Here is a 94,722-nt window from a genome sequence, read left to right as displayed (position 1 = left end):
TCAGTTTTCAAAGATCAAGCTCGTTGTCGGCGGCGATCAGCTCGTCACCAGCAACTTTTATAATATAACATGGTTCAAACAACTATGCAACTATTATTTCAAAAGTTTCTGCTGAAGCAATACCTTCAGCTCTTCCGCAGTATCCCAAACCAGAGGACGTATCTCCTGAAAATGTGCTCTTAACCCATCTGCCTCACTGCTTCTGACCGTCCAGATTACCGGAAGGTTCAGCCCAAGCGCGTAGCCCGCAGCCAGATACACCTCAGGGGACTGGCCGGTGAGGTCGGCAATAATCAGCTTGCTGTCCGCTACAGACTCCAGGGAATTCGCCGCTTCGTTCCTGCCTGCAAGCAAACGGGGCAAGTAACCCAATTGCTCGATTTTACCCCAGAGCTTCTCCTGCCACTCCGCCTTCAGCTCCTCATCATCCGGCAGCAGGACGAGGCATTGCTGCTGTAAGATCCGGCCTCCTGCCGTTGCTGCCGCTTCCTCCCAGCCCATGGGAGTCAATGAGAAATTCATTCCTTCCCTGATCAGCAAATTCTCACTTTGCAGCCTGTCAATAAGATAGACCAGCTCCTGCAGATTGGGAGAGTACGTCAGATTGTAGCTGCGAGCCAAGGGGTGAATAACTACCGCCTCCCCGGGTCCATCACAATGCCGATACAGATATTGCAGCAGCCGGTTGCCCTTATCCTCAGCCGTTACCGGAATATCCGGGGCATTCACAATGTCCTCCAGATCGCTGAACGCAAGACTCACCTTTTCGCCGCAATCCGTCTTTTCGCAGATATAGCCTGAGATCAGATGCAGCATGTCCCGCTTCTGCTGGAACGAGAGCGCAAGAATGGCTTCATAGCTGTCTCTAAGCAATTTGTAGCTTCCGCCAGGCGAGCAGGAGCAGTCGATATACTGATCATACTCCCCGTCTGCTGTAATCCGGACAATCTGATCGCAGAATGCACAATGTTTCTTTTGCATCAATTATCACCTCTTCAGAATAGCAGTCCCCCTACCTTAACAAGAATATATTGAAAAGTGGACCGGAAATTCCTTCCTTCCCCATCCGCGGCCTATTGGTTCCTCACAGAATAATAGTCAAAATCGGCAAAGGAATCATGCTGATGTGCATCCACCGAGCCGATGAAATTAAACAAGCCGGTGAATCCGCCGATCTCTCCCGGTTCCCCGTTAACACCTTCGTCCGACAAGTACGCCGCATCCAAATCACTTACAAGGGCTGTCCACTCCATCTCCGGTTCCATACGATAAAGCATGTCCGCCAACCCGGATGTGTAGACAAGCTTCAGCTCCACGATCCCTTGAGGCACCGGGATTATCGTATCCGCAAATTCAATACGCTGCCCCAGCTTGGCCTGCAATACCCTCAGCACAGTGCTCCGCGCCGGCTCCGAATGCGTCAGGTGAACATACACCCAGTTATTCGAGTCATAGTACAGCCCCATGCCCGCAGTCTCCGAGTAATGATCCGGATGGAATTCTACCTTGGTCTGCAGCTCATAATTGAAGGAAGTAGCGCGTGTGGCCATAATAGCCGGATGAATCTGTGAGAAAAAAGAGTTCCCGCCATAAATCCGCAGATGCCCCGGGCGCTCTACCGTATTGGTCCAGTCCCTAGACTGATTCCGGTAAGGGGTCATGAACTGGATGCTGTAGCTCTCATCGTTGAAATCATCCTGAACATCATGGGACAGCGGGGCAGCAATTATAACTCCCTCCATCCCCTCAACCTCCATCTTCGCCACATTGGTCCCGTCTTTCATTTCCAGCCAGCCGTCTTCTGTCCAGCGCATCTTTTGAATGGAGGTTTCGCGTCCCAACGGATTCAAGAGGTTGCCCGTAAGCGGGCGGGACATCAGATGGGCAATATACCATTCGCCGGTATGAGTGTGAACTAAGGAGCCATGGCCTGCCTTTTGCATCGGAGAGTTCGGGTTGTACATCTCAAAATGGCCTGCGTCCGGATCACCCAATGAGAACAGATGCCGCGGGGATGAGGTAATAATCGGCTCCCCGGAAGGATGCGGTTCATAAGGCCCGAAGATATTCTGTGAACGCCCTACCTCTACTCCATGAGCATATCCGGTTCCCCCGGCAGCAATAATTAGATAATAGTGTCCGTTCCGTTTGTAAATCTGCGGTGCCTCAGCGCAGCCCCGGGTTGTGAATCCCTGCGTCACCCGCTGCCAGTCCCCGATGATCTTCCCCGTGGTTAAATCAAACTCAGCAATGACGATATGGCCCGGTGCCTGGTACCCCTCGCGTGTCTCCCACTCCAGGATAGAAACATACTGCTTGCCATCATCATCATGAAAGAGCGCCGGGTCAAAGCCAATGGAAGTGAGATACACCGGCTCGGACCACGGTCCCTGAATATCTTCTGCCCACATAGCATAGGAATCCGAGTTGAATTCACGGCCGGCCATATTGAGCATATGCGAATACGCCAGCCAGTATCTGCCTGTGGAGGGGTCATACGATAGATGCGGCGCCCAGATTCCGGCCGGTGTATTCGTTCCGCGCAAATCAACCTCACCGTTCCGGAGTACAGAGCTGATCAGCTCCCAGTTGGCCAAATCCATGGATTTGTAAATCTGTACCCCCGGGGTCCAATGAAAACTGGAGGTAGCGATATAATAAGTGTCATGAACACGAATGATCGACGGATCGGGTGCCATGCCGGGAATTATAGGGTTGTGAATCTGGGTCATTGTCTCCATTCCTCTCTCTGCCTCTGACTCTAAAAGCGGTTGCCGCTTGATACCTGTATTATAATAAGTATTGGCCGCAGGCCGCGATTGTATCAGCAATGTTTAATTTACCCTTATCAAAGGAAGGTCACTAGCTATGGAATACAACAACGCGCCCGACGCAGGCATCACCCAACTGCTTCCGCGCATCGATTGGAATATCCGTTTTTTTGGCGCCCATAAGCAGACGGTTTCAGCCGGCTGGTCGATCCCGAAGGAGTTCCATCATGCCTTTGAAATCCTGATCGTGCTGGACGGCGCACAGGAGACGGTTCTGGAGAACGGAAGCTTCCTGCTTAGGAAAGGCGACATTCTGCTGATTCCTCCGGGCTTTGAGCATACCAACACCTGCATTTCCGCCGGACCGATGACGTATTTCTGCGCGCATTTTGACATTGACGAGCCTTCCTTACGCATGAAAATCATGAAAAACACGGACTGGGTCTATGAGCCCTCCCATCCGTATCACAGCAGCTTGAACGAATGCCTGGAGCGCTGGATCAGGCTTCTGGAGGAACCGGAGATGTCCTTCACCAAGGCCAAGTTGAGAGCCCAGGTTGTTCTGTTTGAGCTTCTGGAGGTACTGCTGGATATACAGCCAGCGGACAAGCAGGCTCCCAATCACGCCTCCATCACTGCAGCGAAATATGCCAAGGAGATTGCGGACGCGATCAAGAGAGCTTTCAAAAAACATGCCATAGCAGAGAACGCCGGGCAGCCGGAATACACCCTGCACATTCAGCCGATCATCTCTTCGCTGGGGATCAGTCCCAACTACGGACTAGAGGTTTTTCAGAAGGTATATCACATGTCGCCCCGGACCTATCTGTCCAACCTGAAGCTGCAGGAGGCCAAAATGCTGATGCAGCAGCCTAACATTTCACTCCATGAAATATCAAACCGCTTAGGATACAAGAACCTCTCCCATTTCAGCAGGCAATTCAAGCGGTGGACGGACCTGAGTCCTTCGGAATTCCGCAGATCGCAAACCATGACGTGAAACTGGATGGTTTATAAGCTTTTATGGTATACTCCTTCGTATAATTAGGTGGGGAGGTGAACAATAAATGGGAAGGCGATTTTGCAAATGGATTGTACTCATGAATTGATTCACTTCTCAAGCGGCTGTTCATGTCCATCGTTAAGTTCTACAGGATATGCAATTTAACCATAACTTGGAGGTGAATCCCTCTTCATGAGGGGGAAAGCTTGGACCTAATAACCATTACTAACTTAATTATTCTTGCCATATTAGTTGCTTTAACCGCTTTTTTTGTAGCTGCGGAATTTGCGGCCGTCAAAATCCGCATGTCGCGGATTGAACAACTGATTGATGAAGGAAACAAGAAAGCCGTTATTGCCAAAAAGGTTGTCGGTAATTTGGATTATTATCTTTCCGCCTGCCAGCTTGGAATTACAGTGACAGCCCTTGGTCTGGGGGCAATCGGTAAACCAGCCGTGGAGCGTATTCTGTACCCGGTCTTTGACTTCTTCAACTTGTCCGGCGCAACCGCTTCCGTAGCTTCCTATGCCATTGCTTTTATTTTTGTTACCTTCTTACACGTCGTTGTCGGTGAAATGGCACCCAAGACACTGGCGATCCAGTTCTCCGAAAAAATGACATTGCTGCTCTCTCCCCCGCTGTACTGGTTCGGTAAGATTATGCATCCTTTTATCGTTGCCCTAAATGGAACTTCGCGCGTTGCCTTACGCCTGTTTGGGGTCAAACCCGCCGGACATGAAGAGCATTATTCGGAAGAGGAGCTGCGGATCATTATGGCTCAAAGCTTCAAGGGCGGAGCGCTGAACGAAACGAAGCTGGAATATTTAGATAATGTATTTGCTTTTGATGAACGTATCGCCAAAGACATTATGATTCCCAGAACTGAAATGGTAGCTTTGGATTACACGATGTCGTATGAAGAGATTATCAGTGTCATTGATTCCAATAATTATAGCCGTTACCCGGTCACCCAGGATGGAAACAAGGATATCATTCATGGTGTGGTGAACATCAAAAAAATGCTGCCCCATATTATCGCCGGCCGGGAGCGTCATCTGAAGGATTTTGTACGCAGCCTCCCCGTTGTAGCGTCGACGACCCCTATTAAGGAAGCGATGCTCAAAATGCAGCAGGAACAGATGCATATGGCCATGGTTGCCGATGAATATGGAGGTACTGCCGGGATTCTGACCTTGGAGGATATTCTGGAGGAGCTTGTCGGAGAAATCCGCGACGAGTTCGACGCAGATGAGCTTGCAGATATTCAGCAGACCGGCGAGCAGACCTATAGAATCAATGGACGTGTCTTGCTTGAAGAGATTGAACAGCAGTTTGGGCTGGTCTTCGAGGACAGGGATGGCATAGATACCATCGGAGGCTGGATTCAGTACAAGGCCGGCAATCCCGTGAACCCGGGGTACGAGCTTCAGGATGGCGGTCAACATTGGGTCATTACTGAAATGGACAACCTGCAGATCAAGCAGATCGTTCTTACGAGAGCATTAGAGCAACAGTCCTAACGTATAACTACAACTTTTGGAGGTGAATCCCTCAGCCGGAGGGAAAAATTTGGACGGAGTCATTACTTTAAACTTAATTCTGGTAGCTGTCTTTATTGGTCTCACCGCTTTCTTTGTAGGCGCTGAGTTCGCGATTCTCAAGGTACGTATGTCCCGGATTGATCAGCTGATCACGGAAGGCAACAAAAAAGCGGTCATTGCCAAAAAGGTTGCCCACGATTTAGATTATTATCTATCCGCTTGTCAATTAGGGATTACGATAACGGCTTTGGTACTCGGTGCGCTCGGCGAACCAACCGTGGAGCGGATTTTGCATCCGATCTTCGACCAAATCGGTGTTCCCGCTGCCTTGTCTACCGTCTTGTCCTATCTGATCGCCTTGTCCATCATCACCTTCTTGCACGTAGTGATTGGAGAGCTTGCCCCCAAGACACTGGCGATTCAATTTGCAGAAAAGATGACCTTGCTGCTGGCTCCCCCGCTGTATTGGTTCGGCAAGATCACCTATCCCTTCATCGTTGCCCTGAACGGGTCGGCAAGACTGTTGCTCCGCACTTTTGGAGTCAAGCCTGCGGGCCATGAAACGGTTCACTCCGAGGAAGAGCTGAAATGGATCGTGGACCAAAGCTTTGAGAGCGGAGAGATCAATAAGACAGAGTTAGTCTACTTGAATAACATCTTCGCTTTTGATGAACGCAGTCTGGGTGAGATTATTGTGCCTATTGAGAAAGTGGTCACTGTACAATCAGGAATGCCCGTCGATAAGTTAATTGAAGTCGTGGGCCAACACGATTACACCCGTTACCCTGTTGTAAGTCCAAATGAAGGCGAACCGTATATCGGTTACATTAACACCAAAGAAATGCTGACCAGTATTGCCGCCGGACGAAGCGCGGACTGGCAAAAATTCGTGCATGAGCTTCCAATATTCGTCGAGACCGAGAACCTGCGTGATGTATTGCTGCGGATGCAGCACACCAGAGTTCATATGGCCAAAGTAACGGACAGCTCCGGCAAGACTACCGGCATTGTCACCATGGAGGATCTCCTGGAAGAGATTGTTGGCGAGATCCGCGATGAATCCTTAAATCTCAATGTTCCTCCGCCTCATAGTGAGTTGAATTAAATAAGCAGTACTTTACAAAAAAAAGGCCTTTTCCAAGGCCTTTTTTGTTTAGCAGCTTAATGAGCCAGCACAGGCTGCTGACTGGATAAGCTGACAGTATTCCTAGCCTCGGCGCTCTCATAGAACGCATCCACGATCTCTGAGAAATACAATCCATCATCCGCCGGAGCGATCAACGGTTTCTCCGGATTGCGGATGCAATCGATGAAATGCGCAAATTCATTCACCAGTTGCAGGTTAGGGTTCAAACCCAGCTTAGGAGTCATATCCAGGCACACCCCCGAGCTCTCCCCGAATAGCTTCAGCGTTCCGTTCACCAGACTGGCTCCCCCTTCCGTGCCCAGCAGCTCCACATAGAAGCGGTCTTCCTCAATGTTGGAGGCCCAGCTGAAATCAAGCGCCAGGCTGGAGCCATTCTCCAGCGCCACATATCCGTTGGCGGCATCCTCTACATTGAAGATTCCCCCGGCAATTCCCTGATAGCCGTTGCGGTTACGGGTGGTAGTATGCACGAAATTCTGATGGGTTCTGCCGGTCACCGAGCATACCTTAGGCATTCCCATGAGATACAGGGCCAGATCCAGATAATGAGCGCCCAAATCGATCAGTACGCCGCCTCCCGAATACTCTTTATTGGTGAACCAGGTGCCTCTGCCCGGAATGCCGCTGCGGCGTATCCATCCGGCTTTGGCACTGTAGATCTGCCCAAGCTTCCCCTCACTGATCCATTGCTTCAGGAATACCGCTTCATTGGTGAACCGGTTATTCAGGCCGATCATGACTCTTTTGCCGGAACGGTTACGCGCCTCCAGGATGGCATGAGCCTCCGTGGCCGAGAGGCAGAGCGGCTTCTCACAATGGACATGTATCCCTTGGGAGAGCGCATATACCGTGATTTCGGCGTGCAGGAAGTTAGGGGTAACAATACTTACAAGATCGAGCTGCTCCCTGTTCATCATTTCCTTATAATCGGTGTACACTTTAGGCACGCCATACTTCCCGGCCATCCGCCGGGCTTTGCCCTCATCGATATCACAGATAGCCAAGATTTCTACATCGCCGGCCAGGGCCAGGTAGCCGTGAATATGCTTTTTCTCTGCATTGCCGCCTGCGCCAATTAATGCATATCTTAATTTATTCTTCATTATGATCACCTCTTACGTATCTTCTGTCAGACCTTTAACAGCAGCTTCTTGAAATAAGCGGCAGAGTAATCAATCCCTTGATCGGCAAGCTCTTCCGGCAGGGCCGATTTTCTTGGCTCAATACTGAGGCCACCGGTATAGCCTGCAGCACGGAGGGTGGCGATGAACGACGGCCAGTCGGTCTGGTCCATTCCCGCAGGCGGTTCATCCACCTTACGGCCGTTAACCAGCAGCGAGCCCTTGAGATGGACATGGTAGAACCGGTGCCCCCAATCCAGCGTCTCCTGCAAATAATCACCTTCAAAAAAACGCGCATGGGACGGATCGAATTTGATGCCCAGCTCCGGCAGATGACCATGAATGATGCGCCATACCTCCGGTGTATTCACGAAATTGACCTTGCGGCAATTGTAAGTGGAAATCCGCACATTGCGGCCCCGGGCATAATCAAGCAGCTTCTCCAAAAAGGCGATGGCTGCTGTACAATTTTCATAAAAGCTAAGTCCTTCTACGTAATTGCATCCCACTACAAAGCTTGGGCAATCCAGCGCCCGGGCAGCATCAATTAACTGATAACAACGCTCCAGTTCATCCGGCAGCAGCTCGCCCTGCTCATTGATCCGCAGTGACTTCCAGCGGCCGACCGATCCGATCTCTACATTATATTGTTTTTTCCACTCCGCAATCTGGTCCACCTGACGGCAGGAATCCGCCACGCTATCGCCCTCATTGACACAGAACTCCAGGAAATCCAGCTCCCTTCTCCGTGCCTGCTTGAAGCTCTCTTCGGTAACCGAAGCAATCATACCCAGTCTCATCTTCCTGCACACTCCTTACAGATTTACATCACATTAGTATACCTTCTTTTGACCCTGTTGTTAAAAAATAAACACTCACCTGGTAACGATGAGTGTTTATGGAGATGTCCTGCTTATCCGATGAGCTGCTGCAGCATCATCTGATGCCGTCTGACCTGTGTCACGCTGTCGACTTCCATATAATCCTGAATATGCCGGTTGCCTTCGTATTCACTGCAGATATAGCCGTTGTAGCCGCCCTGCTTCAAGGCATCCAGGATATCCTTGTAAGGAATGCTCGGCTCCTGCAGCGATTCATCCATTTCATAGAATTTGCCGTGAACATGCATGATGTACGGAATATTGTCCAGCAGAATTTGCGGCTTGGTGAATACAATGTGGGTGGCCAGCTCAGCATACTTTTTATCCATTTCGGTGGCATCCTTCATCTGCTTCACCTGCTCCAGGAAGGCCTTCCGGTCCCCGCCGTTCTCGTAGTTCTCATTAATCAGCGCGATAATCTCTGGAGTTCCGCCCTTTCTGATATAGAAATCAGACATGACCGGGGCCATCCGCTTCACGAATACGCCCAGGTCCGGCATAATGCCAAACCATTTCGTGCCGCTCTCCTTAATGAAGTCGAGGCGCTCTTCAAACCATGGGGTTCCAAAGGTGAACGGGGCATGGACCTCCAGGGCAATCTTCACATTATGCTCCTCCGCGAAGCCCAGACTGTCCTTAACCACCTCAAGCGGGGTGGACACCAGTGTGCGAAGCACCTTGCAGCCCAGCTTGCCGGCCAGCGCGATATCCCGTTTCATCAGCTTCACCGATTCCGAGCGGGTCAGCATCCGGTTGCCGTACAGCTTCGTTTCCAGGAAGGCGTCATACGCAACCGGCTCAACATTATATTTCTCCATCCATTCAAACCATTGTTTGAAGAAGTCACCGGTAAGCTCCGGGAAGTTGTTAAGCATCTGTTCAGGCAGAAATTCAACACCCGTGGCCCCTGCCTCCGCAGCCGCTCTGATGCAATCCTCCAGGTTCATTTTGCCGGTATAGAACTCGTCCTGATAGCTGTATAGGGATACTCCTCTTTTAATTGCGTAACTCATGATTTATTTCCCCTTCATTGTTTTATGGTTCCAAGGTCAGCACTTTCTCGTCCTCTCCCACGTTCGGATGCGGCTGATAAGAGATCCGCAGGCTTACATAGCCTTTCACTTTATGCGCTCCCGGCTGCAGCCCGCCTGTCTGCTCCACACGGACAGTAATGGCATCGGCCATTTCCCATCTGTGATTGACCGCTGTCGGCAGCTCGTCATATTTCAGCCATTCGCCTTTGACCAGGAAGGACGTGCTCTCATGCGGAACGGCGGCATCATCCACCGTCAGGGTGATCTCCTTCACACACGACATCGGAATGCCTCTATAGTAAGGAATCCGCAATTGCACCTCATAGCCAACCGTTTGTCCCTCACTTGTCACATTTCTAAATCCGCTGGGATGAACCAGATATTTTTCAAACATATTAAACTGCCCTTTCTATGATTGAATTTGTACTTCTTTACCGGACTCCGCCGATTTATAGATCGCATCCAGCACCTGTGTGACCACAAACGCCTGCTCCGGCTTCACCAGCGGCTCTGTATCATTGATGATCGCTTCCAGCCACTGCTTGGCTTCAAGCACTTCCGGCTTGGTGGCTCCACCTTCAAAGAAGGCAATGTTACCGGAAGTACTGATCTCTTCTTGGGTCAAAATGCCATTATGCGCTCTGTTGATCACCAGTTGGTTCTGCTGGTAGCTCATCCCGGAATTAATATGCGCGCCCGCCTTCGTCCCGCATAGCGTAGTGGCCGCTTCCTTCGATTCCACGACATTCAGCGCCCAGGCAGCCTCCAGATAGATGGTCGAGCCATCCTTCATTTTAATGAAGCCGAAGGCTGAATCCTCCACCTCGAAGCTCTCCGGGTCCCATGGCCCGAACAGGTTACCGGCATCTGCCCCGGGCAGATTGCCCAGCTTATGGAACACAGATCCGTTCACAGACACCGGCTCGTAGTTATCCATCATCCAGAGGGTGATATCCAGCGCATGGGTACCGATATCGATCAGCGGGCCTCCGCCTTGCTGCGATTTATCCGGGAAGACGCCCCACGTAGGAACCGCCTTGCGTCTAACGGCGTGAGCCTTGGCGAAATAGATCTCCCCCAGCTCCCCATTCTCACAGCTCTCCTTCAGGGAACGGACTTCATTTCTGAAGCGGTTCTGATAGCCGATGGTAAATTTCTTGCCCGATTGTCTCCAGGCCTTCATCATCTCCAGGGCCGCTTCCGTGGTATGGGCCATCGGCTTCTCACAGAGCACATGCTTACCGGCGGCGAACGAAGCAACGGCAATCGGGCTGTGGCTGACATTTGGTGTACAGATATGAACTACATCAATGGAAGCATCCTTTAGAAGCTCACGGTAGTCTTCGTAATATGCAGCGCCTGGAGCGCCATACTTTTCGCAGGCCTCCTGGGCGCGTTCCACCCGAATATCGCAAAAGGCGACCATTTCGCATCTATCACTTTGCAGGCTGAGCGCCGGAAAGTGCTTGTTGTTGGCAATGCCTCCGCAGCCAATAATACCAATTCTTAATTTAGACATTTGTAGTACCCCTTCCATGAACATTAATTTATTTATCAAAAGGATAGCTCTGAGCATCCTCTGATGACTTCCGGATCAGATCCACCAGCTCCATCAGGCGCAGCATCTCTGCAGGCTTGACCAATAATTCCGCCTGCTTGTTCTTCGCCTTGACGAAGTTATCAAAAAACATGCTGTGCGCCGTCTGTTCAATAGCTACGCTCTCCGTCAGGATTCTTCCCGGAGGCGGATTGCCGAAGGACCGGGTTGGCCCTGCATGGGTGATCGTGGACTTGGACGGCGTATTGGTCAGCAGCTCCGAAGTCCGCACCAGTCTGGCTTCAGGCTGGAAGCCGTCAATTACACAGCTGCCTTCATTCCCCCCGATGAACCAGTGCCGTTCAAACCACCGCTCAGAATCATTCAGGAAGTAAGTGCCCAGCTCGATCTCGGCAATTAAGCCGTTCTCGAACGTAAGCTGAATATTGAAGTAGTCGTCAACATTGGCATTGATCACATTCCTTAGCCGGGCATTGACCGTCTGTATCTTGTGGGGAACCATGAACAGCAGCTGATCAATCAGGTGAACGCCCCAGTCATACAGCATTCCGCCGCCATAGTGGGGATAGATATGCCAGTCATGCATATTTCCGTTGAAGCCGTACAGCGAGCTTTTGATCACATACACCTCGCCTACTGCACGTTCCTCATACACCCTTTTCGCCGTCTGAAAATCCTGATCCAGTCTCCGCTGATGATGGACCGTGAACAGCACCCCGGCTTGCTGGGTCAGCGTGATCATTTCCTGCAATTCCTCCGCATTCATGGCCGCCGGCTTCTCACAGATGATATCCTTGCCGGATTTCGCCGCCTTCTCGACCATCTCCAGATGCAGATGATTGGGAACCGCAATGATCACCGTGTCGAACCTGCCTTTGGCGAAGAATTCATTGGCATTGTCGAAGAATTCAACCGCCTGCTCCGCCGGACGTTTAGCCGCATCAATGTCACAGACAGCGGCCAGCTCTGCATACTCCAGCTTGGCGATCGTCTCCGCATGTGTCTGGCCCATGAATCCGTAACCGATTATTCCAAACCTGATATTCCTCATCGTCTTCCTCCGAATCTATGGAGCATGGATCAGGATACGTAATTCCGCAAATAGCGGACACTTTGCGCAATCGACCTTTTCACATCATCGTAATTCCGCTCATACGCCTTATCCTCAATCTCAATACAGCTGAAGCCTGTGTAGCCGATATCGGTCAGCGCCGAGACATATCTGCCGAAGTCCACATCTCCCAAGCCCGGCAGCTTGGGGCTCATATATTCCAGCGGGGCGGCGAGAATGCCAACCTGCTCAAGCTTCTCCTTATAAATCTTGATGTCTTTGTAGTGGACATGGAAGATTTTATGTCTGAACTCATACAGCGGTTTAATATAATCCATCTGCTGCCAGATACAGTGAGAGGGATCAAAGTTCAGGCCGAAATACTCGCTGTCCAGCAATTGAAAGACCTTCCGGAAGATCGCCGGGGAAGTCATCAGGTTCTGCCCGCCCGGCCATTCATCCTCGGTGAACAGCATGGGGCAATTCTCAATCGCAATTCTCACCTTGCGGGACTCTGCGTACCGGATGATCGGCTCCCAGACCTTCTGAGCCTCTACCAGATTCTCGGAGACACTCCTGGAAGGCATCCGGCCCAGAAACGTCGTCACCAGATTCACGCCCATTAGTTCAGCAGCATCAATTAATGAATACAAGTGCCTGATCACTCCGGCGCGCTTATCCAGGTCCTCGTCCAGCGGATTCGGATAATACGCCAAGGCCGAGATCTCCACCCCTCTATCTCTGGCATACTTCACGAGCTCATCCGCCTTGCTCTTCGTCAGCTTCTCCGTATCGATATGAGACACTCCGGCATATCTTCTGGCTGCCTTCCCGGCCGGCCAGCAGGCCACCTCAACACAATCCATTCCGTTCGCAGCCACAATATCAATCATTTCCTCATAGCTGCTTTGATCCAGAATGGCGGATACTACCCCCAGCTTCATTGCCTTGCACACCCCTTTCTTACTTCAAATTGTAGGCCCTTTCATAACTCTCATCTAGGAGGCCTGTTGTTCGTTCTGATTGTCCGTTCTTGACCTGTTCGCCTGGCCGCAAAGCAAAAAGACAATAATCGCTAAGCGATTATTGTCTTCTCTGATTCGTTCATGGTTCATAGTTCATGCCACTGATTAATGGATAACCCTTTGCTTCCGCATATTGATGACAAAGAAATCATTATTCCGCACCTGCTCGCGGATCGTAAATGACCTATTGGTAATTTCAATCTCCTTCAGGCTCATATTAATCATATTCTTCACCTTCAGATAGGCCAGATCCGAGGGTCTTATATTCTGTGTATAATCAAGCTCCCGCCACTGGTTCAGCAGATTCCCTTCCCCCCTGCTGCACCGGTATCTTCTGATCTCATACACGCCGTCCTCCAGATTGCTCAGCTCCAGCGAGAGCGAGGCTTCGGCTTCAGCGAAGAAGAGACTTAAGTCGGTACGGTTGATCTCTTGCTCCGGCTTGATAAAATACAGATCGTTCGGATGGGTATAATTGCTGAACAGGATATAGATTTCATCTCTTCCTATTGTCCCTGCCAGCACCTGATCATCCGCATAGGCAATTTCCACATTGCGCAGCTCGGCAAGAAACTTCATGGCATTCATCGCGGGCTTGAACATTCCATGCCTCGTGAGCAGGCCCGGCTTTCCGCTGAGCAGCTCATGGCCCGGGGTTCTTGGATCGAACAGATCCGATGCCAGATAGCCGCCCATCCCCGCTATTTTATCATGTACAGCAATGATGTTATAAATAGTAAAAGCCCCCGTATACAAGCTGTCCGCCAGGTAATTCTGCGGTGCATCGGAGATTCCCCATTCCGTTATATAGACAGGCTTATTCCGGAGATTGCGGGCGGACAGCTCCTGGAGTGCCGTATTAAAATACCCCGAATCCCTGTTGATGATTTCTGCTGTTCCGTTGCCGGAAGGGACAGTGGTTCTGCTGAACATGGAGAAGGCGTAGAAATCGGCGTCCAGTTCGCGGAATACATCCTCGGAGTGCCCGCCCGTTAACGGCTGCGAGAAGCCTCCCACCATAATTTCTTCAGAGAGGTGTTTGATCAGGCCTCTGAATTGCCGGAAGAATGCGTACAATGCCTCCCTGCTATATGCTGCAGCCTTGCGGGCTGACAATTCAAATAACCATTTCTTCATTAGACGTTCGCCAAAGCGGTTGCTGAGATGATTCAGCAGTGTCTTTAACCAGCCGGTAGAAGCGTTCGGATGATATTCAACGACGAGCCATGGCGTTAACCTTTGCGTCAAAATAAAATCAATAATGGTGTTCATCTGATCAAGCGCTATATCCTCATGCACATAGATCCGCGCATAGGTATAGTCCAGCTCATGCTTCAGCAGTGAAATATGCTGTTGGCAGTCATCCTGCAATACATGGGTGGCTGCCCCTATATTGAGTATGGAATTCCAGTTCGCCGGGAAGAAGTGTCCGCTGCTCTTCAGCTTAATTTTCTTCTTCATATCGGGCGGCTGCCCGCTGCTGCTGCGCTTATAGCTCTCCAGATAGGTGAAATATCTGGTTTTGAGCTGCTCATCCTCTGCCGGCACAGCTTGGCTTTCTTGTATCTTATGCTGCTCCCTGTACTCTGACGGCGTAAGATCATGCTTTTTTTTAAAGGCCTTGTTGAAGCTGGCTACGTTAAAAAATCCATGCTCCAGGGCGATCTCCGCCACTTTGCGCTCTGTATGGACTAACTCATGCTCCGCATGGCCTAACCGGAGCTCCGCCAGATACTCCTTGAAGTTCACCTGGGTAGACTTCTTGAACTGCCGCGACAGATACGCATGGTCCATATAGAACCGCGCGGCAACGGCTTTTAATGAAATATTGTCGGCGTAATGTTCCTTGATATACTCTTCAATCCGCTGAATCCGGTCATCCCGGTCGGGGGGCTGGGCCTGCATTCTGGAGAAATTCTGGATCAGCGTATTCAGCAGATGGTAGACATGGCTCAGATACAAGAAGTTAATTCTCCGGTTGTTATACACAAGAATATCCAGAATATGCAGCACATCTTGCTGGATGCCGGCATAATGGCTGCTCCGGTGTACGGCCGAATTGCAGTCGAAGCGGAGTCCGGCCATATAGATGGTGTTATGGATCAGCGAATCGGATATGACAAACGTAAACAGCAGATTGGAGCTTGTTATTTTCTTAACCTCATAATATTCGCCCCGGTTCACGGCCACCACATCGTCGGCAGACAGTTCATATCGTTCCTCATTAATAGTTATGCCTACCGTCCCCTCAAGCACGACAAACAAAGTCACGGCCTGGGCCTGCGCTGGTGCATATTCCGCATCGGCCTCTGCCCTGATCATGCTGCCTTTGTCCAGACGTCTCATCATGCTGCCGCCCTCCATTCCTGAATATTACAGCAAATAAGCGGAACCCCATCTTCACCGGAAAATGTGGCTCCACTTATTGAGCTGCTCTGCCGCACTTGCAATTATCTGCTCTTCTTCAGATCCTGGGCAATCGCATCTTGCTGCTTCTGGTCCAACCGGTAGAATTGAATCACAATAATCTGAATGGCCATAATGATTACGGGGCCGCCGAAATACAGCATTTTGAGTCCGCTTACCACAGAATCGCTGACATTGCCGGGGACATAACCAATGACGGATAAGCCTGAACCTACCAGGGCTACACCGATTGCGCTGCCTACGGTGATCCCCAAGCTGAGTGTGGAGGACAGGAAGCCTTCCATCCGGCGTCCAAATTTCCATTCTCCGAAATCAATCGAGTCCGCAACCATGGCGAACATGGCCGGTGTCGGAACGAAAGCAAGCACTTGTGTAATCATATAAATGATTAAAAAGGGCATGGTGTGGTCCTGCACAAAAATCATGGCGATATAGCCAATGATACTGCCGGTAAACACGATCGAAATCCCTGCACGGTACGAGAATTTCTTGAACACGACCGGGGCAATGAACCCGGAGAGCAGCGTTCCGAACGAGAACATCGTCAGCAGAACGGAGATCATCGTTGAATTCTTCATGACATTGAGGGCAAAATAAACGGTGATCGAAGTGACGATCCCCACCCGCATCAGGTTGAACATCGCGAAAATCAGCAGGGTGACCCAAGGTCTGTTTTTAAAGGCTACCTTCACATCATCCCAGAAGTTCGATTTGTTCTCCTTCGTGGCGACTGTAGTGTAACGTTCCTTCGCCTGGAAGAACATGAAGTAGATCAGCGCAATCCCGATGACGGAATAGATTAACGCAACGAGGCGGAAGCCCAGCTTCTCATCCCCCTGCCCCAGGAAATCAATCAGCGGCCGTGTAAGAGAATTCACAATCAGGGCGCCGACCGCCATGCCTATGGTTCTGAAGCTGCTGAGTGCCACTTTGTTCTTACGCTCCCGGGCCATCATCGGCAGCATAGCCGCATAAGGACTGTTCATGGCCGAGAAGATAATGCCGAACAGCAGGAAGGTGAACCACCCGTAAGCAATTTTCATGCCATCGGACATATCGAACGTGGAGAAGGTCAGCACACAGATAATCCCGTACGGAATGGTCAGATACAGAAAATAAGGCCTTGCCTTACCATGCTTGGTGTGGGTCCGGTCCAGGATCGCGCCCATGATCGGATTAAAGACCCCGTTCAGAATTCTGGCCACCAGGAACATCACGCCTGTCGCCGCTACAGGTATAAGAGCTACGTCCGTATAGAAATAGAGCAAAAATGCTGTAGTCAGCGACCAGGTTAACTGAAAGGCAAGGTCCCCTCCCCCGTAGCTTAACTTCTCCCAGAAGCTGATCCTTTCAGTCTCCTGTTCCCGGACATTGACCTCAACCGTCTCATTCGTTGCAACACCCATTACATATCCCCCTTAGCTGTATTCCAAATGCGCGAATTCACGTTGTTAGACAACGGATCACCTCTTTATGTTAGCCTAACCGCTAACACGCCACTACTCGGATAACGACCTCTTTCTATCAATTTACTGACCTGCTTCCTGCATCAGGGGGATACGGATCAGGATGGCGGCCCCGCCCTGTATCCGGTTGTAGAGCTCCATATGATAATGGCTGCCATAGATCAGACTTAATCTTTTGTGCATATTCCAGATGCCGATATGCTCCTTCCCCTCATCATCCACATAGATCTCGCCGCTGTTGAAGTGCTCCAATACATCACTGGAGTATCCCGGTCCGGTATCGTATATATCAAACTGCATCATTGAGGGATCAGAGGGACAGACCTGGACCTGAATATCGATAAGGATCGGCTGCTCCAGCATCACCACATGCTTCACTGTATTCTCCACAAAGGTCTGAATGATTAACGGAGGAACCTGCAGCTTGTTAAGAAAATCTAACGTATGGAGCTGAACCCTCAGGCTGTTGCGGAACCGCAATTCCTGGATGCGCAGATAATTCTCAACATGCCGCAGCTCTTCCTGCAGCGTCACGAATGTTGAATTACTCCTTAGCATGTAACGGAAATAATCGACCAGGCAGATCGACATTTCCTGAATCAGCTCATTCTTTTTCATCAGCGATAAGCTGTAGATCATATTCAAGGAATTCATCAGAAAATGCGGGTTGATCTGCAGCTGTAAATGCTTCAGCTCCGCCTTGTGCCTGTCCAGCTGCTCTTCATAGACATTGATCTTCAGGTTCTCGATCTGGGTCAGCATTTCATTGAATACTTCATTAACCTCCATGAATTCCCGCGAGGTTCTAAAGGGCTTGACTCTATACTGTATATTGCCGTCCCTCGTCCGCTTCATTACCTGCAATATCCGGTTCAGCGGCTTCAGGACGGTATTGCGCAGCAGCAGCAGGCTTAACGGCAGGAAGATAAAGACGCCAATTGAGATATTGGCTACCAGCCGCTGCAGGAAGGGCAGATTAGCCAATATATCCTTCTCGGGAAGGAGCGCCACCAGGCTGAAATCCGCAAGCTCGGAGGCTTCGCCCACCACCAGATACTCCGTATCATGCACGAACATCTCATTACGCTCCAGATTCCCCGTAATCCGGGTATTCTCCAGTAACGGGGAATCGGTCATCGGCTCGCCTGCCGCATCAATAAGCATCGACAGCCCCGCCTCCCCCAAGTCAATCAGACTTAACGGGACGGTCAGCTTCTCTACGTTCACCCATGCCCCGAAATAGATGCCGTCTGAGTTGAAGATCCGGAAGATGTAGTAACGGCCGCCGATCTGCTCCGCATACCATTTATCAGAGATGAAGCCTTCCCGGAGGATATTCTCCCGGTTCAGCTTCTGGCGCAGATAGGCTTCAAGCTGATCCCGTTCAGCGGTGCTGATATCATTATTGTAGGCATTAATGACATCCTCTCTTGGCGATACATAGGCAAAAAGCCCATTGATCGCAGGATATAACAGAACATCCTTCGACAATTGACTCATCACCCGGATCTGGGCGAAATAATAGGTCTGATCCTCTTCGGAGCCTAGCTGATACAGATTGTGATCCAGGCTCTCCATGCTCAAAATATAATTATTCACTTCCTCCAGCTTCGTATCGATCTGGTCCATATACAGAACCATCATATTCTTGTTGGATTGGGCCACCTGCTCTTTGACCACATCCATGGCATACAGGCTCAAATACACGAGGAATAACACTACCGGGATAAGAATAGTAAATAGCAGAGCAGGCAATTTAAAGCGCAGACTGTCCATGTGCAGATTCTTGAATACCCGTGACATCACAACTATTCTCCTTTGTTGAGGACTCCCGGAGTGCATTCCCCACAGCTCTTATTGCTCCTTCAGCGCTTTCCACTGATCCAGCTGTTTTTGCTTCTCGGCAATAATTTTGTCGATCCCGGCACCTTTGAGCTTCTCTATGAATTCAGGCAGATACTTATCAGGGTCCACCAGTCCGTTCTCCAGCGCTTTGGCATACTGGTCCCTGACGTTGACGACGGCGGCAATTTCATTCTTAACAGGTGTTCCGTTCCATAGGAAGCCTAAGGCAGAGGACCTGTAAGCTTGTTCGTTAAAATCCTGTAATTGCTCCCAGAGCGTTGCATCCTCGCCTTCCCACAGATAGGACAGGAACATATTGCCCATGGCAAATTCCATATTCAGCGCATAATCAGAGTTCGTGGAATTCTGGCCTTCGGGATACTTAATGAAGGTATCGTCCACCTTCATATAATGCTTCCCTTCAATCCCCCAGGCGAGCAGGTTATACACCTCTTTATCGCTGTACATCAGATTGAGCAGCTGCATCGCCTGTTGCGGATGCTTGCTGTGCGAGGCAATCCCCCACATGAATTTAGATACCGTTGTAGTTTCCGCTTTGGCCTTGGAGATCGGGAAGACCTCAACAGGCATACCGACCAGTCCGGAGATCCGCTCTGCTGAGCCTGGTCTGGCCGTGTCAATATAAGAGATGATCTTGTTCGATTTCATCAGGGTCTCCGATGATTGAGTGACGGTGGCGACATCCTTGGGAATCAGGCCCTTCTGGAACCAGGCCCGCGCCTGGCTCACCAAGCTCTTATATTCTTCAGTTTCGTAAAAATTGATCACCTTCATCGCGGAATCATCATTACGGATAACGCCGAGATTGTCGCCTAACGAATCGATATTATCCGGGTAGAAGCCGGTGACGAAGGTTCTTCCATTACCGATTCCGAACGGATTAATGCTCTCCCCGCCCCGAATCCGTTCCAGCGCCTGCTCGATATCCTGCAGCGTTTGAATTGAAGCGGTATCAATCTTATATTTGTCTAACATATCCTTGCGCACGACCCAACCCTCCGATCCGGCAAGATCCCGGTTCGTGGTTACGCCGTACACTTTACCGCCGACCGCTGCCGTACGGGCATAATCCCCAAGCGAATCCAGAATACCGCTTCCGTAGGTTGTGAGCAGATCATCCAGCGGGAGCAGCTCCCCCTTGGCAACCTGCTGGCTGTAGGTTAGCACATTGCCCATATAGCCTGTCATCACCAGGTCCATGTCCTCCCTGCTGGTCATCACGAGGTTCATCTGCTGACTGTAGCTCGTCATTTGAACAGGGATTAATTCAATGGTGGCCTGAATCCGGTCCTGTAATAACTGGTTTAGCTTCGCTTCCACTTCACTGATATCATTCGGAACATTAAATACCATGTACATTACTCTAAGCTTAACAGGCTTTCCCGCCGCTGCATCCGGTGAGGGATCATTGGCCTTGGCTTGATGGGTCTGGCCTGAGCAGGCCGTTACCAGTAAGGATAACATGAGAATCATAACCATCCATGTTCTGTTTTTCTTCATTGTGAGCTTCCCCCTATTTGAAATATGCTATTTTACAGCCCCCAGCGTAATCCCCTTCACAAAATAGTTCTGAAACAAAGGATAGGCCAGAATTAATGGAAGGACGCCTATCACCGCAATCGCCATTCTGACGGATTCCCCTGGGAGCATACTGCTCAGATTGCCCAGATTATTGCTGGCCAGGAACTGAATATTGCTATTCATCTGGTTCAACAGGTATTGGATTGTGAACAGCTTGGGGTCAGTCAGGTAGATCAGCCCGTTGAACCAGTCATTCCAATACGTAATCGCCTGCAGCAGCCCAAGGGTAGCCAGCACCGGCTTGGCTAACGGAAGGACAATGGTATAGAAGGTTCTGATCTCACCGGCACCATCGATCTTGGCCGCCTCCAGCAAGGCGGGCGGAATCGTGATCATGTAGAACGATCTGGCGATGAACACCAGGAAGCCGTTCATGAGCAGATTCGGTACGATCAGCGCGAATATTGTATTTTTCACATTCAGGAATTGGGTATAGAACAGGTAGGTCGGGACCAGCCCCCCATTGAACAGCATTGTAAACAGAACCATGAAGGAAAACAGCGATTTCAACGGATAATCCCGCCGGGATAACGGATAAGCCAGCATGGCGATCATGGTGACGCTAATGACCGTGCCCGTGACGGTAACAACAAGTGTAACTCCGTAGGCTCTTGTTAATTGCGCTGCATGATTCCACAGATAATGATAAGCGCTCAGGCTGAAGGTTTCCGGAACGAACGAATACCCGTTGGCTACGATGGATGTCTCCTCCGTAATGGAGGACATGATCATAAGAACGACCGGCAATAAGGCAGCCATGGACAACAGCAGCAATATACCATGCGCCCCATAGCGCCACAGCCTTGATTCTTGGTAATTCATAGGATGGTTGCCTCCATACGTTTAGAATAATGCATTCTCTTTGTTGAATTTACGGACCGCCAGATTCACAGCAAGGATAAGCACAAAGCCGACAGCCCCTTGATATAAGCCGGCTGCCGAGGACATGCCGTAATCGCCGACCAGCATTAAGCTCCTGTACACATAAGTATCAATTGTATTGGTAACGTCCGTAAGGATGCCTTGATTCATAGGGACCTGATAGAATAATCCAAAGTCGGAATAGAATATTCTCCCCACTCCAATCAGCGCCAGCATCACAATCGTAGGCAGGATTCCCGGAAGGGTGATATGGGTGATCTGCTTCCATTTGGAAGCCCCATCCAGCGTAGCCGCCTCGTAGAGCTCCTGGTCAATGCCAATGATGGAGGCAAAGTAGATCACACAGTTGTAGCCTACGAACTTCCACGTATTGATGAAGATCAAGATCAGCGGCCAATACGTGCTGTCCATATACCATTGAATAGGCTCCAGACCGAGGAAGGGCAGGACCGTTCTGTTCATATATCCTGTCTCTGCGCTTAACATGCCGTATACCAGATAAGACACCACAACAAAGGAGATCAGGAAAGGAATCAGCACGGCGCTCTGGTACAGCTTCAGCATAAACTTTTGTCTGATCTCATTCAGCAGCAGCGCTACCGTTATCCCTGCAACCGCATTCAGGAGAATAAACAATCCGTTATACAGCAGGGTATTTCTTGTAATGATGTAGGCGTCGGAGGTCAGGAACAGATATTTGAAGTTATCGAATCCGGTCCAGTCACTTCCAAATATACCTAGTGAGGGATTAAAGTTCTTGAAGGCAATGATGGACCCCACCATCGGAATATAGTTATTCAAGAGCAAATAGATCAACCCCGGGAGGGCCAGTAAGGTTAGGGGGATATGCTTTTTTAGCCTTTTCCTTTTGCTCATGCCACTGATGTTGGCTTCCATTTCACCAGACTCCTTTATCCCCAAGAGATTATACTGATTTCTAATTAGCAGGGATTATATAACATACTAAGTTTAAAAGCATTCCTGCTCTACTCCATTCACGACCTGTTCTTATCGTTAATCTGACCAAAAGTAACGCCACACAAATTCAAAAAAAAGAATCCGGCCCAAACGGGCCGGATTGCTTATTCCACTGATTATTTCTTCTGTACGTTATACTTCTGGCGGTACTCTCCCGGGTTAAGGCCCGCATGTTTCTTGAACATCTGCGAGAAGTGGGAGAAGTTACTGTAGCCTACACGCAGGGCAATCGCCCCGATGGGAGTGTTCGTCCGCGACAGCAGATCCTTAGCCAGCTTCACCCGTTCTAACGAGATGTAGTCGTGCAGCGCCATTCCGGTTTCTTTTTTATAGAAGCGGGATAGGTAGTCTTTATTCAAGCAGACCTGCTCAGCGATGACCTCGCGGGAGAGCTCCTCGTCCAAATGCAGGGAGATGTACTTCTGCACCTTATGGATGACGGTATGGGATTGCTCCACTTCGTTCACATATCCGGTGGCATTCGTGACGGCATATTCAACCCAACTGATCAGATCCATGATCGAATAGGTGGCCTTCTGGGCAAAGCCTACAGAGGTCGGGTCCGAGAAGAGCTGATGCGCCTGGATGCCCTTCTCCTTCAGATACAGATATAGAATCTGCATGAAATCCTGGTAGAACCGGTGCAGAAAGCTGGCGTCAATGCCTTCTCGGTTGATCAGTTGCTCCAGATAGGCCAGCGCTTCCTGCAGCATCGTGTCCTTGGAGCCTTCCCTTATCAGATGAAGCCAGACATTCATGTTCGGCATCTCAACGGGGCGGGAGACCAGAGGCTGGCGGCCGATATGGAAGACTTTGTTCATGGCAGACACATTATTCTCGTGGATCTGTTTAAGCTGCTCAATCATCGGAACCAAAGCGTGCGGCTGAACCTGATCGCCGATATAACAAGACAGAGCGCATTTGAAATACAGATTGCACGCCTCAATGAAGGCGGTAAGATCACTATTCAGTTCATTGAACGAAGGCGTGCCGTCAAAGATGACAGCGGCAAGTACGCCGACATCCAGCTCAATCACTTTGCCGACCCGCGTGTTTTTGCTGGCGATCATCTCTTCTGCCGCATTCTTCAAGGCAAAATTCATGATTTTGTATTCCCGGGTACTCAGAGACTGGTTCCAGCGCTGCACCCAGATTAAGACCGGCATAATCTGCATGTCACCAGAGTATTCAATATTCATTTGCCTGGCGAACTCAGTGATGGCCTGCGGATGCGAAGGAACCTTTTGTTCCAGAATATCCAGCCAGAACTTCTCGTTCAGAATCGACTGGTTTTGGTGCCAGAGCTGGCGGATCTCCTGGCCTTCCTCATATGCGGCCTGCTTCACATTCTGGTCAATGGCCTTCTGCACGGCCTCGGTCAGCTCTTCCACCCGGACGGGCTTCAACAGATAACCCAGACTCCCGGCCCGAATCGCCTTTTGGGCATATTCAAATTCCGCATAACAGGTTAACATGATGACTCCGACCTCAGGCTTGTTATATTTCAGCCATTCCAGCAGATCAATCCCGCTCCCCATCGGCATCTCGATGTCACTTAGCACGATGTCGATCTGGTGCTGTTCAATCAACGCCTTGGCTTTATGTATATTATACGCTGTCAGCACCTCAGTAATCCCCAGGCTCTCCCAGTCCACAACCTGCTGCAGCGCCTCCACTGAATGAACTTCATCATCTACAATGAGCATTTTGTACATGTTCTGATCCTCCGCTAGTAAGTTCTGCCCAATAAGAATCCCTATCGTAATATATTACATCATCAAATGCAAAAAGGTGGATAAATAAAAAACCAGTACTAGCGGGAGCTAGTACTGGTGGAGAATGAAGCTTAATTAAATTTTCAGTGATGTCCTCTGAACAATCAAAAGCCCGTACTCTGGCCGGATAGGCAGAGTGCGGGCTTTTATTCACAGATTGGCTATCTCATTATATTCACCGTACTTCTCAATTTCCGTCACGATCATCTGCTCATTGATCTCTTGTATCTTATAGGCCTTGGCCTGTTCTCTGGAGGAGATCACTTTATACCTATCGTCTTTATAAATAATGGCGCAGTGATTCTCAATGGCTATGCCGGTTGTATCCATTCCCTTAACCATTTCCAAGAAATCTGCCTCGCGGTTGTCTTCATTATAATGAGGACAGTGAATTCCTGGTAAGATCCCCATAGCCTTCAATTTGATATAAATCCTCTCTCCTGAAGTATCGAATGTCTCTGTGTCACTATGACCGTATTCGTACCAGCAGATCGAACCCGCACTCATTCCGGACAACACAACCCCCGAAGCATACGCCTGCTTCAGCACAGTATCCACACCATGCTCTCGCCAGATGTCCAGCATCATCCTCGTATTACCGCCACCCACATAGATTAAATCGGCGGATAAGATCATTTCTTCTATTTCTTCTGGGGCATATGTATTTGTCGTCAGCAACAAATACTTGACCTCACACCCCAATCGGTCACCGTATACGAATTGAAAAGAATCACAATACCCTTGCGCATCCATGCTGGCTGTAGGAATGAACAATGCTTTGGGATTCCTTTTATTCGTTAAATCTACAATCGTTTGATCGATGGCCAAAGTCTCCAACTCGCTAATCTCTCCACCGCCAATAGCCACAATAATCCCCATATTCATCACTCCTATTTATAATATTGAAGCTGCAAAGATAACAAAAAGCCCCGGATGCATTATGTCTTATTCAGACACACCGGGACTGACTCTGTTGTGACAAGCTATATAGGTGGTTAACTTAATGTAAAAACGTAACTCCCCCTTTGCACCGAAAATAATGTCGTCTCATGAATTGGAAAACAATTGAAAGGGACTACCATCTAGCTTTTCCCTGGTTATCTTCCCTTGGATTTCCTTTGATGTGGCGGGGGTTGTGTCACTCGTGTCCTTTGTGGCAGTTATGGCAATTTTTGAACTTGCTACCGTTTGACGCGGTTCATCGCAGTTGTCGCCGTTCAACGCACTTGTCTGATTTTCGTGGGCAGTTTGGAAAATGAGTAGGAAAATGGAAAGTGTGACGAGTTTATTTGCTTTATAACGTGTTTATTTTCAGTGTATACAGTAAGAATTGTTATAAAATGTTATATTATTAATACAAATATATTGTTACATCCCCTTTCAATCTACTCATTATTGCCCAGTAACTCAATTTTTTTTTTTGAATTCACCTTTTCTATTAATTTCGATAGCTTGCTTAGTAACGATGCTTCTTCTGTTGAGTCTGTCATCATATCAGAAAAGTAATCAATTGCATACTCTAGTTCTTCTTCCTTTGAAAAGCTTTTGATGGGATTGCCTAAATGTATTATTGGAGCGTACTTCTCTAGTAATTCATCAATCTCAGATACAACATCCTCCTTTTCTGGTTTTTCCCCATTATAAAGAAGTTCTTTATAGGCATAAAGTTTTTCAAGATTTCTACTACAGTCTTGAGCGTCCTCTAATTCTTTTATGGATTCTTCAATAAGAATTCGTCGAATCTTGATCATATTACCACTTTCCATCATTCTAATTAACTGGATCAGTTCGTACTCGCAATTTTTAAGTCGATATTGTTTGCTACTCATTTTATGATCCTCCTTATAATTTCGATATGTCTATTCTATCACTAATGTATCTTTTGTGTCAAATGACACAAAAGACACATTAGTGATAGTGGTAAATTTGGTTACTACTTAGGTCACTTCAAAACAGGGTTGCCGGAAAAGGCAAGAGATAGCGAGGCGAGGACAGGGAGTTGTTGTTTAATGTAGGTGGAGACGACGCTCCGTAAGCGGGCAAACCATTGCGCTGCAGCTTCGGTCCGAAACGAACCGGAGACTTTTTGCTTGACCTTGACCATTCGGAGATCACGTTCGGCTTGGTTGTTATCAAAGGGAATTTCGGGACACCAAAGAAACTTGAGAATCACCTCTTTGTGAATCAAAAAGCGTTCTCCCAAGTTGCCAGTCTTGCTCTTAATGGCACGCCCCTTTTTACACGTTTTGGCCCGTACCCAGTCTTTCGACAATTCCCCTTCACCCGTTTGGAGAATTGCGTCATACCGTTCCCTAAACGATTGAAGGACCTCCTTCTCCAAGGAAACCCCGGCTTGACGGGAACGCAGCGCCTGGGTCCAGCCCTCCCGTCAGCAGATCCTTCATCTGCTTCGCCCACTTATGTCCGTCATGCTCGGCGATTCCAATGCACTCCCGGAGCAAATGGGCATTACACAAGGCACGGGAATAGCTATGCTTCTCATTAAAATATCCTTTCATGCAGTCATGGACGACGGTTCCCGTATAAGTAGGTAAAAATCCGATGTCCTTCATCGCGAGCGCTCCCCGTTTGGCATGCAGTTGGAGCAAGGTATATGCTTCATCGGACATGACATGCATCCACTGGGTCCGTCCGTCGACCCGGCACCCGGTTTCGTCGGCATGGACTTTGACTTTCTGATGCAACTGGGTACGAATATGCTCTTCGATGGGGGCGAACCGGTCATGAGCGTTCTCTAAAAAAGAAAGCAAGGCCCCTTCGCTGGGCCGATACGTCGTCCAGTCCTCGAAGAGCTGAGCCATCCGCTGAAGCGGAAGAAAGTGAAAGGTATGCAAATAAACCGTCCACGCCGCCATCCGGGGGCCATATTGGGACGGGAAGGCTGCGCGCTGGACTTTTTGGCAGCAAGCGCAGTAGCGCTGCTCTGCACGAAACTCGGTGGTCCAGATACGGGATACCGGAAGGTCGAATTCTTGACGCTGTTATTCGCCCACACAGGAAGCATCTGCAAGCGAGCCCAAACAATCCGGGCAGGTGGTTAGTTCACAGACAACGACCTCATCGGGGTTGTCGATGACATGGAGCGTAGTCCCGGGATGGCCTTTCGGTGCGCCTTTAGGACCGCCAGGAGTCCGCAGATTTGGAGGCTTGCGAAGCCCGTCACTGGATGGAGGTTTGCTGCTGTTATGACTCTTCTGCTGGAGTTGCCGTTCCAACTCATGCACGCGTTTTTTCAGCGATTGAATCTCTTTCGCCTGGGTGTCAACGATTTGTTGAAGGCGCTGATTCTGTTCGGTCAAGGCCCGATTTTGGTCGAGGAGCATCTGGATGAAGCCTGCAATTTCAGGATCCCCTTTACTGATCTGAAGGACTTGCTGTGGGCTAACATCCATACCTCATTCACCTCCCGGGTTTTGTCTTTTTTCTTTCGACAGGGGAAAGTGGAATTCCTTTTCGAAGGTGGAGAATGGCCGGAAATTTTTCAAGGGGACCTAAGTAGTAACGAAATTTGACATCCAATGTTAAGTCAATGAAACTGCGCAAAGAAAACTAACTATTTTAGGTAACGCCCCGTTCTATCCAATTAATATTAAATCATTTTCTATTCACTATCCTTGTGTTTGCTCAACGAAATCCCCTCAAAGTATCCGAACTATAACCGGACAATTGTCGCAGCAAGAAATTAAATAACCAAGGAATTGGTGAAAAAATCGGGGAATGAAATTAATGTCGTGATGAAAATGAGGAATGATTGGAAAAGAATTAAGAAAACAATAGGGAAAGATAAAAAAAGGAAAGAGTGATTGGTTCAGGGGCCGCCATCTAGCGTTTTCCTGGTGCTCTTCCCTTAATGTGGCGGGTGGCATTTGTCACATTTGCCACCGTTTGACGCAGTTCGTCGCACTTGCCCGGGGTTGGTTTGGAAATGAGTAGGGGAGTTTATTTACTTTGCTGTGAGTTGTAATTCATCTTGTCACTAAAAAGGCCTTATTTCGGCGATTCTGTAACGTAGATTTGGCATAACTTGTAACGATCTTTGGCATAAGTGATTGCTTCCTGTAAAGTCATTTGGCATTTATCGTTTATAAGTAGTTAGAATTTGCTATGAGCTCCACACTCAAATCCTAAAGATTTAAGAGTAATACTTAACTCGATTGTAAATGCTGTTGCCCTGCAGAACAATCAATGAAATTCTCCTCACCAAATAAGTTTTTGGCTTCATCAATGCTTTTCGAAGACATTTCAGACATAACGACGATAGCCAGATTATGCTTTGCTCGAGAGCATATAACATAAAATAGGTTTCTTGTTCTTGTCTGTACATCAAAATTGTTGGTAATAATAGCCCCTATATCTGGACGCCCCTCTAAATACTTATTTAGACTGTATGAATTCCAATCATTATCATCGATAAAACATACTACATTGTTAAACTCTGCACCTTTAGTTCCATGGTTTGTTGAAAATGGAGAGGTATCTTTTACAGTTTTATGCAATAATCTAAATTGTATATATTCCAGTTCCATAAGATCATCATAAAATGAGTCTTTCATAGATTCGTTATTAAATGCTTCTTTTAATTTGTTGGAATACTCCAGTATTCGATTATCATTAACAAAATCAAACACTTCAGAGATCTTACCTTTATCAGTTAAAGAAATCAGTTCCAATACTAGTTCATTTAATCTCAATTTATCTTTAATATTGTTAAGCTCAAATGCTGTCTTTTTAAGTAGATGTTGAACCTTATTAGTCTGATATAATTCAATAATTTCCTCAATATCAAATAAAAAGTTTGCAAAAATGCAATCTCTATTAGATGCATTTTTAAGCAGCATGTCCTTGCTTTTTGCTCTTCTTGTTCTTGATAAGATGTACTTGGAAAATAATCCTGGATAATATGTTTCAAGTAACATTCTATTTTTAATTTCGCTTTTATGAACCTTCTCAAACGACTGAACGATTGAATCTTCAAATATTTCTAACTCATTAAACTTTTTATTTTTTACGATACACTTATTAAAAGCATCAATAAATTCATCATCATTATTTTGTAAACTCCCATTATCAATAGCTATTTGAGTTTCTGTAGGAAGCATTTCAAATATTATTTTTGATATCTGGTTAACATCTCGCTTTTTTGAACGGAGCATACCTATAAAACCAGATTTGATTTGCCCCACTTTGTATGCTGCACTGTCGTCTTCATCATATAACTCATGTAATTCAATATAACCATTTTTTTTGGCAATCGCTTTAGTTACGAGGAATAGTTTCTTCATATTATCTGAAACATTTAAGGAAAAATCCAAACTAATACGTTCTTTAATAAATTTTTCAGTATCCAGCTCTCGATTATTAACGTAGTAGAAGTGGCTTTTCCCTTCTTTTTCAGTGCCCGAGGGTATTTGTTCCAAATTATCTGTTCGAATTCTATTAAGGAGTGATATAATCACATCTGAGGAACGATAATTTTCGCTTTTCAAAATAGGTTTGAATTTATGACGATCCGCATCTACCCTCCCTATTGTCCCATTGTAAATCTGCTGATAATAGTCCCCAAATAATCCGAATAAAATGGTTGTAGATGGTTTTATATGTTCTAATAAGAGTTTAGCCACTGCTGACTTTGTATCTTGATACTCATCAATGAAGATTACCGGATAAGTATCTTGAATTATCTTTAATAACTTTTTGTTATTGTTTATTATATTGATACTCAGTTCAAGCATTACATCATGCGAAATAATACCTTTTTTATAATTGGCGTTATCTTTATATTGAATTCTAGATTTCAGCTTCGTTAATGAGTCAATTCGTTCTTGGTACTTTTCATTCTCGTCACGAGCATCCTTAAATTTTTGGGTTGTTTCTTTTGATTTACTTAAAATTTCTAAATTCTTTTGAATTTTAGAGTTTATATACAAAAGGAGTTCTTGTTTAAGTTCTTTTTGGAATGGCTGTATTATCTTCCAAAGAAAATCATGAATGGTCTTAACCTCAACAATTTCATTTCCATTAATACGACTAATTATTTCTTCTTTTGCAACATTAGTGTAAGTTATACAAGCCACTTTTCTATGTTGCTTTTGAAATTGTCTTTCTTTCTTCTGGATAATATACTCTAACGCTTTTACTAAGGTCCAAGTTTTCCCACTTCCAGCTCCAGCCTCAATGATAAAACTTTCGCTATTATCAATGCATTCGTATACCTGATCGACTACTCCGATGCTAGCCATGATAGCCCCTCCTCGATATATGAAGGAACGTTCCATTCCTTTAAATACATCAAATCAAATGCAAAATTAGATTTTTTATCATTTTTGTCTATATAATCATAAATTTTATAAGAATTATTCCATATATCCTCTGCACTTGAAAAAGGACGAATATGATTTGAAATACTGCTCATTAAGCCTTTATTATTAAAAATAAACTTAGCATTATCAATTATAAATGCCTCTTCAAAAGTTCTTCCGCACTTCACTTTATCAGGATCGTGCAACACATTTTTCTGATAAGCAACAAAGATTTTAGCATGTTCTTTTTTTACAGTGTGCTTTAGCAGATCGTCTATTGCCACATATCCAGGAATCCATTCCTTAAGCGTCGGGTTAGTTGTCACTAACTTAGAAAGCTGTTCCATAATCACCTCATTTTTTTTCAATCTTGTTTTCACACTACCATTCGAGTTTTTTTGAACAATCCCATCCTTTTTAACCTCTGAATTAATGCAACAGTCTATATCAGTAATAATTAAAGTTTTTACCTCTAAGAATTCAAGAAAATCTTTAAATTTATGCATATATGCTCCATTCACTTCAATTACCGATATATATTGTTCGGACAATATTTTAATCATAGGCTTTTTGGTTTGAAGGATTGTATCTACCTTTTCAAAAAACATTGGCATAAGCAATCTTTCGCAAAGTCCCTCAATCATCACAATTTTATCAGCAAAAAACATGTCACATTTCACCAAAGTTATGTATCTCTTTAAAAATTGAAGTGTATCAACATCATATTCATTATCTTCTTCATCTTTAATACCAGTTTGATTACTAACAGAAAACTTCATCATATCTTTAACGGCTACACACTTATTATTTCTTCTAAAGAAATATCTGATACTTTCAAAACTTGAGTTTGAAACAATGTGTGATGAGTGAGTAGTAATTATAACCTGAGCATTAATTTTATTTACTTCCAAAAAATAATTAATTCTTTGTATAAGAATACTCTGTAATTGAGGATGCATGTGTGCTTCTGGCTCCTCAACAAAGATTAAGTTTAGATCAGTCCCATTCTCTTGAATCATTGCTTTAAAACTAAGTATTTCAGATATGATATAAATTAAATTACTATATCCAAGGCCATTATATTTTTCAGGTAACATGTGGTCACTATCTTTATAGAAAAGCCTAATACTTTGAAATAAATTCGTTACAGTCATATTTGCTTTCAACTTAAGCTCTGAATCCTGTAAATTGGGATACCCAAAAGTAGCATAAGAGCTAATATATTCTCTAAAAAAATCGTCCAATTTTTTATCAATGCCACTATTAGCATTAATTATTTCTTCATTTAAAGCATTTAATTCTAATTCCTGGTCTTCTTTATTTTCTGATTTTATTGACCTATTTCGATATTCCCTTTGAAACACAGAGGATAATTTTGTGCTACCTTTAGAATTCCCATCATCAACTTCTCTTTGTGCAGCAATAAAAGTTGTTCCAATAATTTTCTTTATATCTGTAATATTGATGACTGACGTGTCTACATTCCTATCGTATGGGCGAATCACAAACTTAAAGTAACTCTCAAAGATCTTTTCTACATGTTCAATAATATCCTTCTCATTATTTTTAATTTTCAACTTATGGAGTTGTTGAAAAAATTCCTCTGGTTGTTCCAGTGCATACGAAAATAAAATCTTTAATTGGTTTGAATCATCTAAGGATGTTAGTAACGGTCTAATATTACTCCAATTATCCTGATCGCTATATTCAATAGTTAACAACATTTCAATTGAAAGGTTATCTAAAGGGCAGTTTTTAAAAAAATCTTCTTCATTTTCTTGTTCTTTAGACTGGCAATAATTCTGATACATTTTTCTAAATTCAGAATGGGAGTTTGAGGAAAAATCGGACCATTCAAACTTTCCATTTTGCCTTAGGAACATATTGAAAATGTTTGTAAATGATGTTTTTCCAGAATTATTTTTCCCTACAATTAGTGTAGTGTTTGGGTCTATTTGAACATTATTAGCTTCACTTAAGTTATGAAGCAATCGATAGTTTTTAACCTCAACATTGATTAGTCTCATTTCCTAACCTCCAATTAGATTACTCGTTTCTGACTCTTCCATCTCATTGTATATCAATAGAGAATTATATTCAGTTACATTCTATATATTTTTTCCCATATGAAAGATCAACTTATAAAATCAAACGGATAAAGCCCTAAAATTCAGGGTTATGCCCTTTAATTACCTTTTTATAAATTTTATTATATAATGGATTATTTTCATACATCTAATAACTTAATCTTACGAAGCAAATCTTGTCTTACATAACGACCACAAGGATATATTATAGCTAGCTTTTTCTGTGATCGTTATATAAATATTCAATGATTACATTTTTAAAGAAACAACTAAATAAAAAAGCGCATATCCCTAAGCTCTGGAATAGGCGCCAGTATTATTAAAGTTAATCTCATGGCTCTTAGACAAATAGTCTATCTAAAGGTAATTCTTAAAATATCAACCTTAACTTAGTGCTGTTTTTCTAACATTTTTTCATGAAAGAAGTTATTCTCTAAAACACAGATTACTTGATTTTATTTATTGCTAGCTTTACCTGCCGCCATACACTTGAAAATGGAATGATTTTACCTTTTACATATGCGAAACTCAGAAACATCATTACAGTAAAAAATGTGTACCCGTGCATTTCAAAATACTTGTGAACTGACACTATAAGACCTACGTAGACCATCAGTACGACAGTATTTAGAATAAATTCTTCCATTTTAATATCCATTAAAAATCGCTCCTTCAATTATATAGATTTCGAATAAAAAAGCACCTCAATGTGGCATATTCTATGCCTACACTGAAGTGCTTCTCCAATTAAAATATTCGGTTATTAATTATATTATCCAAAAATATCATATTTGTCTACTCATTAATAAATAGTTGAGAGGGTTTTGAAGATAGCTGTGCCGAAGAATTTGCTATGTTCTATAACTGCTCATTCTTTTATCAAATGCAGTTCCTCCCTTAATCCCTATAAAATGAGTAAAAAAGCGCCAGACATTTGCACCGCGGAGTCTGACGCCTCTAGTCCCCAACTCTCAGCCGCTTCCACACTCCGATTTGTGCTAACAAAAGTTTCACGAGCTTTTATACCGAAAATCAATTTTGGTCATTCAGAGCACCTTTGATATTGCCCAGTCACATCTTTAAAAATCCCTGATAAATCAAGGGTTTCTTGACCATCAGGACTTAATTCTTATGCCAAAAAATCGTTACAAACCAGTGACAAACTACGTTACAAACGTTGACAAGATGACTTACAACTCACACGAAAAGTCCTTACCTAACGTAACTCCCCCGCTGCCGCATCCCCTCAAACAGCAATATCGTCGCCGCCATCGCGGCATTCAGCGATTCGGCGCGGCCGGCCATCGGGATGATGATGCTTTTGTCGACCAGCGCAGCCGTCTCCGGCGAGATCCCCTTGCCTTCGCTGCCGATCAGCAGCCACTGGCTGCCGTGAAAATCATGCGTATAGCAGGAATCCTCCCCCTGCAGCGAGGTACTGATCAGCAGCGCACCGTGCTCCCGGGCCTGCGGCAGAATCGTGCCCAGCTCTCCCTCCACCACCGGGAGATGGAACATGGAGCCCATCGTGGACCGGATGGTCTTCGGGTTGAACAGGTCGGCGCAGCCTTGGCCGAGAATGACCCCGTCTGCACCTGCCGCATCCGCGCTGCGGATGATGGTCCCCACATTGCCGGGGTCCTGGACCCCGTCCAGCACAACCACCAGGCTGTCCGGCTTGGCCAGCAGAGCCTCCAGGCCCTGCTGCTCCTTGCGCAGGACTGCAAACACTGGCTGCGGTGTGTTCGTGCTGCTGCATTTGGCGATCACCGCCGCCGACACGCCGATGACCTCCATGCCCTGAACGGCCTGAAGCAGCGGCTTCAGCTCAGACGGCATTCCCTTGTCCAGATCATACGCCAGGCATTCCACCTCCGCTTCCGCGAGCAGCGCCTCCTGCACCAGATGGATGCCTTCCACGATATATTTGCCGGACCGGTCACGGTGCTTCTTCTCCTGCAGTCCGGCCCATTCCTTCACCCGCGTGTTCTGCGGCGACATAATTTCCATAGGTTCCAGCCTTTCTTGTCTTTCTCTATTGATAAGCCATCTCCAGCTTGGTCAGGTTGTCCTTCCGCCCGACAATAACCAGCACATCCCCGTCGGTCAGGCGGTCCTCCGCTCTCGGGGAGATGTTCATCTCGTCCCCACGACGGATGGCCATAACGTTGCAGCCGTATTTGGCGCGTATATCCAGCTCCTGCAGATTCCTGCCGAGCATCGGCCCGGAAACCTTCATGTCCAGAATGCTGTATTCCGGCGACAGCTCGATATAGTCCAGGATGTTCGGCGAGGCGAGATGATGCGCGAGCCGCATCCCCATGTCCCGCTCCGGGTAGATCACCTTATCTGCTCCAATTTTACCGAGCACCTTGCCGTGCAGCTCACTTTTAGCTTTGGCGACAATAGCAGGCACGCCCAGATCCTTCAGGATCAGCGTGGTCAGAATGCTGGCCTGGATATCCTCGCCAATCGCGACCACGACCACATCGAAGTTACGGATGCCCAGCGCGCGCAGCGCCTCTTCGTCCGTAGAATCCGCAGATACGGCGTGCGTCACGATATTAGAGATCTCCTGGGTGCGCTGTTCATCCGCATCGATCGCAAGCACCTCATAGCCCATGCCGCTAAGCGCCTTGGCTACACTTGATCCGAAGCGTCCCATGCCGATGATCGCATATTGTTTTTTGGCCATTGGTTCCGTACCTCCGTCTACATGTAAGCATATCCCACAGTATAGCATAAGCCGGTACAAACTTGAATGTTCGGCATGTCCTCAGGGCACCTTATAGACAGGCTGCGCATTCAAGATTCAGGATGCTACCTGAGCACACCAATGTAAGGAGGCCGATTATGCCAGTCACCATCGATTTGCGCCAGGCGATCATCCACAAAGTGCATGGCCAGACGGAAGAAGGTCTACGGGAGGTCATCGAGAATTCCGTAGACGGGCCGGAAGCGGCGCTTCCCGGACTGGGTGTCATCTTTGAGATGATCTGGAAGGATCTCGAGCCTGCCAAGCGGGACCGCGTTCTGTCCATGCTGCACAGACATCTGGAGAAGCTCACCCCAGGGTCAATCACCTCTTAGAGAGACCCTCCCGGCAAAAAAAACCTCCACACCACCGTGCTGCTGCACAGTGATGCGGAGGTTTTGCACATTTTAGGGAGCCGTCTCCAGGAACTTGGCCGTCGGATTCTTCTCCATCGCTGTCCGCATAGCATATTCGTTCTCGAACAGCACCACATAATTGCCCTTCTTGTCCGTAACCAGTGTAGAGTTGATCCGGAACTTACTGGCATCCGGCTTATTCTCATCCACGATCCAGCGGGCGAACTGGTAGTTCATGCGCTGAAGCTGAACATCTACGCCGTACTCACCCTTCATGCGGTACTCGAATACCTCGAACTGGAGCTGTCCGACTACCCCAAGCAGAATGTCATCGAAGTTCACCGTGCGGAACACCTGGATCATGCCCTCTTCGGTCAACTGGTCAATCCCCTTCTGGAACTGCTTCGATTTCAAGGCATTCTTAATGCTGACCTTGGAGAAAATCTCCGGCGAGAACGTCGGCAGCTCATCGAATTCCATCTCGCCTGCCTGACTCAGCGTATCGCCGATACGGAAGATGCCCGGGTCAAACAGGCCGATAATATCACCCGGATATGCTTCCTCCACGATATCCCGGTCCTGGGCCAGGAACTGCTGCGGCTGGGACAGCTTGATCTCCTTGCCGGCCCGTACATGCTTCACGCTCATGCCGCGCTCAAACTTGCCGGACACGATGCGCAGGAAGGCAATGCGGTCGCGGTGTGCCGGGTTCATGTTGGCCTGGATTTTGAATACATAGCCGGTGAATTTCTCATTCGTCGGTTCGATGGCACCCACGGTACTGCGGCGCGGCTCCGGCTTCGGTGCCAGCTCCAGGAAGTTGTCGAGGAACGTCTGCACCCCGAAATTATTGATCGCGCTGCCGAAGAAGACCGGCGTCAGCTCCCCGCGCAGCACCTTCTCGTAATCGAACGGGTCACCCGCTACATCCAGCAGCTCCAGGTCCTGGCACAGCTGGTCATGCAGATATTCTCCGGCCATCTCGCGGATGATCGGGTCATTGTAATCCTCAACCTTCTCTACCTTGATCACCGAGTGGTCGTCGCCCTGGAACAGCTCCACCTGATCCTTCATCCGGTCGTATACACCGCACAGCTCGCGGCCCATACCAATCGGCCAGTTCATCGGCACCGAGCGGATGCCCAGCACATTCTCCAGTTCCTCCATCAGCTCGAACGGGCTGCGGCCTTCACGGTCCAGCTTGTTAATGAAGGTGAAGATCGGAATCCCGCGCTTCGCACAGACCTGGAACAGCTTGATGGTCTGCGCTTCGACCCCCTTGGCTACGTCGATCAGCATGACCGCGCTGTCGGCTGCCGTTAAGGTACGGTAGGTGTCCTCACTGAAATCCTGGTGACCCGGAGTGTCCAGAATGTTCACCCGGTGTCCCTCGTAATCAAACTGCATCACGGAAGAAGTTACAGAGATTCCGCGCTGCTTTTCAATTTCCATCCAGTCACTGGTCGCGTGCTTGCTGGCCTTACGGGCTTTGACGGTACCCGCCAGGCGGATCGCGCCCCCGAAGAGCAGGAGCTTCTCAGTCAATGTTGTTTTCCCCGCATCCGGGTGGGAAATAATCGCAAAGGTTCTGCGCTTGTCTACTTCACTCTGAAGCTTATGGTCCGTTGCTTTATTCATTACACATATCCCTTCATCTATAAAATTCCTGCTTCTGCTCCAATGCCGGATTCGATCAAATCGGACGACTCTTCATGGATTCAGATCCTTTCCGTAGGGATTCACCGTACATTAACCTTATCATACCGTCTATAGGATCATCTCTAGCTCTAGGCTTAGAAAGCTGTATGTCGAAAGCATCCTTCTCAGTATAGCAAAATCCGGCAGAGATTATCTACAAAAATGGTCTCCTCCGTAAAAAAATCCCCCTGCACCGCAGAGGGATCTTCATTATTATCCTATTGTAGGCTTATCGGTTAACCTGCCAGACCACATTATCTTCATCCTGACCGTTAACCGGCCACCAGTGGAAGCCGTCTCCGGCAAGCAGCTGATCAGCTTCGACCGGACCCCAGGAGCCCGCAGGGTAGGAAGCCAGATCATTGTTGTCTTCCTTCCAGGTCTGGGCGATGCGGTCCACAAAGGACCAGGCTGAGGATACTTCATCCCAGCGGGTGAAGTAGGTGGAATCGCCGCGTGCCGCATCATGCAGCAGACGCTCGTAAGCCTCCGGCGAGTTGATGCCGACCAGGCAGCTCTGGCAGAAATCCATCGCCAGCGGCTGGATGTCCGATTCCGAGCCCGGCTTCTTCGCGTTGATCTTCACATAGATGCCTTCCATCGGATTCACGCGGATGACGAGCAGGTTCGGCTCCAGCTTATGCTTCTGGCCGAGGTAGACATTAGTCGGCATTCCTTTGAACTCGACAACCACTTCTGTTGTCTTCACCGGCAGGCGTTTGCCTGTACGGATATAGAACGGAACTCCCGCCCAGCGGAAGTTGTCGACGAACACGCGGGCAGCGAAATACGTCTCCGTATTCGATTCCGGGTCCACCTTGTCTTCCTGGCGGTAAGCCGGAAGGGTCTTACCCTTGTAGAGGCCTTGAGTATATTGGCCGCGGACTACATTCTCACGAACTTCATCAGCAGAGGCGTAAGGACGCAGCGAACGCAGGACCTTCACTTTCTCATCACGGATATCTTCAGCCAGCAGACGGCTTGGCGGCTCCATAGCAATCATGGTCAGCAGCTGCAGCATATGGTTCTGGCCCATATCACGCAGCGCTCCGGCATGGTCATAATACCCGCCGCGCTCTTCTACACCGACCGTCTCACCGAGAGTGATCTGAATGTTGGCAATATGCTTATTGTTCCACAGCGGCTCGAAGAAGGCATTCGCGAAGCGGATCACTTCGATATTCTGTACCATTTCCTTGCCCAAATAGTGGTCAATCCGGTAGATCTCCTCTTCCTCGAACACCTGGCGGATCTGCTTGTTCAGCTCCTCTGCGGATTCCAGATTGTAGCCGAACGGCTTCTCAATCACCAGACGGTTCCAGCCTCTGGCCTGCAGCATACCGCCTGCCTTCAGGTTGAAGGAGACACTGCCGAACAGCTCCGGCGCCAGCGCCAGATAGAACATCCGGTTGCCCGGAATATTGAATTTCTCTTCGAGCGCTTCCGTCTGTTCGTTCAGTTCACGGAATCCGTCAATATTATTGATGTCCAGGGACTTGTATTCGAAATGCTGCACGAACTCGTTCCATTCCGCAGCATCTCCTGCCTGATAACGGCAGAACTCGCGGATGGATTCCTTCACATCTTCCCGGAATTCATCCTGGGTACGGGGACGCCGAGCCACGCCAACTACCGCAAAATCATGAGTCAGCTTGCCTTCACGGTACAAACTGTAAATCGCTGGGAAAAGCTTGCGCCGCGCCAGATCTCCGGTTGCCCCGAAGATAAAGAATACAGCACCAGGTGTATGCAGTGCATCAAGGGTTTGATTTTCAGCCATGGCTCCTCATCTCTCTGTATGTAATATAGTTGACATTCATTCTCAACGCCGGATATGAAACAAAACGCACATAACGGCGTGATATCATTTTATCATAATTGGACAAAGGATGCTATCACATTCCTGACAGTTTCTCTCGGGATTTCGCAATTTTCTATTACTCTTGCTTATACCTTGCCCAGCTCCTGCTTATGTTACCGCTATTATACTGCCATCCCCCAGGCTCTGCAACGTGAAGCCCTGCTCCACACTCGCTTTAATATTCTACGGTGATTAAAGGCATACCGATGGTAATACGGTTCTTATCTTCATTCACATCTCTGTGCACTGCCAGTTGCAGAGCCAGGCTATGGCTGCCGCTGTTGACCGTACGTGTAAGGCCAGGCACACTGTAGGAACGGCTTGCTGTAGTCTCGTCCGTGTACTTCTCCTCGGCATGGATACCCGGAAGCTGCGCGGCGAATACCTGCTCTGCGGCAAGAAGCGCTGACTGCGGCCCATTCTGCGCCTTCGCCGGAGCCTGCAATGAAGCATTCCACTCCGCAGCAATCCCAGCTTCCTGTAATGCCTGTCCGGCGTCTGACGCTGCGGACGGAAGCTCTGGCGAGCCGGCAAAATCTGCCGCCGCCAAAGTGACAATACAGTAGCTGCGTCCGCCGTCCAGCTCACTCCAGAACAAGGAGAGCCGTGCATCTCCGCCAAGCTCTGCTGTGGAACGCAAGGTCAGATGCCCGTCTTCCTCGGTACGGCTGACCTGACCAAGCCCGAGCCGGTTAACCAGGCTCTGCACAACGGTATCTGCCTGCGCCCCGCCGCTGTATTCTCCCTGCCATTTGAAGACGAGCTTAAGCGGAGCTCCTGGTGCGGAAGCCTCACGGCCAAGCTCAGCCAACAGAGCAAGCGAATCCTGGAGCCCCGCCGTTGCAGCTTCGTTACGCACAGTATTTGCAGCGGCGGCCTTCTGTACTGAATCTCCGCCTGCGCCTGCAAGCGCAACACTGCGGAAGCCGCTCAGCACAATCGCCAGTGCACATATCCCTGCCAGAATCAGTATCCCCTTGCTCTGCCGTTGCTTACTCATTCCGCATCGCCCTCTCAACCCGTTCTAGTAATCTACTAGACAGGGTAGCCTAATTGAGAGAAGGATATACCCGCAGATACAAAAAACACCCTCAACAGATTCCTAATCCCTTGCGGGACCAGACTCTACGAAAGGTGCTTCACTTGATTACTAGGGCCTATTCTGCCAATCCGTTCTTATATGCATAAATAGCCGCCTGGGTGCGGTCTTCCACATCCAGCTTGGCGAGAATATTCGTGACATGGAATTTCACGGTCTTGATTCCGATAATTAATTGATCGGCAATATCCTGGTTGGATTTGCCCTGGGCCAGCAGCTTCAGTACTTCCATCTCGCGTTCGGTAAGCTCCTTGTACGCCGGCGATTCGCCTTTGGCGTTGGAGCGGAACCGGTTCATCATCTTAGAGGCCACCTGTGACTCCAGCACCGACTGGCCTCTTGCAGCCGCGCGGATGGCATCCGCCACTTCGCTGGCCCGTGAGGTCTTGAGCAGGTAGCTGAACGCCCCGGCTTCGATCACAGGATACATTTTCTCATCATCCAAATAACTGGTCAGCACAATCACCTTACACTCGGGATACAGCTTCAGCAGCTGCCGGGTCGTTTCGATGCCGTCCATTCCGTCCATGACCAGATCCATCAGCACCACGTCCGGATTATACTCCTGGGCCAGGCGGATGCCTTCCTCACCGCTTCCGGCTTCGCCTACCACTTCAATCCCATCCTCGGTGCCAAGCACCGCAGCTAGGCCGATCCGCACCATCTCATGATCATCCACCAGCAGAACCTTGATTGCTTCTGATTCTTCGACTTCCATCGCTTTCCTGCCCCCCTATTCGTTAACTACCGGAACTGTAATTTCAATCCGCATGCCTTTACCGGGGGCAGTAATGAACTGGATGGAGCCCCCGATCTCTGTAATCCGCTCCTGCATATTCGACAGTCCGTAGGATGTCTGCTTCGCTTCATCCAACTCGAAGCCGATTCCGTCATCACGCAGTGTCAGCCGTACCGTATCGCCGCGGCGGTGCAGGCGGATCTCCATCTTCTCCGCTTTGGCATGGCGCAGCGTATTCGAGATCGCCTCCTGCACAATGCGGAACAGATGATTCTCGACGCCCTTCAGCAGCTGTACGCCCTGATCCATCTCGAACACGATATCAATCGGCACCTTGATCTTCAGTTCCTTGATCAGCTCGCGCAGTCCTTCCTCCAGCCCCTTGCCGTCCAGATACACCGGGCGCAGGTGCAGCAGCAGCGCCCGCATCTCCGACTGGGCTACTGCGGACATCTCCTCAATCAGCGCTATTTGCCTCTGCGCCTTATCGAAGTCCTTCTCCAGCGTCCGGCCGACCGCCGTGGCCGTCATTGAGATGGCGAACAGCTGCTGCGAGACCGCATCATGCAGCTCACGCGCCAGCCGCTGCCGCTCCTCGATAATCGCGGTCACCCGTGACTGCTCGGCAAGCTTCGCATTGTTGGTGGACAGCCGCTGCAGCGTGTTCACCTGATTCTCCCACTTGCCGCTGATCCTGCCCAGCTGCTCCGCAAGCCGCCCCAACTCGTCGCTGCCAAGATCCGGCATCGCCGGGTTCAGATTGCCTTTCTCCCAGGATACCAGCGTGGCCCGCAGCAGCTCCAGCTTCCGCTTGCTGCGGAAGCCCTGATAGAAGCCGTATCCTGCGCCGAAGGCGACCGGCAGCAGGATCAGCGTAAGTGCTGTCCTCACACCAACCTTCCAGTTCTCGAAGGGCTGGAGCAGTCCATATGTATACATAATATATGTAATTACGAGCAGCATGACCAGAGAGAACAAAGCCCCCTCGCCCATACTGCGCGTAACCATGTTGCTGCTTTTTTTGCCCATTCCGGGGGCCTCCCTTCTCTATGTCTATCCTGCTCTTAAGGTAAACGTATGTCCAGATCCCCCATCAGATAGGAGATATTAAATTTCACTTTCTGCTCACTGCGGTCATAATTGGGCGATTTCCAGTTCAGCCGGTTCAGCATTCCCGTATCGCGGTGGCTGCCGGACTCGATAGAGCCGAACAGCACGAATGCCTCAATCTCCACCCCGTAATCCTCAGACAGCAGAATATCCACATCGCCAAAAATCCCCTGGAACAGCATCATTGTCTCCTGCTCCTCCGCCATGGCCAGCGACAGATCCACATCCGCTTCACCCAGCACATGCCAGGCGCTCAGGCTGCGCATCACCCACGGCGAGAGATCCCAGTCGAAGCGCGAAGAGAAGCTTTGCTTCTGCATGAACCCGGCTCTGCGCTGCATTCTCTTCGATTTCATGAAGAACATCACCAGCGAGATCAGGCAGATTCCCAGCACCAGCAGCAGATGGTCCAGCAGCAGCAGCACCGCACCGACACCCATGAGCCTGTAGCCTTGCTTCACCTTGCCGGAGGTGATCCGGTGGACCCCCAGCAGCAGCAGCAGGAGCGCGACGATGGAGAAGAAGCCCAGCCATTTGCCAAAAATCATCAAGCAGCCTGCACCAATCAATCCGATGGCAATCAGACGGTTCCGTTTATCCATACCCGCACCTCCTTGTCGTTGTGCCTTAAGCAAGACAGGCTTCATTAGCATCGGCTTAGCTTACAGCAGCAATACAGATCACTTCATCCGCTACAAAAGCCATACCGGTATGGAGGATCCATACCGTATGGCTTTACCTTAGGTCAGCATATCATATCCGGGTGGTCTTTAGGAACCAGGATTATTTATCTTTCTTATCAAGGGCAGGGGCGGCCGAAGCGGAGTTCAGCTTGTTCTTGAGGGCGGCAAGCTGTTCCTCCACCTTCAGCTCCTTCTCAGGATCTACCGGCTTAGCATATGCGGATGCCGAAGGGCTATACGGAGCACGCATGACATCAGCTTCAGCTTCAAGCTGCATGATCTTCTCTTCCATACGGTGGAACCCAAGGGATGCACTTCCGCTTTCGATGGAATGTACGCTGCTGATCTGGGACATCTGCTTCTTGGCTTTGGCCATTTGAGCGCGGGATACCAGTTCATTGCGCTTGTTGCGCATCTTGTAGAACTCATCCTTCATGTCATGGAGCTGCTGTACCAATTCCTTGGCCTGAACTTCTGCCTGTGCGTGCAGGTCGCTGTATTCCGTGAACTTCTGGTCGAAGTAGATTTTCTCCTCCAGCAGCTTGCGGGTTACTTCTTCCTGCCCGTTCTTCAGGGCCAGCTCAGCCTGGGCCGCACGTTGTCCGGCTACCTTGGCTGCTTCGTCCACACGCTGTTTCATGCGGCGCTCATTAGCCATCTGCTTCGCTACGGTTACTTCTGCCTCATGAATCTCGGCTTCCATATCGCGCAGGTACTGATTAAGCATTACAATCGGGTCCTCCACCTTATCCAGCATATCGTTGACCGATGCCTTCGTCATATCTTTAATCCGTTTAAATACTCCCATTTTACACTTCTCCCTTCTCGTACTTAGAAAGTTTTTGTTTGAGCTCTTCCACTTCTTTTTGCAGTGCCTTCTTCTCAATGTCCTTCATCATGGCATCCAGACCGGAATCCGGAGCCGCATGGGCAGCAGCCTTGTCATAACCGGGGTTGGGATGATATCCCCGCTGGCCGCCGTAAGGGCCATATCCCTGCGGATCGTGGTGAGGCGGCTGTGGTCCGCGGCCATACTCAGGTCCGCCGGCGTATGGTCCGCCATAAGGTCCGCCGGGAGCACCAGGCCCGAACGGGTTATACTGGATAGGCTCCTTGGGAATAACCAGTGCTGCGATGAAATACACCAGGATAGACGCTCCGCCGGTAAAAGGAATACTGATCACCAGCAGAATCCGGAACAGCGTGGAGTCGATACCGAGAGTCTCGGACAAACCGCCTGCCAGCCCTGTCATTACCCTGTCTCTTGTTGAACGATACAATCGGGTCATACTGCTACTCCTTTCTGCCATCATTGTTCAGCTTCTCCTTTAGACGGGCCATTTCTCTTTCGAGGACAGTTGCTACCGTCTCACCGGCCTGCACCATATACTCCTGACCCATCTTCCGTAAGTCGCTGAGGCTTTTGGCTTCGAGCTCCCAGTCGTTCATCTGGTCTTCCAGACGTCCGAACATCTTGGGAACATCACCGCCGCCGTAAGCGCTGGCCCGCTGATTCATGCGCTGCTGCAGCCGCAGCGATTCCATTCGTGCTGCATAGAACTGGCGCTTGCTGTATACGGTCTGATACTCCAGTTTCAGTTCATTCAGCTGGCTCTCAAGCTCGAAAAGCGATTGGCGGCTGGTTTCCAGCAGCCCGCTGTATTGCTCCAGCTTCTCTTCATGGATAATTTTCTCCTGCAATGCCAGCTTAGCCAGATGATCTTCGCCGGCCTTAAGTGCCAGGAGCGCCTGCTCTTCACGTTTGTCTCTCATCGCTGTCGCCTGATTCACCTGAGTCTGCAATTGCTTCGTGTGGGAAGCGTACTGCTGGTACAGCCTCTCAGCTTCAGCTATCTCTTCACGGGTTGAGTATAGAAATTGATCAATCAGCTTCACAGGATCTTGGCTCTGCTCCAGGCGTTCATTCAAGTTGGCTACGGTAATGTCTCTCATTCTGCGAAAAACACTCATGATTTCCTGCTCCCTCCCTGCTTCTTAATAAGTATAGGGCCTAGTGATTAATATGTTCTGCTCTGTTTGCCTCTGAGTACCGAGATGCCCCATACCACAAGAGCGACTCCGAGCAGTGGACCGATGATCCAGGATAGCTTGGAGATCAGGGTCATGATCCCGATGAACATTACTACCCAGCCGATAATTTTGCGTCCGCTCCGAATGCCGTAGTATCCGAGAACCACCAGCAATACCGGGAACAGGATGCCGAAGATACCGTGGATCAGATGAGGCAGCACCCCAAGCAGCATAACTGCTCCAATGACAATCAGCGCAATAGCAAGTCCGTTACCTTTGTTACTTTGCATTATTTTCTCACCGCCTTTCGCTGCTCTCTTTCTTATACCCTTATTCTAGAGCAATCGCGCATCTTCCAAAACAGACTGCGGACGGTTTTATGTACTGGACCTTAGTCGGGGATGGGTGCAGGACCACTCCCTCAGCGGGCCTTACCACGGAAAAGAGTCACCAATACCACTGCCCCGATAATGATCACGGCAGCGGTCAGGGTATTCAGGGTAAGCTGCAAAAAAGCGGACTCCTGCCATCAGAAAGGGCGGCATCGTCTCGATGGCAATTTTCATACCAACATAGGTGCCTCCCCAAAATAAATAAACGGACAATAGGGCAATGTAGATAAAATAAACGTCGTCGAGGTTTCCTTAATATCTGGTATGCGGAGAATCTCATCAAGCAGCAGCGTAAGCACCTCCGGTGAAGTCACCCTAACCTTTAGCAGCATGCACCATTCACCCGTCATCCGCTGGCATTCTACCCGATCTCTTCGTGGGACAGCCTCCCTTTCCCCTCCAGCAGCTTCAGAATTTTGACATCCAGTTCATCCATAAGACCACCGTTTGAGAGAACAATTGAGTTTGGCACCTCGTGCGCAGCAGCGCAGATGCTTGGCGGCGGCTATTCCCTTCCCGGCAATTCCCCGCTGAATACAGTTCCTTCTGCAATTCCCTCCACGAACCGCTGCAGCCAGGCATAATATTCGGCCGCGTGCTCCAGCTTCTCGAGATCTTTAAGGCAGGCTTGCCGCTCCGCTTCAGGCGTGTCCGCCGCACGGGCCAGTGCCTGGAGGCTGGGAACCGCGGCTCCCATCGCTTCCTGCATAACATCAATCTCCCGCTGCAGCTTGAGGGTGAAGAAGTTACGGAAGGCCTGGAAGAAATCGGTCTCCGCTGCATACAACTCCTTACGCTCACGCTTCTCCGGCAGCTTCGTCACCATCCGGGAGGCAATCAGGGAGCGGACGCCGTAGCTCATATTGCTTTTACTCATATTCATCACCTGCTTCATTTCCTCCAGCGTCATCGGCTTGTCCTCGAAGAACATCACCCCATACAGCTGCCCGAACGAATAATTGGCTCCATATAAATCCATCGTCTGCGCTATGGCATCGATTACCGGGCCAAGCAACTGCTCCCGTGGCGAACGTTGCGGGTTATCCTCACCAAATGCGGCCTGCCTCATCCATTAATCGCCTCACTTCCGGATAGATTATTCGCTTTGCAAATTTTACACAAATTCCGAACGGGCTTTACTCCCGCTTGACCATAGGTCTGTTCCTTGAGTGTACAATTTTTTTTGAACAGAGGCACTGTCCTCTGCATTATACTGCATCAACCCATGTGGATGAAATGGAGAATCGGGAGGAAAATGAAACGACGTTCAAAGCTTACAAGCGAGCTAACGCCCCTGCTGTTCACTCTGCCGGCCATGGTTCCGTTCGTCCTGTTCTGGCTTGCGCCGCTGCTGTATGTGCTGTATCTCAGCTTTACGGAATGGGATTTCATGAGCCCGGAAAAAACGTTTGTGGGCTTGCAGAATTATACCGATCTGCTCGGTAACCCGGCTTTTTACAAGGCTCTGAAAGTGACTGTGCTCTTCTGCATCGGCAGTGTGCTGCCGGTTATCCTGCTCGGACTGGGCCTGGCCCTGCTGATGAACAAAAGGCTCAAAGGTTCTGCACTGTATCAGATTCTGTTATTCTCGCCCTGGGTTACGCCTACCGTTGCGGTATCTATTGTCTGGTCCTGGATTTATGAGCCGGAAGCGGGTCTGGCTAATGCCGTCCTGAACTTCCTCGGTCTGGATTCCATCGGCTGGCTCCAGGACCCCAAATGGGCCTTAACCGGCGTCCTGCTGGTGACGATCTGGAAGTCGGTCGGCTGGGCGATGATCTTCTATCTGGTGGCGCTGCGGAATGTGCCCGCTGATCTGCTGGAAGCCGGAGAGCTGGACGGGGCAAGTCCGGTGCAGAAGTTCCTGCGGATTACATGGCCGCTGATCTCGCCGACCACCCTGTTCCTGTTCGTAGTTCAGCTCATCTCAACGCTCCAGGCCTATGACCAGATTAATGTGCTGACCCAGGGCGGCCCGTCCGGCTCTACGCGCACTTTGCTGTATTTGTATTATCAGTCTGCTTTTGAATCCTTCCAGATTGGGGAAGCCTCTTCTGTCGCTGTCGTACTGGTCATCATCTGTATGCTGCTGTCCGTGTTGTCCTTTGGCATCAGCAGACGGGCGACTCACTATTAATAGAAGCAAAATTAATTTTCTGCGAGGAGGTCTTACCGTTTGCGTATGCCAAGCCGTCTCGGCGGACCGGTCCGCCAGATTTTTTTTGCCGCACTAGCGCTCCTGATGGCTTTCCCGTTCTACTGGATGGTCACCAGCGCCCTCAAAACCAATGATGAAATCTGGCGTTCCCCGCCCACACTCTGGCCTGAGGTGCCCTTGTGGGGAAATTTCGCTGCCGCCTGGAATGAGGCACCGTTCGCCAGATATATGGGCAACAGTATCTTTGTCGCGGTCTCGATCGTCATTCTACAGATTCTTAATTCCGGGATGATGGCTTATGCGCTGACGCATATGAAGTTTCGCCTAAAGGGTGTGCTGGGCGGAGTCATCCTGTTCGGATATATGGTTCCTGCAACGGCGGTCTACCTGCCCGGCTACCTGGTCCTGTCGGAGCTGCACCTGCTCGACTCTTATGCGGGCCTGATTCTATCCAACTCTGTGAGCATCTTCTCGATCTTCCTGATCAGACAAGCCTTCCTCCAGGTCTCGCATGAGCTGGTGGAGGCCGGAGAAGTGGATGGTGCCTCGCATCTGCGGATTCTATGGACGGTGCTGGTGCCGGTCACCCGTTCCTCGTTCGCCGTGCTGGCGCTAATTACCTTCATTGACCAGTACAATAATTATTTCTGGCCGATGCTCATTACCAAGGACTCCAGTCTGCAATTGGTCTCGGCCGGCCTGCGCAGCTTCTTCGTGGAAGGGGGTGCCTACGGGCTGAAATGGCCGCTCATCATGGCCGCCAGCGCCTTCACGATTGCCCCGCTGCTGCTTGTCTTCCTGCTGGCTCAGCGGACCATTATGCAAAGTGTCAACATGACCGCAGGTTCAAGCAAGGGCTGAAATCCCATATTACTAACCAAGAGGAGAATGATGATGAACATATGCAAAAGATTGTCGGCACTATCCATGATCGCCGGATTCACCGTACTTACGGCCTGCGGCGGGAACTCCGCTTCGGGTGAGGTGACAGCAGCGGACGGTGCTGCGGGGTCGCCTGCTACGGCTGAAGCTGCAGCTCCGGCTGGAGGAGCACCGGTAACGATTGAATTCTGGTATGGGCTCGGCGGCAAGCTGGGAGAGAATATGGAAGCACTCATTAAGAAGTTCAACGCCTCGCAACAGGAGGTTGTCGTCAAGGGAATCGTGCAGGCCGACTACACTGAAACGGAGCAAAAGCTGCAGGCGGCGATCGCTTCCGGCCAGGTTCCGGCGGCAGTTCTCTCCTCCAATATCGATTGGGCGCGTAAGGGATATTTCGCAGCGATGGATACACTGATTAGCCAGTTGCCTGACTTCAAGCAAGAGGATTTCGTGCAGACCTTCCTGGAGCAGGGGCAGGTTGACGGCAAGCAGTATTTCCTTCCGATGTATGGAACGACGCAGGTGATGTACTACCGGAAGGATGCTTTTGAGAAAAACGGCATTGATGCCAGCCGGATTAAGACCTGGGAGGACCTGGCGGCAGCGGCTAAAAAGATGACGGTCTCGGAAGGCGGCAAAACCAGCTTCTACGGCTGGGAACCGATGTGGGGCTCCGGCAACATGATTGATGCTGTACTTAGCAAAGGCGGCAGCATTCTTAGCGCGGACGGCACTAAGGTAACCATTGATTCGGCGGAATGGATCGACACCTGGGAGTTCTTCCGCAAAGCGATTCACGAGGACAAGACGATGCGCATTCACTCCGGCGGACAAGGCTGGGAGTACTGGTACAAGACGATTGACGATGTGATGAAAGGACAGGCGGCCGGCTATACCGGTTCAAGCGGCGATCAGGGCGATCTTGATTTCAGCATCGTGTCTGCGATGGAGCAGCCGGGCTGGGCCGGAGTTGGCGAAGGCAAGCCTGTCGCCCAGGCGATTATGGCCGGAATTCCCGCCAAAGCCGGAGCGGCTGAGCAGCAGGCGGCCATGAAGTGGCTGGCCTTCTTCACGAATTCCGAGAATACAGCCTCTTGGTCCATCAACACCGGATATATCTCCGTCCGCCAGTCTGCGCTGGAGGACGCGGCCTTCGTTGCCTTCAGCGGAAGTAACCCGCAGATCAAGGTTCCGCTGCAGCAGGCCTCCCACGCCTCCGCCCCGTTCCAGGACCCGACCGGCGGCAAGATCAATGATGCGCTGACCATCGCTGCGGACAAGGTGCAGATTGAGAATATTCCAGCTGCCGAGGCGTTGAAGGAAGCGCAACAGACGGCGCAGGCAGCGTTGGATAAGCTGAAATAGATGACTCAGCTTAACACTCCATATGGAAGCTATCCGGTGTCAGCCATCCTGTTCGACAAGGACGGCACCCTGCTGCAGTTCGTCTCTCTCTGGGGAAGCTGGGGGGAGTGCTTCCTGGACCAGTTCTCCCGGAGACTGAAGCAGCGCGGTCTGAACTTCCCGGCGCAGCCTCTCCCCTCCCTGCTGGGCACCGTGCATGACCCGGAGGGCAGGATCACGGATTATGACCGGAACGGCCCGCTGGCCATGGGCACGATGAGTGATCTGTATGCCATTCTCTCCTGGCAGGGTTATCTGCTGGGCTTATCCTGGGCGGAAGCAGCGGAATTGGTAGATGTCTGCCGCCAGGAGGCGGATGCTATGCTGGAACGGAGCCGTCCGGTCCGCCCGCTTCCCGGCCTGCTGCCTTTGCTTGGCGAGTGCGCGGCGCAAGGCATACCGCTGGCTGTGGTTACGGCCGATGAGACAGCAGCAGCGGAGAAGCATCTCCGCTGGCTCGGCATCCGCCAGTATTTCACGGCCGTGGTCGGCACGGATCTGGTGGAACGCGGCAAGCCGTTCCCTGATATGGCGCTGCTGGCCTGCCAGCGGCTGGGTGTATCTCCGTCCGGGGCAGCCGTAATCGGCGACACAAACGGAGATATGCGGATGGCCAAGGCAGCGGGTGCTGCGGCGGCCATCGGGATTGCCGGCGGCATTACTGCCGGACAGACGGCTGGCGTTGTGGCCGGCAGACCGGTGCCAGCTGCTGCAGGCAGCAGCGGAACTGCTGCACAGATCCCGCAGACTCTTTTGCCGGATGCAGATTGTGTGATCTCGTCTTATGCAGAGCTTAGCCTGCGCAACACCTTATCCTAAGGAGGCCACCTTTACCTATGAATAGATTAGAGCCGCTGCTGACGTTCCAGGTGATTACCGATACCCACGTAACTGCTGACCCGGAGCATGAGTACAATCAGAATTTCGGGCGGGCGCTGCAGGATCTGGTCCTCCATGCGCAGGGCAGCAGCGGAATCATGCATGTTGGCGATATTACGGATCATGGGTTTCCCGGGGAATATGAGGAGGTCCGGCGTATTCTGGAGCAGCACCAGGCAGCCCTCCCGCAGCTTTGGTACACCTTAGGCAACCATGACGTCGGCCTGGGCCATTGGGAATCCAGGCTTGCGATGTACACCTCCAGCATGGGGATGCCGGGCCCATATCATGACCATTGGATCGGCGGGTATCATTTTATTTTCCTGGGCACGGAGGAAGGGCTGCCTACGTTCTGCAATCTGTCCGAGACACAGCTTCAGTGGCTGGACCGCAAGCTTGGCGAGAACGCATCCGGCAGCTCCGAAGCTGATGGTCAGCTTGAGGGAGAACCATTTACAGCTGAGTCCTGGAAGCCGGCCTTCGTCTTCCTGCACCAGCCGCTGAAGAATACCGTGGCCGGCTCGCTGGAATCACAGGAATGGTACGGCGTAACCCAGGATCAGGAGCTGCGCGCCATTCTATCGCGGCACCCGCAGACGCTGCTGTTCACCGGGCACACCCACTGGGAGCTGGAGGTCGGTAATACGATGTTTCCCGGCAACGGTCAGACGGCTACGATGTTTAACGCAGCATCTGTTGCCTATCTCTGGACAGATGCAGATGAGCGCAAGACCGGCAGCCAGGGGTATTATGTTGAAGTGTATGCCGATAAGGTACTCGTGCGCGGACGGGATTTCACTACGGGAACCTGGATTGAAGCGGCGCAATATGAGGTCGCTCCCCTGCCTTTAACCGAATAACAGTTATTCAAGCCTAACAGGGGGCTGTCGCAAAAGTGACAGCCCCCTGTTATTGTGAGAACGCGCAGGCGTGTAGCCCGAATGTATGTGGAAAACAGCATACATTGTGCTGGCGCGCAGGTAATATCTCATCGATGGGAACAACGTTCTGTTGCTGAGCGTCCTCCTCCCCTAAGTGCTCACGCTGAATCTACTCCAGCATAAATAAAGAGCCATCCCAAGCAACCGTTTGGTGGCTTCTGGGATAGCTCCTGACCCTTTACAGATCGATGCCTCAAAAAGCAGGCAAGGCAATCTCCGCATAATTATCCTCAAGGAATTTCTTCACTTCCGGGCCGCTGATTGCCTTGGCGAGCTTCTGGATGGCTTCGGAATCCTTATTGTCCTCCCGGGCAACAAGCGTAATCGAGAAGGCGGAATCCTCACGCTCGGTGATCAGCGCATCCTTCTTCGGAGTCAGGCCCAGCGGGCTGGCATAAGCCGGCGTCATGGCGACCAGATCGGCATCATCCAGCATCCGGGCCAGCATCAGCAGATCGACTTCCTCGAACTTATAGTTGTTCGGATTGGCGGTAATATCGGCTTGGGTGGCTTCAATGCCTACCCCATCCTTCAGTGTAATCAGCCCGGCATCAGCGAACATCTGCAGGGAGCGTCCGATATTGGACGGGTCATTCGCCATCACGAGGGTGGCCCCGTCAGGCAGATCGGCGATGGCCTTGAAGCGTTTGGAATACCCGCCATAGATCGCATCATATACCGGCTGAACAGGGACAAGCTTCGCCCCCTTGCTGGCATTGAACTGTTCCATGTAAGGAACATGCTGGAAGAAGTTCGCATCCACTTCTTTATTGGCCAACGCTTCGTTCGGCTGAACATTATCGGACAGGATCACAACCTCCATGTCCACGCCTTCTTCCTTCAGGACCGGCTTGATCAGCTCCAGAATATCGGTCATCGGCGGAATCAGCGAAGCGACCTTAATCTTGACTGGACCGCTGCTCTCAGCCGCAGGCGTCTCTTGTGCTTCCTTGTTGCTTCCGCAGCCGGCAAGAGCGAGTGCGATGACCAGCATTGTTAATGCGAAGGTAGTTGCTGCTTTCAGTGATTTCTTCATGTTATTGTCCTAACCCCCATTATAATGTAGTAATTCATTTGCCTGACTTGTTAGCGCTTGTCCAGCAATCTGGCTGCCGTGCTGCCCGTGAACTGGATGAGCTGCACAAGCACTATCATAACAAGAATCGCGTAGATCATGACTTCTGTCTCATAGCGCTGGTATCCATAGCGGATCGCGAAATCGCCAACCCCTCCGCCGCCCACAACCCCCATCACTGTAGAAAAAGAAATGAAGCTGATCGTAGACGTGGTCAGTCCCAGCACCAGACCGGACCGGGCTTCTACGTAGAGAAATTTGAAGATTACGCCCGGCAACGACGCTCCCATCGACAGCGCTGCTTCGACCGTTCCCCGCGGAACCTCAAGCAGAGACTGCTCCACCAGCCGTGAATAATAGGCGATGGCGACGATGGACAGCGGGACGGTTGCCGCCAGTGTGCCAATCGCCGTACCCACTACCAGACGGGTGAACGGAATCAGCGCCACCACCAGCAGCAGGAACGGGAACGAGCGGATCACGTTGACGATACTGTTCAGCACAAGCGACAGGGTCCGGTTCTCATAGAGCTGCCCTTTGCGGCACAAATACAGTAGCGTTCCCAGCGGAAGTCCGAGCAGCAGGGCTGCCCCTATGGAGATGCCGACCATAACAAAGGTCTCGCCGATCGACTGCCACATCAGTGTCTCATATTTCGCGATGCTCTCAAACATGGGACTCCCCCGTTCTTCCGGTAATCCGTTCGCGGAAGGAGCCGGATAGAGCATCTGGCGGAAGAAAACCGCCGTCAGCCCGGGAGAAGGAATCCACAATCCGCCCGTTCTCCATTACCGACACCTCCGAGCAGATGCTGCGGACGACATCCAGCTCATGAGTAACGATGATCACCGTAACGCCAAGCGAGGCATTGATATGCCGGAGCACCTCCAGAATATCCGCCGTGGTCCCCGGATCAAGGGCTGAGGTCGGCTCGTCACACAGCAGCAGCTTGGGACTGTTTGCCAGCGCCCGGGCAATCGCCACCCGCTGGCGCTGGCCCCCGCTGAGCTGGGCCGGGTATTGCCCGGCTTTGTCCTCCAGCCCGACAAACCGGAGGCATTCCTCTACCCGCTTCATCCGCCCGGTACGCGGCACTCCGGCCAGCTCCAGCGGAATCGCTACGTTACGGCTGACAGTGGCATTGCCAACCAGATTGAACTGCTGGAAGATCATCCCGATGCGTTGCCGCTCCTGCCGCAGCTCCTTATCCGTCAGCTCTGTTAGACGCTTGCCCCCTACAGTCACCGTCCCCTGATCCGGCCGCTCCAGCAGATTCATCAGCCGCAGCAGGGTGGATTTACCAGCTCCGCTGGCCCCGATAATCCCGTGAACAGCACCGGTCTTCACTTCAAGTGACACCCGGTCCACAGCCTGATAAGGGCCGTCCTTCAGCGCGAAGCTTTTGCTAACCTGACTCAGCGTAAGAATAGGAAGTCCCCCTCCACAGACTGCCTGAACGGAAGCGCTCCACCCGGGCAATGCTTGTACTATAATTATTTAAAATCTGTTTCATTAAAAATCTCTTTAAATAATAAGGCATTTCATTGGCTGTGTCATCATTTTTTTACGAATGATTAATAAGCCCGTGGACGGACTGGGCATTATAAGGATGCTCGGGACAGGATTGGATTATTCTGCCTAAGCAGAAATGGCCTGCGGAAGCTTGGCTGTATCTGGCGTAAAAATAACAAAAACGGGTGCCCCCTGTTCAGGAGTGCACCCGCCTTGTTATTCTCACATTTGATTTGGTGGCTTATTCTTTCACGCTACCTACATTGAGTCCCACAACAAAGTACTTCTGCATGAACGGATATACCATCAGGATCGGCACAGAGGCGACTACGGTAATGGCCGCCCGGATGGAGATCGGCGTCACCATCGCTCGGGCTGAATTCTGGTCCATCCCCACCCCGTTGGATACGGTAGGGTTCCCGTTGGAGTTCATAGTCGAAGACAGCAGCTTCATCAGCTCATATTGCAGGGTACTCAGATGCTGCCTGGAGGACGTGTAGATGAAGGCATCGAACCAGGCGTTCCAGGCCCCAACGGCCACGAACAGCGCAATTGTCGCCAGCACCGGTTTACAGAGCGGGAAGACAACCCGCATGAAGATTTTGAAATCCCCGGCCCCGTCGATTCTCGCTGATTCCATCAGGCTCTCCGGTATCGTACCGATGTAGGTCCGGATGACGATCATGTTAAAGGCGCTGACCATCGAAGGAATAACGTACACCCAGAAGCTGTTCAGCAGGCCCAGATCCTTGATCAGGAAATAGTTCGGAATCAGACCGGCGCTGAAGTACATGGTCAGCACGAACACTACCGTAATCAACTTGCGGAACACATACTCCCTGCGGCTTAAGGTATAAGCGAGCATCGTGGTCAGGAATATATTCAGAATGGTTGACAGAACGGTACGCGATACTGAGATCCAGAAGGCATCAAAAATCGTTCCCGAAGCGAAGATCGCCTTGTAGTTCTGCAGCGTCCAAGCTCTTGGCCAGAGGTAGATCCCTCCGCGGATCGTATCGTTCCCTTCATTAAAAGAGACAGCGATCGTATTGATAAAAGGATATAAGGTCACAACTACCAGACAGAGCATGAAGACCGTATTAAAGGTAGTAAACAAGAACGGCTCCAGTCTGCCGGTACGCAGGTTTCTTTTCGCTGTAAAGCCTGTTCCATGCCCAGGACTAATCTGTCGGTTATCGGTCATTATAACAGCCTCTCTTCCCCAAGCCGCTTGGAAATGCCATTAGCCATAAGCAGCAATGTTACGCTGACAACCGTTTTGAAGATCCCGCCAGCCGTCGCAAGTGAATAGTTCCCTTGGGCAAGCCCGTATTTCAGTACGAAAATATCAATGGTTTCGGCCCAGTCCACTACAAGCCCGTTGCCGAGCAGGTACTGCACTTCAAAGCCTGCTTCCAGGAGATGTCCGATCGACATAATCATCAGAATAACAATGGTTGCTTTGATGCCAGGCAGGGTTACGTACATCATCTTCTTGTAACGGTTAGCCCCGTCAATTTCTGCAGCCTCGTACAGTGCAGGGTCAATGGAAGCAATGGCTGCCAGATAAATAATGGTATTCCAGCCCACTTCCTTCCACACATGCGAAGCCCCGACAATTCCCCAGAAATACTTGCCTTCACTGAGCCACAGAATTGGCTCTTTAATCAGATGCAGCTTCATCAGAACGATATTTACAATCCCGTCATTGATGGACAGCGAGGTGGCCACAATGCCGGTAACGATAATCCAGGATAAGAAGTGCGGGAGATAAGAGATCGTCTGCACGGTTCTTTTCCAGAGTACTTTCTTAATCTCATTCAGCAGCAGTGCCAGCACAATCGCCGTAACGAAGCCCAGCACCAGATTGATCAGACCCATGGCTACCGTATTGCGCAGAACGCGGATGAAGTTATCATCCGTGAACAGGAACCGGAACTGCTTGAAGCCCACCCACTCCTGCTCGAAGAAGGACTTCGCCGGCCGGTAGTTCTGGAAGGCCATGGTCCAGCCCCATACGGGAACATAGGCAAAAAGAATAATGTAGAGCATTAGAGGGACAGACATCCAAATGAGCTGATTCTGGCTTTTGATCAAACGCCACGTAATCGGCTGTTTCTTCTTCTTCCTGTTCTTCTTTGGAGGCCGGGGGACAGTATCTATTTCTAGGGTCTCATCCATATTCGTTGTCTCCTAATCCATCAAAATTAATTCAGCAAATGGAAGGCCGCCAGCGGCCCTCCACCTGCTGATTCCGGAGCCTTGCGCCCGGTTATTTACTCCAGTTATCGATTCTCCACTTGATCTGCTCATTGATCTTGTCTTCGTAAGCCTTCACATTAGCCTTCTTGATCTGTTCAGTGTAATCGGTCCATACAGAATCGAAGTCAGCCGGACTGGCAAGAATGGCTTTCGGCAGGAACTTGGTCTGCAGCTCATTCAGCTTGGTGCTGGCGATTTTGGCATCGGAGCCTTCAATGAGGTCGATCGACCAGGCCGGGTAATAGACCGGGTTCGGCGGCGGATCACTGAAGAAGTCCACGTAGGAATCGAAGCCGTAAGCATCCAGTACTTCCTTGTCGAACGGCTTCAGACCGGCTTTGTATTCTTCAGGCTGGGCAGCGGCATCTGTGGAGTTGCCGTCGCTGTAGCTTCCTTCGGTCTTAGGCAGATATTCGAAGATTGCTTTGGCCTTGTTGGCCAGCTGCCAGGTGGCGTCCGCAGCATTGTCGCGCTGCTCCTGGGTTCTCATGAATCTTCCGTTCTCAACGATATAGTCCTCGCCTTCCACGCCCCAGGAGAACAGCTTCTGCCATTTCTCATCCATCAGCGTATCGAGCAGCTTGATAATCTTTACCGGATCTTTGGCGTTGACGCTGATACCGAAGCCGTTGTTAAGGTTCAGCACAGCCAGGTCGCGGTAATGATCCTTCGTGGAGGTATCATAGACAAGCGGAAGACCGACATAGGTGCGTTCAATCTTGTTCTGGGTCGTCAGGGAATCCTCGGCCGCATTGAAGTTCCAGTGCTGGTCGAACATCCCGAGAACGGTACCGCTGGACAGCTTCGCCATATACTGGTCATAGTTCTGGACGAAGGTCTCTTTATCAATCAGGCCCTTCTCGTTCATCTCACTAAGCTTCTTGTAGTACCGCTTCGCATAATCCTTGTCGGCAAAAATCTCGGCAACGCCGTCTTTGACAACCACACCGCCGTCATTCGGATGGCCGATCAGATGCTGCGGAGCGTTGAACAGCCCCCAGTTCTTCCAGTCATAGTTCAGAATTTCGAATCCGATCGTCGGGCTTCCGTCAATCTTCGGATATTTCTCTTTATATTTCTCAATCAGATCAAAGTACTCGTCCAGCGTCTTCACCTTTGGATAGTTGAACTCCTTCAGCACCGCCTTTTGAATCCAGAAGGCCGGGCCGGAGTACCACGAGCTGTTAACCTTACCGTTATAGACACCGTAGTTAGGCAGAATATAAATATGACCGTCGTTCGGGTCCTTCATCATGTTCCAGTAATCGGCGTAATGCTTCTTCAGGTTAGGTGCATGTTCCTCAATCAGATCCTCCAGCGGGATATAGGCTCCTGCGGCTGTAAGCTTGGTATTCCCGGTCATCAGGTCCGGATAGTCCTGGCCGGCAATCATAACGCCCAGCTTCTGGTTGATGTCGCCTGCCAGAAACTCCATATCAAAGCTGGCTCCGGTCTCCTCTTTGATCATTTTATAAATCTTGTTGTCCGGTGTCGGTTGTTGCCCCGCTGTTCCCAGGAATACGCTTACAGTGAAAGGTTCTACTTTACCTCCCGTGTTAGACGAAGCGGCCTCTGGAGCTTTGGTACTCTCCGCCTGATCTTTCGTATTGTTGTTGCCCCCGCAGCCTGACAATGCGAAGCTTAGGGATAACAGAGCAATCAGGGATAGCTTGAACGTTGACTTCGACTTGCCCCCCATAAAGCACCTCCATAATGTGTTGTCTTTAGATTATTTGTAAGCACTTACACAATTGAATTATAGAGGTGAATCATCTGCTGGAATACGACCGAATTAAAGGTATACCCCAAAAAAGTTTAGAACTTTGCGTGCCGGTACTCATTCGGGCCCATATGCATCTCCTTCTCGAACCGTTTCAGAAACTGCCCGTAATTGACATAACCAACACGCTCGGCAATCTCTGAGAGCTTAAGCTTGCTCTCGCGCAGAAGCACAGCTGCGGCCTGAATCCGCAGATGATGGAGCTGCTCGTTGAAGGTCCTGCCGTTCTTTTTAATTAGTAATTGACCCAGATATACAGGATGCAGGAAGAAGACCTCGGCCAGCTTCTGGATGCTTAGGCTCTCATGATAATGCTCGCCGATATACTGGTTGATCTCGCGGATAATGCCGTGCGACTTCTGATTCTGCTCACGCACCAGAAGTCCGATGGCCCGCTCCCCGCAGGACAGCAGACGGCTAAGCAGGCCGGAGAGCGGGGTCATCGCCTGCTGGATCTCCGGTGCGATGCCCGAAGGCGCCCCCTCCTCCCCGCCGGAGGGATCAGCACCGGGAGCAAGCGCGAAGATCCGGTACAGAAGATGGATCACCAGCTTCCTTACGACCTCCGGCGCTACCTGCTGTTCCCGGAAGCTGCGCTCCGCTTCCTCCAGCGCCTTGCGGTAGCCGCCTGCATCCAGCAGATTGACCGCGTCCAGCAGGGTATCCATCAGCCCGATATGGTCATAATGATAGCGGAAGGGCCGGCCCTGCACACCGCTGTAATCGAGAATACCAGCAGATTCAGGCGCATAGAAGAAATGCAGGAGTGTCTCCTTCGCGCTGTTGTAGCTGTCCTCAATACTCAGCAGCGAGTCCTGCGGCGCGCCCACAGCGATGTGAATCCGTCCGCCGCCATATTCCTGCAGCAGGGTCTGCTGCACCTCCTTCATCCTGCTGTCTTCTCCGCTGCCAGCCGCCATTCCATAAGCAATTCCGAACAGGCCAGCCTCCAGGTCTATCGTCACCGCCGCCTGATGTCCGGCCAGCAATGAGGCGGCCCTTCCCCGCACTCCGGTGTACTGCTCGGGAAACGTCTGAATAAGGCAGAGGTTCCATATGGCACTCTCCTTGAAGCCGGGCAGCGTCTCCAGCAGATCCATCAGCTCGGGATCTCCCTTTTTACCGTACAACAGGCTTCTGATTAGTGTTGCAGCCTCTTCCCCGGAGGCGGTCTCGTGAATCAGTCTGCGGCTCGTCTCCTGCTCCAGCTCCTGATGAATCTCCCGCAATTCCTCGGCGGCCTCCTCCGGGAACACAGGCTTCAGCAGATAGTGATTGATTCCATAGCTGATCGCGGTGCGGGCATATTCGAATTCACTGTATCCGCTCAGAATGACGAACTTCACCGGACGCGTCCCCTCCTCCCGCCATTCCCCGATCATCTCCAGCCCGTTCATCAGCGGCATGTTGATATCGGTGATCACCAGATCAGGCTGGAGCTGCTTCATCAGCTGCAGCCCCTCCCGGCCATTGCCGCAGGTTCCGCACAGCTCAAAGCCCAGCTCCTGCCAGTCAATCCACATCTCCATGCCCTCAAGGGCGCTCGGCTCATCATCAATCAACAGCACTTTGTATTTCATTGCTATCCCTCGCCTTCCATGGAATGGTTCTTCTCAAGCAGCTTCAGGGGAATGCCAAACGTAACCACGGTCCCCTGACCCGGCGTACTGGAGATCTCGAAGCGGACCTGGTCTGCATAATAGAGCTCCAGTCTGCGGTACACATTACGGATGCCGATATTGACTCCGGCGTAGTCCTCCTGGCGGACGGCCAACATTAATTCCTTCAGCTTATCCGGCTCCATGCCCTTGCCGTTGTCTGACACGCTGATCTGCAGCCGGTTGTCCACAATAGCTGTGGCTACCCGGATAATGCCCAGCCCCTCGATGGTCTGCAAGCCATGCTTGCAGGAGTTCTCCACCAGCGGCTGCATGCTCAGCTTCGGAATTTTATAATTCAGTGACTGCTCATCAATCTCGAACGTATAATCGAATTTGTCCCTGAACCTGAATTTCTCAATCTTGAGGTACATATCGATGAAGGTGATCTCCTCATGAACGGTCACCAGATCCTCCTTCCAGCTGAGCAGCCGGCGCAGCAGCTTCGAGAGGCTTTTGACAATATCGGTGACGTCGTTATATTTGTTCTTGGTGCAGACCACCAGAATCGCATTCAGCGTATTGAACAGAAAGTGGGGGTTCATCTGGCTCTGCAGGAAGTTCAGCTCCGCCCTGACGCGCTCCATCTCCAGGTTCTTGCTCTGAATCTCCAGCTTGTACACATCATTGATCAGCGAATGGATGCGGGAGGTCATCCGGTTGAAGGTGCGGATCAGTCCGCCGATCTCGTCCCGGCCCTCGTCGATGGCAATCAGCTCGAACTTCTCGTTGGTCACCTTCTGCATATGGCGGGACAGGCGCTTCACCCGGTAGTTGTAGGACCGCAGCATCATATAGATGAATCCGCTGGTCAGTAGCGTAAGCGTAGTGGCCAGCCCGGCCGCATACAGCCGGATATCGAGAATTGCCTGGGAGATCCGCTCTCCCTGCGTGATCCCGACCAGCTTCCAGCCCTTGAGATAGTTCGCCGTCCCTACAGCCATCACCCGGACATCCTCACTCTCGCCCTGGCTGTCGCCCCACTGGGTGAATACCGGATACGGATTATCCGTGACATGCTGGTAGCCGCTGTCCGCCGACATTATAATCTTGTTCTCCCCGTTGAGAAGATAGAGGCTGAGGTAATCTTTTTCCCGGACAATGATGTCATAGATCTGGCTGAGGTCCAGGTCGATCCGCAGCACCTTCTCGAACTTGTTCAGATTCCGGTAATTATCCATCGTCTCTATGACACTTAGCGCAGGGGTTGAGGTGGACAGATACGGGTTCTCGCTCGTCCGGTAGGCGGCCACAAACACCTGGGTCTCTGCCTTCTTCGCCTGCCGGTACCAGTCGCTGGTCCATACCTTGTCGTTCATCACCTGGTAGTTGCCGCCGGAGACCACGGTCTGGTTGTTGGTGTAGATGCTGATCCGCTCCAGCTGGTTGTTCACGGGCATATAGCTGTTCATCCGGTCTCTAAGCTGCTCGTTAAACATGCTGTAGAATTCGATGGAATTCTCGTAGATCCGGTCCAGCATCTCGTACAGGTTCTTATCCGCGGCCAGCGTGTAGCCGACCGAGACCCCGCCCTCTATGAAATCATGGATGTCCTTGCGCGCACGCTCCATGGATATCTCCAGATTCTGCTGTTCTCTCGACTTGATGAGGTCGGTGATCCGCTCCAGGAATACCAGATTCAGCACCATGATCGGCAGGAGCACGCCCACGATGTAGATCAGATAGAACTTGTAGCTAAGCGGAATATCATTGATGATGGTCCCGAATTTGAAACGTTTGGTCTTCATGCCTTTTGCACCCGGCTTTCTTAGAGCTGCTTGTTCATGTGGGCGTTCTTGTACACCGAAGGGGAGACACCCACCTTGTTCTTGAACTTGTCGATGAAATAATCCGTATTGGAAAAGCCTACCTGCAGCGCAATATCCGATACTTTGAGCTGGGTGCGCTTGAGCAGGCCCTTGGCCGTCTCGATCCGCTTGTCGTTCAGGTAATCGCTGAAGCTGCGGCCGGTCTCCTTACGGAATAACTGGCCCAGATAGGCCGAATTCATATGAAACTGCTTGGCGAGGTCCTGAAGCTGCAGCTTGCTGCGGAATTCAAGATCCACATACTGGATCACATTGTAGATGGTGTTCCCTTCGTTACTGGCCCGCAGCTCGGCAAGGTAAGCCGCTGTCTCCAGGCAGAGCCGGTCCACATACAGGCTGAGCTTATAATAGTCCGTGAGTCCGCCCAGGTTGCCGTACTCCTTATGCATCTCGCACATGATCCGGTCCGGGTCTCCCTGCTGCTCGGAGATGCTGCGGCATAAGGTCATCTCCAGATGGGCCACCTCAGCCTGGGCGGCATCGATATTCACCCGCTTGGCCGTCATGGCCGCGAAGGCTTCCCGGACAGCCGCCTGAATCCCGGCGGGAGCGCCCTCCTTCACCTTATCCGGCACATGAATGAAATGACCCTCGGTGAAGTCATCGTTCCGGCAGGTTGTTCTGAGATCATTGAAGTAGAAGATTCCGCCCTTCTCCTTCCGGTACTTCAGGCCCCAGACCTCGAGTGTCTGGGCGTAGAGCTCCTGGATGCTGCGAGCCCCTGTCCGGCGGCGGCTGATCATCACCGCCACCGGAACCCCCAGCTTCTGGGACTGTTTCCGCTGGATTTGCACGGCTGCCGCTTCAAGCGCCTCGGGGGATAGCCCGGCACAGGGTACAATCAGCCCGGCTCTTCCGGCCGGGTCCTGGAACATAAGCCCAAGCTGCTCCGGGAACCCTTCCGTATCCATCTCCTTCAGCCCCGCCGTGCCCGAGATAGCGGCAGCCAGGATGCACTGCAGCTCCGTATCCGGCGTAAGCCCCAGCAGGCTATGGGACGCCTGCTCCAGCTCGCTATTCCATTCCCCCTGGATTAGCCGGTTGATCAGGCTGTGGACCAGGAAGTTATGCTTCTTGCGCCCTTCTTCTCTGGAAGCGGTTTCATTTTGGATAATAGCGCTGATCTTCTGCAGCAGTGCCTCCATCTCCTCGTCGTCAGCCGGCTTCAGCAGATAACCGTCCACCTTATGGCGCAGCGCCGTCCGGGCATAGCTGAAGTTATCATACCCGCTCAGGATCACGAATCTCGGCGGCGGGTCCATCTCTTCCTTCACCGCAGCGATCAGCTCCAGGCCGCTCATCACCGGCAGGTTGATATCGGTAAGCAGCAGGTCCGGCCGATGCTCCCGGACCAGCCGCAGGGCATCCCCGGCGCTAAGCGCTTCGGCACACACCTCGAACCCTGATTTCTCCCAGTCCACCATCGTTCTGAGCCCTTCCAGAACCCAGGGTTCATCGTCTACAATCATGACTTTCAGCATGAGCTCGCTCCTATCCTCAAAAATGAAATGGGTAATCCCCTATGAATTACCAATATGCTAACATACAAGTTGAAGGTTGTGAATTATAAGTTCTGCGGGTGATGGAACCGGATCTGGTGGCTCCAATGCAAAAATGCGGTTGTATTCGGTTTTCTGCATACATCCGACCACCGCAGCCTCACGCCAGCCCAATGTAGTCGGTTTTTCGATTACATTCGACCCACACGTCTCGGTTTTCCGAATACTTTCGGCTCAAACACAAAAAAGCCGCCTGATCACACCGGATGTTTCCACTTGGAAAAATCCGGTGTGAGGCGACTTCATAAAATAGTGTTACTCTTCTCCCAGCTCCCTGCGCAGCTTCAGAAACACCTGATAGCTCCGCTCCGCGACCTCGGAGATCGCGATCGGGTGGAAGCCCGGCAGATCCGCATACAGCGTATCATTCAGCGGTGCGGTCCAGTTGACTGGCAGCTTGGCGGCGCCAAGCTTCGCGCCCATAATCGAGCCAACGGTCGCACCGTTGCAGTCGGTATCCATCCCGGCTGCGACCGAGGTGACTACAGCTTTCTCGAAGTCATTGCCGCCGTAGATCAGTGAAGCGGCAACAATGGCCGCATTGTTGTTCGTATGCACCGGGTCATAATGGCTGAACTCGTCCCATAGCCGGCTGACCAGCTCCCGCTGCGTGCCTGCCTGCCGGGCAAGCTCCACTCCGCGCAGCACATCCCGGGCCAGTCTGCTCGTCTGCGGAATTTCGCTCAGGCCGATTTGAACAATCTCTTCATTGCTGAGGCCCGCAAAGGCCGCAGAGATCATCGCGGCATTGAACATCTCGCCGTAGATTCCGTTCTTCACATGCGAGAAGGAGGCATCGCGCCAGCCCAGCTCCGCTGCCAGCTCGGGATGTCCGGCGGCCCCATAGGCCAGCCCGTCGGCGCGGATCGCGGCACCGATCCATTCGCGGTACGGATTCAAGTGCATCCGCACCCGTTCCTGGCGCAGCGGCCAATCCTCCGGCTTCTCCCCGTGCAGATGGGAGGTCTCCCGGGCAAAGTTCATATAGCTCTGCGTTTCTGCCGTGCACACCTGACTGTAGGTCAGATGCCCGTGCCACAGCTTGCCGATATCCCAGGAATCCCAGTCCAGCCCTTTCTGCTCCAGCAGGAGCAGACCCAGCACGGTATATCGGATATCGTCATCGCTCTCCATGTAGCTGATCTTCTCCCGCGTACTGGTGAAGGACCAGTCGCTTAAGCCGAGACCATATTCCTCCCGGGCGGTAGAGAATTCCGGGGTATATCCGGTAATCGGCCAGGCGTCCGCGCCGCGGAACCATAGCTCAATATTCTCCCAGCCGGGTCGGCCATCCTTCCCGTACAGGTAATCCCAGTATTCCAGCGGCTTGCCCAGTGCGCAGCCGACACTGCGGCCGAGCCACGCGCCGTAGAACCGGTCTCTCCACTGGTCCGGCGTCCAGTCTACCGCAAGCTTGCGCGGGCCCTCCGGGCGGAGCTGCCGGATCGCTTCCAGATCGGACGGCTCCTGGTAAGGGAAGCTTGCGTCTACAGGAAGCGCCATCAGCTCCCGGTAGACCTCCATCAGCTTGTCCTCATCATGCCCGGCCGCATCCAGCTTCTCCGCCAGGCTCCCGGGCTGGCAGCCTTCCTCAATCCGCTGCTGCAGCTCGAATCTGACCGTCTCCTGCAGACGTTCCCAGCCGGCCATCGGCTAAGCTTCTCCTGCCGGCGACTCCAACTGCCGGTCTAACCGGTCCAACGAATCGAACAGCAGCTTAATGAAGGCTTCGCGGTCTACGCCGAGCAGAACCTCCGTATTGGCCGGCTGCTCCGGCTTCTTGCGCCGGTCGGCGACGGTCATGCCCCGGGTCAGCTTGCCTTCGGTCTCCACCGTGACATGCAGATGCTCCGATTGGAACAGCTCCGGGTGAAGCAGCCAGGCAATCGCGCACGGGTCATGCAGCGCGTTGCCGATATAACCCATCTTTTTGCCATAGATAGAGTAGAAATCAAGCAGCTCTCCGACCATGACGGACACAGGCCCGCGCGTCTTCAGCTCCTCAATCTCCTCTTCAAAAATCGCCGCCTTATCCGTCACATCCAGTCCGCTCATTACAATCGGAATCCCGGATTCAAAGACGATCCGCGCCGCTTCCGGGTCGACATAAATATTGAACTCCGCCGTCCGGGTCACGTTGCCGTAAGCCAGCCCGCCGCCCATCAGGGAGATTTTCTCAATGCGGTCCTTCACTTCAGGGTATGCCGTAATCAGCAGGGCAATATTCGTCAGTGGTGCGGTAGGCACCAGAGTAATCTTCTCTTCGGAGGAGCGGATAATGTCCAGCATGAACTCTACCGCGCCCTGCTCTACGGGCTTGAACTTGCTCGCAGGAAGCGCAGGACCGTCCATACCTGACTCGCCGTGGGCTTCCTCTCCGGTAACCAGCTTGCCGAGCAGCGGCTGCGCCGCTCCCTTGGCTACCGGAATATCGGCGTTCACAAAGCTGAGAATTTTGAGCGCATTGTCCGTGATTTTATCGAGAATCTGGTTGCCTCCGACCGTAGTAATGCCCCGGATATCCAGTTGCTCCGGATGAGCCAGTGCAAGCAGAATGGCAATCGCATCATCATGCCCCGGATCGCAGTCAATGAGAATAGGTGTAGGTGTTGGCATTGTGGTCGCCTCCTTGTAGATAAATTATTTACTAGCCGTAGTCTTCAGCTTCCGGTTCTTCTTCCGGCTCTCGGAAATGGCGTAGATGATCAGACCGATAACTGTGGCTACATATGGAAGCGTAGCGATCAGCTCCGCCGGAATCTTCAGTACCTGCAGCGCATTCGAGAGCGCATCAGCTGCCCCGAACAGCAGCGAGGTCAGCGCTGTGCCCACGGTAGTGCTCCGGCCCATGGATTCTGCCGCGATGGCTATCCAGCCCCGGCCGGCCACCATATCGCGGGTGAACAGCGACAGATAACCCATCGACATGTACGCTCCGCCGAGACTGGCGAAGAAGCCGCTGAGCAGCAGCGCCGTATACTGGATGCGGATCACGCTGACCCCGACCGACTGGGCCGCATGGGGATTCTCGCCGACTGAACGGATACGCAGCCCCATCGGGGTACGGTTCAGCAGATAATAGACCACCAGCACGGATATAATCGAGAGATACGTCAGAATATGATGACCCGACAGAATCGGGCCCAGCACCGGAATATCTTGTAACAGCGGAATCTCAATACTCGGGAGTACCTTGCTCGCCAGAGAAGTGGAAGAACCCTTGTCCCCGCTAAGCAGATACAGAATGAACACCGTTCCGCCGGAAGCGAACATGTTGATGGCCACACCGCCGAGAATGATGTGAGTCTTGAACTTTAAGGTGAAAAAAGCCAGAATTCCCGCGATCAGCGTCCCGGATAGCACCGCCCCCAGCAGTCCAACCCAGGCGCTCTGCGTATACGCGCTGACAATGACCCCGGCCAGCGCCGAGACCAGCATGATCCCTTCCATCCCGATGTTGATGATACCGGCCCGGTTCGAGATCAGCGCACCCAGCGCAGCGAACAGGATCGGCGTGGTGACACGCAGGACCGAGAAGGCAAAATCCGTCGTCAGAATGACATTCAGCAGGCTGTTCATGCTTCCTTCGCCTCCTTCAGCAGCATTCGGTTCTTCCAGAACTTCAGGAACTGCTCAGCGGAAATCAGGAGAATAATAACAGCCTGGATGATGGAGATCATCTCGGACGGCACATCGGACAGACGCGCCATCAGATCGGCCCCGATGCGGATATAGGCCAGGAAGAGCGCTGAGACAATGACCGACAGCGGGTTGTTCTTCGCCAGCATCGCCACCAGCGCCCCATCGAGGCCGTAGCCCGGCAGCGAGGTCCACTGGAAGCGGCTGTACATCCCGAGCACCTCCACCGAGCCGCCCATCCCGGCGATGAATCCGGCAATCAGGTGGACCAGAATGATCACCTTGGCCGTCTTCATGCCCGAATAGCGGGCGAACTCCCGGTTGACCCCGGTCATCCGCAGCTCATAGCCCCATTTGGTCCGGTACAGAAACAGATGGGCCAGCACAATAAGCACCAGTACAATAATGAGTCCGGTGTGAATCCGTGTGCCAGCAAACAGCTTGCTCAGCTGTGCGGTCTTTTCAAACTTAAAAGAAACGTTGGCGAAGGCCTTGGCATCCCGCAGATGATAATTCAGCAGGTACAGCCCCACTCCAAACAGGATATTATTGAACATCAGCGAGGTCACCAGCTCGTTGGCATTCCACTTGGCCTTAAGAATCCCGGGAATGGCCGATAGCAGCGCTCCTACGATGGAGCCGGCAAGGATCGCCACGACCGGATGCAGCCAGCTGTTCAGGCTAAGATGAATCGCCAGTACAGTAGTTACGATCCCGGAGAAATAGAAGATCCCCTCTGCTCCCAGGTTGAACATATTCGCCCGGAACAGCAGCGAGACCGCCAGCCCGGTGAACATCAGCGGGATTGCCATCTCAATAACATTCCCGATATGGCCCTTGGTGGAGAACGGCTCGATCAGGAAGATGCCGATCGTCTTCACCGGATGCTCGCTGACCAGCGAGATAATCAGGAAGGCGATAATCAGGGCAATCGCAATGACGGCTGCCGTGCGGATCGCTTCGAAATATTTCACTTTAAACATGATTGATGGCCCTCCCGGTCTGCTCTTTGTCCTGCCGGTGAATGCCCAGCATATAGAGCCCCAGCTCTTCCTCACTGACTGATGATGGATGCTCGAAGTACGCCACAATCTGGCCCTCATACATCACCAGCAGACTGTCGCTCAGCTCCAGAATCTCGTTCAGATCCGCCGACACCAGCAGGGTAGCACAGTTCTTGGACCGCAGCTCCAGCAGCTTCTGGTGGATGAATTGCGCCGCTCCGATATCTACGCCCCGGGTCGGCTGCTCAGCGATCAGCAGCTGCGGATTCGTGGCGCATTCTCTGGCCACAACCACCTTCTGCATATTGCCGCCCGACAGCATTCCGATCGGCTGCTGCGGGCCGGAGCAGCGCACCTTGAACTCCTCCACCAGCGAGGAGGCCAGCGCCGCAATCCGGGACTTATGCAGAAAAGGCCCTTGATTCATATCTTTGGAACGGTAACGCGTGGAGATCAGGTTATCGGCAATGCTGGCATCAGCGGCCGAGCCCTGGCGCATCCGGTCTTCCGGGATATAGGATACCCCCAGGTTGCGGATATTCAGAATGTCCAGCCCGGTAATATCGGTGCCCTTCACTTGTACCGAACCGCTGCCGGCTACGCCGTGCAGGCCGCCGGTCAGCGCCTCGATTAGCTGCGTCTGCCCGTTCCCCTCCACGCCGGCGATGCCGACGATCTGCCCTTCGCGGACCGAGAAGCTGATCTCAGACAGCAGCGCCTTGCCATGGCTGTCCGAGACATTCAGTCCCTCTACCGTCAGCACCGGCTTGCCGTAAGGAACATCGCCCTTGTCATACTTCAGCACGACATCCCGGCCAACCATCAGCCGGGAGATCTCCTGCTCTGTCACATCACGGGTCTCGAACACCCCTTCACTTCGCCCGCCGCGCATGATGGTGATCCGGTCGCAGATGGCCTTGACCTCCTTCAGCTTGTGCGAGATGAACACAATCGTGTGCCCCTGCTCCTTGAGCTGCTGCAGCTCGTGGAACAGCTCCTCGGTCTCCTGCGGAGTCAGGACGGCGGTAGGCTCGTCCAGGATAAGAATCCGCGCTCCGCGCACCAGCGCCTTCAGAATCTCCACCTTCTGCTTCATGCCGACGCTTAAGTCTTCAACCTTCGCCCGGGCGTTCACCGTAAGATTATATTTGCGTGCCGTTTCCTCAGTCAGGCGCACCGCCTCAGCTACATCGAAGCCTACGCCCTTCTTCGGCTCCATGCCGAGCACCATATTCTCCGCTACCGTGAAGGAAGGCACCAGCATGAAGTGCTGGTGCACCATGCCGATGCCGCGGTCAATCGCATCCTGCGGAGATTGCAGCTTCACCTGTTCCCCCCGCAGGTAGAGCCCGCCTTCGCTGGGCTCCTCCATCCCGAACATGATCTTCATCAGCGTTGATTTGCCGGCTCCGTTCTCTCCCGCAATGGCATGAATCTCGCCCTCGCGCAGAGAGAACTCAACGTCCTTGTTGGCAACAACGCCGTTTGGATACACCTTGGTAATTCCCCGCATTTCCAGCAGAGCATTTGCCATGGGTCATCAACGCCTTTCAACCGGAATTCTGTTCCTATCCTTAAGGTTTAACGGCATTACGGATGGCTTCCACCTCTGAGGTCTCCATGCCCATCGCATTATCCACCTTGATTTCCTTATTAATCAGCTTCTGCTTCACTTCTTCCACCTTGGCCTGCAGGTCAGCCGGGAATACCTCTTTGTAGATCTCGTTCTCGGCAATGCCCACGCCGTCTTCCACGAAGCCAAGCACATCGCGTTTACCCATTTCAAGCGTGCCGTCCTGCAGCTTCTTGACTGCCCCCAGGATGGCCGAGTCAATCTTCTTAATCGCTGAAGTCACGATCAGGTTAGCCTTCGCGCTGTCTGTATCCTTAAGCAGCATCGCCTGGTCAGAATCGACGCCGATCGCATATTTGGTCTTCTCTTTGGCCGCATCAAAGATCCCCAGACCCGTACCGCCAGCCACGTTGAAAATAACATCCACACCAGAGTTATACTGGATCAGCGACAGCTCCTTGCCCTTGGCAGGGTTCACGAAATCGCCGGCATAAGATACTGCCACTTTTACATCCGGATCAACATACTGCGCTCCCTGAATGTACCCTACCAGGAAAGCATTGATGCCGGGAATGTCCATTCCGCCCAGGAAGCCGATTACGTTATCCTTGTTGGCATTCGGCATATCGGACTGGGTAGCCAGCGCCGCTACCGCTCCGGCCAGGAAGGAGACCTCGTTGGTCGAGTAGGACATATTGTACATATTCGCTGGTGCTTCCTCGATGTCAGTGTCATAGTTGATGAACTTCTTATCAGGGTTGGCTTCAGCCGTCGCATTGAACATTTCTGTAATTTCCGAGCCGCCGGAGATGACAACATCCCAATCCTCAGCCGCAATATCGTTAAAAGTCGGTTCCCACTTCGTCTTGTCTGCACCCATTTCTACAACCTTGGTTTCAGCACCCAGCTCGCTTTTCACCTTTTGCAGACCATTATTCGCCGCATCAAAAAATGATTTATCCCCCAAAGTCCCCGGGATCAGCAGCACAACCTTAAGCTTGTCCCCCGAAGCCGCATTTCCGCCTCCGGCATTCGTGCCCGGTGTAGCAGCATTTCCATTGCCGGACTTGTTATTTCCGCACGCCGTGACCAGTACCATAACCGCCAGCAGCAATAAAGTGAGCATTTTCTTTGTCATCTCTGAAGTTCACACCCCTGTTTGTAATAGTTACACGTTTTGTTGTATCCGTTGAATCTGCAAGCATGAATGAACGACTGTTGAAATACTGAAAATATGCATTTTACACTGAAAACCAAACATTTCATGTTACAATTTGCAAAAAAACCGCAGAAAACCCGAACAAGATGGCCAGTCCAGTTGAGAATCTTCGGTTTTATTGATAAGATCATATCAAATGAAAACATAAATATTTATATATTTTCGGTCAACTTTTTGTACGATTCGGCTGAAACATCAGGAATGGAGGCTCATCATGGATCGTGTCCTATATATTGTAAATGCAGAGCATGAAGCCGGCACTTATATCCCTCCCCATCAGCATGAATGCTTCGAGCTGGTGTATTACATCACTGGCCACGGAACCTGCAGCATCGGCCAGCGCAGCTATCACTTCCGGCCCTCCACCTTCGGACTGATTCCGCCGGGCTTCAAGCATGACGAGAACCACCAGCCCAGCCCCGAGGTGCTGTTCGTCGGATTTCACTGCGGCAACCCGGTGATCAACTCGCTGTCCGGCGTCTTCGATGACGACAAGGAGCATACGGTGCTGCAGACGCTGCAGCGGATGAATGCCGAATTCCAGCGCAAGCGCGACGGATTCACTGAGCTGTTAAATCTGCAGATGAGCGAGATCACCGTCTACCTCCAGCGGCTGCTCAGCGCCTCCGATTTTCACTCCCCGGCAGAGGATCAGATGCAGTATGTGCTCAATTATATGAATGAACATTACCGTGGGCGGCTCTCGGTCGCCTCGCTTGCAGAGATGTCCGGGTACAGCTATGACCGCTTCCGCCATCTGTTCAAGGAGCGCTTCCAGCATTCCCCGCACCGTTATCTTTTACTGAAACGCCTGGATTATGCCAAATCTCTTCTATTGCATAGCCAAATGCATATTTCCGAGGTGTCCGCCGCCGCCGGATTCGTGAATGACGCCCAGTTCTGCAATATGTTCAAAAGAGAGACCGGCCTCTCCCCGCGCACCTTCCGCATCCGCAGCAGAGAGCTGTAGCAGCGGGCGTGAAAGTAGCTTTTGTCCACAAATCTTGGATATGTTCACTGTCTGCCGGTCCAGCCTGTTCACTGATGTAATCTTGTTCCACTGTCCTGTTCATAGGTTGCAGCTTATAATCGTACTATGAACAATCCAGAGCAGAAACAGGGGGCCATTCCATGAGACTGAACAAGATCGGCAATCCAAGGGCGCTGTACAGCAGAATGTTAGTCAGTATCACACTCTGCGTCTCGTTCACCTTTCTGGTCTCGACCATCATCTATTACACTTACTATATCGGCGTCGAGAAGAAGCAGGCCTTCCAGTCCGACCTGGGCAACCTCACCCAGACGAGCCGGGAGGTCGTGAACATGACGGATGCGGCGCAATCGCTTTCTTTTCAAATCTACCGCAACAGCACCATCTCCAAAATTGTGTTCTACGACAAGCCGGACATCTACGATGTCACGGCCGCGATGTCCGAGCTCGGCAACTATTTAAGCTCCATGCCTTATATCGAATCAATCTATGTCTATAATCCCAAGGGCGGGCAGCTGTATATTGCTTCCTCCCACGGCCAGAACGGGGTCTTTACCGCACAGGAGCTGGTGGACACCTCCATCCTGGATATCCTAAGCCATTATCAGGATTACAAAGCATTCACACCGATTCCCCGGGTCTACTCCAACGGTGCGCAGGAGAATGATCAGGTCCGTGCCTACACCTTCCTCTGTCTCGATGCGATCGGCTGGGACCGGTCTATCAATTCGGCGGTGATTGTCAATATTTCGGCTCCGTGGATCAACAAAGAGATCGCCAGCCCGGCGGATTCCACCAGTGCGACCTACATTCTGGACGACCAGGGTGCGTTCCGCTCCAGCAACAGCCTGCAGCCGCAAGAGCTTACCCGGGAAGAAACGGGTTTCATCGAGCAGCGGATCAAAGGCCGGGAGGCCGGATATTTCATCGCGCCGTTTAAGGGAGTCAACTCGCTGATCTCGTATACCTCGCCGGATGATCTAAGCTGGCAGTATGTGCGGATTACGCCGTATGAGATCATTACCGAGCAGACCAATACCATCCGCAACACCACTCTGCTTATTGCAGGCCTTGTCCTGGTCGCCGGCATCGGCCTCTCCTGGATCATGTCCCGGAGCCTCTATCTGCCGATTAACCGGATTGTCAGTGAGATGAAGGTTCTGGAGACCGAGAAGCGTGACAGCATGTTCATGATCCGGCAAAATACGCTGCGCGACCTGATCCTCGGCCTGAAGCCGCCGCAGTCGATGCAGCAGATGGAGAAGCTGCGCCAGCTCGGCATTCATTTCACCTTCAATGATGATTACCGGCTGATCCTGCTGCGGATTGACCGTTATCAGGAGTTCCGTGAAGCCCGCTCCTCCTATCTGCTGGCCTCCAAGTTTGCCATTATGAACATCGCTTCGGAGATCTGCGGCCAGACCTACCGCGTGGAGACGGTGGATATGAACGATGACGGCATTCTGGTGCTGCTGAACATTATCGATCCTGTTGAATACACCGACACCGGACTGATCGAGGCGCTGCTCCGGCAGATCCAGCAGGCTTGCTCCGATTATCTGAAGCTGAGTCTTACGCTGACCTACAGCCATATTGACCGTAACGCAGACCAGCTGCATCAGCTCTACAAGCAGGTCCGCGAGGCATCGGATCACCGTCTGTTCTACGGGCACGGCTGCATCATTAATGCCCGGGAGATCTGCACGCTGGAGTCCAGCACTTACCATTATCCGGCCGACAAAGAGAAGAAGCTGACGGATGCCTTATTGAGCGGAAAAGTGGAGGAAGCCGCCGTACAGTTCAGCAGTATGATCCGGGAAACTGAGGCTTTTCCGTTCCAGACCGTGCAATTAACCGTGTCCAGGCTTAGCGTGACCATCCGGGAGATCGTGAATACTATCCTAAAGCGTAACCGCTTACAGATTGATGGAGCGGGCGAGCTGCCCCGTCTGGAGACCATCGAGACGATAGACGAGCTGGAGACGGCCTTCGCCGCCCTCTTCCATAATTTGCAGGAGCAGCTGGCCGGCAAAAAGAACACCAAGCAGCACGATCTCATCTGCCAGATTAATACCAAAATCAACGAGGATTACATGAAGCCGCAGCTCAGCCTCAATCAGATCGCTGATGAGCTGAGCATGTCCCCCATCTACATCAGCCGCCTCTATAAGCAGCAGACGATGAAGAGCATCGTCGATGTCATTCTGGAGGTGCGGATGCGCGAGGTCTGCGCCCTGCTGGAGAACACCGACCTGCCGGTGACCACTATTGCCGAGCGCTGCGGCTTCACCAGCAGCTCGTACCTGCACCGGATGTTCAAGCGCAGCTTCGGTACAACGCCTACCGACTTCCGGCGGCTGAAGAGTGTGCAGGTGGATTAGGGCGGGGGTTAAACAAACTTCCCTGATCAATCGAAATGTTGCAGAAACTGCAACCTGGAGACCTGAATCCTTAGCTTCTGTGTTAAAATGTTGCACGAAATGCAGCAACTCGCTCAAGTATCCGCTAAACCTAAACGAAATCCTGCATTTCCTGCAACATTTCCTGCTCAAGCCTCATTTATAAAGTAAAATGATGCAAATTGTGCATGATTTCGAAGTGTCACCGCTTTTGTTTTTGCTGTTCGCGCTTTGGTGGAACACCAAGCAAGCTCTTTGCCTTTTGCAGTTGTGGCAGTTCGCGCTTTGGTGGAACACCAAGCCAGCTCTTTGCCCTTTTGCAGTTGTGGCTGTTCGCGCTTTGGTGGAACACCAAGCCAGCTCTTTGCCCTTTTCTGTTGCTCTTTGCTTTGCTCTTGGCAATGGATGTGAAACAACATCAGCCCGTCTCCAAATTCATGGAGACGGGCTCTCTGCTCTTTCCTCCTGCCGCGGAAGCCGTAGGGCTGACGTAGCGGCAGTTGCAGTGTGACCAATGGCACGCGTAAGGTAGCGGAGCAAACGGAATGAATGTGGAGAAGCGGCAGCGTTCGCCTTTGTGTCCGGATTTTCACCGCTAAGGTAGAATAAATAAAATCTGGACACAACAGCGATCGGAACATCATTCCGCTTGCGGAGCGTCCCACCAAGCGGCCACCACCGGGGCCACCACCAGGGCTTCCCTACTTAAGCCCCTTCTCCGCAACATAAGCCTCCCACTGCTTCGTCCATTCCGCCTGAATCTTCTCCAGCCCCGCCTGCTTCGCCTTCTGCATGAAGGTTTCGAGGCCCTTATCTACATCGTCCACAAGCCCGGCCTCCAGCGGGAACAGATACTGCTTCTCCACCTGCTCCAGCGCAGCCTTCTCCGCCTGATAGGAGCTGTAATCTTCGGCGAAGCCGAGGAACAGGTCCGGCTTCTGGATTTTGTCCAGCTCATCGAAGATTGCCTTCACTCCGTCGAAGCCCTTGTCGAACAGCATGAACTCCGGATTTCTCCACGCCCAGCCGTTCATGCCCTCACGGGTGAACCCGTTGGAGGTGCTGGTGCCGACCAGCTTGTAGTAGCCGTCCTCCACCGTGTAGTTTTTGCCTTCAATGCCGTATTGCGTCAGCTGGTTATACCGCTTGTCGAGCACCATCTTCTGATAGAAGGCCAGTGCCCGCTCAGGGTTCTTGCTGCTCTTCGGAATCGCGAACCCGTTGTGAATCGGATGCACTGGGGTCGCATAGCCGGTAGTCAATCCGAACGGAGAGTACGCCAGCTCCCAATCCGGGTGGGTGGTGCTGATCTTCATTTTCATATCGTTGAAGCGGTTCGGGTTATCTCCGAACATACTGGCAGCTTTGCCGGAAGTCACCGGGTCCTGCATCGTATCCTTGATGTTCAGCACGTTCTTCGGAATGAAGCCCTTGTCCGCCCAGCGCTTCATCGTCTTCAGCTCTTCCTTCTGCTCATCCGAGCCCCAGTAGGAGTAGACCGTTCCCGGGGAGTCATACTTCACGCCCATCCCGTAAGGCAGCGCGCCGATCATCTTGTTCAGCTCCGTGTAGATGTAGTGCAGGTTGTTGCCCACATCGCTGTTCAGAGACATCGGCATCATATCCGGCTCATTTTTGACAATGCCGTCCATGTAAGCCTCGTAGCTGGCCAGATCCTTCGGCTCGGGAAGATTATATTTCTTGCGCAGGTCCTCGCGGTAGACGAACCCGTTGGTGACATACTCCTTGAAGGTCGCGGGAACGGTGTAGATCTTACCGTCTACCTTAACATCCTCCCACATCGATGCCGGCACGAACTTTTGCAGCTCAGGAGCCGCCTTCGGCAGCAGATCATCCAGCGGCAGGAACGCCCCGCGCTTCGCGTAGGATTGATATTGCGTCCAGTCTGCGGTGAAAATCAGATCAATCGCCTGCCCGGAGGACAGCAGCAGCTTGTACTTCTGATCCCAGTCCGTCCAGCTGGTGAAATTGAATTTCACTGTGGCGTTCAGGTCTGCCTCTGCCATTTTGTTGACCTCCGCCTGAATGGCCGGCAGGTCCTTAGGGGCATCGCCCAGCATATAGAATTGCAGCTCTACCTTCTTCGAGGTATTGATCCCGGTATCTGCTGCCGGAGCAGCTCCCTCCGATGCAGCCGGAGTGCCGCTGTTCCCGTCCTTCTCACTGTTACCAGCGCTTGTATTGTTGCCGCCTCCGCCGCAGCCTGCAAGGAGCGACAGAGCGAGCACACCTGTTGTAAGCGTAACCAGTGATTGACGGCCTGCTTTCTTTCTCATGAATGAACCCTCCTATAAATGTGGTGAGCGATAATGCGATGGGCCGCTGCCCATCTTGCGTTACTCTATGTTAGCCGATATAGCAGCTGTACGGGTAAAGGTACATTCTGCCAGACGGTTCTAACCCTTGACTGCGCCGATCGTCAGACCTTTTACGAAATAACGCTGGATGAACGGATACAGGAACAGAATCGGTCCCGTGACCACAATCGCCATCGCCATCTTGGTGGATTCCGTAGGCAGATCGCTGCCCAGGCTAACCCCGGTGCCTGCACCCATATTGGCGATGAAGGAAGCCGAGTTAATGACGTTATACAGATGGAACTGCAGTTGATACTTATGCGGATCATTGATGAACAGCGACGAGGAGAACCAATCGTTCCAGTAAGCCAGCGCAAGGAACAGACCCACCGTAGCGATGCCGGGCATCGAGAGCTGGAGCACGATCCGCCAGTAGATTTTGAAATCCCCTGCCCCGTCAATCTTAGCCGATTCCAACAGCTCCTCAGGCACCGCCGACCGGATGAAATTCTTCATCAGAATGATCAGGAACGGCGTCATCAGCCCCGGGAAAATCAGCGCCGCATACGAATCCGTCAGGTGCAGGTATTTGGTAATCATAATGTACCAGGGCACCAGCCCCCCGCCGAACAGGGTCGTGAAGTAAATGTAAAATGAGAACGTATTGCGGTATTTGAAATCCTTGCGGGCCAGCACATAGCCGGCCATGGTCATGAAGAACAGCCCCAGCGCCGTCCCCGTCACCGTAGTGAACAGGGTCACCCCATATGCCCTCAGCACCTCATCGGGGAATGTAAATACTGTCTTGTAGCCCTCCAGCGAGAACTGGGCCGGGATGAAATGATAGCCGTCCTTGATGATAGATTCATTGGCGGTCAGGGAGGCGGAAATAATCAGCAGGAACGGAATCAGACAGGCCAGGGAGCCTATGATAATAACAGTGTAAGCCACTCCCTGCAGCAGCCTGGTATAGTGGTCATCTTTAATGGTCATGCTCGTATTCTCCTTCCTATCGGGGGCAGTATCTTCTAGAACAGGGCGTAATCATCATTGATTTTACGGATAATGTAGTTGACCGTCATGATCAGGAAGAAGCCGAACAGCGACTGATACAGGCCGGCTGCCGTGGCCATCCCGACATCGAAGGTCACCTTAAGTGAACGGAACACATACGTATCCAGAATATCTGTTGTGTTGTAGAGCACCCCGTTATTCCCGATCAGCTGGTAAAAGAGGTCAAACTGGCCCTTCATAATACTGCCCAGCGAGAACAGCAGCAGCATCACAAAGGTCGATTTCAGCATCGGCACCGTGATATACCAGATCCGCTGAAAAATGTGGGCACCGTCAATTTTGGCCGCTTCATAATACTCCTCGCTGATTCCCGTGATGGACGCCAGGTAGATGACCATGCTGTAGCCGAGATTTTTCCACAGATAGAAGAGAATAATCAGGAAAATCCAAATGACCGGATTATTATAGACATCCACAGGATTCGAGCCGAACTGCGTCAGCAGCGTGTTCAGGAAACCGTTATCATAATTGAACACATTGTAGACGATAACGCTCAGAATAACGAAGGACACGAAATACGGCAGGAACATGACCGATTGGGTCAGCTTCTTGAACCATTTCACCCGCAGCTCGCTGAGCAGAATCGCACAGGCAATCGCCAGCACATTCCCCAGCAGAATGAAGGCCAGATTGTACCCGATCGTATTGAGCGTCAGCTTCACCAGCGTGCCGGATTTCCAGAGAAATTCGAAGTTCTTCAGTCCCACGAACGGAGCGTCGAACAGCCCGGAATTGAAGTCGAATTGCGTGAACGCATAGTAGACCCCGACCATCGGAAAATATGAATTGACCAGAAAAAACAACAGCGTAGGCAGCAGCATCAGGAACAGCACCCGGTTATGGATCAGCTCATGCAGGAAGCCCTTCTTCCTGGTGCGGGTGCCAGCCCCCGATTGCGGGGATAGTCCGCTTGTTCCCTTTAATGGAAGCTGGGTGACAAGCGGCCGTCCGGTCTTGCGTTTAAGATGTCTCAAAGCCTTCACTCTCCTATGACAAAATACTCTTTCAAGTGCCGCGGCACCAGGTCCGAAGCCTCTGCCCCTCCGGCCTGTAGGCTTCGTCCAATGTGATGACCTGAGTATAGAAGATGCCTCTATGAGCTGAACAGTGAAGCTTCGGGATATTCCTGCATTAAGCGGCTAACCGGGCTGTGTACATTTCATACTTTTGTGCAGAAACCGTAGCTGCAACGCAAATAAGCCCCGGACAGCTCTCCATACGGAGAACATCCGGGGCGATTCTCAGATTATGCCTGACATGCACGCAGCCTCACGATTTAAACTTGCCTGGAATTCATTATAGGTGATATACTCTGGAAAATATACTACATCTTAAACCTAAACTTTCAATATCCAAACCATCATCCAGGAGGCTCCTTATGAACCCGCTTGTCTTCCGAATTCCTCCACTGCCGCATTACATAGCCAGCGGCTTTAACCGCTGCCAGCCGGGCTATCAGCACCGCAGCCGCCAGAGAATCAAGGTATTCGACCTGCTGATTGTACGGCAAGGCGGCCTCTACATCGGTGAGGAGGCGCAGCGGTTCACCGTGAAGGCGGGTGATGCCTTGATCCTGCGCCCGGACAGCCACCACTTCGGCACCGGAGGCTGCAAGGAGGAGACCGCCTACTATTGGCTTCACTTCCAGACCTTCCATGACTCTCTGGCCGTACCTGAGCCGGATACTGATCCCGGCCATGCTTCTCCGTCTGTGGAGGAGCTGCCTGCCTCCTTTTTCAATATCAGCACCTTCCAGCTGGAGCTGCCGCAGTTCACTACTCTGCTGCAGCCGGACAAAGCCTATGAGATACTGGACGGACTTGAACAATTGCAGGCAACGGCCCACCTCGATGCTGTCCGGTTCAAACAACAACTGCTCTTCCAGAACCTGCTGGAGCTGCTGTCAGCCTCAATGAACCCGGAGCAGCGCAGCTCCCAGTCCACCGTCTGTGCCGAACAGGCGGCTTCCTACCTCCGGGCCAACTACCGCGAAGAGATTACCACGGCCATGCTGGGCGACAGCCTGAACTTTCATCCGGTCTATATTGCCCGCTGCATGAACAAGGAATACGGCTGCTCGCCGATGGAGTACCTGCTGCGCTACCGGATCGGGCAGAGCAAGCTGCTGCTGATGCAGACCAGCTTCCCGATCTCACGGATCGCAGGCGAGGTCGGCTTCAACCAGGCCTCCTACTTCAGCTCCAGCTTCATGAAGCTGGAGGGAGTGTCGCCGCGCGAATACCGGCAGCGGTTCTCATGAATACAGGCCATCAGCGAATCCCCGCTGATGGCCTGTATTCTTCCTATGCCTCCGGCAATGCTGCCGTCAGCGTGAACTCGAACTCCAGCAGCTGATCGGCGGCGATCCGGTATTCCGGATGCACCGGCGCCCCCCAGCTGTCATCCCCGCCAACCCCCATCTGCTGCCCGGCAACGGTTACGACCGTATAATGCGCCTTGGGCAGCTCATAAGCGTGCGCCGCCTGCTCCAGCTCGAACGCGGTGTACGGCGACAGCGTACATTCCAGCGGCCGGCCCGCAGCCGCCCGAATGTGCAGCCCATAGCCCCGGCTGTCCGTGATGCTTACCTCACGGACCCCCGTCCGGTTGCCGGATTCCTGCGGCACCAGATACGGCGACGGCAGCTCCGCCACCTTCCGCCGGAAGCGGGTGAGCCGCGCTCCGAACGCGCGGTCACTGTAGTTCTCTTCCGGTCCGCGGGCATACCACTCGGAATCCTCGTAGTCTGCGGACATCCGGAAGGATACCGCCACAACCGGCACATCCGGCAGACCGTCTGCCCCGGTGTAGACCATACGGACACGGACGCTGCCGTCGGCATGGACCGTGTACTGGGTACTTGCCTTCAGCTCACTGCTGATGCTGAAGGCGTAATCGAAGCTGACCGTGGCCCGGTCTGCTTCCGTGTGCAGTCTGACCGCCGTGCACTGGCGGGCCAGACTGGCTGCGAACCAGCTGCCGGCATGGTATCCCAGCGCAGTTCCCTTGTCATTGTCGGTGGTGGCCCGCCAGAACAATGGAGCCGGCGGAGTCGCAATCATCTCGCGCCCGCCGTAGCAGAGCGACACCAGGGAGCCCGCCTGCTTGGAGAACAGCGCGGAGAAGCCGCGGCCAGTGACCCCGATGTTCACATCCCCTTCAATCACGCGGAACTCTGCTGCCGCAGGCAACAGCGCCGCTTCCCCGCCTGCTTTTGCCCCGGCCTCTTCTACGTGAGCTGCTTCGACGCGGAATACATGCTCTCCATAAGCCGTCTCGAACCCCGCTTCCGCCCATAGCTCGGCTTCCTTTAGCACCAGACTGGCCGCCAGCGTGTACTCTCCCGGCGCTGCTGACACCTCCGGCAGCTCCAGCGGAATCCGCGCTTTCTCCTGTGCAGCCACATGAACCTCCTGCTGCCCCTTGAAGATCTCCCGTCCCTCTCGCAATAGCCGGAACTCCAGCAGCAGCCGCTCCGTTCCCTCGAACAGATTCCCGTTGACCACTGTCACGGCGTCCCGTTCAGGAACAAGCCGGATGTTCTGGTAGAGGAATTTCACCTCCTGCATCTTAGGCGTAATCGTCCGGTCAGCGAAAACAATCCCGTTGCCGCAGAAGCTGTAGTCTGTAGGACGGTCATTGAAATCCCCGCCATACGCCAGATACTCCTCGCCGTACCTGTCCTTCGCTACCAGCGCCTGATCCATGTAATCCCAGATGAAGCCGCCCTGATACAACGGATACCGGCTCTCCAGCTCGATATATTTATGAAGTCCCCCGACCGAATTGCCCATGGCATGCATGTATTCGCAGCTGATATACGGCTTGTCCGGCTGGCCCTCCAGGTACTCCACGATATCTGCAGGCTTCGCATACATCCGGCTCTCCATATCACTGGTGTCATTATACTTGCGGTTATGGAAGACCCCTTCATAATGTACCAGCCGTCCGGGATCACTCTTGCGGAAGTACTCCGATACCTTCAGAATCACCTCGCCCGCATACGATTCATTGCCGCAGGACCAGATCAGGATGGACGGATGGTTTTTATCGCGCTCCAGCATCGATACCGCCCGGTCCATGACAATCCCCTCCCACTCCGGCTTATCCCCGGGAATGTTCCAGGACGGCTCCACGGCCCCCATCTTCTGCCACGAGCCATGGGATTCCAGGTTCATCTCATCAATGACATACACCCCGTATTCATCGCACAGCTCATACCACAGCGTCTGGTTCGGATAATGCGAGGTCCGCACCGCGTTGATATTGTTCTGCTTCAGGATGATGATATCCTTAATCATATCTTCCCGGGAGATGTTCCGGCCCGTGCGGGGGTTGAACTCGTGGCGGTTGACGCCTTTGAACATGATCCGTTTCCCGTTCAGCAGCATCAGCTTATCCTTCAGCTCGAACGTGCGGAACCCCGCCCGCTGCACAATCGCCTCCACCAGCTCCCCTTCGCCATTACACACAGAGATACAGACGTTATAAAGGTACGGATTCTCGGCGCTCCACGGGAACACCTTGCCAGCATCCACGCTTAGAGCAGCCTTGCCCGCCACAGCCCGTCCTTCTGCTTCCGCCACCACAGCACCTGCCGCATCCTTCAGCTCCACACGGATTACAGCATCGGCCCCATGCGTCATCCGAAGCTCAGCCTTCAATATCCCCTGCTCATAGGAAGCATCCAGCCCCGCCTGAATCCGCAGATCCTGCACATGAAGCTCAGGAACCGTATACAGATACACCTCGCGAAAAATCCCCGAGAACCGCCAGAAATCCTGATCCTCCAGCCAGCTCCCTGTACAGCGCTGATACACCTCAACCGCCAGCTTGTTGGCTCCTTCCTGCAGATAAGGCGTCAGCTCGAACTCGGCAGGAGTGAAGCTGTCTTCGCTGTAGCCGATGAAATGCCCGTTCAGCCATACATAACAAGCCGCCTCTACGCCCTGAAAAGAAATAAACACCGGTCCCTTCTCCCACTCTGCCGGAACCTCGAACATCTTCACATAACTGCCCACCGTATTACTGCTCACCGGAATCTCCGGCGGCCTTACAGCATCCAGCCCATCCCATGGGTACATCGTGTTGGCATATTGGGGTCTGCCGTACCCCTGAAGCTGGATATGACCCGGTACCTGGATATCTCCCCAGCCCCTGGTATCATAATCAGCTTTATAGAAATCCTGAGCACGGGCAGCGGCGTTCACCGCATAGCTGAATTTCCAATCCCCGTTCAGCGAGTGGCGCAGCGCCATAGGGGCTTGTCTCTCCGCTTCCTCCATCGTTCTATAATACCGGTGGTCCGAATGCGCTTCCAACCGGTTCACCTTATACACGGATACATCGCTTAACCAATCCAGGCTTGGCTCCTTGCCAGACATATTCTTGTCCTCCTCATCTGCTTGAAGTGAATCTGGTCCTTATTCTACCCAAAGTTGGCCCCGGCTCCAAGTAGCGGATCACAACTAAAGTGCAGATAACTGACTTTTCAGGTGGCTTTAGGTTCTCCGGAGGCTCCGGCTTCATTCTCAAGGGAGGCAAAATAAGCAATCTTATGATCTATCTTCCGGGCAAAGCTCTGAAAGAACTTAATCTTCTCATCAATATGCTGTTTATGCTCCTGCAGCAGCCTGCGCTGGTCGGGCAGGGTATCTCTGCCTTCCTTCGAGAGCGCAATGAATTGCTTAATGTCAGCGATAGCCATGCCGGTATCCTTCAGGCAGCAGATTAACGAGATCAGCTCCACATCCTCGTCATTGAAGCAGCGGTTGCCGTTAGCATCCCTGGCCACAACCGGCAATACTCCCTCCCGTTCATAATAACGCAGCGTATATTGGCTTAGTCCGCTTTTTTGTGCTATGGTTTTGATGCTGTAGCCCATCTGTGCAGCCCCTCTCTGTCAGCAAGCGTTGGTTTCCCTTATAACGTAACACCAATCGGATGCGGTGAACAACTACTCTATCAATCTCTTGACTTACACCTAACTCTAAGGTCTAAGCTTAACCAAGAACCTTTCATTTAAGGAGTGAATGATTAATGGTAAAAAGAATTAACGTCGCGAACGGCACACTTGACGTCTCCGAGATTTCTCTGGGCTGTATGCGGATCGCTGATCTGTCCCCCAAAGAGGCTGAAGTTCATATCCACAGCGCCCTTGAGGTGGGCATAGACTTCTTTGACCATGCCGATATTTATGCCGGCGGCAAGGCTGAGGAAGTGTTCGGCGATGTGCTGGCTGCTAATCCGGGAATGCGCGACCGGTTAATGATCCAGGCCAAATGCGGTATCCGCAACGGCTTCTTCGATTTCTCTAAAGAGCATATTGTGACTTCAGTAGAGAACAGCCTGAAGCGGCTGCAGACCGATTATGTGGATGTCCTTCTCCTGCACCGTCCTGACACCCTGATGGAGCCGGAGGAAGTAGCCGAAGCCTTCGATAATCTGGAGCGCAGAGGGCTCGTCAAGCACTTCGGCGTCAGCAATCAGAACCCGCTGCAGATTGAGCTATTGAAAAAGAACGTTAAGCAGCCCCTTCTGTTCAACCAGTTGCAGCTCAGCATCATGGTTACCGGCATGATTGATGCCGGCTTCAACGTCAACATGACCAATGCCGGTTCCGTAGTCCACGATGGCGGAATACTGGAGTACAGCCGTCTGCACGATATGACCATCCAGCCGTGGTCGCCGTTCCAGTACGGCTTCTTCGAGGGTGTATTCCTGGGCAACGAGAAGTTCCCGAAGGTGAACGAAGTCATTAACCGGATTGCCGAAGACAAAGGCGTAACCGACAACGCGATCGCGATCGCCTGGCTGCTCAGACACCCGGCCAAGATGCAGCCGATTGTCGGCACCACCAACACTACCCGCCTGCTCGAGATCGCCAAGGCCGCAGACATCACCCTCAGCCGCGAGGAATGGTACGAGATTTACCGCGCAGCCGGGAATGTGCTGCCTTAACGAAGAAGGCACAAGAAGACACCGCCAGACTTTAGACCTTTTCGGCTAAAGCTGGCGGTGTTTTTTAACTACCTCGCGATCGGGCTAACTTTTTTACCCATCTTATAAATTCCAATCCAGGCTAACATCAATACGATCTGAGCCAGAACGACCAGCCACAATACCTCCGTGAAACCTCCTATGAGGCAAAATATAGTGTTGACCAGGGGGAATCCCAAGAAAGTAAACATGATCGGAAAATCTTTTTTGGGAGTGATGGAGTAATTAGCCTTCCGGTCCCAGAACTTTATGAAGGTTAATGCTAAAACTCCGATGGTAATTACAGAAAGTGCAATCAACATCACCCATTGCATATTAGATTCTCTGGCGAAGAACGGCCCCATGTAATTAAAGAAGTTAGACATAGGCGAGAACATACAAGCCAATGACGCAATGGCTGCCAGAAACGGATAGATGTAACCAACGGTTTTACTGTAGCCTTTCTTTTTATGCCACCATTCCCCAATCAGAATAAAGACGGTCCAATAACCCGCGATATAAATCCATCCTGTAAAATTCATCACGGGCTCCCCATAGATCTGAGGTTCACCGGCCAGCGGATAATACGTCCATCTTGCGATGGTTCCATCCATGGTCTCAAAAATCTGTTTAACGGCCACCGGATCGAGTGAAAAGTCAAACACCATAGCGCTTAATCCCGTCATAAAGGGCTTCGTCCAGGACGGTATATTAACAGACTTTAGAACACGTAAGGTGGAATAAATGATCAGAAACTCAATAATAGGCACCGTAATCGGTATATTGAATAGCATCAAAATACTGCGCCCGTAGGCGTAGAAGCCTTCTCCAAGCGATGAAGCCGTAATTTCAAAAACGGCTGCGTAAAAAAATACAAAACCTATAAATTGCAACAGAACCGTTTTGGGATGTGTCTCCTTATCAAGGATATAAAAAACCATTAGAACAGCCGCAATTAAGACGAGAATATCTTGAATAACCCATACAGGGACTACAGTTATTTCACCCATATTCTTCCTCCATTTAGTTTAATTTGAATCGAACGTTCAAATAAATTATAATATCACCATGTTAGTAAAACAACATACTGTTCGTTTTGATTATGTTAGTTACCATACAAATCATATTAGATTTGTTCATTTACTATTTTATTATTTTAAATTGGGGGGGATAGTATGTCAGACAAAAAAACAGATCACCGGGTGAGATATACCAAAATGGTGATCAAAGAAAGCTTGTTGAAGCTGCTGACAGAACGGTCTATCAACAAAGTTACCGTGACCGACATTTGCAGCGAAGCAGGGATAAACCGCAACACCTTTTATTCACACTATGCGAATCAGTTTGAACTTCTTTCAACCATCGAAAATGAGCTTTACGAAGAAGTTAGGGAACTTGGGCTTCGTTCTTCCAACCCGCAAAAGCTGTCTTATGAATTATGTAAGTATATAAAAGCGAATAAAACGATATGTGAGGTTCTGTTCTCCGAGCATGGCGATAAAGAATTATTAGAAAGAATCCTATATATCAGCCACGATTTAACGATTGAGCGCTGGAAGCAGGAATTAAAATATTTTGATCCGCAATTATTTGAGTCCTGGTATACGTTCACCTCTCATGGCAGTATAGCCATTATTAAAAAGTGGGTGAGCAGCGGTCTCAAGGAAAGCCCCAGTAAGGTTGCAGCTTTTATTGATAAAGCGACCGAGGCCGTATCCAAAGCATTTTATGCCGAAAATTCATAATCTATTAAAATAAGCGGCCGCTCATTGTTGAGGGCCGCTTCTCTGCACATTCATTTTCTTTTATTCCGATGGCTCTGAAGGATCCTTTGCCTGTTGTTCTATAAGTGCGGCTTCCTTAGCAGAAAGCTCATTTAATGTCATAAAAAAGGGCTCTATAGGTACCATCACACCACAGCTTGATCCAAGTCCCAACATCAATCTCAGATAGAATTGAACCTTCCTTTTCTCCCTGGCAATCTGCTGTAATTCCGACAGGTCCGAATCTTTTTTCTTCATCAGCCGATGCTTCCTTCCATCTCAATCTGTCGTGTCGTCATTCTCGCTAGCTCCCCTTCCGTAGTGTTTTTCAGCACGCGCCAACAGATCACCCATGAATTTCCCGATCGTCTGTAACTCAGCCTCTGAATAAGAATCAATGAACTGGTAAAAGCTCTCTTCTTTCTCTTGATGCATCTTTTGGTGCAGTTGATAAACCTGTCTTCCCTTATCCGTTAGAGTGAAATAACTTTCCTTCCGGTTGTTGTTCATTTGATTTCTCACAATGAAACCCATCTCCAATAACTTTGAACTAATATTTGTAATACTTGCTTTGGACAAATTCATTCTTTTGGTAATTCCCGTATGATTGATTGGCTCATGATCACCAATGCAATCAATAACGTGCACACTGGTAATATTATTGGAGAGCATCTCAATCTGAAGCTTATGGGCTTGCTCCCGAAACACGTTAATTTCATGTTCTGTATATAATTCGTTCAAATGCAGCATTCGGATATATTGCTCGTATAGCTGACCTTTAGAATGACCTGGAAACTCCAAATCACATCTCTCCTCCCATGTATTTAGTTACAGACCTTATTCAGCGGCAGTAATAAATGGTTTTAAATTTTTGTTCATCACTGAACAAAACCATAGTAGCACGACTGATATTGAGAATCAATATCATTTTCATCTTTTCAAAACAAATCGTATCTGCTATACTTCAACCAGACTACCAAACATCCTACGTTTGCAAAGGAATGATACTATTGTTAGCTCAGACTCAACGTTTAACCTTGGTGGAACAGGTGGCCTACCAGATCCAGGAGAAGATCGAAAGCAGCGAATGGCAAGTTGGGACACGTATTCCTCCAGAGCCCGAGCTAATGGAGCAGCTTCAAGTCAGCCGTAATACCTTAAGGGAAGCAGTTCGGGCTCTAACGTATGCGGGTCTGCTCAAGACCAGACAAGGGGACGGGACTTATGTCTGCTCCTCCAGTGTGTTAGGGTCGGTGATTAGAAAAGTGATCGAGCATACCGATAAGTTCGAGAGCCTGGAGGTCCGGTATGCCTTAGAGAGAGAGGCAGCTGCTCTGGCTGCGCTCAGGAGAGACGAGGAGGATCTGGCCGCACTTCGGACATGCCTGGACCAGTGCAGACAAGCAGCCGCCCAGCAAAATCTTGAGACTTATGCCCACTGGGACGTGGAGTTTCATAAAATGGTGATCGCTGCTTCACATAACCAATTGATGGCGAATTTGTACAATCATATTTCCGAGGCGCTGCAGAACATGATTTTGGAAATGAAGGATCTCAAAAACGTGGATTTCTATCTCGACTCTCATGCCCTGCTCTATCAAGCCATTGCCGATCAGGATGGTCAACAAGCGGAGGAGGCTGTCCGTTCATACATTGACAAAGCCCGTACACAGGAGGAACATCTATGAGTTCATCAGAACAATTGTTAAACAAGCAGGATGGAATATCTAATACCAGTATTCGGAAGCAAGCCACAGTCTGGCTTATGATCATAGGAATTATTTTTATCGCTGCGAATTTGCGCGCGCCCCTCACATCAGTGGGACCCTTAGTTAGTCTTATAAGGGACAACGTGCATATCTCCAATACATTAGCAGGCCTGATTACCACAGTACCCCTAATTGCATTTGCCTTGTTATCCCCTTTTGTACCGAAATTAGGACAGAAATATGGTGTAGAACGAATTATCCTGATTTCTCTTATTATTTTGTCCTCCGGTATTGCTGTCCGGTCGTTATCGGGAGCATTGACCTTGTATATGGGCACTGCAATCCTGGGGTTTGCTATTACCATGTGTAATGTATTGCTTCCCAGCCTGATTAAACGGGAATTTCCGCAGCAAATGGGTACGATGACAGGGGTATATTCGGTTTCCATGAATCTGTGCGGGGCGATAGCCTCAGGTGTAAGTGTTCCCTTGGCTGTAGGGGCTGGCTTGAACTGGCAAGGGGCCTTAGGCATATGGGGGATTCTTAGCATCGTCTCTATTCTCTTTTGGATACCCCAGCTTAAGAATCCGGCACAACCAGCCGTTGTTGCCCGTAGCGCAGCTAACAATTCTCAAGTTAAGATCTGGCGCTCTCCGCTGGCTTGGCAGGTAACTCTTTTTATGGGAATACAATCGGCCATCTTCTATGTGCTGGTGGCCTGGTTGCCCGAAATTCTGAAGGATCAAGGCATCAGCCCCAGTCAATCCGGCTGGTTTCTCTCAGTTATGATTATGGCTTCCCTCCCCTTTGCCTTTATCGTTCCTGTGATGGCAGGCCGCATGTCTAACCAACGGATATTAGTGGTCATTACAGCAGCTCTGCTTTTGACCGGCACACTTGGACTGCTCTATAGCAGTATCCAACTGCTTCTGTTTTGGGTGATTATTCTCGGTATTGGAGGAGGCTTTGCTTTTGGCTTGTCGATGATGTTCTTCGGCTTGCGCACCCAAAGCGCCCAACAGGCTGCTGAATTATCGGGTATGGCCCAATCCATCGGATATCTGCTGGCAGCCATCGGCCCGGCACTGATTGGATACCTGCATGATGCCACTCATAGCTGGAGCGCTCCACTCCTGATCATGGTCGGCGCCTCTGCTCTTCTCGGTATCGTTGGCCTAGGTGCGGCCAGAAATCAAAGTGTATAGACATCTCTAGCCGGCGGTTTTGTCCGCTGGCTCCTTTTCATCAAGGCTCCATTACAAAAACCCATCCCCCGTGTGCCACATTTTCCATTTTCCACCTCGTGTCTGACGAAACCCTTGCTTTGCTTATAAAATCACGGAATTTCTATGAGAATAAAAGTAATTTCCTCTTCATTCACTTCCTCCCCCTTCAATTATCCATGTAAAAAAGCGATCTATTTATATAAGCTTATACGGAAGCTAAAGCTTTGAATAACGGCCAAAAAATAATAAAGGAGATTATTTTGTGAACTCAAACACTGCTCTTATAACAAAAGGCGGTGCAAACGTGCCGTCTTCCAAACGTCTTCCGTGGGCCGGGTTGCTGGCTTTAGCCATAGCGGGGGTCATCTGTATTCTTACGGAAAGCCTGCCAGCCGGATTACTGCCGCAAATTGCACAGGACCTTGGGGTCAGAGAAGCTCTTGCCGGACAATTGGTCACGCTCTATGCGGTTGGCTCGCTTCTGGCCGCTATACCTTTGACAACGGCTACCCGCGGGTGGAGGCGCCGGCCGCTTCTGCTGCTGTGCATTACTGGCTTCCTTGTATTTAACACCATTACCGCATTATCTACGGTGTATGTGTTAACGCTGGTCGCGCGTTTTTTCGCTGGTGTCTCTGCAGGTGTTCTCTGGGGGATGACGGCCGGTTATGCACGGCGGATGGTACCCGATTCGCTGAAGGGAAAAGCGATGGCCGTGGCCATGGCGGGTACTCCGCTGGCATTGGCGCTGGGTGTTCCGCTTGGTACATTTGCGGGAACATATACAGGGTGGCGTCTCATCTTCGGAGCGGTATCATTACTGACGGCAGTCCTTATTGGCTGGGTGCTCTGGAAAGTGCCGGATTATGCAGGTGAGCCTTCCCGTGATCAGCTTCCTTTTCACAAGATTTTGCTGCTTCCTGGTGTACGGCCGATTTTGTTCGTCGTTTTGTTCTGGGTCCTGGCTCATAACATTTTGTACACCTACATTGCACCCTATCTTGCAGAAACGGCGTTGGCTCAGCGAGTGGATTTCGTTCTTCTCCTTTTCGGATTGACCTCGGTTGCCGGCATTTGGCTGATCGGCATACTGATTGACCGTCATCTAAGGATGCTGGTTTTAATCAGTATCGCCGGATTTTCTGTGGCTTCTGCAGCCTTGGGAATTGGAATGAATCAACCTGTAATCATTATTCTTGGTGTTGCGGTGTGGGGACTAACGTTTGGCGGGGCTGCCACTCTACTGCAAACAGCAATTACACAAGCTGGGGGGAAAAGCGCAGATATCGCCCAATCCATGCTCGTTACCTCGTGGAATGTGGCTATCGGCGGCGGAGGCATGATCGGCGGACTCCTTCTCGAGCTGCTTGGAGCCAAATTCCTTCCGGGGGTATTAATTCTTCTGTTGCTTCCCTCATTGCTTGCAGCCTGGCAGGCTAAAAAGCATGGCTTTCCATCCTAAAGGAATATACAAGTATGCGTAACATAAGCCAAAAAGGAATCTGCGCTAATATGCAGGTTCTTTTTTGGCTTTAGAGAGGTACCATTTTAGGCGAGCAGATCCTCTTCTCCAATAAGATTCTTATAGGGGACTGGTGAAGACATTACGATCATAGTGGTATAGGTTCCGTATTGATCACACCGGTTCTCAAAATCCTCCAGGTCCTGGGTGGTTGGCGTAAGGACCTTCAACAAATAATTATGCTCTCCGCTTATCCGGTAACACTCCATAACCTCCGGTGCAGAACGGCAAAAGTCAAGAAATGGATAGCAATTCCGGGTCCGAACAAGCATGTAAGCTGTGCATTGCTTGCCCAATTTTTGCGGAGAAACGACGGTTCGGTATACCTCGATAATCCCCTTTTCTTCCATGCGTTTTACACGTTCAGTTACGGCTGGCTGAGACAGTCCCACCAGCTTGCCTAAATCCGTCATTGATAATCTCGCCTGGTTCTGCAGATGAAGCACGATGCTTTTATCAATTTCGTCCAAGTCCATTGCCTCCCTATAATTTAAAAGTTATTTCTCTTAAATACCTTTATAATCATCAAAGACTTCATACCTTAACTAATTTGTTCTATGTAAGGTAACAGAAATTATTTATATAATAAACACACTTGCTATAAATAATCAAGTGAATCACAAGCATGAGAGGATGAGGAGCATGAGAACAACAGATCCGGAATTACTGCATAAATACATCAATGAGATCATTGACCACACACTTCAGGAGAAAAGAATTGTGGGTACCGTCGTCCAAATTGCATTAGACGGAAGCCTTGTGTACAGCAGGCCTGCTGGCTGGGCCGACCGCGAGCAGCAACGGCCGATGGAGAACAATGCTCTGTTTAGATATGCTTCGGTAACCAAACCGATTGTGTCAACGGCAGCCTTAGTGTTAATTTCACAAGGAAGATTGCAATTAAACGATCTGGTGGATAAATGGTTGCCTGCCTTCCGTCCCAAACTGCCAAACGGACAAGATGCCTTGATAACCATACACCATCTGATGACGCACACCGCTGGCTTAACCTACCGTTTCTTTCAGGAGAATAAGGGAACTTACGAGCTGGCCGGAGTATCGGACGGTATGGATCTGACAGACGTTACCCTTGAAGAGAATCTGCACAGACTCGCCTCTGTTCCGCTTCTATATGAACCGGGGAAAATGTGGAGGTATTCCATAGCAACAGACGTGCTCGGAGCGGTCATCGAAAAGGTGACGGGAATGCCGCTGCCTGAAGCTGTACGGATGCTTGTCACCCATCCGCTTTCCATGCTGGACACGGGTTTCAAGCCCGTGGATACAGACAGATTGACCACGGCTTACGCAGACAGCGCTGATGGAGAGCCCCGGCGCTTGCACGATTATGATACCATTCCGTTTGTGGAGGGGACAGCAGGCTTCCTCCTCACACCCAACAGGTTTACTGGTAAGAACGCTTATCCTTCCGGGGGAGCTGGCATGATTGGCAGTGCAGGAGACTTTCTTACCCTGCTGGAAGCTTTGCGGCAAGGAGGGAATCCGATTCTGCCGAAGGCACTTGTCACTGAGATGACGAGCAATCAAATTGGCAACCTTGAAATGCCCTATTGGCCGGGAAGAGGCTTTGGACTAGGCTTCACGCTGCTTAAAGATCCAGCGGCTGCCAATACACCGGAATCGCCGGGAACATGGCGGATGGGCGGCACCTATGGTCACTCCTGGTTTGTTGATCCGGGCGAGAAGCTTAGTGTGGTAGCCTTCACCAATACGGCGATTGAAGGAATGTCCGGCAGGTATACAACGGAACTGTGCGAAGCGGTCTACAAGGGGATTCGAGGAGTGGAATAATATAAAACCCGAAAAAAACTAGTAGAATACAGGTTTTCTCGGGTTATCCATTATAAGCAGATCCACCCCGCCCCTACCATTGCCAAATAAACGGAGCAACTTATTGCACCAAATGTAGCGAGTTTGATACAATGCAAGCAGCATTGAGTGCACCCGTGAGTATTTGTACAGAGAAAGCAGGATGAATACAAATCCATTCTGCTAATCTTGAGTTGGGAAGGGGGGCTGGTAATGCAATGGGTAGACAGAATGAATCTGGCTATTGATTATATTGAAACACATTTGACGGAACAAATCGATCCTGTGGAAATCAATCGTATTATGGCATGTACCTATTCAGTTTTTCAGCGTTCGTTTGCACCAATCACTGGAATACAGTTATCGGAATACATTCGCCGAAGACGGTTATCCAGCGCGGCATATGACCTTCAGAATACAAACCACCGCGTATTGGATATTGCCGTGAAGTACGGATATGATTCCGCAGATGCGTTTTCCTCGGCATTCAAACGCATGCATGGAATCACACCACAGGAGGCTAGATCGTCAGATGCTAATCTAAAATTCTATACCCGCCTGACCTTTACTTTTATGATCATGGGGGTTAATGAAATGAATTACAGGGTACTGAATAAGGATTCTTTTAATGTGCTTGGGATTCGCCGAACAACACCTTATGGTGGGGGAACATGGGCAATTATCAAGTCGGATGGAACAGCACAGAAGTTACAGGAAATCGGTGGTCATCTATGTGACTTGGGGTTGTGCTTCGGTTATGATGATGAGGGTAATGATGATTATATGTGTGGCATTGAGTATTCCGGAGAGGATATTGATGGCTTTGATCGATACCTATGCCCCGCTGCCAGCTGGCTTGTATTTACAGCTAAAGGCACGATTTCGGGTGGTATTCTTAGCCAGACATGGAAGCGCATCTATGGCGAGTTCATGCCCCAAAGTGAATACAATCAGTTGGATTTACCTACCATTGAACAGTACATTGAATGGGACGAAAGCACAGATACCTGTCATGTGGACATCTTCATTCCCGTTCATAGATAATCCGTTACTAACCTCAGGTGGCTTTTGCCGCCTTTTTCTTTTGTACACCTAATGACGCATACCGCCAAAAGGAATGAGATCAAAAAATATAAAAAAACTCATCAGAGTATCATCCAATGAGTGTTAATTTGATTATGATACCGGCGAGAGGACTCGAACCTCCACGGTTTCCCACTCGATTTTGAGTCGAGCGCGTCTGCCATTCCGCCACGCCGGCGTATCTATGTTGAAATAAAAAATGGAGGTGCCACCCAGATTTGAACTGGGGATAAAGCTTTTGCAGAGCTTTGCCTTACCACTTGGCTATGGCACCGAAATAAATGGAGCGGACGACGGGAATCGAACCCGCGACCCTCGCCTTGGCAAGGCGATGCTCTACCGCTGAGCCACGTCCGCATATAATGGCTGGGGATATAGGAATCGAACCTATGAATGACGGAGTCAAAGTCCGTTGCCTTACCGCTTGGCTAATCCCCAATATTTGTTGTGAAATAAATGGGGCGACTGATGGGTCTCGAACCCACGAATGCCGGAACCACAATCCGGTGCGTTAACCCCTTCGCCACAGTCGCCATATGAAGCTTTGTTATTGTAATACCTTATTAATTCTTCTAAAAGAAATGGGGCGGCCGATGGGTCTCGAACCCACGAATGCCGGAACCACAATCCGGTGCGTTAACCCCTTCGCCACGGCCGCCATGTTATTCTTTTATAGGATATTAATTGGCAGGGGCAGCAGGAATTGAACCCACACCAACGGTTTTGGAGACCGTTGTTCTACCTTTAAACTATGCCCCTAAAAAATGGTGGAGGCTGATGGATTCGAACCACCGAACACGTACGTGAGCAGATTTACAGTCTGATGCGTTTGGCCACTTCGCTAAGCCTCCACGGATGGTGCCGGCGAGAGGACTTGAACCCCCAACCTACTGATTACAAGTCAGTTGCTCTACCAATTGAGCTACACCGGCATATTAAATTGTATGGTGGCGCGGGAGGGAATCGAACCCCCGACACAAGGATTTTCAGTCCTTTGCTCTACCGACTGAGCTACCGAGCCATAAAAGTGATTCTGTAAAGATGGCGGAACCGACGGGATACTCTTCACTCCGTTACGAGATTGCGAAGTATTCCTTACGATGCCCATGCTTCAACGAACCCAGGGAATTCTCATCCCTAATGCCATTAAAATGGCGGAACCGACGGGATTCGAACCCGCGATCTCCTGCGTGACAGGCAGGCATGTTAGGCCAACT

The 94,722-nt window shown here is 51.0% G+C and carries 82 protein-coding genes and 10 tRNA genes; 19 read left to right on the top strand and 73 right to left on the bottom strand.

All coding sequences use genetic code 11. The features are described from left to right. Positions 1-93: 93 nt before the first annotated feature. A complete protein-coding gene (locus K1558_RS29115) occupies positions 94-981 on the bottom strand; it encodes a hypothetical protein (RefSeq protein ID WP_238655474.1) in 888 nt (295 codons plus the stop codon). A gap of 92 nt (positions 982-1,073) precedes the next feature. Then, positions 1,074-2,741 carry a glycoside hydrolase family 43 protein gene (locus tag K1558_RS29110; protein WP_238655473.1) on the bottom strand — a complete coding sequence of 556 codons (1,668 nt, stop codon included), beginning with the start codon at positions 2,739-2,741 and terminating at the stop codon, positions 1,074-1,076. Between the two features lie 127 nt (positions 2,742-2,868). On the opposite strand from K1558_RS29110, the gene K1558_RS29105 reads away from it, so the two are divergent. The 3 genes from K1558_RS29105 to K1558_RS29095 all read left to right on the top strand — a co-directional run bounded on the left by K1558_RS29105 (position 2,869) and on the right by K1558_RS29095 (position 6,420). After that, on the top strand, positions 2,869-3,771 hold the full coding sequence (locus K1558_RS29105; RefSeq protein ID WP_238655472.1) for an AraC family transcriptional regulator: 903 nt from the start codon (positions 2,869-2,871) through the stop codon (positions 3,769-3,771). A 209-nt stretch (positions 3,772-3,980) separates the two neighbouring features. Continuing rightward, positions 3,981-5,294, top strand: coding sequence for a hemolysin family protein (locus tag K1558_RS29100; RefSeq protein WP_238655471.1), 1,314 nt, complete (start codon positions 3,981-3,983; stop codon positions 5,292-5,294). Positions 5,295-5,343: 49 nt separating this feature from the next. Beyond that, positions 5,344-6,420 carry a hemolysin family protein gene (locus K1558_RS29095; RefSeq protein ID WP_238655470.1) on the top strand — a complete coding sequence of 359 codons (1,077 nt, stop codon included), beginning with the start codon at positions 5,344-5,346 and terminating at the stop codon, positions 6,418-6,420. A gap of 56 nt (positions 6,421-6,476) precedes the next feature. Here the strand turns inward: K1558_RS29095 and K1558_RS29090 are convergent, their stop codons facing one another. The 23 genes from K1558_RS29090 to K1558_RS28985 all read right to left on the bottom strand — a co-directional run bounded on the left by K1558_RS29090 (position 6,477) and on the right by K1558_RS28985 (position 35,257). Further along, positions 6,477-7,565, bottom strand: coding sequence for a Gfo/Idh/MocA family protein (locus K1558_RS29090; protein ID WP_238655469.1), 1,089 nt, complete (start codon positions 7,563-7,565; stop codon positions 6,477-6,479). A gap of 26 nt (positions 7,566-7,591) precedes the next feature. After that, positions 7,592-8,383: a sugar phosphate isomerase/epimerase family protein gene (locus K1558_RS29085; RefSeq protein WP_238655468.1), complete on the bottom strand. Its 792-nt coding sequence runs from the start codon at positions 8,381-8,383 to the stop codon at positions 7,592-7,594. A gap of 113 nt (positions 8,384-8,496) precedes the next feature. Continuing rightward, complete coding sequence (locus tag K1558_RS29080) at positions 8,497-9,477, bottom strand: sugar phosphate isomerase/epimerase family protein (RefSeq protein WP_238655467.1); 981 nt, start codon at positions 9,475-9,477, stop codon at positions 8,497-8,499. Positions 9,478-9,499: 22 nt separating this feature from the next. Then, a complete protein-coding gene (locus tag K1558_RS29075) occupies positions 9,500-9,892 on the bottom strand; it encodes a C-glycoside deglycosidase beta subunit domain-containing protein (protein WP_238655466.1) in 393 nt (130 codons plus the stop codon). A gap of 15 nt (positions 9,893-9,907) precedes the next feature. After that, complete coding sequence (locus K1558_RS29070; protein WP_238655465.1) at positions 9,908-11,017, bottom strand: Gfo/Idh/MocA family protein; 1,110 nt, start codon at positions 11,015-11,017, stop codon at positions 9,908-9,910. A gap of 28 nt (positions 11,018-11,045) precedes the next feature. After that, complete coding sequence (locus K1558_RS29065; RefSeq protein ID WP_238655464.1) at positions 11,046-12,107, bottom strand: Gfo/Idh/MocA family protein; 1,062 nt, start codon at positions 12,105-12,107, stop codon at positions 11,046-11,048. Positions 12,108-12,136: 29 nt separating this feature from the next. Continuing rightward, positions 12,137-13,051: a sugar phosphate isomerase/epimerase family protein gene (locus tag K1558_RS29060; RefSeq protein ID WP_238655463.1), complete on the bottom strand. Its 915-nt coding sequence runs from the start codon at positions 13,049-13,051 to the stop codon at positions 12,137-12,139. A 186-nt stretch (positions 13,052-13,237) separates the two neighbouring features. After that, a complete protein-coding gene (locus K1558_RS29055; protein WP_238655462.1) occupies positions 13,238-15,481 on the bottom strand; it encodes a helix-turn-helix domain-containing protein in 2,244 nt (747 codons plus the stop codon). Between the two features lie 101 nt (positions 15,482-15,582). Continuing rightward, positions 15,583-16,965 (bottom strand): MFS transporter, encoded by a 1,383-nt coding sequence (locus K1558_RS29050; protein WP_238655461.1) that lies wholly within the window; start codon positions 16,963-16,965, stop codon positions 15,583-15,585. A gap of 123 nt (positions 16,966-17,088) precedes the next feature. After that, positions 17,089-18,828 (bottom strand): sensor histidine kinase, encoded by a 1,740-nt coding sequence (locus K1558_RS29045; RefSeq protein WP_238655460.1) that lies wholly within the window; start codon positions 18,826-18,828, stop codon positions 17,089-17,091. A 51-nt stretch (positions 18,829-18,879) separates the two neighbouring features. Then, the gene (locus tag K1558_RS29040) at positions 18,880-20,391 is read right to left on the bottom strand and encodes an ABC transporter substrate-binding protein (protein ID WP_238655459.1); all 1,512 of its coding nucleotides are present in this window, start codon (positions 20,389-20,391) and stop codon (positions 18,880-18,882) included. Between the two features lie 27 nt (positions 20,392-20,418). Further along, entirely contained in the window at positions 20,419-21,294 is an 876-nt protein-coding gene (locus tag K1558_RS29035) for a carbohydrate ABC transporter permease (protein WP_238655458.1), read from the bottom strand. Between the two features lie 21 nt (positions 21,295-21,315). After that, complete coding sequence (locus K1558_RS29030; RefSeq protein WP_420800477.1) at positions 21,316-22,251, bottom strand: ABC transporter permease; 936 nt, start codon at positions 22,249-22,251, stop codon at positions 21,316-21,318. Between the two features lie 197 nt (positions 22,252-22,448). Further along, on the bottom strand, positions 22,449-24,047 hold the full coding sequence (locus K1558_RS29025) for a response regulator transcription factor (RefSeq protein WP_238655457.1): 1,599 nt from the start codon (positions 24,045-24,047) through the stop codon (positions 22,449-22,451). 210 nt (positions 24,048-24,257) lie between these two features. After that, positions 24,258-24,986 carry a Type 1 glutamine amidotransferase-like domain-containing protein gene (locus K1558_RS29020; RefSeq protein WP_238655456.1) on the bottom strand — a complete coding sequence of 243 codons (729 nt, stop codon included), beginning with the start codon at positions 24,984-24,986 and terminating at the stop codon, positions 24,258-24,260. A 506-nt stretch (positions 24,987-25,492) separates the two neighbouring features. Then, the gene (locus K1558_RS29015) at positions 25,493-25,936 is read right to left on the bottom strand and encodes a hypothetical protein (protein WP_238655455.1); all 444 of its coding nucleotides are present in this window, start codon (positions 25,934-25,936) and stop codon (positions 25,493-25,495) included. Between the two features lie 113 nt (positions 25,937-26,049). Further along, positions 26,050-26,379 carry an IS66 family transposase gene (locus K1558_RS32940; protein WP_420800476.1) on the bottom strand — a complete coding sequence of 110 codons (330 nt, stop codon included), beginning with the start codon at positions 26,377-26,379 and terminating at the stop codon, positions 26,050-26,052. Positions 26,380-26,419: 40 nt separating this feature from the next. Further along, a complete protein-coding gene (locus tag K1558_RS32935; protein WP_338019744.1) occupies positions 26,420-27,076 on the bottom strand; it encodes an IS66 family transposase in 657 nt (218 codons plus the stop codon). A 33-nt stretch (positions 27,077-27,109) separates the two neighbouring features. Then, the gene (locus K1558_RS29005) at positions 27,110-27,520 is read right to left on the bottom strand and encodes a DUF6444 domain-containing protein (RefSeq protein WP_238655454.1); all 411 of its coding nucleotides are present in this window, start codon (positions 27,518-27,520) and stop codon (positions 27,110-27,112) included. Positions 27,521-28,273: 753 nt separating this feature from the next. Continuing rightward, a complete protein-coding gene (locus K1558_RS29000; RefSeq protein WP_238655453.1) occupies positions 28,274-30,367 on the bottom strand; it encodes a UvrD-helicase domain-containing protein in 2,094 nt (697 codons plus the stop codon). Then, positions 30,349-32,454 carry an ATP-dependent nuclease gene (locus K1558_RS28995; protein WP_238655452.1) on the bottom strand — a complete coding sequence of 702 codons (2,106 nt, stop codon included), beginning with the start codon at positions 32,452-32,454 and terminating at the stop codon, positions 30,349-30,351. The genes K1558_RS29000 and K1558_RS28995 overlap by 19 nt, the downstream gene beginning before the upstream one ends. Before the next feature lie 1,272 nt (positions 32,455-33,726). Further along, on the bottom strand, positions 33,727-34,524 hold the full coding sequence (locus tag K1558_RS28990; RefSeq protein WP_238655451.1) for a TrmH family RNA methyltransferase: 798 nt from the start codon (positions 34,522-34,524) through the stop codon (positions 33,727-33,729). Between the two features lie 25 nt (positions 34,525-34,549). Beyond that, positions 34,550-35,257 carry a potassium channel family protein gene (locus tag K1558_RS28985; RefSeq protein ID WP_338019743.1) on the bottom strand — a complete coding sequence of 236 codons (708 nt, stop codon included), beginning with the start codon at positions 35,255-35,257 and terminating at the stop codon, positions 34,550-34,552. A 110-nt stretch (positions 35,258-35,367) separates the two neighbouring features. Between K1558_RS28985 and K1558_RS28980 the strand changes: the two genes are divergently transcribed. Continuing rightward, positions 35,368-35,604, top strand: coding sequence for a small acid-soluble spore protein SspI (locus K1558_RS28980; RefSeq protein WP_238655449.1), 237 nt, complete (start codon positions 35,368-35,370; stop codon positions 35,602-35,604). Between the two features lie 72 nt (positions 35,605-35,676). On the opposite strand, the gene K1558_RS28975 is transcribed toward K1558_RS28980, so the two are convergent. The 13 genes from K1558_RS28975 to K1558_RS28920 all read right to left on the bottom strand — a co-directional run bounded on the left by K1558_RS28975 (position 35,677) and on the right by K1558_RS28920 (position 46,307). Then, positions 35,677-37,263 (bottom strand): peptide chain release factor 3, encoded by a 1,587-nt coding sequence (locus K1558_RS28975; RefSeq protein ID WP_238655448.1) that lies wholly within the window; start codon positions 37,261-37,263, stop codon positions 35,677-35,679. A 289-nt stretch (positions 37,264-37,552) separates the two neighbouring features. After that, entirely contained in the window at positions 37,553-39,103 is a 1,551-nt protein-coding gene (gene zwf, locus K1558_RS28970; protein ID WP_238655447.1) for a glucose-6-phosphate dehydrogenase, read from the bottom strand. Between the two features lie 256 nt (positions 39,104-39,359). After that, positions 39,360-40,184 (bottom strand): YwmB family TATA-box binding protein, encoded by an 825-nt coding sequence (locus tag K1558_RS28965; RefSeq protein WP_238655446.1) that lies wholly within the window; start codon positions 40,182-40,184, stop codon positions 39,360-39,362. Between the two features lie 157 nt (positions 40,185-40,341). Continuing rightward, complete coding sequence (locus tag K1558_RS28960) at positions 40,342-41,001, bottom strand: response regulator (protein ID WP_238655445.1); 660 nt, start codon at positions 40,999-41,001, stop codon at positions 40,342-40,344. Positions 41,002-41,016: 15 nt separating this feature from the next. Continuing rightward, positions 41,017-42,051 carry a sensor histidine kinase gene (locus tag K1558_RS28955; RefSeq protein ID WP_238655444.1) on the bottom strand — a complete coding sequence of 345 codons (1,035 nt, stop codon included), beginning with the start codon at positions 42,049-42,051 and terminating at the stop codon, positions 41,017-41,019. A gap of 35 nt (positions 42,052-42,086) precedes the next feature. After that, on the bottom strand, positions 42,087-42,734 hold the full coding sequence (gene liaF, locus K1558_RS28950; protein ID WP_238655443.1) for a cell wall-active antibiotics response protein LiaF: 648 nt from the start codon (positions 42,732-42,734) through the stop codon (positions 42,087-42,089). A 181-nt stretch (positions 42,735-42,915) separates the two neighbouring features. Beyond that, the gene (locus K1558_RS28945; protein WP_238655442.1) at positions 42,916-43,623 is read right to left on the bottom strand and encodes a PspA/IM30 family protein; all 708 of its coding nucleotides are present in this window, start codon (positions 43,621-43,623) and stop codon (positions 42,916-42,918) included. Between the two features lies 1 nt (position 43,624). Then, a complete protein-coding gene (locus K1558_RS28940; RefSeq protein ID WP_238655441.1) occupies positions 43,625-44,104 on the bottom strand; it encodes a PspC domain-containing protein in 480 nt (159 codons plus the stop codon). A 4-nt stretch (positions 44,105-44,108) separates the two neighbouring features. After that, entirely contained in the window at positions 44,109-44,786 is a 678-nt protein-coding gene (locus K1558_RS28935) for a PspA/IM30 family protein (protein WP_238655440.1), read from the bottom strand. A gap of 47 nt (positions 44,787-44,833) precedes the next feature. Further along, complete coding sequence (locus tag K1558_RS28930) at positions 44,834-45,136, bottom strand: LiaF transmembrane domain-containing protein (RefSeq protein ID WP_238655439.1); 303 nt, start codon at positions 45,134-45,136, stop codon at positions 44,834-44,836. A gap of 141 nt (positions 45,137-45,277) precedes the next feature. Continuing rightward, positions 45,278-45,412 (bottom strand): hypothetical protein, encoded by a 135-nt coding sequence (locus K1558_RS32930; RefSeq protein ID WP_274529065.1) that lies wholly within the window; start codon positions 45,410-45,412, stop codon positions 45,278-45,280. Beyond that, positions 45,409-45,570 carry an Lrp/AsnC ligand binding domain-containing protein gene (locus tag K1558_RS28925; RefSeq protein ID WP_238655438.1) on the bottom strand — a complete coding sequence of 54 codons (162 nt, stop codon included), beginning with the start codon at positions 45,568-45,570 and terminating at the stop codon, positions 45,409-45,411. The genes K1558_RS32930 and K1558_RS28925 overlap by 4 nt, the downstream gene beginning before the upstream one ends. Before the next feature lie 173 nt (positions 45,571-45,743). Continuing rightward, on the bottom strand, positions 45,744-46,307 hold the full coding sequence (locus tag K1558_RS28920) for a GbsR/MarR family transcriptional regulator (protein ID WP_238655437.1): 564 nt from the start codon (positions 46,305-46,307) through the stop codon (positions 45,744-45,746). A gap of 186 nt (positions 46,308-46,493) precedes the next feature. Between K1558_RS28920 and K1558_RS28915 the strand changes: the two genes are divergently transcribed. The 5 genes from K1558_RS28915 to K1558_RS28895 are packed head-to-tail and all read left to right on the top strand — an operon-like array spanning position 46,494 to position 51,421. Further along, complete coding sequence (locus tag K1558_RS28915) at positions 46,494-47,375, top strand: carbohydrate ABC transporter permease (RefSeq protein ID WP_238655436.1); 882 nt, start codon at positions 46,494-46,496, stop codon at positions 47,373-47,375. A gap of 45 nt (positions 47,376-47,420) precedes the next feature. Next, positions 47,421-48,257, top strand: a complete 837-nt coding sequence (locus tag K1558_RS28910) for a carbohydrate ABC transporter permease (protein WP_238655478.1) — start codon at positions 47,421-47,423, stop codon at positions 48,255-48,257. Positions 48,258-48,290: 33 nt separating this feature from the next. Beyond that, positions 48,291-49,643, top strand: a complete 1,353-nt coding sequence (locus K1558_RS28905; protein ID WP_238655435.1) for an ABC transporter substrate-binding protein — start codon at positions 48,291-48,293, stop codon at positions 49,641-49,643. Further along, positions 49,644-50,501 carry an HAD family hydrolase gene (locus tag K1558_RS28900; RefSeq protein ID WP_238655434.1) on the top strand — a complete coding sequence of 286 codons (858 nt, stop codon included), beginning with the start codon at positions 49,644-49,646 and terminating at the stop codon, positions 50,499-50,501. Positions 50,502-50,518: 17 nt separating this feature from the next. Next, positions 50,519-51,421, top strand: a complete 903-nt coding sequence (locus K1558_RS28895; protein WP_238655433.1) for a metallophosphoesterase family protein — start codon at positions 50,519-50,521, stop codon at positions 51,419-51,421. Between the two features lie 274 nt (positions 51,422-51,695). Here the strand turns inward: K1558_RS28895 and K1558_RS28890 are convergent, their stop codons facing one another. The 15 genes from K1558_RS28890 to K1558_RS28820 form a co-directional block, all read right to left on the bottom strand. Next, entirely contained in the window at positions 51,696-52,496 is an 801-nt protein-coding gene (locus K1558_RS28890; protein WP_476641285.1) for a MetQ/NlpA family ABC transporter substrate-binding protein, read from the bottom strand. Positions 52,497-52,588: 92 nt separating this feature from the next. Beyond that, complete coding sequence (locus tag K1558_RS28885) at positions 52,589-53,251, bottom strand: methionine ABC transporter permease (protein WP_238655431.1); 663 nt, start codon at positions 53,249-53,251, stop codon at positions 52,589-52,591. Then, complete coding sequence (locus K1558_RS28880; protein ID WP_238655477.1) at positions 53,244-54,005, bottom strand: methionine ABC transporter ATP-binding protein; 762 nt, start codon at positions 54,003-54,005, stop codon at positions 53,244-53,246. Before K1558_RS28880 ends, K1558_RS28885 begins: the two co-directional genes overlap by 8 nt. Before the next feature lie 325 nt (positions 54,006-54,330). Then, the gene (locus tag K1558_RS28875; RefSeq protein WP_238655430.1) at positions 54,331-55,293 is read right to left on the bottom strand and encodes a carbohydrate ABC transporter permease; all 963 of its coding nucleotides are present in this window, start codon (positions 55,291-55,293) and stop codon (positions 54,331-54,333) included. Next, entirely contained in the window at positions 55,293-56,270 is a 978-nt protein-coding gene (locus K1558_RS28870; RefSeq protein WP_238655429.1) for an ABC transporter permease, read from the bottom strand. The genes K1558_RS28875 and K1558_RS28870 overlap by 1 nt, the downstream gene beginning before the upstream one ends. Positions 56,271-56,361: 91 nt before the next feature. Beyond that, on the bottom strand, positions 56,362-58,050 hold the full coding sequence (locus K1558_RS28865; RefSeq protein ID WP_238655428.1) for an extracellular solute-binding protein: 1,689 nt from the start codon (positions 58,048-58,050) through the stop codon (positions 56,362-56,364). A gap of 116 nt (positions 58,051-58,166) precedes the next feature. Further along, a complete protein-coding gene (locus K1558_RS28860) occupies positions 58,167-59,711 on the bottom strand; it encodes a response regulator (protein WP_238655427.1) in 1,545 nt (514 codons plus the stop codon). 2 nt (positions 59,712-59,713) lie between these two features. Continuing rightward, positions 59,714-61,537 carry a sensor histidine kinase gene (locus K1558_RS28855; protein WP_238655426.1) on the bottom strand — a complete coding sequence of 608 codons (1,824 nt, stop codon included), beginning with the start codon at positions 61,535-61,537 and terminating at the stop codon, positions 59,714-59,716. 20 nt (positions 61,538-61,557) lie between these two features. Then, positions 61,558-63,099: a response regulator gene (locus K1558_RS28850; RefSeq protein WP_238655425.1), complete on the bottom strand. Its 1,542-nt coding sequence runs from the start codon at positions 63,097-63,099 to the stop codon at positions 61,558-61,560. 333 nt (positions 63,100-63,432) lie between these two features. Further along, positions 63,433-64,827, bottom strand: coding sequence for an ADP-ribosylglycohydrolase family protein (locus K1558_RS28845; RefSeq protein ID WP_238655424.1), 1,395 nt, complete (start codon positions 64,825-64,827; stop codon positions 63,433-63,435). A 3-nt stretch (positions 64,828-64,830) separates the two neighbouring features. Then, a complete protein-coding gene (locus tag K1558_RS28840) occupies positions 64,831-65,793 on the bottom strand; it encodes a nucleoside hydrolase (protein ID WP_238655423.1) in 963 nt (320 codons plus the stop codon). A 24-nt stretch (positions 65,794-65,817) separates the two neighbouring features. Next, positions 65,818-66,756: an ABC transporter permease gene (locus K1558_RS28835; protein WP_238655422.1), complete on the bottom strand. Its 939-nt coding sequence runs from the start codon at positions 66,754-66,756 to the stop codon at positions 65,818-65,820. Continuing rightward, positions 66,753-67,799 carry an ABC transporter permease gene (locus tag K1558_RS28830; protein ID WP_238655421.1) on the bottom strand — a complete coding sequence of 349 codons (1,047 nt, stop codon included), beginning with the start codon at positions 67,797-67,799 and terminating at the stop codon, positions 66,753-66,755. Before K1558_RS28830 ends, K1558_RS28835 begins: the two co-directional genes overlap by 4 nt. Continuing rightward, complete coding sequence (locus K1558_RS28825; RefSeq protein WP_238655420.1) at positions 67,792-69,354, bottom strand: ABC transporter ATP-binding protein; 1,563 nt, start codon at positions 69,352-69,354, stop codon at positions 67,792-67,794. Before K1558_RS28825 ends, K1558_RS28830 begins: the two co-directional genes overlap by 8 nt. 40 nt (positions 69,355-69,394) lie before the next feature. Then, complete coding sequence (locus tag K1558_RS28820) at positions 69,395-70,531, bottom strand: BMP family ABC transporter substrate-binding protein (RefSeq protein ID WP_238655419.1); 1,137 nt, start codon at positions 70,529-70,531, stop codon at positions 69,395-69,397. A gap of 295 nt (positions 70,532-70,826) precedes the next feature. Between K1558_RS28820 and K1558_RS28815 the strand changes: the two genes are divergently transcribed. Further along, complete coding sequence (locus tag K1558_RS28815) at positions 70,827-71,582, top strand: AraC family transcriptional regulator (protein WP_238655418.1); 756 nt, start codon at positions 70,827-70,829, stop codon at positions 71,580-71,582. A 161-nt stretch (positions 71,583-71,743) separates the two neighbouring features. Beyond that, positions 71,744-73,984, top strand: a complete 2,241-nt coding sequence (locus K1558_RS28810; protein ID WP_238655417.1) for a helix-turn-helix transcriptional regulator — start codon at positions 71,744-71,746, stop codon at positions 73,982-73,984. Positions 73,985-74,151: 167 nt separating this feature from the next. On the opposite strand, the gene K1558_RS28805 is transcribed toward K1558_RS28810, so the two are convergent. The 4 genes from K1558_RS28805 to K1558_RS28790 form a co-directional block, all read right to left on the bottom strand. Next, positions 74,152-74,421 (bottom strand): hypothetical protein, encoded by a 270-nt coding sequence (locus K1558_RS28805; RefSeq protein WP_238655416.1) that lies wholly within the window; start codon positions 74,419-74,421, stop codon positions 74,152-74,154. Between the two features lie 282 nt (positions 74,422-74,703). Next, positions 74,704-76,299, bottom strand: coding sequence for an extracellular solute-binding protein (locus K1558_RS28800; protein WP_238655415.1), 1,596 nt, complete (start codon positions 76,297-76,299; stop codon positions 74,704-74,706). Between the two features lie 120 nt (positions 76,300-76,419). Continuing rightward, the gene (locus K1558_RS28795) at positions 76,420-77,313 is read right to left on the bottom strand and encodes a carbohydrate ABC transporter permease (protein ID WP_238655414.1); all 894 of its coding nucleotides are present in this window, start codon (positions 77,311-77,313) and stop codon (positions 76,420-76,422) included. Positions 77,314-77,348: 35 nt separating this feature from the next. Then, entirely contained in the window at positions 77,349-78,215 is an 867-nt protein-coding gene (locus K1558_RS28790; protein WP_238655476.1) for an ABC transporter permease, read from the bottom strand. A 557-nt stretch (positions 78,216-78,772) separates the two neighbouring features. Here K1558_RS28790 and K1558_RS28785 point away from each other — a divergent pair. Beyond that, positions 78,773-79,654 (top strand): AraC family transcriptional regulator, encoded by an 882-nt coding sequence (locus K1558_RS28785; protein ID WP_238655413.1) that lies wholly within the window; start codon positions 78,773-78,775, stop codon positions 79,652-79,654. 43 nt (positions 79,655-79,697) lie between these two features. Here K1558_RS28785 and lacZ read toward each other — a convergent pair whose 3' ends face one another. Next, positions 79,698-82,778, bottom strand: a complete 3,081-nt coding sequence (lacZ, locus tag K1558_RS28780) for a beta-galactosidase, LacZ type (protein WP_238655412.1) — start codon at positions 82,776-82,778, stop codon at positions 79,698-79,700. 107 nt (positions 82,779-82,885) lie between these two features. After that, positions 82,886-83,278 carry a MerR family transcriptional regulator gene (locus K1558_RS28775; RefSeq protein WP_238655411.1) on the bottom strand — a complete coding sequence of 131 codons (393 nt, stop codon included), beginning with the start codon at positions 83,276-83,278 and terminating at the stop codon, positions 82,886-82,888. A gap of 155 nt (positions 83,279-83,433) precedes the next feature. Between K1558_RS28775 and K1558_RS28770 the strand changes: the two genes are divergently transcribed. Continuing rightward, entirely contained in the window at positions 83,434-84,354 is a 921-nt protein-coding gene (locus K1558_RS28770) for an aldo/keto reductase (protein WP_238655410.1), read from the top strand. Between the two features lie 68 nt (positions 84,355-84,422). Here K1558_RS28770 and K1558_RS28765 read toward each other — a convergent pair whose 3' ends face one another. Then, positions 84,423-85,382: a carotenoid biosynthesis protein gene (locus K1558_RS28765; protein ID WP_238655409.1), complete on the bottom strand. Its 960-nt coding sequence runs from the start codon at positions 85,380-85,382 to the stop codon at positions 84,423-84,425. Positions 85,383-85,547: 165 nt separating this feature from the next. Here K1558_RS28765 and K1558_RS28760 point away from each other — a divergent pair, with 165 nt between their 5' ends. Further along, positions 85,548-86,117, top strand: a complete 570-nt coding sequence (locus K1558_RS28760; protein WP_238655408.1) for a TetR/AcrR family transcriptional regulator — start codon at positions 85,548-85,550, stop codon at positions 86,115-86,117. A 60-nt stretch (positions 86,118-86,177) separates the two neighbouring features. Here K1558_RS28760 and K1558_RS28755 read toward each other — a convergent pair whose 3' ends face one another. Together K1558_RS28755 and K1558_RS28750 are read right to left on the bottom strand one after the other, a co-directional pair. Continuing rightward, positions 86,178-86,393 (bottom strand): hypothetical protein, encoded by a 216-nt coding sequence (locus K1558_RS28755; RefSeq protein ID WP_238655407.1) that lies wholly within the window; start codon positions 86,391-86,393, stop codon positions 86,178-86,180. Between the two features lie 21 nt (positions 86,394-86,414). Then, positions 86,415-86,936: a MarR family transcriptional regulator gene (locus K1558_RS28750; protein ID WP_238655406.1), complete on the bottom strand. Its 522-nt coding sequence runs from the start codon at positions 86,934-86,936 to the stop codon at positions 86,415-86,417. A 200-nt stretch (positions 86,937-87,136) separates the two neighbouring features. Between K1558_RS28750 and K1558_RS28745 the strand changes: the two genes are divergently transcribed. The 3 genes from K1558_RS28745 to K1558_RS28735 all read left to right on the top strand — a co-directional run bounded on the left by K1558_RS28745 (position 87,137) and on the right by K1558_RS28735 (position 90,532). Continuing rightward, the gene (locus K1558_RS28745) at positions 87,137-87,823 is read left to right on the top strand and encodes a FadR/GntR family transcriptional regulator (protein WP_420800478.1); all 687 of its coding nucleotides are present in this window, start codon (positions 87,137-87,139) and stop codon (positions 87,821-87,823) included. Continuing rightward, positions 87,820-89,049 carry a CynX/NimT family MFS transporter gene (locus tag K1558_RS28740; protein WP_238655405.1) on the top strand — a complete coding sequence of 410 codons (1,230 nt, stop codon included), beginning with the start codon at positions 87,820-87,822 and terminating at the stop codon, positions 89,047-89,049. Before K1558_RS28745 ends, K1558_RS28740 begins: the two co-directional genes overlap by 4 nt. 283 nt (positions 89,050-89,332) lie before the next feature. Beyond that, the gene (locus K1558_RS28735; protein ID WP_238655404.1) at positions 89,333-90,532 is read left to right on the top strand and encodes an MFS transporter; all 1,200 of its coding nucleotides are present in this window, start codon (positions 89,333-89,335) and stop codon (positions 90,530-90,532) included. An 86-nt stretch (positions 90,533-90,618) separates the two neighbouring features. Here the strand turns inward: K1558_RS28735 and K1558_RS28730 are convergent, their stop codons facing one another. Beyond that, a complete protein-coding gene (locus tag K1558_RS28730; protein ID WP_238655403.1) occupies positions 90,619-91,062 on the bottom strand; it encodes an Lrp/AsnC family transcriptional regulator in 444 nt (147 codons plus the stop codon). A 172-nt stretch (positions 91,063-91,234) separates the two neighbouring features. Here K1558_RS28730 and K1558_RS28725 point away from each other — a divergent pair, with 172 nt between their 5' ends. Next, a complete protein-coding gene (locus K1558_RS28725) occupies positions 91,235-92,404 on the top strand; it encodes a serine hydrolase domain-containing protein (protein WP_238655402.1) in 1,170 nt (389 codons plus the stop codon). Between the two features lie 231 nt (positions 92,405-92,635). After that, on the top strand, positions 92,636-93,466 hold the full coding sequence (locus tag K1558_RS28720) for an AraC family transcriptional regulator (protein WP_238655401.1): 831 nt from the start codon (positions 92,636-92,638) through the stop codon (positions 93,464-93,466). A gap of 138 nt (positions 93,467-93,604) precedes the next feature. Here K1558_RS28720 and K1558_RS28715 read toward each other — a convergent pair. From K1558_RS28715 to K1558_RS28670, 10 genes are all read right to left on the bottom strand, one after another. Continuing rightward, positions 93,605-93,683: transfer RNA gene (locus tag K1558_RS28715), tRNA-Leu, on the bottom strand. A gap of 22 nt (positions 93,684-93,705) precedes the next feature. Next, positions 93,706-93,779, bottom strand: a tRNA-Cys gene (locus K1558_RS28710). 8 nt (positions 93,780-93,787) lie between these two features. Continuing rightward, positions 93,788-93,862, bottom strand: a tRNA-Gly gene (locus tag K1558_RS28705). A 6-nt stretch (positions 93,863-93,868) separates the two neighbouring features. Next, positions 93,869-93,943, bottom strand: a tRNA-Gln gene (locus K1558_RS28700). 19 nt (positions 93,944-93,962) lie between these two features. After that, positions 93,963-94,038: transfer RNA gene (locus K1558_RS28695), tRNA-His, on the bottom strand. Between the two features lie 49 nt (positions 94,039-94,087). Next, positions 94,088-94,163: transfer RNA gene (locus K1558_RS28690), tRNA-His, on the bottom strand. A gap of 27 nt (positions 94,164-94,190) precedes the next feature. Further along, a tRNA-Trp gene (locus K1558_RS28685) sits at positions 94,191-94,264 on the bottom strand. Positions 94,265-94,270: 6 nt separating this feature from the next. Continuing rightward, positions 94,271-94,356: transfer RNA gene (locus tag K1558_RS28680), tRNA-Tyr, on the bottom strand. 5 nt (positions 94,357-94,361) lie between these two features. Beyond that, positions 94,362-94,437, bottom strand: a tRNA-Thr gene (locus K1558_RS28675). A 13-nt stretch (positions 94,438-94,450) separates the two neighbouring features. Further along, positions 94,451-94,526 (bottom strand) — tRNA-Phe (locus K1558_RS28670). Positions 94,527-94,722: the final 196 nt, after the last annotated feature.

The organism is Paenibacillus piscarius, from assembly GCF_022234545.1.
In the GTDB taxonomy this organism is placed as follows: Bacteria; Bacillota; Bacilli; order Paenibacillales; family Paenibacillaceae; genus Paenibacillus_AQ; species Paenibacillus_AQ piscarius.
Note: the sequence above shows the minus strand (reverse complement) of the source record. Positions and strands in the feature narration are given on the sequence as shown.

Excerpts from the sequence above, each read along its gene's own strand:
- K1558_RS29070 (WP_238655465.1), bottom strand. The coding sequence starts at position 11,017 with ATGTCTAAATTAAGAATTGGTATTATTGGCTGCGGAGGCATTGCCAAC.
- liaF (WP_238655443.1), bottom strand. The coding sequence starts at position 42,734 with ATGGATAAACGGAACCGTCTGATTGCCATCGGATTGATTGGTGCAGGC.
- K1558_RS28895 (WP_238655433.1), top strand. The coding sequence starts at position 50,519 with ATGAATAGATTAGAGCCGCTGCTGACGTTCCAGGTGATTACCGATACC.
- K1558_RS29045 (WP_238655460.1), bottom strand. The coding sequence starts at position 18,828 with ATGTCACGGGTATTCAAGAATCTGCACATGGACAGTCTGCGCTTTAAA.
- K1558_RS29020 (WP_238655456.1), bottom strand. The coding sequence starts at position 24,986 with ATGGGGATTATTGTGGCTATTGGCGGTGGAGAGATTAGCGAGTTGGAG.
- K1558_RS28920 (WP_238655437.1), bottom strand. The coding sequence starts at position 46,307 with ATGAGGCAGGCCGCATTTGGTGAGGATAACCCGCAACGTTCGCCACGG.
- K1558_RS28890 (WP_476641285.1), bottom strand. The coding sequence starts at position 52,496 with ATGCTGGTCATCGCACTCGCTCTTGCCGGCTGCGGAAGCAACAAGGAA.
- K1558_RS29000 (WP_238655453.1), bottom strand. The coding sequence starts at position 30,367 with ATGGCTAGCATCGGAGTAGTCGATCAGGTATACGAATGCATTGATAAT.
- K1558_RS28745 (WP_420800478.1), top strand. The coding sequence starts at position 87,137 with ATGATACTATTGTTAGCTCAGACTCAACGTTTAACCTTGGTGGAACAG.
- K1558_RS28935 (WP_238655440.1), bottom strand. The coding sequence starts at position 44,786 with ATGAGTGTTTTTCGCAGAATGAGAGACATTACCGTAGCCAACTTGAAT.
- K1558_RS28840 (WP_238655423.1), bottom strand. The coding sequence starts at position 65,793 with ATGCCAACACCTACACCTATTCTCATTGACTGCGATCCGGGGCATGAT.
- K1558_RS28910 (WP_238655478.1), top strand. The coding sequence starts at position 47,421 with ATGCCAAGCCGTCTCGGCGGACCGGTCCGCCAGATTTTTTTTGCCGCA.
- K1558_RS28795 (WP_238655414.1), bottom strand. The coding sequence starts at position 77,313 with ATGACCATTAAAGATGACCACTATACCAGGCTGCTGCAGGGAGTGGCT.
- K1558_RS29110 (WP_238655473.1), bottom strand. The coding sequence starts at position 2,741 with ATGGAGACAATGACCCAGATTCACAACCCTATAATTCCCGGCATGGCA.
- K1558_RS29005 (WP_238655454.1), bottom strand. The coding sequence starts at position 27,520 with ATGGATGTTAGCCCACAGCAAGTCCTTCAGATCAGTAAAGGGGATCCT.
- K1558_RS28770 (WP_238655410.1), top strand. The coding sequence starts at position 83,434 with ATGGTAAAAAGAATTAACGTCGCGAACGGCACACTTGACGTCTCCGAG.
- K1558_RS29015 (WP_238655455.1), bottom strand. The coding sequence starts at position 25,936 with ATGAGTAGCAAACAATATCGACTTAAAAATTGCGAGTACGAACTGATC.
- K1558_RS29105 (WP_238655472.1), top strand. The coding sequence starts at position 2,869 with ATGGAATACAACAACGCGCCCGACGCAGGCATCACCCAACTGCTTCCG.
- K1558_RS28975 (WP_238655448.1), bottom strand. The coding sequence starts at position 37,263 with ATGAATAAAGCAACGGACCATAAGCTTCAGAGTGAAGTAGACAAGCGC.
- K1558_RS28725 (WP_238655402.1), top strand. The coding sequence starts at position 91,235 with ATGAGAACAACAGATCCGGAATTACTGCATAAATACATCAATGAGATC.
- K1558_RS28905 (WP_238655435.1), top strand. The coding sequence starts at position 48,291 with ATGAACATATGCAAAAGATTGTCGGCACTATCCATGATCGCCGGATTC.
- K1558_RS28720 (WP_238655401.1), top strand. The coding sequence starts at position 92,636 with ATGCAATGGGTAGACAGAATGAATCTGGCTATTGATTATATTGAAACA.
- K1558_RS29055 (WP_238655462.1), bottom strand. The coding sequence starts at position 15,481 with ATGATGAGACGTCTGGACAAAGGCAGCATGATCAGGGCAGAGGCCGAT.
- K1558_RS29035 (WP_238655458.1), bottom strand. The coding sequence starts at position 21,294 with ATGAATTACCAAGAATCAAGGCTGTGGCGCTATGGGGCGCATGGTATA.
- K1558_RS28990 (WP_238655451.1), bottom strand. The coding sequence starts at position 34,524 with ATGGAAATTATGTCGCCGCAGAACACGCGGGTGAAGGAATGGGCCGGA.
- K1558_RS29030 (WP_420800477.1), bottom strand. The coding sequence starts at position 22,251 with ATGGAAGCCAACATCAGTGGCATGAGCAAAAGGAAAAGGCTAAAAAAG.
- K1558_RS28765 (WP_238655409.1), bottom strand. The coding sequence starts at position 85,382 with ATGGGTGAAATAACTGTAGTCCCTGTATGGGTTATTCAAGATATTCTC.
- K1558_RS28925 (WP_238655438.1), bottom strand. The coding sequence starts at position 45,570 with ATGCTGCTAAAGGTTAGGGTGACTTCACCGGAGGTGCTTACGCTGCTG.
- K1558_RS28915 (WP_238655436.1), top strand. The coding sequence starts at position 46,494 with ATGAAACGACGTTCAAAGCTTACAAGCGAGCTAACGCCCCTGCTGTTC.
- K1558_RS29075 (WP_238655466.1), bottom strand. The coding sequence starts at position 9,892 with ATGTTTGAAAAATATCTGGTTCATCCCAGCGGATTTAGAAATGTGACA.
- K1558_RS28785 (WP_238655413.1), top strand. The coding sequence starts at position 78,773 with ATGAACCCGCTTGTCTTCCGAATTCCTCCACTGCCGCATTACATAGCC.
- K1558_RS28830 (WP_238655421.1), bottom strand. The coding sequence starts at position 67,799 with ATGTTTAAAGTGAAATATTTCGAAGCGATCCGCACGGCAGCCGTCATT.
- K1558_RS29050 (WP_238655461.1), bottom strand. The coding sequence starts at position 16,965 with ATGGGTGTTGCAACGAATGAGACGGTTGAGGTCAATGTCCGGGAACAG.
- K1558_RS28940 (WP_238655441.1), bottom strand. The coding sequence starts at position 44,104 with ATGACCCGATTGTATCGTTCAACAAGAGACAGGGTAATGACAGGGCTG.
- K1558_RS28860 (WP_238655427.1), bottom strand. The coding sequence starts at position 59,711 with ATGAAATACAAAGTGCTGTTGATTGATGATGAGCCGAGCGCCCTTGAG.
- K1558_RS28790 (WP_238655476.1), bottom strand. The coding sequence starts at position 78,215 with ATGCTGCTGCCTACGCTGTTGTTTTTTCTGGTCAATTCATATTTTCCG.
- K1558_RS29090 (WP_238655469.1), bottom strand. The coding sequence starts at position 7,565 with ATGAAGAATAAATTAAGATATGCATTAATTGGCGCAGGCGGCAATGCA.
- K1558_RS29025 (WP_238655457.1), bottom strand. The coding sequence starts at position 24,047 with ATGTACAAAATGCTCATTGTAGATGATGAAGTTCATTCAGTGGAGGCG.
- K1558_RS28995 (WP_238655452.1), bottom strand. The coding sequence starts at position 32,454 with ATGAGACTAATCAATGTTGAGGTTAAAAACTATCGATTGCTTCATAAC.
- K1558_RS29115 (WP_238655474.1), bottom strand. The coding sequence starts at position 981 with ATGCAAAAGAAACATTGTGCATTCTGCGATCAGATTGTCCGGATTACA.
- K1558_RS28865 (WP_238655428.1), bottom strand. The coding sequence starts at position 58,050 with ATGGGGGGCAAGTCGAAGTCAACGTTCAAGCTATCCCTGATTGCTCTG.
- zwf (WP_238655447.1), bottom strand. The coding sequence starts at position 39,103 with ATGGCTGAAAATCAAACCCTTGATGCACTGCATACACCTGGTGCTGTA.
- K1558_RS28850 (WP_238655425.1), bottom strand. The coding sequence starts at position 63,099 with ATGCTGAAAGTCATGATTGTAGACGATGAACCCTGGGTTCTGGAAGGG.
- K1558_RS28960 (WP_238655445.1), bottom strand. The coding sequence starts at position 41,001 with ATGGAAGTCGAAGAATCAGAAGCAATCAAGGTTCTGCTGGTGGATGAT.
- K1558_RS28980 (WP_238655449.1), top strand. The coding sequence starts at position 35,368 with ATGCCAGTCACCATCGATTTGCGCCAGGCGATCATCCACAAAGTGCAT.
- K1558_RS29065 (WP_238655464.1), bottom strand. The coding sequence starts at position 12,107 with ATGAGGAATATCAGGTTTGGAATAATCGGTTACGGATTCATGGGCCAG.
- K1558_RS28810 (WP_238655417.1), top strand. The coding sequence starts at position 71,744 with ATGAGACTGAACAAGATCGGCAATCCAAGGGCGCTGTACAGCAGAATG.
- K1558_RS32930 (WP_274529065.1), bottom strand. The coding sequence starts at position 45,412 with ATGAAAATTGCCATCGAGACGATGCCGCCCTTTCTGATGGCAGGAGTC.
- K1558_RS29060 (WP_238655463.1), bottom strand. The coding sequence starts at position 13,051 with ATGAAGCTGGGGGTAGTATCCGCCATTCTGGATCAAAGCAGCTATGAG.
- K1558_RS28845 (WP_238655424.1), bottom strand. The coding sequence starts at position 64,827 with ATGGCCGGCTGGGAACGTCTGCAGGAGACGGTCAGATTCGAGCTGCAG.
- K1558_RS28855 (WP_238655426.1), bottom strand. The coding sequence starts at position 61,537 with ATGAAGACCAAACGTTTCAAATTCGGGACCATCATCAATGATATTCCG.
- K1558_RS28820 (WP_238655419.1), bottom strand. The coding sequence starts at position 70,531 with ATGACAAAGAAAATGCTCACTTTATTGCTGCTGGCGGTTATGGTACTG.
- K1558_RS28955 (WP_238655444.1), bottom strand. The coding sequence starts at position 42,051 with ATGGGCAAAAAAAGCAGCAACATGGTTACGCGCAGTATGGGCGAGGGG.
- K1558_RS28900 (WP_238655434.1), top strand. The coding sequence starts at position 49,644 with ATGACTCAGCTTAACACTCCATATGGAAGCTATCCGGTGTCAGCCATC.
- K1558_RS28740 (WP_238655405.1), top strand. The coding sequence starts at position 87,820 with ATGAGTTCATCAGAACAATTGTTAAACAAGCAGGATGGAATATCTAAT.
- K1558_RS28930 (WP_238655439.1), bottom strand. The coding sequence starts at position 45,136 with ATGCAAAGTAACAAAGGTAACGGACTTGCTATTGCGCTGATTGTCATT.
- K1558_RS28755 (WP_238655407.1), bottom strand. The coding sequence starts at position 86,393 with ATGAAGAAAAAAGATTCGGACCTGTCGGAATTACAGCAGATTGCCAGG.
- lacZ (WP_238655412.1), bottom strand. The coding sequence starts at position 82,778 with ATGTCTGGCAAGGAGCCAAGCCTGGATTGGTTAAGCGATGTATCCGTG.
- K1558_RS29040 (WP_238655459.1), bottom strand. The coding sequence starts at position 20,391 with ATGAAGAAAAACAGAACATGGATGGTTATGATTCTCATGTTATCCTTA.
- K1558_RS28945 (WP_238655442.1), bottom strand. The coding sequence starts at position 43,623 with ATGGGAGTATTTAAACGGATTAAAGATATGACGAAGGCATCGGTCAAC.
- K1558_RS28800 (WP_238655415.1), bottom strand. The coding sequence starts at position 76,299 with ATGAGAAAGAAAGCAGGCCGTCAATCACTGGTTACGCTTACAACAGGT.
- K1558_RS28805 (WP_238655416.1), bottom strand. The coding sequence starts at position 74,421 with ATGTTGTTTCACATCCATTGCCAAGAGCAAAGCAAAGAGCAACAGAAA.
- K1558_RS28835 (WP_238655422.1), bottom strand. The coding sequence starts at position 66,756 with ATGAACAGCCTGCTGAATGTCATTCTGACGACGGATTTTGCCTTCTCG.
- K1558_RS28760 (WP_238655408.1), top strand. The coding sequence starts at position 85,548 with ATGTCAGACAAAAAAACAGATCACCGGGTGAGATATACCAAAATGGTG.
- K1558_RS28985 (WP_338019743.1), bottom strand. The coding sequence starts at position 35,257 with ATGCTATACTGTGGGATATGCTTACATGTAGACGGAGGTACGGAACCA.
- K1558_RS28875 (WP_238655430.1), bottom strand. The coding sequence starts at position 55,293 with ATGACCGATAACCGACAGATTAGTCCTGGGCATGGAACAGGCTTTACA.
- K1558_RS28825 (WP_238655420.1), bottom strand. The coding sequence starts at position 69,354 with ATGGCAAATGCTCTGCTGGAAATGCGGGGAATTACCAAGGTGTATCCA.
- K1558_RS28885 (WP_238655431.1), bottom strand. The coding sequence starts at position 53,251 with ATGTTTGAGAGCATCGCGAAATATGAGACACTGATGTGGCAGTCGATC.
- K1558_RS28815 (WP_238655418.1), top strand. The coding sequence starts at position 70,827 with ATGGATCGTGTCCTATATATTGTAAATGCAGAGCATGAAGCCGGCACT.
- K1558_RS29080 (WP_238655467.1), bottom strand. The coding sequence starts at position 9,477 with ATGAGTTACGCAATTAAAAGAGGAGTATCCCTATACAGCTATCAGGAC.
- K1558_RS29085 (WP_238655468.1), bottom strand. The coding sequence starts at position 8,383 with ATGAGACTGGGTATGATTGCTTCGGTTACCGAAGAGAGCTTCAAGCAG.
- K1558_RS28870 (WP_238655429.1), bottom strand. The coding sequence starts at position 56,270 with ATGGATGAGACCCTAGAAATAGATACTGTCCCCCGGCCTCCAAAGAAG.
- K1558_RS28965 (WP_238655446.1), bottom strand. The coding sequence starts at position 40,184 with ATGAGTAAGCAACGGCAGAGCAAGGGGATACTGATTCTGGCAGGGATA.
- K1558_RS28775 (WP_238655411.1), bottom strand. The coding sequence starts at position 83,278 with ATGGGCTACAGCATCAAAACCATAGCACAAAAAAGCGGACTAAGCCAA.